Source organism: Tardiphaga sp. GW822-FHT04G09 (assembly GCF_058800725.1).
Window position 1 is genome coordinate 225,171 of the sequence record NZ_JBXAMO010000004.1, and the last position, 115,343, is coordinate 340,513.

The window sequence follows — 115,343 nt, forward strand, 5'->3', positions numbered from 1 at the left end:
AGGGCGACAAGGTTCTGGTCACCGGTCGACGCGCAGCGCCGCTCGATGCCTTGGCGGCCGAGCATCCGAACATTGTCGGCCTGGTTGCCGATGCAAGCTCTCCCGCGGATGCGGGGCGCACGGTGGCCAAGGCTGTTGCACTGTGGGGACGGATCGACGCGCTGATCAACAATGCAGGTGCCGGCGCAATCCTGTCTCTCTCGGACATTACCGCCGAGAAAATGACGGATATCTTTGCCGTCAATGTTTTCGGGCCCAGCCTGCTCGCCTCGGCAGCCTTGCCGCATCTGCGCGAGACGCGAGGGACGATTGTCAATGTATCGAGCACGTTCGGGCACAAACCGGCCGCTGCATTGTCTCACTACGCCGCGAGCAAGGCAGCGCTGGAGCACCTGACCCGCTGCTGGGCCCTGGAGCTTGCACCGCTGGGCATTCGCGTGAATGCGGTGGCGGCGGGCCCGACCGAAACGGGAGCCTTGACCGGCATGATGGGCCTTACCGCCGAACAGGCCGCCCTGGTCGAGGAGCAGGAGCGCGGGCGCATCCCGCTGGGACGGCGCGGCGTTCCGGACGATGTCGCGGATTGGCTGGTGCGGCTTGCGGGGCCCGCCACGGAGTGGATGACAGGTCAGGTGATCGATGTCGACGGCGGGCTGGGGTTGGCATAGCTGCCTGGTTTCGCGCCTTGTCGTGCCGGGAGCTTGCGATGGCATCGGCGTTAACAAGCGTTGCTCAGGATGACGAGTGATCAAAGCAAGGACGCGAAGCTGCGGTCCCAAGACCTCGACAATCAGCGTTTGCAGGAGGAGCTTGCGATCGCGCTGGAGCGACAGGCAGCGACCGCGGAAATCCTCAACGTTATCGCGCGATCTCCTACCGATGTGCAGCCGGCCTTCGACGTGATCTCGGAAAGCGCGAAGCGCTTGCTCAACGGCCAGTCTGCGCTTGTCACACGGGTCGTCGGAGACATGTTGCATCTGGCGGCGTGCACCGCCGGAAGCCCGGACGGCGACCAGGAGATTCGCCTGTCGTTCCCCACCGCATTGACCTCCTCCGGGATTCACAGCCGTGTGGCATCGTCAGCAACCATTGCGTTTCGTTCCGATGTCGAAGCCGAGGCCGATATCTCGCAATCCGTCAGGACGATGGCGCGCGCCCGTGGATATCGCAGCATTATCGTTGTCCCGATGCTTCGCGACAGCATGGCCATCGGAACAATCGGCGTCTCGCGCGCGGACCCTGGCGGGTTCAGTGAAAGCCAGATCGAGCTACTTAAGACATTCGCCGATCAGGCGGTGATCGCCATCGAAAATGTGCGGCTGTTCGAGGAGGTCCAGGCGCGAACCACGCAGCTTTCGAAATCGCTCGACGACTTGCGCGCGGCACAGGACCGCCTTGTGCAGACCGAAAAGCTGACCTCCCTCGGGCAGCTCACTGCGGGAATCGCCCACGAAATCAAGAACCCTCTCAACTTCGTCAATAATTTTGCGTCGCTGTCGGCCGAACTGACCGATGAGCTGAACGGGATACTGTCTCACATTGCCGTCCCCGGCGACGTTCGCGACGAGATCGACGAAATCAGCGGTCTATTGAAGGATAATCTGGTGAAGATCGTCCTGCACGGGAAACGCGCCGACTCGATCGTCAAGAACATGCTTCTGCATTCGCGCGGCGGTGGCGGCGAACATCGGCCGACCGATCTGAACGCCCTGGTGGATGAGAGTCTGGCGCTTGCATACCACGGCGCGCGCGCAGAGCGGCCTCAGCTGAATGTCAGTTTCGAACGTAGTTACGATCCTGAGATCGGCATGATCGAGATATTCCCGCAGGAGATTACGCGTGTTCTTCTGAACCTAATCTCCAACGGTTTCTATGCGGTCACGGAGCGTCTCGGCCAGCATGGCCGCACTTTCGAACCGACGTTGCGTGCGCAAACGCGCAGTCTTGGCGAAACCGTCGAAATTCGCATCCGCGACAACGGCATTGGCATCCCCGCTGACGTCAAGGACAGGATGTTCGACCCGTTCTTCACGACCAAGCCGCCCGGCGAGGGAACAGGCCTCGGGCTCTCGATGAGCTACGACATCGTGGTGAAGCAGCATGGCGGCAAGATCGACGTCGAGAGCGAACCGGGCATGTTCACGGAATTCATTGTCGTTCTGCCCCGCGGAAGCGGCGCACGAAGGAGGTGGTCGTGACACTGATGGTTCTGGTGGTAGACGATGAGCCGGACATCGAAGTCCTGTTCCGGCAGCAATTTCGCCGCGATCTTCGCGCTGGGCGTTTCGTGATGGATTTCGTCGGGTCTGCCGCGCAAGCCCTGGCGCATGTCGTCGATGTAGGCGAGCAGACGCTGATTCTGATCCTGTCCGATATTAACATGCCGGGCATGAGCGGGCTGGATATGTTGCCGCAGATGCGGGCCCGCCGCCCCGATGTTCCGATCATCATGATCTCGGCCTATGGCGACAATCAGACACGCAAGACCGCGCTCGAGCGCGGCGCGGACGATCTGTTTACCAAGCCGGTCGACCTCGGGCGGTTGCGCAGCGAGATCGAAATGAGAATTGGATCAGTCGCATGACCGCCACGGTTCTGATGGTCGACGATGAGCCCGACCTGGAAGCTCTGGTTCTTCGAAAATTCCGGCGCCAGCGTCGCGAAGGTCTGATCGACTTCGTCTTTGCACGCGATGGCATTGAGGCGCTCGATGCCATCGAACAGCATCCCCACGTCGATCTCGTGGTTCTCGATATCAACATGCCGCGCATGGACGGCCTGTCGCTGTTGGCGAAACTGCAGGAACGGGACGACAGGAAGTCGGCGATCGTCGTGTCTGCCTATGGCGACATGAGCAATATCAGAACCGCGATGAATCGCGGTGCCTTCGACTTCCTGACGAAGCCGATCGACTTTTCCGATCTGGAAGCAACGATCCTGAAGACCGTTCGTCACGTCGAGATGTTGCGTGAGGCACGCCGCCGGCAGACCGATGCCGAGCGTGCGCACGCTTCGCTGTCGCGCCATTTCTCGCCCGAACTCGCCAGGCGTCTCGCATCCGGAGGGGAGGACGGCATGCTGGTGCATTGGCGCCAGATCGGAATCATTTTCACTGACATCACGGATTTCACGCCGCTCGTGGAGCTGGTCGCGCCCGAAAGGCTTGCGGAATTGCTCAATGAATATGTCGGCGGATTGACGGATGTCGTGTTCGGTCACGAGGGAACCGTCGCCAAGGTGATCGGGGATGCGCTTCAGGTCCTCTTCAACGCGCCGGGCGATCAGGCCGACTATGCGACCAGGGCCATTGCCTGTGCGCTTGAACTCGATCGCTGGGCCGAGACGTTTCGCGAAAGATGGAAGCGGAAGGGCATCGATTTTGGCATCACGCGTATCGGCGTTCACGCCGGGCCCGCGCTGGTCGGAAATTTTGGCGGCGATCGCTTTTTCGACTACACCGCCTATGGCGACACCATCAACACCGCGGCACGTCTCGAAGTCGCGAACAAGGTACTTGGAACGCGAATCTGCGTCAGCGATGCAGTTGCGGACGCGGTGCCCGCATTCCGGGGGCGTCCGATCGGCGATCTGATCCTGCGCGGCAGGAGCCGGGCGCTACGGGTGCACGAGCCGCTGGCGCCGGATCAAGGCACCGGTCCGGCGACGGCAAAATATGCGGCCGCATTTCGCCTGCTGGAAGCGGGCGACTTCGCGGCTCTGCCGACCTTTGCGGCATTGGTCGGCGCCCATGCCGATGATCCCTTGGCAAATTTCCATCTGCGGCGTCTGCTCAACGGCGCGAGCGGAGTGACGATCCGGTTGGAGTAACGACGCGCCATCGGGGTGACCGGGCCGTATCGGGGCCTCCGATCCGGCGGCCGCGGCGGCCCGATGAAGCAGCGAATCCGGTTCCATTCCGGGGCGTGCCGGCAATACATGGATTTCCATGGGATGCGGAGGCCGGCCCGCAGGGCTAGACTCGGTGTCAAGAGTGCCATGGCCACGCTTTTTCAAGAGACTGTCAGACAAGGCAGCGTTAAGGCTCAAGCATTCTCGCGGAGGAGCAACCGACCATGGCGGTACAACATTCCCGACAGTATTGGCTGCCCGCCGTGGTGGGTTTAGCCATCGGCGTTCTGCTGTTTGGATTGATGAATCAACCCTTTGGCCTGCTGGCCCCCGTGGCTGCGATGTATCTATACGTCCCTGGAAGGATGATTTGGCTGTTGCGTGCGATCTGGGTGATCGCCCTGCTGGGATCAGCCATCGGTGCCGCGCTGTTTGTCAATGAGATGCGCGAGCAACTCCTGTCCTGGACTGCATTCTTCGCGCTCGCCCTTTGTCTGGGAGAATTTATCGAAGCGAAAGCGTCGATCGTGTTTGGTGCAGATGCCGTTGAAGCGTTGCGGATCGTGAGCAGCATGCCGGCTTTCACATGGTCGGCGAGCCCGGATGGCCATGTCACCCGTGTGAGTGCCGGGACCTTGGCATATGCCGGCCTGGAGCTGGCCACATCCGGTCTGTTTCAGCCACTCGACAATGCGGCGTGGCGCCGGATCGTCCATCCCGACGACTATGCCAGCCTGATGAGTACGCGGCGGCAGTCGCTGATCACAAGCCGCGCCTTCGATACGGAACTGCGCATTCGCCGGCATGATGGTGTTTATCGATGGTTCAGGCTTTGCGGTTCGCTGTCGCGTGACCACAAGGGCCAGTTCGCCGGCTGGTACGGCACGATGATCGATGTCGAGGAGCGAAAAGTCGCGGAGGAAACGCTTCAGCGCAACAAGCGGCAGCTGCAGCAATTTATCGACGCCGTTCCAGCGGCAATCTGGAGCACGGATTCAGACGGAGCGCCCGCTTACCTCAACAAGCGATTCACGCAGATGACGGGCGCGACGATCGAGAGTATCACGGCACATGACGGAACATTGCGCCTGGACGTCATCCTTCACCCGGACGACGTCGACGACGCGATCGCGGCCCTCAAGCATTCTCTTGATACGGGTGAGCCTTACGTCAGGCGCTATCGCCAGATCCGTGCCAATGGCGCTTACCACTGGACGGAGACCCGCGCTGAACCGCTGAGAGACCAGAGCGGTGCGATCATCAACTGGTACGGGCAGAGCATCGATATCCATGATCAGGTGATCGCCCAGCAGGCGCTGGAACAAAGCGAGCGGCAGCTCAAATTGCTGGTCGATGCCGTTCCAGCCATGATCTGGAGCACGACGCCTGAAGGTCAGCCTGCCTTCGTCAACAAGCGCTTCATGGACGTGACCAATACCACCCTTGAAGACGCGATGGGCCCCGACGGTATGCCGACTTTTTGCACGATCCATCCGGATTACAGAGCGGATGCCCGGCGGTCGTTCATGGACGCATTCGCAACAGGCGTTCCCTGTATGATGCGCTATCCGCAACTCCGGAGCGATGGTTCGTATCGCTGGAGCGAAGTCCGTGTCGAGCCATCGCGCGGTGAGAACAACGAGGTTCTGCAGTGGTATGCCGTATGCGTCGATATCGACGATCAGGTCCAGGCGCACGAAGCGCTGCTGCAGAGCGAGCGCTCGTTGCGTCAATTGGTAGAGACCTTGCCCGCGATGATCGACTGCGCCACGCCTGACGGCGAACCGATCTATCGCAGCAAGCAGCTGCGCGAATTTCTCGGATACGATCTCGAAGCACTCGATGGAGAGCCGTCGCGGCTGACCGCCACTTTGGATGCCGGCGTTCACCCGAACGACTTGCAGGGGGTGAAGGAAAGGTATGCGCATTCGCTTGCCACAGGCGAGCCTTATGCAAGACGTCACCGCCTGCGGCGCTTCGACGGCGAATATCGTTGGGTCGAGACCCGAGCCGGCCCGATGCGCGATGCCGACGGCACCATCATGCAGTGGAACGTCATCTGCCTCGATATCGACGGTGAAATGCGCGCGCAGGATGAGTTGCGTCAGGCCCATGAGAAGCTCGCCCGCGCGAGCCAGGCCGCCAGTCTGGCCGAGCTCTCGGCGTCCATTGCGCACGAAGTTAACCAGCCGCTTGCCGCAATCGTTGCCAATTCATACGCCTGTCAGCGGTGGCTCACTGCATCTCCGCCTAATATCGAACGCGCCCATCGGACCGTCGAGCGTGTCATCCGGGATGCAAACGGTGCGGCGGATGTGGTCAGTCGAATTCGTGCCTTGTTCAAACAGTCAGGCGAAAAACGAAATATATCCGAGCTGAGACATGTGATTGCGGAAGTTTGCGACCTGATCGCAGAAGAAGCTGCGCGTCGACACACGCGAATTGTGATTGACGTCGAAGCTGAAGTACCGTCCGTCGCCATTGATCGCGTTCAGATTCAGCAGGTTCTGACCAATCTTATTCGCAACGGCATCGATGCAATGGATGCTGCCGTGGGCGACAAGGTCATCCACCTGCGCGTCAGTTCCCAGAGCCACGATATGGTCGAGATTTCGGTGAGCGACCTTGGCGCCGGCGTGGAGTTTCCGGAAAAGGTCTTCCAGCCGTTTTTCTCCACGAAGGAGCAGGGCATGGGCATGGGCCTTTCCATTTGCCGGTCGATTATCGATGCCCATGGTGGAAATCTGTGGGTGGAAAACAAGTCACAAGGAGCAACATTTGCATTTTCGTTGCCGGTCAGGTCAAGGACGTTCGCGTGATGGATGAAGATTGCATCGTCTTCGTCGTAGATGACGACGCACGGATACGTGAGGCTCTCGTGGAGCTGCTCGCTTCGTACGGCATTCCTGCGATGGCATTCGGCTCAGGAGGCGAATACATACGTGCGGACAAGCCCGACATGCCTGCATGTCTCCTTCTTGACGTGGAACTACCGGATATCAGTGGCCTCGATCTGCAGGGACGAATAGCAGAACACGAGCACCCTCCGATCGTTTTCATCACCGGGCACGGGGATATCCCGTCGTCGGTTCGGGCGATCAAGAACGGTGCGCTGGATTTTCTGACAAAGCCCTTCAGCGATGCTGACGTTATGGACGCAATCCGGTCTGCGATTTTGCAGGATCGAGCCGATCGCACCGTCCGGAACGAAATGTCGCTGCTGAAACAGCGTTATCTCGATCTCACGCCCCGCGAACGGGACGTCCTGCCGCTAGTGGTTAGCGGCCTTCTGAACAAGCAGGCGGCCGCTCAGCTAGGAATCAGCGAGGTTACGCTGCAAATCCACCGAAGAAACGTCATGCAGAAAATGGCTGCCACATCGCTCGCCGATCTCGTGCGGATAGCTCAACGATTGGAGATTCCGCTCACTAATTCAAGGCGAGCGGAGGAAAGCGATCGTGCATAGACGAAGACCTGCCATTGCCGTTGTTGACGACGATCCAAGAGTGACCGAATCGCTGGAAGATCTTCTGGAATCGGCGGGATATGTCGTGTGTTGTTTCTCATCGGCAGAAGACTTCCTTGCATGCGAACTGTCCGAAGTGGATGTGTTGATTACCGACATCGGGCTTCCGAATGTCGATGGCCTGCAGTTGCGGAACATTGTCATGCGGCGGCGCCCCGGTCTTTCGGTCTTTCTCATCACTGGACGTCACGAGATCGCCGATCAAACGCGGGCGAGAGGCATCACGGGTTTCTTCCGCAAGCCGTTCGATGGCACCGCATTGCTTGCAGCCATCGGCGAGGCCATCGGAGCACAAAGAGATGGAGGTACGGATCATGAGTAATCGTTCGCTTGCGCAACGGGAGCCGCCGAACGAGCATGTTTCGGACGAGCCGCTGGTTATCATTGTCGATGACGATGCCTCCGTTCGCGAAGCATTAACCGAACTCGTCATCTCCGCAGGGATCGAGGCGATTTGTTATGCGTCGACGCGCGCGTTCCTTGATGCGGGGGCGCCCGACAGGCCAAGCTGTTTGATTGTCGATGTGAGAATGCCCGGTGCGAGCGGGCTCGATCTTCAAGAGCATCTGGGGCGTAGCGGCGATCCCAGACCCATCATCTTTCTCACCGGGTATGGCGATATTCCGATGACGGTACAGGCGATGAAGGCTGGAGCCATCGATTTTCTAACCAAGCCGGTGCGTGATCAGACTTTGCTTGACGCCGTACATACAGCAATCGCAAGGGACCGTGTCCAACGCGAACAATTGGTGGAGATTAAACGCAACGTCGACAAATTGGCGACGCTGACACCGCGTGAGCGGGAAGTGCTTCAGCAAGTTATGAGCGGCCGTCTGAACAAGCAGATCGCATTTGCACTTGGTATCAGCGAGGTCACTGTAAAACTTCATCGGAGCAATGCCATGCGTAAAATGGAAACGACATCAATGGGGCAAATGATACGTATATGGGAGGCCCTGCCCGCCGCGGTTCGCGCCTGATCGCTAACCCGATTAGGGAATGCTATAATTTTAGGGCGAGCACTTCTATTCTGCCAAGATCGGGTTCTAGCGCAAAACTAACAGTTACGAGTTAGCGGCACACTCAAGCGTTTCTGGCTGTGCCAAAAGTCAAACGACTAGGAGTCCAGATGAGATTCGGCTTCGACATACGCCGACACAGTCGATCGCGCGGTCATGCCCGCCGCGATGATGTGGCGGGCGCCGTTCGTGAGAGCGTTCTTTTTGATCTTCTCATCTGGCGCGACGAGATCGAACGATCCGTTTGGGGCAGGCGGCTGCGCGGTAACCCAAGAAATTGAATGCTCGAGTTCGGGAAAGGCGACGTCGGCAAACGCCACTTCCATCGCCTCGCGCACCTGGCTCTCATGCACCTCTTTCAAGGTTTGAAGAGTGGCCACGGGCCAGTCCTTCTCAACTTTGTCGATAATGGTGTGATGGTCTGCACACATATAGATGAGGTTGCGGACGTTATCGCGCTCCTCGTCTGCCATCGTGGCGTCGTAACGCGCGGCGGTTGGCTTCTCACCCCGGATGTGAGCAGCCTCGCCCACATAAGTGTCGTCTTCAACTTTCGCCCCGTAGGTGAGGTGTTTGCCGCATTTCGGATAGGCGCACATCCCGCAGCTGCGGAATGCCAAGATGATCCTCGTCGGATAGGTCGCGCCCATTCTATGCCCCACCCGCCAGCGACGGGCAGGTAATGTGATCAGAGATTACAATGATAGGGGGATAAGAAACTGGCGTCATCCGCAAGGTTGCGAAAAGGGCGCAGGCTAACCGAAGCTACAATCACATGCTAGCTATCTGTTAGCTAGTGAGGATCTGCCTTAGGATGAAGATTTCCTAAGTCTTTGATTTTGCTGGCGCGCCACTCAGAACAAATCTGCGAACACTTATGTGATTGAAATTACTGTTTAATTTTGTATCGAAACTTATTGCTGGCTGACTGTCACCTTCGGTCGGAAATTAGTAGGTTTTGAGCACAGACGCCGCGGAATTAATAGAGAGCGCGCAAGGATGCTCGTGCGTCAGCTTTAGGATCGCATGGATTGATGCTATAGTGGGCGCTGTGTGGACGTCATAAGTTAGCCAAACCGAAGCAGATGGATCTGTTACGTTTGGGCCGAAATGGACCGCCGACCAAAGCACTCGGTTAGGAAGGCGTCGAGCATGACGTGAGCCCGGATCATCAATTGGCAATCATGCGCGACATCGCGCGTTGAAAGCGATAGGAGATCGTATCCCGTGAAACGTGCCGTCCCGCTTTGACGACCTTACGCCCGCCGACCCAGACATCTTCCGCCCGGGCCCTGGCGGCGAATATCCACGAGTCTAGGAGTGTATCGCCGTCGAGGTCGAGGTTGTCCGCAGAAGCCAGATGAACGAGGTCGGCGGCTTGGCCGACATCGATCCCTGCTTCAACACCCAGCGCTCTTGCTCCGCCCGAAAGAGCTTCTCCGAACAGGGCTGCCGCGGTAGATTTCCCGGGGTCGGTCAGCACATTTCGCGATCGTCTCGTTAGACGTTGCGAATACTCGAGTTGCCGCAATTCATCACCGATACCGATGAGTACATTAGAGTCCGATCCCACTCCAAAAGTTCCGCCAGCGGCTCGATAGTCGGCGGCGGGGAAGAAGCCGTCTCCCAGATTTGCTTCTGTTACCGGGCAGAGCCCTGCAACGGCTCCACTGGATGCGAGGGCGCTGGTCTCGTCCGGTGTCATGTGAGTCGCGTGGATCAAGCACCAGCGTCTATCCACGGGGACGTGCTCGAACAACCATGAGATCGGTCGCCGCCCGGACCACGCGACGCAGTCCTCGATTTCCTTGACCTGTTCTGCGATGTGCATGTGGATCGGTCCTGTCTCGGCAAGGGCTATCACGGCCGCAAGTTCCTCCGGAGTCACCGCTCGGAGGCTGTGTGGGGCAACGCCAAGGGTAGCTCCTGGCAAATTTCGCATTATAGCGCGACATCGATCGAACAGATTCGCGAAGTCGTCGATCGAGTTGACGAAACGTCTTTGCCCCTCAGTCGGGGCGGTGCCGCCGAAGTTTGCATGAGCGTAGAAGACGGGGAGCAATGTTAAAGCTATACCTGTGCGTTCCGCTGCCGCTCCGATCCGATCGGCCATCTCCGCGAGATCGTCATATCGGTGACCGTTTTTATCGTGATGAAGATAGTGGAATTCGCCAACGCGCGTAAAGCCCGCCTCAAGCATTTCCATATAAAGTTGCGCAGCAACACTTTCCGCATCGTCCGGCGTCATTCGCAAAGCGAAGTGATACATCACCTGGCGCCAACTCCAGAATGTGTCTTCAGCGGGGCCACGGATTTCGGCAAGGCCTGCCATGCCTCTCTGAAATGCGTGGCTATGAACGTTCGACATGCCAGGGATTAGATAGCCCACACGGTCATCGTTCGCGTCAGGGGGCGCACCGGTCGAAACGGAAGAGATCCTTCCTGAATCGAACGTCAACCTCACGTCCCTGACCCAGCCGCTTCGAAGTAAGGCTTGCTTTGCGTGTATGGAAGTCGGCACGAGAATTCCTTCGCTGTTGCTTCAGGTCTAATATGTCTATACATACTGTCGGTGCCTCTGTATAGCTCACTCAGGGGCTTAGGGAGATTTTTGATGTCTCAAGGAAGCGAAGCGTCATCCGACATCCGAGTCTGGCACAACGCAACGGTTGCAACGTTGGCAGAGGGTGGTCGTGGAATCGGCATGATTGCCAACGCGGCTGTGGCGGTGCGGGCAGGGCGCATTACCTTCGTCGGTGAAGCCGACGTGCTGCCTGGGTGCTTCGACGAGGTTGAGCGGATCGATTGCGGTGGTCGGCTGATTACGCCAGGTCTTATCGACTGCCATACTCACTTAGTCTACGGCGGGGATAGATCCCATGAGTTTGAACTCCGGTTGGCGGGAGCTTCTTACGAGGAGGTTTCCCGTGCAGGCGGAGGGATCATGTCGTCCGTGACAGCGTTGCGGGCTGCGTCGGAGGATCAACTCGTCGAGCAGACGCTGCCGAGGGTCGATGCCTTGCTCGCCGAGGGGGTGACAACGATCGAGATCAAGTCTGGCTATGGCCTCGACGTCGCGAACGAGGTGAAGGCGCTTCGTGCGGCGCGTAAAATCGGCGGTCAGCGCGACGTTACGATTCGTACGACGTTCCTGGGCGCGCATGCGTTGCCATTGGAAATGAATGGCGACAAAGCCGCTTATGTCGCCAAGGTGGTCAACGAGATGTTGCCCGCCGTTGCTTCCGAGAATCTTGCCGATGCGGTGGACGGTTTTTGCGAAAGCATTGCTTTCTCCCCAGAGGAGATTGCGAGGGTTTTCGATGCTGCCAAAGCTTGCGGTTTGCCGGTGAAGTTGCACGCGGATCAGCTTTCGAATCTGGGAGGCGCTGCGCTTGCGGCTTCCTACGGAGCCCTCTCGGCCGATCATCTTGAATATACTGACGAGATTGGCGCCTCGAAGATGGCGCGTGCAGGCACGGTGGCGGTCCTCTTGCCGGGTGCATTCTACTTTATTCGCGAAACCAAAAAGCCTCCGATCGAGACCTTCCGGCGCCATGGCGTTCGGCTTGCGCTGGCAACGGACAGCAATCCCGGCACGTCACCGCTAACCTCTCTACTGCTGACTATGAACTTGGCTGCAACACTCTTTGAAATGACGGTGGATGAATGTTTGGCAGGTGTTACGCGCGAAGCGGCGAGGGCTCTGGGAATGCTTTCGTCCGTAGGTACGATCGAGGTCGGGAAATGGGCTGATCTCGCGATCTGGAACGTCAACCGTCCAGCCGAACTCGTTTATCGTATGGGTTTCAACCCGTTGCATGCACGGGTGCGTCGCGGCGAGTTTTCACCGATCATCGTCAAATGAAATAGGAAATCAGATCAGTGTCTGTCGTCGAGACCGTGCAGGGGGCGTCTCCAGTCATTCTTGGATTTCCTCACACCGGAACAGAGATCCCCGCAGAAATCTATGCGCGCCTCAACGAGACGGGGCGTATGTTAGCCGATACAGATTGGCACATCCACAAGCTCTATGCCAATCTGCTACCGGGGGCGTCGACCGTGCGAGCGACGTTCCATCGATACGTGATCGATGCAAACCGCGATCCCGACGGGACGAGCCTATATCCTGGTCAAAATACGACCGGTCTCGTTCCGCTCACGGATTTCGATGGAAATGCAATCTGGATTTCCGGGCAGGAGCCTGGGGCGCGGGATATCACGCAGCGCCTGAACAACTATCACGCTCCATACCATCGTGCCCTGTCCGAGGAGGTCGCACGTGTGCATGCGAAGCATGGCATCGCGGTGTTGTACGATTGCCATTCTATCCGATCACGCATTCCCTTCCTGTTCGACGGGTGCCTCCCGGATTTTAATGTTGGCACAGACAGCGGAAGGTCCTGCTTTAAGGAGTTGGAGGTGGCGGTTTGCTCCGTCACAAATCTCACAGAGGAACTCACCAGCACGTTGAATGGGCGTTTCAAAGGTGGATGGACGACGCGCCGATATGGGCGCCCTGCCGATGGCATTCATGCCATCCAGATGGAACTCTCTCAAATCAGCCATTTGAAATCAGAAGCTGCGCCCTTCGCGCTTGACGCGTTGAAGGTCGAGCGTCTGCGTGTCCCTCTCAAGGCTATCCTTGAGAAGATCGAACAACTCGCACTTGCTGCCGTATCAAAGTCCAAGGAGTGAAACCCAATGATTGATCCTCGTCACAACACTCGCGATGTTCGCGCTCCGACAGGAACGGAATTGACAGCCAAGAGCTGGCTCACCGAGGCTCCTCTGCGGATGCTCATGAATAATCTGGATAGAGACGTCGCTGAGAACCCTAACGAGCTCGTCGTATACGGGGGCATTGGCCGAGCTGCACGGACCTGGGACGATTTCGACCGTATTGTCGCATCACTGCGGTCATTGGATGAAGATCAAACCCTACTCGTTCAGTCGGGCAGGCCCGTGGGCGTATTTCGCACGCATAAAGATGCACCGCGGGTACTGATAGCAAACTCAAATCTTGTCCCGCACTGGGCAACCTGGGAACATTTCAACGAGTTAGACCGAAAGGGGCTCATGATGTACGGTCAGATGACCGCTGGATCATGGATCTATATTGGTAGTCAGGGGATTGTGCAGGGGACCTACGAGACGTTCGTAGAGGCCGGTCGACGACACTATGGCGGTGATCTCAAGGGACGCTGGGTGCTCACCGGAGGCTTAGGCGGAATGGGCGGCGCGCAGCCTCTCGCTGCCGTGATGGCGGGGGCATCCTGCCTCGCCGTCGAATGCAATCCGGAATCGATCGATTTTCGTTTGCGTACCCGATATCTCGATGAGAAGGCATCTACGCTGGACGAAGCGATGGACATCATCGCTCGATGGACCAGTAGAGGTGAGGCGAAATCTGTCGGTCTTCTCGGAAACTGCGCGGACGTATTTCCGGAAATGGTGCGGCGTGGCATCCGGCCGAGCATGGTGACTGACCAGACATCCGCTCATGATCCGGTAAACGGGTATCTGCCTAAGGGGTGGAGCCTTAACGAATGGCGCGAAAAGAGAGTGACGCATCCGAAGGATGTCGAACGCGCGGCGCGAGCATCAATGCGCGATCAAGTCGAGGCGATGCTTTCATTCCACGCCCAGGGCGTGCCGACATTCGACTATGGAAACAACATTCGCCAAGTCGCGAAGGAAGAAGGACTTGAGGGAGCGTTCTCGTTTCCCGGCTTCGTACCAGCCTACATTCGTCCGCTCTTCTGTCGCGGAATCGGTCCTTTTCGATGGGCCGCGCTTTCGGGCGATCCCGAGGACATCTACAAGACGGATGCAAAGGTAAAGGAGTTGCTGCCTGACCATAAGCATCTCCATAATTGGCTCGACATGGCCCGGGAGCGCATCGCGTTCCAGGGGTTGCCAGCGCGGATCTGCTGGGTCGGTCTTGGTGATCGCCATCGTCTCGGCTTGGCGTTCAACGAGATGGTCCGAAACGGGGAGCTGAAGGCCCCGGTCGTTATCGGCCGCGATCATTTGGACTCCGGGTCCGTTGCATCTCCCAACCGGGAAACAGAAGCCATGAAGGATGGTTCGGATGCGGTTTCAGACTGGCCCTTGCTGAACGCTCTCCTTAACACAGCTTCTGGAGCTACCTGGGTTTCGCTTCATCATGGCGGCGGCGTCGGTATGGGATTCTCGCAACACTCGGGCGTTGTGATCTGTGCCGACGGCACTGACGATGCTGCGGCTCGCCTTGAGCGTGTTCTTTGGAATGATCCGGCTACCGGCGTTATGAGACATGCAGACGCAGGATACGAAACAGCGATCGACTGCGCGAGGGAGCAGGATTTGCGACTTCCATCGGTGTTCAGAAGCTAGTTCTTCGCTTCGCTAAGCATTCTTCGAGGATGCGATGCTCTAAAATGGGCGGCACGTTCGAGGGAACGCGCTGCCCATTTGCTGCGTAAAACATCAAGCGAAAAGTTGCGGGCAGAGGGTGCGCGTCATCGAATAAGTATTGTTTTGGCTTGCTGCCAATACAGCTAGCGATCGTCGCATCGCCTGAGAACCGCCGAAGCTGCGAAAACTTTAGCCAGTAAGCGCCTCCTTTTTGTACTGCACTGCAGTAGATAACGTCTCTTGGAGAACGATCCGACGAAAATATTCGCTTGAATTCTCAGAGTGACCGTACGAGCATGTCTATACATATTAGAAAAACGGATTCCTGGGATCACGAATGAAGAAGGAAGGAAATGTCATGGGAAACCTCGACAGAGCGTGTGATCACACGTTCTTTCAACAGAACGGTCTAACGGTCCAATGCAGATACTGATATCCGGATTGGCGATCGGCTGTGTTTATGCGCTGATCGCGCTTGCTCTCGTCTTGGTTTACAAGGCGACCGATGTGGTGAACTTCGCGCAGGGCGAGATCGCCATGTTCGGAGCCTTCATCGCATGGATGCTTTGCACCCGCTTCGGCCTCTCCGTTTGGCTCGTTCTAGCCCTTGCTCTTCCGATCGGCGCAGTCATTGGCATCGTTACTGAGCGAGTGGCAATTCGTCCGCTTGCGAAATCGTCGCCCTTGACGGCCTTGATCGCTACGATCGGTCTTTGGATGATCTTTCACTACGGCGCGGGCTGGCTCTGGGGATTCGACCCGTTCCGATTTCCTTCGTTGCTCAGCGACACTCCAATGCAGATCGCAGGGGCGCGGCTAAGCGGAAACAGCGTTGCTATCGCAGCAGTCACCATCGTTCTGCTTGTTGTGCTCTACATTTTCTTTGAACATTCACGCGAGGGCATCGCAATGCGTGCCGCAAGCATGAATCAGCGCGCGGCACGACTGATGGGTGTGAAGACCAAGAATGTTTCGGCTTGGTCGTGGGGAATGGCAGGCGCGATCGGTATGATCGCCGGAATCCTGTTGGCGCCGATCACTTTCGTCGATGTTGATATGATGTCTCAGGCATTGATCAAGGCGATTGCAGGTGCGGTTCTCGGGGGAATGACATCGTTGCCCGGGGCGGCCATCGGTGGGCTGACGATCGGGATCATTGAAACCATCGGCGGTGCCTACGTGTCGTCCGAGTTCAAGGATGTTTTCGCATTCTTTGTGATCATCGCGGTCTTGATGGTCAGACCCGAAGGGCTTTTCGGAAAGCCCGCAATCAAGAAGGTCTGATATGAATCGCTCTAGTATTATCGCCATTGCAATATTGGCTTTCGCTGCCGTCCTGCCACTTTTTGGGAAATCGTACATCGCCTTCGTTCTCGGTAGCGCGGCGCTCTACTTCATCGTTGCGGTATCGCTCAACGTGCTCGTTGGCTTGAGCGGGCAGGTTTCGATCGGACATGCGGCTTTTTGGGCTTTGGGGGCCTATGGTTCCGCGTTGGTCGTGACCAAGTTGGGACTGCCATTCTGGATCGGAATCGCGGCGGGCACGCTGATATCGACGATCTTCGGAATTGCAGTCGCGATACCTGCGCTCCGTATTCAAGGACACTATCTGGCAATTGCCACGCTGGCTTTCGCGCTCTTCATCGAGAAAGTCCTTCATGAATGGGAGGGATTAACGGGAGGCCGCGCCGGCATCTTCGTTCCGAGACCGTCGCTATTCGGATATCAACTCTCCAGCGATCGCGACTATTACTGGCTTCTGCTGATTGTCTGTGCGTTAGTCGCGTTTATTGCTAGTAACCTTCAACGCTCCCAAACGGGTCGCGCCTTGCAGGCCCTGCGCATGAGCCCCACGGCCGCACAGTCTTGTGGCATCGATCGACGAAGGGCGATGATTGTCGTCTTCGGCATCAGCGCGGCATTGTGTGGTTTGTCGGGGGCGCTCTATGCCCATTTCATCGGATACCTGAGCGCGTCGACGTTCTCGTTGGAGACTTCCCTTTCATTCATCACGATGGTCGTGATCGGTGGGACCGGAAGCATCGCAGGGGCTCTCATGGCGGGACTGTTTTTGGCCATTGCGCCGGAAGTTTTGCGAGGATTCGGTACGTTGCAGATGGTGATCTACGGTGTGCTGCTGCTTCTTTGCGTGATCTTTTTGCCGCGCGGTCTGGCGAGTCTACCTTCCGTGATACGGGCGCGACTGCGGTCAAAGCAGCTCAATAAGGCAGTGCGATGACTAGTCTTCGACTTGAAAAACTGTCCATCATGTTTGGCGGATTGCCAGCGCTGCAAGATGTCTCCCTGACGGTCGATGCAGGCCAGATCGTTGGTCTCATCGGCCCGAATGGAGCCGGTAAAAGCACGCTTTTGAACGCTACTTGCGGAATTTATAAGCCGACGTCTGGGACTGCCTCCTTCGGAGATCGTGATCTCTCAAGAGTTGCTCCGCACGAACTCCCTGAACTAGGCATCGCGCGAACTTTCCAGAATCTCGAACTCTTTGGTGAGTTAACGGCACGAGAGAATGTGCAGGTTGGCTGTGACTTCCGTTTCAAGAGTTCGCTTTTATCGGATCTCTTTGGCGTGGCGTCGAAAAGCCCAACAACATCCGACGCATCGCGGGTCGTGGACGAGATGCTTGCCCGGTTTGATCTAACGGACGTGGCCAGCGAGCCCGCTGCTACACTTTCATACGGGATACAGAAGCGTATAGAAATGGCCCGGGCGCTTGTGGCGCAACCCAAGCTGATACTTCTGGATGAGCCCGCCGCGGGTGCAAACCCAACTGAGAGCAAAGTCCTGGGAGAACAAATCAAGCGATTGCGTGAAGAGATGGGAATCTCGGTCCTGCTAATCGAGCATGACATGCCGCTCGTCATGGGCGTTTGCGATCATGTGGTTGTCCTTGATCATGGGACCAAGATCTTTGAAGGCAGTCCTTCTGAGGTCGCCAAGGCTCCTGCTGTTGTTGAAGCCTATCTCGGAGAGGAGCCGGACAATGCTGGCCATTGAGGGTCTTTCCGTACGATACGGTGGCGTTTCGGCACTTCGAGATGTCAGCTTCAAAATCGAAGCTGGAACCATTTCGTGCCTACTCGGCTCAAATGGTGCCGGCAAGACGACGCTCCTTAATGCCGTCATGGGAGTGGCAGATCAGCAAGCCGGCAAACTCGTCTGGGAAGGCAAGCCTATCGAAAGACTCCCGACGGAGAAAATCGTGTCGTCCGGAATAGCGCTCGTGCCGGAAGGTCGCCAGTTGTTCGGCGATCTGACTGTTGGCGAGAATCTCAGGATGGGGGCGTTCCTGCGAAGAGACGTCTCGCCTAAGGACTACGACGAGATATTCGATCTGTTTCCACGTCTCGCGGAGAGACGAAGTCAACTCGCCAAAACGTTGTCTGGTGGTGAACAGCAGATGGTCGCAATTGGGAGGGCGTTGATGTCCAAGCCTCGTCTGTTGCTGCTCGACGAGCCTTCGCTCGGGCTGGCTCCGATCCTCGTGCGTGAAGTAATGCGCCTGATCACAACCATTCATGCCCGAGGCGTGACTGTATTCGTGGTCGAGCAAAATGCCAGGCAAGCTCTGGCAATTTCTAGTGTCGCGCATGTTTTGGAGAAGGGGCGCCTTGTGGCGTCGGGGCTTGCAGCCGACATCGCAAACAATCCCGCAGTCAGAACGGCCTATCTCGGCGCGAACGCTCACTAGACGTAACCTCGAAAGGAACGAGCACTATGAAGATGACTAGAATCGCCTTGGGCTTGATCGGTGCGGTTGGGCTTTGTTCGCCGGCTTTGGCAGAGAATGGAGTAACCAAGGACGAGATTGTGATCGGCGCGTTCTTGCCGCTTCAAAGCGGTCTGGCGGCAGGCGCAGCTCAGGTGCGTGATGGTGCTTTGGCATATGCTCAGCACATCAACGACCAGGGTGGTATAAACGGCCGCAAGATTAAGTGGCTCACCGAAAACGACTCCTACAACCCACAGCAGGCGGTTGCGGCGACGCGCAAGCTCGTTGACCGCGACGAAATCTTTGCAGTTGTCTCGCCGCTCGGGACCGTAACGGCTATGGCGGTGCTTCCCTATCTCGTCCAGAAGAATATTCCCATGATCGGCCCCGTCGTCGGCAGCCCTAAGCTATTGGAGCCGACTGACCGTGTTGTCTTCGGGGTTCTGCCGAGTGGCGTCACTCGCGGCAAGGCAGTTGCCCAGCATGCGGTCGAGGAAATGAAAGGTAAGTCGATAGCTGTGTTCTCGCAGAACGATGACTTTGGAAAAGATGTCCGTGATGGGGCCGTCGAGTATTTGAAATCCAAGGGAATGTCGATCGCAGCAGAGGCAAGCTACGCTCCAAATGATGCCGACATGAGCAGTCAGGTCGCAAAGCTTCGGGCAGCGAATCCCGACGTCGTGGTTCTTGCAGGCATTCCCAAGCCGCTCTCGCTATTCATCAACGAGGCAGCAAAGCAAGGCTGGAAGCCAAAGTATGTTGGCCCATCCCAACTCACAGACCCGCTTATGGTTGAGCTATCCGGCGATAATGTAAACGGTACCGAGATCATTTATGATGTCGCGCTTCAGAATAGCCCTGCGGCCAGTGAAGCTAACGCCATTCTGGCAAAATACGCGCCACAGACACGGCCAGGATACTTTGCGTATAACGGCATGATCGGGATGATGCTGTTCGCAGAAGCCGTGAAACGCGCAGGCACAGAGCCGACTCGGGAAAAGGTGATAACCGAATTGGAGAAGCTTCAGCAATTCAAGAGCGGTATTTTCCCTCCTATCTCTTATGCTCCCAATAACCACGCAGGCGTGAAGACGTTCGGCGTTGCCAAATGGGAAAACGGCAAGTTGGAGATGGTGAAGGGCTGGTGAGCCGAGCGACGTATTGACGGGAGCGGGGCGGCGCTCGTTGCGCTGCCCCTGATCTTGGCTGAATCTTACTGTTGTGGCGCGCTTTCCGCTTCTAGTACCTGCTAGATGCGGCGGTGATGCTGTGGCGGATGTCTTCGCCTGTATCTCGTATTGACGCGCCGGTTCATCGGTTCGCGGCAAACCTTTCCAATCCTTTATGTTGGTATACTTTCACGGCGAAGGATCTCCGCGCGAACTAACCTCGCACGATCGATACCATCTTCAGTTTCAAGTTACGCGTTCTCAGGTCGATGATAGCTTCATCGTAGGACGACCATATCGACATTCCTGAGATCCGCCGGACCGCGCTCATGCGCTAGAGCGATCACACGGTCATGGCAGGTATATTCGATATGTGTATGCCGAGTGTGGCCGGTGAGGTTTCGCCACTTTCAATGCGGAAGTTATGGCGCGTTGTATGACCGCGGAGCTGAAAGCATGCCACATTCTCTAAGGGATTTATCGAATAGAGTGGTTCTTAGCGGGGTGTGACGGCTCGGCGGATCGTCTGAGAGGCGCTGGCAATCTGAGCGCCGACCTGATCGTTCTTACTGCTTAAAACCGCCGATGCGCCCCGCGAGCCACGCTTGCGCCGATGAGATCAGAGCTTTTGGCATCAAAACTTGGTGGAGATACTCGCGCTCACGGTTAGGGCTCTGGACTTCGACGCTTCCGTGCAGCATTTTCGAACGGATAGACCTCAGGGCGCATGCTACCAGCTGCCTGTATTTGAATGAAAGCAAGGATATTCTAGATGGCCCCCAGGCGTACTGCGGCAGCAGGAAAGACGCATTCGCGGTCGTCCACAGGGGTTCTCCTCTATCAGCGGATCCGGCGTGACATCGAATCCAAGATACTGTCCGGGGATTGGCGGCCCGGATACAAGATCCCCTTCGAAAAGGACCTGATGGCGAAGTACGATTGTTCGCGCATGACCGTGAACAAGGTGCTTGCGGGGCTGGCGGCAGAGGGGCTGATCGAGCGGCGGCGCCGTGCAGGAAGTTTCGTTGCCCGACCACGGGTTCAGTCTGCCGTTCTGGAAATTCCCGACCTTAGGGAGGTTGTCGAGCTGCGTGGCGAGAAATATCGATACAGTCTTGCAGACGTCAAAAAGCGGGTCGCCAGTCGCGCCGACCGGACATGGCTCGGCGTTACTGTGAAGGCACCCGTGCTTCAGGTCACGTGCCGGCACGAAGCTGGCGAACAACCTTTTGCGTTCGAAGATCGTCTGATCAATCTCGTTGCCGTACCCGAGGCTTCGAACGAGGATTTCTCGCTGGTCCCGCCCAGCGCGTGGCTGGTAAGCCACGTTCCATGGACGCAGGCAGAACATCGAATCTCCGCAGTCAATGCCGATGCGGCCATGGCGAGCGAACTCAATGTCCCGGTTGGTTCCGCATGCTTGGTGATAGAGAGATGGACATGGCGAAACGGAGAGCCGATCACAGCTGTTCGTTTGACGCATCCCGGCAATCTGTTCGACCTCGTTGCGCGTTTTACGCCCTCAAGTGTCGATCGACGTAAGGCTGCAGCATAGTTCGACTTTCTGTGCCTGATGCAGGGAGGTCGCCATCCTCGGATCTTTGCGAGTGCGAGAACGTGGGTCTTGAGACCTCAGGTTCCTTCTTGCACGCTTTTCCTCAGGTAGCGGATTCTAAGCCCTCGCGGGCTTGGTGGCTTTGGAACTAGGCTGCCATTTTCAGGGGCCGGACAAGTTGACGTATTACCTGGCGGGTTGGCTCCAGAGCGGGCACCTATCGCCCCACTGTGTCGCGGGCGAAATCAACAAGGTAGTCGTTTAGCTTAATAGAGAACTTTTCGGCAGCGGCGGTGTCTTGGTCGATAATCGCATGCAATATCGCCATATGTAGCCGCCGGCCGGCGTCGATCTCTTTCCGCTCATCGACCACATGGCTGATCCAGAAGCGCCGTGAGAGACCCTGCAACGGTCCCATCGCGGCTGCAAGATAGTCATTTCGCGCCCCTTTGACGATAAGATCGTGCGTGCCCTGAACCGTCTCGATATAGGCCCTCATTGCAAAGCTACCCTCTGTGAGGAGGGCCTTCATCTCGACCATACTGCGTCGGTCAGCCTCGGTTGCGCGTCGGCAAGCCAACTGCACGGCGAGGGCTTCCAAGACCCGCCTTGTCTCAAGCAGGCGAAACTGCGCTTCGACAGAAATCGGAGGTACAAGGACGCCCTTATTTGGATGGATCTCGACCATCCTATTGCGGGAGAGTTGCTGTAACGCTTCTCGAATAGGCGTTCGGCCCAACCCTATCTGGTCCATCAGCATAGCTTCGGACACGAGCGAGCCGGGTGCGATCTCGCCGAACAGGATCATGTCCTCAATTGCCCGATACGCACGGGCCGTTTTTCCGATCTCAGTCATCTTTGAGTTTCCGACTCACCCCACTGGTTGGCGCGCCGCATCTTGTAGCCGAACGGACGCGCAATGCCTCTGATCTTGACAACCGATATATCGATTGCATATCGATATATCGGTTGGTTCGAATTTGCACTGATAGCCGTCGGATCAAAATGACAATGTACAGCGGACCCGATAGGCGCCGCGTAGTGGAGATGGTTCGATGAAGTATTGCCCCGGGTCGGATAAGTCACCGCTGCCGTTCAGCCCGTTCAAGAGCTGCACGGTGCCGCGACCCATCGGCTGGCTTTCCAGCATTAGTCCGGAAGGAGAGGAGAATTTGGCGCCTTATAGCCAGTGGCAGAACCTCACCTTCGATCCGCCCATGGTCATGTTCTCTGCGAACCAATATCCCGACGGGCGGCGCAAGGACACTGTTCTCAATGCTGAACGGACCGGTTGGTTCGTGTGGAATATGGCGACTTGGGCGTTACGTGAGGCAGTAAACCGTAGTGCGATGGCTTTGCCACCGCATGAGAGCGAGTTCGACGTCGCTGGGGTTACGAAGAAGTATGCGGACTTGGCGCGGGTCCCGATGGTGGCCGAGAGCCCCGTGCATTTCGAGTGTCGCTATTTGAGTACGCACCGACTGGCGGGCAACTCGAATGTCGGGACTATCGACATCGTCTTTGCGCGCGTTGAGAAAATTCACATCGACGATAACTTTATCACAGCGGACGGTCGTCTTGACATCCCCGCCATCCAGCCGATCGCGAGGTTGGGATATTTCGATTACACTGTTGTCCGCGAGGTGTTCGAGATGCGTGTGCCGGAGGCCGATGGTGACGCGCAAGCCGGATTAGAAGGTCGCGCGGGCTGATTTTTCGTTTCATAAGCTTCTAAAATGGAGGAATGATCGATGGACCAGCGTTATTTACGCCCCGCTAGACCGAACGTTTGAGGTCTATGTTGGCGTCAGGGGGGCGTCCCGGGCGTTGTTGTCTTGGCCACGGATATTCACGACAATTTCTATGAAGGTGCGGCTGGGCGGCGTTCAATTAACGCGGCGCAGCCCATGAAACAATGACCGGCGTTGCCGCGTGTTCACTTTCCGGACAACCTATTTCACCTACCTCAAGATCACTGACTATGGTTGGTCGTAACCGTCGATGGTGCTGGATAATTTGTCGCGCTACATAGCAGCATGGAGCCTGGCCCCACCATGTGTGCGTTCGACGTAACGGCCAAATTGGATCAAACCCTGGCAGCATCGGTCTGCATTGCGCCGCCGTTGTGCCTCGACCGAGGCTGCTGAGCGACAATGACGCATCGTATGTTGAAAGTGGTCCGGCTGACTGGCTGAAGGACCAGGGCAGACGGCATGTTCGGGGAGCACCGTATCACCCGCAAACTCAGGGTAAGATCGAGCAGCAGTACCAAATCCTGAAGAGCCGAATCTTGCTCGAAAACTGCTAATAACCCTGAGGTCTCGAACGAGAGATCGTATCCTTCGTCGAGCATTACAATCACGACCACTATCATGTGAGCATTGAGAACGCCAAACCGGCCGACTTCTACTTCGACAGAGCCGAGGCGATCCTCATAAAACGCCTGTGGATCGCACTACCTGCCATCGCAAACTGGCGCCTGCAGACCGCTTAAGCTCCACCCCGCGATCCGTAGCGATAACAAAATCGCTGTTTTCAGATAGCCTTTGCAGCGAGGGCTTACGAGGATGTGTAGTGTGCCGGGAAATTCTGACGGCAGACGTTGGCCAGCCAACGAGTCGGGGAGATCAATTTTGAATCAGTATATCCCTTACGCCTAATCATATCCGAAACACGCGCAACCGTTGCTTTCCCTTTGCCGGTACTTTTCGTCCACTCGCTGAATCAATTTTAATTAAACCGTAAGCATTACAGATGCACAGGTGTGGAAAGAGCAGTTTGTTCTAATGTGTAGCATTTGAGAGCATTTTGAAGTTGCTTCGAATTGCTCTCTTTTGTTTCAAAGGTTGGACGTGAACTTACTGAGGCGAGTTCATGTAAATGATCCCGGGTCTTGAGCCGAGAGTTTTACAGCAGATTTTTCGTGTCTCCGGTGAGCACGTACTTGACCGTCTTGTCGTCGTCAGACCGATACGTTCGCAGGGTTTAAAAGCTTGGCATGGCCGGGCGCGTGATTGCCGGTCTCCCGGTGCGCAAGTGGATGCGTTAAAGCAAAGGCACCCTTGGCGCTGCAGACCGCGAGCGCCAAACTCCAAGCCGCGCTCGCCGCTATAGTGGTTTCACTCGTGCTGTCAGCGACCGCTTTATATCAGCGAACGACAACAGGGGGCCGGGTCTGAATTCGATTCTCGATTTCTAACTTTAGAATCTTCGCGTGCCGCTCGCGATAGGCTGTTTTCATAAGGTTGGTCAGGCAGTACCAAGGCGCCACTCCAACGGCTTCTGCCCACTCATCATAGTCAGCATCCAACCCGACTATAGTCAAATGCTGTGTGGTGCCGACGGGCACAACTGCCCGCCAAGGTAGATCCTCATGAAGCGTATCCGGCTCAAGCGGGAAATCATTATTGATCCGGACTGGTCCCGACCAATTAAACTTCAACCTCACGCCGTTCGCTCCCATATGCTGCTTCTTATTGTAGGGCTTGCCCTCCACAAATGAATTCATGCCAGCGTCTCCACCCCGCCCTGCTTTGAATATGCCGGTGCGTATGATCACAATCGCTATGTCGAGACTGGTTAGATGGATCAGTGTTGGCAATTGCGCTTGCTCCGCTCATTGGGGACTTTTTGTAACAACTTTTCATAACAAACTAGATAGAACGCTCGGATCCTAGCTTGACCTGCCCCGACGCTTGAGACGACGCTGGTAGTGGACAGAAAGCCGGAGGCTAGATCCTCGACCACCTGTCTGAAGGTATACCATGTTGCTGCTACCAATCGGAATTCCGATTATTGATTGTTTCAAATTGCTCTCTTTTGTTTCAACAGTTGGGAATGTGAACTCACTAGGGTGAGTTCATGTCGATTGATCCGAAGTCCTGGGCTGCTAGTTTCACTGCAGATTTGCTTGTCTCGGGAGAGCACGTACCGCTCGACCGTGTCGTTGGTCGCCACGCCGACGCGTTCGCGGAGCTTCGAAAGCTCGGCTTGACCTGGCGTGGGATTGCCGGCCTCTTGGTGCGCACGGGAGCTCGTCGGAGCAACGGCAACCTGATTTCTTCAGATCAACTCCGGGTTAGCTTTGCTCGTCTTGACCGGAAGAAATCCACTTCGCGGGACAAGCAGGGCCGCACCACAAGGGCTTTGGCGCCCCAAACCGCAAATGATGCGCCTCCATTGGTAACGGCTCTGCCGCTCGTTCAGGAACATCGTTTACTGCCCAGCGCAGAGCGGCCGAAGAGCGAACCCCAGGACGTCTCAAACACCGAGATCGAAGCTGCGCTCTCACGCCTCAACAAAATCGTTAAAAGGGAAATAAAAGAATGACATTCGCTGAGTTGAAACGAGTCACCGAAGAGTCACGGGCTCAGCGGAATGAGTATTTCTCGCGTCTTTACGGGCATGAGGCCATTGAAGATTTTGAAGGTGTAGATGAGGGTGATCTCTATCCGTCAAACCGGTATTATACCATTCAGCTGTTCTACGATCCTGCCCGATTTCGGACTGCGGCCGAACGGCGGAGATTGCTTGCTCAGGCTCGCGCGCAACATCCTGAGCGCAAAGTGAAACTGCGAGCTCTCGACCCGAAAGATCTTTCAGATTTTAGCATCTCGCCGCACGCGTATATGGAAGAGCTTTTTATTGAGCGCGGCCACGTCACAGACGTGGAGGGAAGAAGTGAGGGCCATGGTAGACGCAACGACCTACTTGTTGTTGCGAGGAATATTGCAGCCTTGCAGACCAATGGGTTCTTTTGGAGCCTGATGTTGCAAGAGCAAGGACGCAGCTTAGGTTTTGCCCTATCAAGATTGAAAGAGGAGCGAGACGAGCAGGTCCTTGATATAATGGCTCCCGTTTTCGGAAAACGGACCGAGATCGTCGCGCGGCGCCTTGCGACCGACGACGAGAATGAAGATCGCCCGTCAATTCTTCCACTCGTGATGCACGAACAGTTGATGTTAGGTACCGGCGTTCCCGTGAATTATACTGTTCATCTCGCATATGAAGCGACACCTGGGACGGCGGTCGACCTCGGCAGTCGATTGAAGACGCGTAGATTGATATATCACAACCGAGCCGGTGCCACCTCGGCTCAGGTGGCGTTTGAGATGTCTCACTCCCAAGAGCTTTTTGGCGACGGGGGCGCGGCCGGTGCGGAGGCAAACAAGGCGATGAACGCAGCGATTCTGACTTGGTTTAGTCAAGTCATCGTCGCTCAACGCAAGATTTGCTGGATATCTCGTGCACGCCGATCCTGGGATGTCGGGACAACGCAAATTCGCGCTGAAGCTGAGCTTCACAGCAGTGTCACCGGTGTCGATCAATTGCCTCGCAAGATCGGCAAAGCCAAAAACTGGCAGGAGCAAATCGATGCGGCCACGGAAGCCGCTCTATTGAACATCGAACACGCGACAGATCAGGCCCCGGCAGGCTTTGTCTATGAAGCCAGCTTGGATGACCGCGTAGTCGCGGCTCTAAATGGCTCGGCGATCGAATGTCCCGACACGGATGATGAATTGGCATTCTTTGAGGCCGGTTTGCACACGGTTGTTCTGGCTTACTGGATTGGCTCTCTAAAGCGGACCGGCGAGGGGACCCTCGACGCAACGATGGCGCGCTGCATTCGTCAATCTTGGAGAGCCATACAGGCCGGCAACAATTGCTTGCTTGGCCAGTTTTCTGAAGAAATATGGCGTGCGCTTGTTGAAATCGCAGAGAGCTTTCTTCCGCCGATCCAGCATATGGCAGGTCGATTGCCGTCATACGACCGTCGTGGCTTTAACGAACCGACGCCGATCACCGTGACTTATGCATGGCTAACGCTACAGACATTGCAGGAGCCGCGCTTGCAACGACGAACGCGCACGCGCCTTGAGCTTCGCGGGCCGATGCTTTGCTTTCCATCGAACCAAGCAGAATATTGGAAAGAGAAGGCTCGAATTGTTCGTTCACCTCGTGGCTTTTCCGCACCTCCTAAGGCTGAGCCATAGACGCTAGAAGTCCATTTTTGTGCTCAGTGAGGCCTTGCAGCTCTTTCAGAAACTTGCAGATAGCGACGGGAATTAGCCGGCGCTATCTCCGCCTTCTGCTCAAGGCGCCGCCCGCGGTGTGGGACGGGCAAATTTCGTCCACGCTGACGGCACAAATCCCTCGCCGCGGATCGTCCACGTCGTGAGAGGCCAATCGAAGCAATAGGCGTGGCCCGCGTATTGCACGATAGCGCGTACGAAACGCTTATCTTCGCTCTCCCCGAACACGCCAAGCTCGCCAGCAAATCGTGTCGCGCTGACCACTGGCTTGGTGTCCGTCTGGCTGATGAACAATCGCTTATCGTCGTCAGCGGGATAGTTATTCGGAGCCAACCATCTGATGTCTCGGTATCCGATCATCTTCTCCGCCCACTCGGCGCTGGCACCGGCGGTGAGACGGCCAAAGATTTTCATCTGAAAGAGGTCGAGCAAGAGCTCGGCGTCATCTCCATAAGGCTTTAGCTGACTCTCAGACTGAAGTGCCACAATGCACGCAAGTCCTTTTTCGCGTGCGACGGACAGCGTGCGTGCGAAGCCGTCAATCTTGCCTAAGGAGTAGAATTCGTCCAGAATAATACTGACCCGGCGAGACATGTCGATTTTCACCGATGCATCCGATAGCTCCTTGCAGGTCCGCCGCAAGATGCCGCCACAGACAACGGTAGACATCAGTTCGAAGTTCGGTGAGGTCTGGATGACGACAATTTTCGGACCAGTGTAATCTTTCGACAACCAAGCCTTTATCGAAAAGCGTTTTGATGGCTGAACGGTCGACCAGGCGTAGGCCATCGGACGCAAGCTCGTCATGGCTGCACTCAAGAGTGTGGCCATAATGCTCATGACCGTTTTGCTCTCGCCATCTTCGTCACCACTCTGCAGCAGCGGACTTGCACTCAAATCAAGCGCTTCGATGCGCTGCCGCAGATCGTTGGGATTTGACAGGACCACGTTGAGCAAGTCTCGCGCTCCCCACTCAGTCCCCATTTCGTCAGCGATTGTGGAAATGATGTCGGTCAAAATGAGCCGAGCAGTATCCGACCAGAAACTCTGCTCTGATGCGGGAATAACGTCGGTCGCGAAATCAGCCGCTGCGGCGGGGCCGTCAATGTCGGCAGCGATGTCCCAGGCCCAGCCGTCACGATGTGCGGGAGAAATTAGAACGGTCGAAGCCAGATCGAACGATTGCGTGACGTCTCCCTTATTGCAGTGGGTCATCAAGAGGTCTCCACGCTCCGCCATCTGCGTTGCATAAGCGCGGACGAGATTCGACTTTCCATGACCCGAAGCACCGAAAATCATGATATATCGGCTCTCAAGCTCGAACGGCAGGTTGAGTTGCGGCGCAAGCCAGATGCCTTCACGTGCGAAGTACCCGACCTCTTTCCGGAACTGGCGCTGCAACTTTTGGCGTGCGTCATCATCGTAATAGATGCGCGGGTCGGTTTTGTCGGGCGTCAAGAACGGCTCGATCAATGGAGCTTCGTCCCGCGCAGTTAGGTATGCAAGATACGCCGAGGCCAGTGCAATCACGACGGCTGCCGTCGCTCGGCGCCACCCATCGGCGAGAAGAAAGCCCCAGTGACGGGTATCGAGGAGCTGCATCAGGTGGGCGCTCCAGGTGAACAAGGTGATCGGCTCGTTCGCGCTCGGCAGCGTGATGAACAATGCAATCAGGGGAATGCTCGAAAGTACGAACACGATAGAGCCCACATAGATTGCCTCATCGTTCGAGCGATACAGGTCCAGGCCTGGCTTAAGTTTGGGAAGGATAGCCATTTCTATTTCCAGTTCTGAATGAATTGCAGGAAAAGCTGCGTCAGCGTGTCCCACTGACGCATGATGACGGCGGCGCCGACGAAGAGAGGCACGGTGGTGATTAGGCCCAGTCTGACGGCGTGGGTGCGAATCGATCGACGATTGTGCTGCCGATCGGTCCAGTTCCGGTCTGTCGAGACCGGGAGCATGTTTGACTTGCCTACGGTTGCATCCGCTTTTTGCGGCGTCGGCTTATTTGCCCCGTTGCTGGGACGCGCCTTGACCGACTTCAATGCAGGCGCGGCTGCCCCAGCTTGCGGCAGCTCTGACATTTCCTTTGCGATGCGCCGCCTGAGCACGCGGAAGAAATATCCGGTGCCGTCCGGTCCCCACTTCTGGAGCTGTGTACCGCTGACCGAGCGGCCTTTCGTCAAGACTTCCTCGACAGCCAAGCGAACCTGAACGCCGATAGCGCTTTTACGCTCAGCCTCAATCTTGCTCATGGCAGGGATAGAAGCCTGCTTGTCAGCAGGCTTCTGTTCTTGCGGACGCTTGCTCATTATGCGCCTCCCTTCGGCAGGTAGATGAGCTGCGAGAGGCTCTGATGCATGTCGCGGAAAAACACCGCGACGGCGCGCCGGGCGATCTTGACGTCGCCCACTTCCATGCCGAGTCGCTTTGCGGCGTCCTGCGGCTCCATCGCGAGCGCCTTCAAGAATCGCAGCCCTGCATTCTCATACGGCTCCCAAAAGTCTGCGAGGATAGCCGGCATCTTGATCCGCTCCACGCCGGTAAGGAGTGGCTTCAGCTCCCTCTCGAACTGCTGACGAGCCGGACCGTTATTGCGCAAGCCATCAAGCGGACCTCGGTCGATCAGATTCTCGACCAATACAAGCCGCGCGCTTGGCATCGCCTCGCGGAACCGCCGGATGGTTTCGGCAGCCGATGCAATCGCGTCGGTCTCCGCCTGCACCAACACGAAAACGAAGGCGGGCAACTTCCAGCTTACCAAGTCCTCGTCGATATCGACTTCCCGGAGAAAGTTGGCAGCATTCTCGACTTCGTCCGCGCCGATATCGAACAGCACACTCTGGCCGCTGGCAATCGCCTTGCTCGCGGCGGTGTAGAGCGGCGTGAACGATTTCCGGACAAGTGCCGGATCGTGCATGACGAGATCAGGATTGGGGCGCAGGTCAATCACCTTTGCACCGATCAGCGTGGCGAGCCTCTTCTTATCGTCGGCCTGGAATGCGGTGAACGGGTAGCCGTTCACTGCCAACAGGTCGGCGACGGTCGCCATAAGGTGGGTCTTTCCGACGCCGCCCTTCTTGGCCGCGGTGATAGCGAGGATTGGCGGTTTCGCCGGATGAATGGTAGTCATGGTAAGCTCCTCTAACGAGTTGACGAGATCGCCAACTTCGATTGGAAGCTTCTCACGAGATCAGGACATGCTCTTTGGAACCCAAAGTGCAAGATACGTTGTCATTAAGCTGCTGAATTTGAGAATGAATTTTAAGGACACGTCTCTTTTGGAGGGCTTTATGCGGAGCACGACGCTTTTGCAAAGCCAGTTGTCGCGCTCGTCGGACGTCTGCAAGACCAGCCACATCCCGTCGTCGTTGTGACGCGGTCAAAGCCAACGGACTTACCCTATGGCTTTCCTATAACATGGCTGCGGTGGACATTAGCACTGAATCGCAGGCTCAGGTTGCGATCAGATAAGAGCCGTCGCGGCAGGGGCAATACGGAGTGTTTCCCGCATCTGATAGAGCAAAAATGGCGGCATCGCAGCTTCCCAACACCAACAGGTACTATCCTCGTGGGTTGTTATCGTTCGCGATCGCCATGAGGAACATCGCAGCTTACCGACGAAACTTTGGGGTCCAACTCTGGACCAACTCGTCTTCGTCATCGTCGGTGTCGTCGACCTCCGAGCGTAAGGACAACGCGCGGCAGGTCAAGATCGTAAGCGTACGACCATATTCACCAAGGCCAACAACCTCCTCGACCACGCGATAGCTTCGGTCGCCGCCTAGCCAGTCCTGCAATCGAGCATCGCCTGCATCACGTCGTCCCGCGCGGACATTGTCAGGTTCGGCATTAAAACTTGCTGTCAGCGTACCGTTCGGAACAGCGGTCCCTTTCTTCAAGTAACGAAGACCTTTCACTTGCTTGATGCCGTCAGACATAAAACACCAATCGATGGCGTCGCCCTGACTAGAGATCACGGCGATTCCGTCGGCCGTCAAGGCGCTATAGCGGATTGCCGTCGCAGTCATCGACGTCTCACACGCGGTACGAAGCGCTTCCACGCAGTCCATACCCGCAGAGTGGTCAGCGATGGCCTTTTTGAAGGGCAATTCAGGCATCAGTAACGCCGCGGCGAAAACATCAGCTTCCTGCTCGTATGGATCGCCGGATACAAACCCGGCGCGCGATTCATGTACGCCGGTTGTCAGGAGCGCTTCGGGATGGCCTTCAATGAAGTAATGCCCAAGTTCATGGCTGATGCTGAAGCGCTGGAAACCACGGCTGGGAATGTGGGTCGCATAAAGAATGCCGAAATTGTCCCCGTGCTTGATCAGCATGCCCGACACACCCTCCGCCGTATCGGGCTTGGCCCGCACCACAATGCCCTTGCTCGCGGCAATTGCCTCGGGATCAACCCACAGCTTCTCAACCTTCATCTGTCGCAGCAACGCATTTGCGGCAGCTTCGGCGAGCGACCGGCGTGCAACGTGAGGCTTTGTTGTCATTCGCTTCCTTTCGTTTTCCTCTGAACCAGCAGGTCGAGGAAATCCGTCGCCAGCTTCAAATCTTGTTCGGTCAACTTGCCTAGATCGCGGTGCAGACGCCCGATCGTTTCTGCGGACGCCTCCGGCGTGTCCGATCGCCCGAGCAGATAGTCGGTGGTGACGTCTAGAGCCGATGCCAGTGCTTTGAGATTGTCGAACGACGGCTTTCGGGGGCCCGACTCGAAATGAGACACGGATGCGGCTGGCAGACCGGCTTTGACGGCTAATTCCGCCTGGTTTAGCCCCCGAAGCGTCCGGGCGGACTTGAGACGTTGTTGAAAGATATCAATGGGTTGCTTCTCGTTCATGGCGCTTTCGATATGTACGACTTGACGTTTCCGCCATTTCGAGTCAATGTAATGGCGGTAACGACAATACTGCCATGGCGAAATCGCAAGGCGCAAGCCGGAACAGGAGGTCAGTGAAATGTCTAAGAATGATCGATTTGTCGTCCGGCATGGCGACGACTGGGCGGTGAAGAAGGCCGGTGTAAGCGCGCCGGAAAGCATCCACCACAAACAGAGCCGCGCCGAACAGCAGGCCAAATCTACCGTTCGCGGTCTCGGTGGCGGCGAAGTCCGCATTCAGGGACGCGACGGCAAGTGGCGCGACTCGGACACCGTCGCACCCGGCCACGATCCGTACCCGCCCCGCGATAATAAGCATTAGGACACCGGAGATTTCATCATGAGCAATACCGACGAGCTTGAACTGTCCACTGGTCATCGCCCTGATCATTTCGCCGCGCTGATCGCCGACGAGTCATTCGACTTCAGCAGCTTCCCATTTGATGACCGCAAGGTCACCGGAGCGCAGATCGGCGAAGCTTTTGGCGCACATCCCATCAGCGACTTCGTCGTCATCCAGCAACTTGAAAGCTTGGAACTAGAGGCTCTGCGGCCGACTGAGCTTGCAGATTTGGAAAAGTCCGTCCGCTTCTTCGTCATTCGCAGCGGTTCCACTTATACGTTCATCGTCGATGGCCTGAGTATGGTCTGGCCGAAGAAGGCGATTAGCGGCAAAGCTGTGAAGACGCTGGTCAACAAGAACGAGGACGACATCGAAGTTCTGCTGGAACGCGAGGACGAGCCGGACAAGGTGATCGGTGACGATGATGACATCCGACTGGCGGCTGATGGCGTCGAAAAACTAAAGACCCGCCATGCCAAGACGACTGTGACCATCATCGTCGAAGGTACCCCGCATGGATGGGATAAGAAAAAGATCAGTTACGCCGAAGTCGTGACGCTAGAAGTCCCGGACTACGCGCACCACCCCGACATCACTTACTCGGTCAATTTCACCAACGGCCCTCATAACCGTCCGGAAGGCGATCTAGCCAAGGGCGAGTCGGTCAAAGTCAAAGACGGGATGATCTTCAGTGTTTCAGAAACTGGTCAGTCATAACGAAGACATCAAGCGTTTGGTCGATAAGGGATATGCGGTCGGGTTCGACAGCAACTACATGATTGTTCGCGATATCCCTTATCTCGACGCGCAGGGCAATGAGAGCTGGGGCGCAATCGTGACCAAACTCGTGGCCGCGGATCAGGATCACGTGATTCAAGACGACCATCAGATCTTCTTCGCGGGCTCCAGCCCGTACAACACAGACGGTACGGCGGTCGTCAACTTAAGCGACCGTCCGACGACCTTGAGCCTCAGCGAGGCCGCCGCCGACGTGGCGGTCCAGCGACAATTCTCGAACAAGCCCCGTATCGACGGTCAACTAGTAGGGTTCGACAACTTCTTCGATAAGATCGAAAGCTATGTCGGTATCATCTCAGGTCCAGCCCGTGCCAAGTTTGGCAGCAACTGGTTGACTTACCGCTCGGTTGAAGCGATCGCGGACGCGTCCGTGTTCAAAATTCATGATACAATGACCAGCCGGGCCGAAATCACAGCGCTGTCGGCCAAGTTCAAAGACGAAGTCATTGCCATCATCGGGCTCGGTGGGACAGGCGCCTACATCCTTGATTTCATGGTCAAGACACCCGTCAAAGAAGTTCGCGGTTTCGATCTTGACCCATTCCATGTTCACAACGCATTCCGCTCCCCTGGCCGCTTCGAGGGCGGCGAGTTCAAACGCTCAAAAGCAGATGTCTATCAGGCCCGGTATGAGAATTTCCGCCACGGACTAACTCTGAAGGCGAAGTTCATCGATGCATCCTGCGCTCACGACTTTGACGACGTGACCTTTGCGTTCGTCTGCGTCGACAAAGGAAGTTCGCGAGCGGGAATTTTTGAAGTGCTGATGGCAAAGGGCATCCCGTTCATCGACGTCGGCATGGGCCTCAATCGCAAGCGCGGCCCTCTCGCAGGCATGATGCGCGCGACTTATTATGACACGGCCAATGCTCAGGCTGTAAAGGATAAGGGTTTTTCTGAACTTTCGGACCGCCCCAATGATGAGTATCGCGTCAACATCCAGATCGGTGAACTGAACGCCCTAAACGCGACGCTCGCGGTGATCAAGTATAAGAAGCTCAAGGGCTTCTATGTCGAGACAAACCCAGACTTTCAATTCTTGTTTGATCTGAGTGATTGTAAGATTACCCGGCGATCGGAAATCGATGAAGCTTGATCAGATCAAACTCCAGCGCGTTGAGTTTATGCCAAAGCAACTCGAGCCCGGCATTCTCTACGTTTCTGAAAAATATCGCGCAGTTGCCCATCTTTGTGTCTGCGGCTGCGGAGCCAAAATTCGCACACCGCTTGGTGCGACCGAATGGGCCTTCACCGATAGCACCGCCGGCCCGAGCTTATGGCCCTCGGTCGGTAACTGGCAGCAAGCCTGCAAATCTCACTACATCATCGATGGCGGCGAGGTTATCTGGTGCGGCACCTGGACGCCTGAACAAATCATGGCTGGACGCCGCGCTGAACAGGCCAAGCGAAAGGCACACTATGATGCCATGTATGCGAAGCGCGGTATCTTCAGCCGCGTCTGGCGGTGGCTCAAAGCGCTGTTCGGCGGGTAGCTTGTTCGCAAGAAAAATCATTATAATTGCACTTCGGCGAGCAGCGAAAAGAAGTATCGCGTAAAGTGCAGCGCACAGTCTTGGTGAGCTACACCATTCTCGAAGATGTCGCGCAGGTCGCGGGTGACAGTGGCGCGTGACGGATCGGCAATCCGGATATAACTGTTCGCCAACAGACCGCCTTTGAGTCCGTCGATAACCTGCCTACCTGTGCGCGATTTTGTCATGCGATCATTGAGACAATCTCGGCGCCGGTTTCGCTTTATCTCAGCACATCAAAGCCGCGAAAATTCGAGCAGTGTCCTTCTCAACTCGATCACGTCTGCCCGACTAGATTTAGATCCTCGATCTACGGGCAGCTAGATATGCCCTCAGCTACCCAGCGATTGCCCACGTTCCGAAACCGTCGTGCCCGGAAGAAAGCGATGCCGCCCGACGCAAGAGCCGGGCGGCCGATCCGGAGTCGGGCCCCGCAAGCCTCGGTATCTCTCCATGCGGGGCCGTGTGACGTAACTTCATAGTAAGAGCCCGTTCCGCTCGCGTGCGCGTTCTTGATCACGGTATCGATCTTGGTCGGCAACGAGAGCCAGCGTCGAGGTCTTCAAATTGGCGCGCGAAATCCTGGCGGCGAGATGGGCCATCTCGGCAGAATCACTCAACTCTTTCTGTTTTAAGCGGAGCTCTTGCTCAGTCTTCGTCTGTGCGGCCAGCAAAGACTGGTCAAAGAAGATCGTCGTATCGCCACGCGCGCGTGAAAGGGCAACATAGGTATCGTGTCGATCGTATTCAGTGCCCAGCACCACGGTGGCCGTTTCAGCGGTGAGACCTTGCGAACTGTATGCTGTCACAGCCAGATCGTGATTCAGCCTGACACGGCCGCTGCCGTCTATAAGCGCTTCCGTTGAAAATTCGACCTGCTCGCCGTCGACAATGGCGCGCACAAGAACATGCTGGCCGTCGAGCTGATCGATCCCTTCGATGCGACCGACGGTACCGTTGATGACACCACGACCGATCTTGTCCTGGCGAATGCCGAAGCGGATCTTGTCACCAATGGCAAGGTGCAGTCGATAACTGGTTCCTGAAGCATCCCCGGCCGTAATAGTATGATCAGGTCCAATGAGAACGCCATCGCTCCGCATCCGGGATCGGATTTCGGCATTGAGCGCCCGGACTGTTTTGTTGGATTTGGCAATTAGCAGATGATTTTTGTCTGGTGCGAGAGCCTGCGATTCCACATAGCAGTCGACGGCCGATTGGATCGTAGCTCGTGCACCCACGCGCCCCCGCAGCAAGCCATTTTCGCGGTAGGCCTCAAGTCCCGCCGCGGCATCACCTTTTGAAAACGCACGAGCAGCATCCTGAGCCCATTTCTCGTGCTGTCGCACAATTTTGTCGACCCGGGAGGGTTGAACGATCGAGGAAAGAATCTTAAGTGCCGGACCTGCACTTATAGGTTGCAATTGAGCTCTGTCGCCTATTAGGACAAGCTTCGCCCCAGACTTGGCAACCGCTTCAGTCAGCTCGTTCATCGTTTTCGAGCCGACCTGGCCGCACTCGTCAACCAGAAGGACTGTGTTGCGATCAAGAATATGCTGGCCCGATTTAATTTGCATCAACAGGCGATCTATCGCCGTGGCATCGATGCTCAACTCTGAACGCAACATTGCTGCTGTTCGATGCGCGATGGCCGCGCCTTTCACTATTTTTCCAGCAGACAGATAGCCATCGACTACGACCTTAAGCGTGGTTGTCTTTCCTGACCCTGCCGCACCTTCTATGATGACAAGAGATCCACCGCTTGTCGCTGCCACAGCTGCATGCCGCTGTTCTTCCGACATACCGCGCCGATCACACTTATCTTCGATCAACGTCGGATCAAGCTCAGCCCACCACCGCCGGGCGAGCACTCGAGCGGTTTTAAGGAGGTTTTTCTCGATCGCGATCATTTCTGGGGTCGAAAATAAGCCGTGTCCATGGATGTCTTGCGCGAGCTGCACGACATGACCGGCGTTGATCAACCGATCAACTTCCAGATCAATCCGATCAGGATTGGCTCCGGTTCCGACGAGGCTGCTCGCAACAGCCGCTAGAAGGTGACGCCGTTCGAATACCGACTCGTCTTCGGTCAAGCGCGAGGGGATCTCTGCCAATCGCTGAGTGATCAAGATCTCTCGATCATGATTGGATAGAATACGATCTGTCAGGGCATTGTCGATGAACTGCTCGACATCGATGCCTTGCTCCCGTGCCTGCTCTCGCCAGATTTCGAAACGATCTCGGTCATCTTGAGACTTCGATAAACGCGTCGCCTTGACGACAGCGGACGCCAGCTGCTGGGCCTCGCCAGTCACCAGATCATATTCTGCCAGGCGCTCCTCCAATTGATTTCTGCGCGAGGAGAAATAGCGCTTCGTGACTTCGCTCACCACTGGACCTGTCGGCGTGACCAACTCAAACATTCCGTTTTTCCCGGTGACCTCCGTCTGAAATCCCAAGTTGTTAAGTCCGGTCGATAAGGCCAGGTGGAACACGCTTCCGGCCAGCATTTTGGCTTTGAAAAGCGGCCTGGCATCTAAGGCTCCGTAACTTTGCATACGTGCCGACTGACTCGCATCGCCTTCCAATGATGATTTTATACCTAAATTGGCAATGCAGAGATGCGTATGAAGATCCATATCGGCCGTGACCTGCCCATCGATGTGGAGGGCTGGGCGCGCTTCCGCGTGCTGAAAAGCGGCAACGATCAACGACGTCTTTTCGATGATCACGCCGTCCTTTCCCCTTCTCGTAAAGGCCGCTTCACGGTTGAGCATGGCCACGACGGCCTCGCACGCATCCATCTGCACCTGCTCGATTGCAGCACGCATTTCGGGATCTGCCAGAGCGAACGCAATACTGACGGACTTCGGCGCGCTTAGCGTCAAATCAAAGCCCGGCACTCTCTCCTTTCCACCGTCATTGATGATGAGATTGCGCCCGTCCGGTCCGACACCGGCGTGCAGCTTTTCGAACAGGTCCGCCTGAACTGTTTGGCCCATGCTTATACCAAGCGCAGTTGAATTACAGAGCCAGACGCCCGCCGGCTCCTTTCCGGAAACATAGTATTCGGTTCGCCGCAGATAATACTGAGCGACGGTCCCTTTTCCGATGCTTGCAACCATTGTGGCCTCCATGCGTGGAGGCCGATTTTCTTTCGAGAAGCGCAGAGTAACTTTGGAAGCCAAAGTGCAGCAATCAGTCGATCACTTTGGCTTCCAAAGTGATCGAGGGAATTCAGCAGTTCAATGGCGCCTCATCAATGGAGGCCGTCATGTCAGATCATCGGAAGAGCTCGAGAACGAGCACCCAAACATCACAGAAAGCTGCTGAGCAACCTAACGTCGGAAAGCGGGGCAACGAACCGGACACGTTGACGGTCTCATCGACGTGGTTGGCACCCGTCGCAGTGAATGACCGCGAACTCGAGATTCTCGAACTCTACCTCGGCGACGCACTGGACGCTTTGCTCAGTAACGCTCGGCGACCGCGAGCGAGGGGGCCGCCGTCCTAGACACACGCTCTCTCGCCTTCACCAACTCTCAGACAAGGGAACATCCCATGACTTCAGAAACCGCGCTTTTTCTACTGGCCCGTAGCTCCTACCTGGCAAAGATCTTCACGCTTAACGCTCTGCGTAAGCGCGAGGACGGTTTGCTGGCGGGACGGTACGGCTGGACCGTAAAGGTGCCAGTTCTCAGCCTCATCAATGCTCTCAAGGTCGATGTCGTCATCGACAACGAGGGTAGCTCCTGGGATCAGGTGCGCTCAGCGTTGGAAGCCAACCGCGTCGTGTTTGGTCTCGACGCCGAGTACCCGACCCACTTGATCGGGTATGTGGACGAAAGCCCATGGCTGGAAATCTTCCACGGGCACCAACGCACACTCCACCTCAGGACGTTCCTGTAGTAGCATTTCTGCCGGCGTCATATCCGACGCCGGCAGATCCTTTCGATGAGGTAGTCAGCTTCAATCTCATGTTCGGTTAAGCATGGGCCAAGACTTCGATCAGCGCAGGCTTTTATTCGACTCAATCAATTGCGAAATTGACGCGACCAAAATAGGTGCCAAATGAAAACTCCTCGTAGCCGCAAAAATTCCGCAACCGATCTTGCCGATGCCACAGAGCCCGGACTGCGCGCATGTGGGTATTATCGCGTTTCGACCGGGCGGCAGTCGGACGCAAATCTGTCTATCCCAAGCCAGCGACAGGCGACCCGCAGCTTTTGCGAACGCAAGGGATGGACAATGGCCACGGAGTTCGTCGAGCCTGGCGCTACGGCGACTGACGATCAACGCCCCGAATTCCAAAAGATGATCGAGCGTGCCTGCGACGACGATCGCCCGTTCGATGTGGTGCTGGTCTATTCGTTCAATCGCTTTTTCCGCGATGGCTTCGGCATGGAAATGTACATTCGCAAGCTCGCGAAGGTAGGCGTGCGCCTGATTTCCATCACCCAGGAACTCGGAGAAGATCCTTCGCAGGTCATGATGCGCCAGATCATTGGACTCTTCGACGAATACCAGTCGCGCGAAAACGGCAAGCACGTCCGCAAAGCAATGATCGAAAATGCGAATCAAGGCTTTTACAACGGATCGCCTGTTCCGCTCGGTTACAAGGCGGTCGAAGTTGAAAAGCGCGGTATCCGCATCAAGAAGAAGCTGGCCGTCGACCCCGTCGAGGCCGAGACCGTCCGCCTGATCTTCCGGTTGTATCGCGAGGGCGACGGCACCTCCGGTCCGCTCGGCGTCAAGAAGGTGACGAACTGGCTCAACGAGCGCGGTTATCGTACCCGGCTGGGCGCTCGTTTTGGCGTCGCGACCATTCACGGCATTCTCACCAACACCGTGTACATCGGAGACTCTGTCTTCAACGTACGCGATTCGCGTACACTCAAGCAGAAGCCGGCTAACGAACACGTTGCAATCACGGTGCCGGCGATCATCTCGCGAACTGAATTCGAGGCCGTCGGAGCAAGCCTGAAGTTGCGTAATCCGAGAACCACGGCGCCGCGGGTCGTGACCGGCCCAATCCTGCTCACTGGGGTGGCTACCTGCGCCAGCTGTAACGGCGGCATGACGCTAAGGACCGGGACTTCATCAAGCGGTAAAGTGCATAAATATTACACCTGCTCGACCTGTGCTCGCCAGGGTAAGACGGCCTGCAAAGGCCGGTCCATCCCCATGGATAAACTTGATACGCTCGTCACCGACAATCTGATCGCAAAGCTGTTCCAGCCTGAGCGCTTGAATATCATTCTTGGCAAATTGACCGAGCGCCGATCTGAGAAGGCCACAGAGCTCGACCGCCGGTTATCCGACCTTCAAACCGAAGCCAGGACCGCGGAAGACAAACTGAAGCGACTCTACACGATGGTCGAAGACGGTCTGACCGATCTGGATGACATCCTCAAGGGCCGGATCGCCAGCCTGAAGTCCGACCGCGACCGGGCCAAAGAAGCACTCGACCGCATCAAGCTCAGGCCCAAATTGACCAATTTTGATGCTCAAACGATTGAGCGTTTCGGCCAGATTATGCGGGAAAATATCGCGTCAGGACCGATCGCATTCCGGAAGGCCTACATCAAATCGGTCGTGGACAGAATCGAGGTCGATGACCATGCAATCCGCATCGTTGGTGACCAGGCCACCTTGGAACAGGCAATTGCGGGGGAGCAAAGTGCCGGTCCAAACGTTCGCAGTTTCGTACGGAAGTGGCGCACCCGACACGATTCGAACGTGTGACCTTTGCCTTCGGAGCAATTTAGCCTGCCTATCCTAAATGCACGACAGGGCACGCTACAATGCGATATGTAACTGAAGATACTAGACAATTCGTATTTCCGCGCCGAACTGTCTATCCAGAATTTCGCTCCGATATCCATCCGGTTGCTTCCGTGGTGCTTCCGCGGAAGCAGCCCCTCACTAGCGAGGGGAACACCTCATGGCAAAGCTGACCAAGCGGATCGTGGACGCTGCCGATGTTCGCGAGAAGGACTATTTTATCTGGGACGACGAACTGCCCGGTTTCGGCCTCCGCGTGTTCGCCTCCGGCAAGCGCAGCTACCTCATCCAATATCGCGCTGTTGGACGCACGCGACGCTACACCATCGGCCTGCATGGCGTGTGGACGCCGGAGACAGCCCGGCAAGAAGCGAAGGTCCAACTCGGGCGCGTCGCGCGCGGCGACAACCCTTCCGAAGAACGTCAGCTCGATCACAAGGCCATCACGGTCAAGGAGCTTTGCGCCCTCTATACCGCTGATCTGAACGCGGGCCTCATTCTGGGTAAGGGCGGGCGACCGAAAAAGCCCACCACCATCGTCACCGACACTGGCCGTATCGAGCGGCACATCATCCCGCTGATCGGCGCGCGCCGGGTCAAGGATCTCACCAAGGCCGACATCAACAAGGTCTTGAAGGACATCATGGCCGGCAAGACGCGCGTCGCCGTCAAGACGAAAAAGCTGCGAGGAAAGGCCATTGTTCGTGGTGGCGCGGGCACCGCCACGCGCACCGTCGGCCTATTGGGCGGAATCCTCACCTACGCTGTCGATGCTGGGATTATAGAGGTCAATCCGGCGCACGGCATCAAGAAGCCCAAGGACAATGTTCGGAATCGTAGGCTGACCGAGGCGGAGTATCGCACCCTCGGGCAAATGCTTCGCGATGCCGCGGCGAACGAAAAATACGCCATGACCGTGGACATCATCCGGCAGATCGCGCTCACCGGCTGCCGCCGCTCGGAAATGATCTCGCTAATGTGGATCGAAGCTGACACCGACGCGAGCTGCATGCGCCTGGTGGACAGCAAGGAAGGTGAGTCCATTCGTCCAATCGGATTGCCCGTCGTCGAGTATCTGGAGGAACGGCGCAAGACCGCAGCGGGCACCTATGTCTTCCCAGGTCAGGGCGAGGACCATGCGTTCGGCAGCTTCCCGAACCATTGGGAACAGATTTTCAGCGACAGTCCGCTCGCCGGCGTCACCCCGCATGTCCTGCGTCACAGCTTTGCCAGCATCGCCAACGATCTCGGTTTCACCGAGGTGACCATCGCGGCGCTCGTCGGCCACTCCAAGGGCTCGGTGACGAGCAAATACATTCACACGCTCGACACTGCGCTCATCATGGCCGCCGACACGATCTCCGGTTACATCCAAGGGCTACTCGAGGGGATCGAATTCAAACAGACGGCCTACGCATTGGATCGTGATTCTCGTCGAGCTGCGCTTGACCTCTTCCTGACCAAAGCGGTTGGAGAGCCGGGGAACGAAGCCGAGGACGAGGAGCGTCGCTTGGCAGCTTGAGGCTTGCGATCAGCCACTGGTCGGCGAGCAATTCATCGCCGCCCACGATGCAGTCGAAAAAGCTTTTTGAAGAAATCGACGATCTTCGGTTTGGCGCCATCGGCGACCAGGTCATTTGCTCCGAACCGGCAGACCATCCTGACACTCCTGCACACCGAGCGCAGCCGTAGCGGCGCGTTGTCTCGTTCGACCGCTTGATCGCCCGCTGCCGCATTGGCTCCGCCAGCATTGGAGACTTTCTGAGGCAGGAACGTCTCGCAGAGGGGGCATCTGACGCAATCGCCTCACGCCCCCGTTGCGCGCAATTTAGGGCACATATACTTCAAGGATCGGGGCGGAAGGCGCCACCGCTTCGGCCCGACGCTTGGCAACGCGCTTCGCCGCATCGCGGACAAGTGCAAGCTTGCGCCTGTCCTTGTCCACGCATGCCAGAATTTGGTCATCAGTTGCGGCGTCGATCTGTTCGGGCTCACAGAGCTGCGCGGCGGCCAAGCGGCAATAGTCGCCCCGCAGCAAATCGGCTCCAGCGAATTGGGCGAGGTCGACGGCGGCGCTGGGCACGCCATATGTCAACCGGATCGCCAGACGTCTCACACGGTCACCGAGATCGAGCGTGGGGTGCAGGATCTCGGCGACGCGAGCCGCGACCGGCATCAGATCGCAAGTCCGCGCTGCGACCGCGCGTATGGGGCCGGCGGCGCCGCCAAACGCACCACCGAACTGCGTCAGCACGCGCTCGATCTCGCTCATGGCACGACCGGACACGAACAAAAGACAAGCGACCGCCTTCTTCGCACGCAGGGTCGCCTGATGATCTTCTGTTGTCCCGCGCTGAAGCGCGTTCAGGACGTGCCACGGCACATTCTGCCTCTGCAGCTCGTTGGGCCATAGCTGAGGCTCTTTCTGCGTGCTTTTTCGGTTGATCGGAAAAAGGAGTTGATCGACCTCGACCGTCGTTTGAGCTGCGGCAATCAGGACGGGATCGCTGATTTCTTGGGGCTGAAGCGAGCCGAGGCAATCTACGAGCGCGACGATGGACCCGACCTCTGCCGCGCTTTCGCCAGCGAGACGGCCCAGCTTGGTCAATTCATACGCGCCTGTAGCGTTCTTCTGCACCAGGCCGTGGCGTTCCAAATCCGCTAGGGCCGAAAGCAGATCCGGCCGGCTCCACTGCCACGCGCTATGGGCGCGCCGGGCTTGGAACGCGCCGAAGCTCGATTCCAGAAATTCGACAATCTCCTCGCTCGGCACGCCTTCGCCGGCCGCTCGTTGTGCCGCGACTAGGACGCGGATAATCAGGGAGCGTGGGTCGGTTGTACCGTCGAGGAAGCGGGACACCAAGTCTTCCGGCTCCGCGGTCACGTATCGCGACCACAGATCATGCTCGGCGCGCGGATCGAGCGCCAGCAGATACGAAGCTCCCTTCTCGGCGAAGCCAAGCCTTCCCGCGCGACCGACTAGGTTCTTGTATTCGGCTACCGAATAGGGCTCGTCGCCGGGATGATTCAAGCCGGCGATGATGACCGATGACGCGGGCGTGTTCACGCCCATCGCCAGCGTCGTCGTGGCTGCGATGACGCGCAGGCCCGAGCCGCTACGGCGAAATTCTTCCTCGATGACGCGCCGCTCTTCGCGGTCGAGATCCGAGTTGTGGAAAGCGACGCCGCGCCCCAGCGCGCTCCGCAAGTCGGCGCTGGCCTGCGAGGGATCGCCGCCGGGCATCTGCGTCAGCGCCTCGGCAGCCGGAGGCAATCCGAGCGACTCTGCGAGATAGTTGGCGCAGCCGCGGGCTTCGCCCTTGGTTTCGCGAAACACGATCACCTGCTGGCCTTCGGCGACAAGCTTGCGCACCAGCGGGATGATCCAATCCTGGCTGGATCCTTTGCCGCCGACAAGACGCCGAACGAGCGGCCCCTCAACCTGCTCATTGCCATTCTCCGGGTCAAGAAAGCGGAAATGCCCGGTGCCGAGCAACAAGCCCTCCTCAAGCGGAACGGGCCGCTCCGTGCGCCGCAAGAGCCGCGCGCCGAGCCATTGCTCAAGGCCGTTCGTGTCCCCGATCACAGCCGAAAGCGCGATCAGTTGGGGCTCGATCCCCTCACGCCGGCGCATCCGGATGAGCGTCAAAATGAACTCCAGATTCGCGCCGCGGCCACGGTCGGCGATCATCTGCGCTTCGTCGATCACGATCGCGCCGACCTGCGCCAGCACATGAGGGAATGTCAGCGCGATCGCGGCGAACTTCTCATAGGTCAGGAGACCGACATCGTATTGGCCCCGCAGCAGAGGCGCGATGTCGTCCGTCTCGCCCGTCGCTTCCACCGTGCGGACCCCGAAACCGCCATAGACGCTCTCGAAGTGCCGCCGCTTGTCTGCCACAAGGGCCTTAAGCGGCAGCAGAAACAAAGCCCGTTTGCGATCCAGCACGTTCCGGAGCGCCGCGAGCTCGCCCACCATCGTCTTGCCCGAGGATGTCGGGGCCGACACCACCAGGTTCTCGCCGTCCAGCACGCCGAAGTCGGTGATGGCGGAGATCTGAAGCGCATTCAAGGACGGGATCGCTCCAGCCCAGGCGGTGACAAGCGCGTCGGGGAAACCGGCCGACGAGAGGCTGGCAAGATCGGACGTCACCTTGGCAGGCAGACGCGCCGGGAAGGCCGCCCGATACTTAGCGCCCGGCACGAACACGGGCCACGCGACATCGCCGTCGATGCTCCCGCGCATGGTCGGGTTCTGCTCTTTGCCGCCCTGCAGCGCGGCCGCCCGGACGCGGCTCGTGACATGCTCGAGGAGGCGGTAGAGCGAGAGCTTGCCGCCGCTCACGACTTCCTCGGCGCCACATAGCGCCTCAAGCAGAAAGTGGGTCAGAAAGCCGTGCCCGAACCGGCGGTGCTCATAGGCGGGCTCGGTCGCCGCGGAGGCGGTGAAGATGATCCGACCAGCGCCGCCAAGCTGAGCCAGGCGCGCTTCGGCGGACAAAAGGCTGCGCGGCTTCGCATCGACGTGCAGAACCTTCGCCCCAATGCCGCCGGAAAAACAACAGTCGAGGAACAGGATCAGGCGCTTTGCCGGTATCCGCGAGAACCATTCCTGCAACAGCTCGAGCGGGATCGCGGAGCCGGCGAGATCATCTGGATTCGCGTCGTGGGTGACGAGCTCATGTGTCTCCGACCCATGGCCGGAGAACGCGATCACCACCGTATCCTCGGGGCCGCAGCCGGCCAGGTCGGCAAATGCGTCCTCAATCCGCTGCCGCGTGGCCTCCGCATCTGCCAGCAAGACTGTGCTGCCGCCCAGCGTGTCGAAGAACAGTGCCTCCAGCGCCGTCGCGTCGCGACGCGCGCAGGTCAGCTCATCAATGCCGGTCGAGCTATAACGGTCGATGCCGATGAACAGGCCGCGAAACGGCATGAGGCACCACGCTACGCCCGAACGACGCCGACGGAGAACGCGGCTCGTGGCTTCTCAGCCTTCTCCAGCACGACCGGCGCGAACGTGTCTTTCCGCGCGACCTGCTTGTTGCCCACCTTCTCGAACCAGACACACCAGACGGCATCCTCCTCCAGCATGGCCGTCTTCCCGACCTGCTCGACCGTCATGATCGGCCCGCCTGACTTCACCCGCACAAGATCGCCGGGCTTGAATTCGGTAGCATCCATTCTCCACGCTCCTTCTCGATGCCTATCTGTCCTCGCCAGGCACCGGAGGAGGTCGCAAGAAGCTCGCCCACGTCCCCACCACCATGAGTGGAGACGCGCACGTGCTAGGAGATCGCCCCATGCCTAACATCAATATATGGTGTGTCGGTCATTCCTTGCACAAGGATTTCGGCGAAGACCGTGTAAGCTCCTGATAGATGTTCTTGATTTGTCTCTTAGGGCTGCGCTGCGTTCCGAAGCGGGATAGCCCGACGGCAACCTGCCGTCGGGCCTATCGTCACGATCTGCCAGATAGCCAACGCCAGGCGCGGCGCCAGAAGCCGGGAGCCGCCTTGACGGGAGCGGGCTGAACGGCAAGTTCGATCGCTGGCGTCTGCCCGTAGAAGCGCGCTTTGGCAGCGCGGTCACGACGACGCTCGGCTTCGACCTGCTCGTCACTCCAGGGGCCGGCCTCGATCACCTTGCTGCGGTCGATCACATAGTGTGACCGGCATTTCAGCGTCCAATTGCCGATCGACGGCCGAAGGGAGACGGTCTCGCCATCGAACGTCATCTTCCAGTCCGTCGGCGTGAAGGGGGCGACGACCTCCTCGCCGCAACCGCAGCAGCAGCTGTGGGCTGATGTGGCATATTCCATCGAAACATAGAGAATGCCTGCCTCAAGGCGCTCAGGGATGTGTTCGACGAAACGATGTTCGAGTCGCTTGTGCCGTATCACGCGAGATCCCCGTTGATCAGCATGTTGCCGTCGGTGGTGTAGGTGCAGTGATGCTCGCGCTCGAGGTCGCGGTAGAAGCCGCGAATCTTCTTCCACTTGACGACCGCGAGGACAGCATTCAGGGCGTTGAGATCCGCGACCTGGATGTTGGAGGCGTAGATGTCCTTGGCGCCGCCGCCGACGAAGGAAATGCGCTGCCGCGCGTGATCGCGCTTCTCCGGCGTACTGGCGGTGACGCGCAGGATGCCGCCCAGCGACCCCTCGTCGAGCTCGAGCCCCATGCCAACATCGACGAACGCGGCGCCGATCGCCTCGAGCTTCTCTACGATCAGCCGCTTAGCGTCACCCGCATCGAGGGACAGGAACGCGAAGGTGACGCCGTCGAGAAGGTGAATGTTGTCGACGCCGAGCGCGACATCGTGCGCCACGATGTTCCGGTGCATCCGGCTGTAGATGCGCTTCAGGTATTCGACCTTCTTGGGCGCTTCCCGCAATTCCTCCAGGCTCGGAGCGCCCGGCGCGCGAAACGCGTTATGGGTCAGGAACTCGTCGCTGTCGAACAGCCGGATTTCCCGGACAGGCGTCTTGGCGACGAAATCCAGGATGTAGCCGCCGGTCCCCCCGACGCCGATGATGGCGACCCGCTCGTTGACGAGTCGCTCGGTCAGGACGCCGATCCCGACACGGTCGGAGGCGGTCTCGACATAGTTGAAGACGCTGTCCTCCTCCTCTTCCGGTTCGCGGAAGGTGCGAGGCGTCGCGCCGGACTTCAGCACTGCGGCCGGGCCCGCGAGGATATTCGCGTAGCTCGTCATCTTGTGGTGGTAGTCCGAGTAGCCGCCGTCTGGCTTGCTGGAGAAGCTGTGCGTCGCCTTCAGGCCGTGGCCGAGATCGAAGGCGCCGGCCGCATGCGAGATGCCCTGGATGGGCCTGCCGTCGGCGTGGCACGGGAAATCGCCGTCCCAGTGGATGACATGGGTGTCGGGCGGGCGCGTCTGATCTCCGGCCAGCGTGAGGCTGGAGATGAGGGTGCCGATGCGCACCTCCCGGCGCGCATCGACATACGGCACCTCGCGCATAACGAGATACCCGCCCTGCTGCTGGACGAAGTAGCCTTCGTCCCGCAGCCGCTTGAGGTCCGGATTACGACTGAACAGTGCGCGTGACATTGAACACCGTGCCCTTCTTCTTGACGTCGACGGAGCCGCCAACCCCGAGCTCACCGGCGGGCGGCGTCGACGCCGCGTGCCGATAGGTCATCGAGAAGACGACGTTGGGTTCGTGCTGGCCCGGGAAGGCGAGCTGGACGATCTGTTCGAACGTCACCGTGCGGGCGTTCACCGTGCGCGGCCGCGAATTGACGATGATCTCGAACGTCAGCCGCGCGGTGATGAACCGCTCGATGCCGGGCTGGACCAGATCGATCAGCTCGCCATGCTCGATCAGGCGATCTTCACCGCCGGGAACCTCGAGGAAGACGGCCTCCCCCTCGCCGGGCTTGGCGAGGCCGTAGAGCACCGTGCCGCTGATGACCGGCTTGCCCCAGAGCAGCTCGTGGTCGTTGAGGGTCAGCTTGAAGTCGCGGTCGGTCTGGAAGGCGATGAACCGCTCGGCGCCGCGCTCACGCAGGTCGAACGGCTCGTTGAGCCTCACATCCTCGAAATCGCCCGAGGGCAGGATCGCGATGAGGCTGTAACCGTCCCGCGGGTCGAGTGCCGCGGCTTCCAGCAACTGGCGGCCGAGCGGCACGGGATCGCTCACCACACGGGACTGGAAGTTGAGATCGCCCTGCGCGAGGAGAAAGCGATACCCCCGCGCCGGACGCAACGCCCGGCCTTCGCGCAGGGCGTTGCCGAGATCGTCGTAATCAAGAAGTTCTTCGGTGTTCATAAGATTGGGTCCTTAGGTTCGGCCGAGGCAGCGCCGCGGCTCTAAGGGTCCAATCGGAGCGAGGGAGGCCGACCGGTAAGGTCAGACGAACTTTTTTTGCAAGGGGCCGTCGGGGGTCTGCCCGCAGATGAAGAAGGCCGGGCAGTTCGGGCAGGTGCGCGACGAAACCTCGGCCGGAAACCGTCCGGCGCGGATGTCGCCGAGAAACTTTGCGAGCTTGTCCTTGCGCCCCTTCAGCTCCCGATCGGACAAGGCAAGCGCATGTGCCTCGCCGTCGGAAAGATGGACGAGCTCTGCGACCGCGCCGGGAAAGGACTGCCTGACCGCCAGCATCAGCGCCGCCGCGCCGACATCCTTGCCCTCGGCCGACCGCATGTGACCCGTGCGAATGCGGCGCACGGCGCGGATGCCGTCCGGCCGCACCAGCACCTCGTCCGGCCGAACGATGATCTCCTCGCCGCCGAAACTGAGGCTGAGCGCGACCGGCGCTTCGGGGACTGCTTCGGCGCGGTTCGCCAGGAAGAAGCGCAGCATTGCCAGCGCCAGATCGCGGAATTCCGCGCGATAGCCGTGCTCGCCGAGCCCCTCGCCGGCGAGCGCCGCATCGATGCGATCTTGCAGCGCCTGCTCGGACACGGGTCCATCCGACGCGATCACCGCCTCGACCACCACGCGAACCGCCTCATGCAGATGCATGAAGGCGGTCGCGGTTCGCCGGCCGCCGACCTGCAGGACATGCGTGTAGAAGAAGCGACGCGGGCAGGATTCATAAAGAGCGATCTGCGGGGCGCCTAACCGCAGCCGTCCGTCGACCACCAAATCGATATCCCGAGCTTCCGCGGCCACGGGAAGCGGCCGTGCCGGCACGAGCGAACGGCGTGTTAAGGTCGCCCCGAGACGGTCGAGGAATGGCGAAAGCGGTCGGTTGTGGCCGTTACTCTTCTCGGTCGGCGCATAAAGGATCAGGCGATCGCGGGCGCGCGACTGCGCCACGTAAAATAGGCACTCCTGCTCCTCGGCCTGACCTGCGCGGAACGCCTCCAGCGCACTGCCCTCCGCCCCCGCGATCATCCCGTCGGGCGCCGGACAGGGCGGCGCCGGCGGCGTGCGTGGGATCGTGTCGCTGTTAAGCCCAGGAATATGGACGCCACCGAACTCTAGGCCCTTGGCGCCATGGATGGTCATCAGCCGCACGGCGTCGAGATGCTGGGCGGCCGCCGGCAATTGGCGCAGGTCGCGGTCGTCGCCGAGCCGCACGAGCCTGCGCACACGATCGAGCAGGCGCGTGATGGGCAGCCCGCGTCCGGCCGGTTGTACCCGCACAAAGTTGAGGAATTGCCAGATCGCGATGCCCCGTGTGCGGTCGGCGAGATCCTCCGACGCGCCCAGGCGCGCGGCGATGCGTGTGCGATCGAGCAACAGCGTCGCGAGCACGGTCCAGGGCGAGGCCGTCTGATCGAAACCATCGAGCGCAGTCGCGAGCTTGGCAACGGTCTGCCGCCCCCTGTCGCTCAAACCGGGGATCGCCTCGCCATGCCGCAGCCAGCCCGCCGGCGCGTGCTCGGCCGCCCGCAGATGGTCGAAGACCGCGACCACATCGGCAAAGGAGGTGGCGAAGTCTCGCCAGCAGGCAATGCGCACCAGGCCCATGGCGCGCCGATCGACCAGGATCGAGAGGAGAGCCAGGAGATCCTTGACCTCACCCCGCTCGAACAGACTTCCCAGGAAGAGGACCGGCACGCCGAGCCGTTCCAGGTCCTGCCCGATCGTCGACAGCTTTTCGTTGCCGGTGCACAGGACCGCCTGGTCACGATAGGCGTAGCCGTCACGCCGCAGCTCCTCGATAGCGTCGGCCAGGGCGACCTGCTGCTGCTCGGCGCGCTGGACCGTGCGCAACTCGGGCCTATGTCCATTGGCGTCGCGGTCCGCGTCGAGGCCACTATCCGCATCGCCGGCGCGCATCGTGATCGCGAAACTGGAGAAGCTGGCGACAATCTCCGGCACCGAACGATAATTACGCTTCAATCGACCGCGATTGCCACCGGCGAAGTCCTCCTTGCCGAACCGGGTTATGTTGAAGGATGAGGCACCGCGAAACCGGTAGATCGACTGCTTGGCGTCGCCGACCATCCAGAGATTGCGGCCGTCGGGCCGCAGTGCGCTCAGCAGCCGCACGCTGCTGCGGTTCACGTCCTGATACTCATCCACCAGGACATGATCATATTGCGCCTGCAGCGCCGCGCAGATGGCCGCCTCCTTTTCGAGCAGTTGCACCGGCAAGGCGACAAGATCGCCGAAGTCGATGCAATGCGCGTTGCGCTTGAGCTGTTCGTAGGCCGCGTAGACGCGGGCAACCTCGCCGGCGCGTTCCGCCGCCTCGCGCGCATCCGAGTCCTGGGCTTTCGCCTGCATGGCGTCGGCGAGCGCGGCGTAGGTTTCGGCGTCGACCACCTCATCCTTCGCCCGCGATACGGCGGCCAACATGTCGGCAATGATCTGGGTCGGATCGTAAAGATTGCGGTAGTACGCGAGCCTAAGCCGCGGGAACTCCCCCTCGAGGAGTTCGACCGCTTCGGTCCGGTCCATCATCCGCGGGTCCTTCGGCAGGCCGAGCTCCGCATGGAAACGACGGATGATATCGAGGCCGAAGGCATGGAACGTGCCGATCCACATCGCGGCCGCAGCCTCGGGCCGCTTGCGCGCGATCCGCTCGGCCATCTCGCCCGCTGCCTTGTTCGAAAAGGTCAACAGCAGTATGCGCCGTGGATCGACGCCCTCGCCTAGAAGGCCCTCGACGCGCGCGATCAGCGTCTGCGTCTTGCCGGTGCCAGGCCCCGCCTCAAGCAGATAGGCTTCGCCGCGATGCGCCGCAGCGGCCGCTTGCAGCGGATTGAGCGGCCGTTCGACATGCGCCGCAGTCGCGGCGGGAGGCACGGGCGGCAGCAGCAAAGCATCGAACAACTGCTGCGCGACGACCTCGAACGGCGCGCCGAGCTTCGCGGCGATGGCGGACGCGGCGAGCCCTTGGTCGACATGGAGCGCCCGCGCGACGGTGCGCGGAAGCAGCAGTTCGCGCGCGAACAGGTCCATCTGGACTTCGCGGCGTTGCCGGCGTCCATAATCGACAACCCGATCCATTCCGACTGGTGAGGGCTCGGCCGGGCGTGCCGGATCAATCATCGGCGCCGCTTCGCCACCAGGATCGTCGCCCAGCTCGACATGGCCGATCTCATGCGCCACGAGGAAAGCTTGCTCGAACGGAGAGCCCATATTCTCGTGAAGAATCAGATCGTCGGCGGCGACGAAAGTCGCGCGGCCGCCATTGAGGACGGCTGCGCCGGCGGCAGTCCGTTCGACATCAATCCCCCGCCGCTTGGCCTCGGCGACAGCAAAGTCATAGGGCGACCAGGGATCGGCGCCGGATGCAACGAGGCGAGCGTGAAGCTCGGCGGCGACTTGCCTGGCGAGCTCCACACTGTCCATGTCAGTCCGCCTCCGCCAACAGCCGGGCGCGCTTCTCGGCCGGGACGCCGGCATCGATCAGCACTTGCTCGAAGGTGACCTGCTCGCCGGCCACCGGTTTGCTGTCGGCCTTATAGCTGCGCGCGACAATCAGGTGCGCTGGCCCCCAGGACGACTCCAACTGTGCGACAGAGCTGCGCATCGCATCCGCCAATATCGCCAGGAAGCGTCGCGGGATACTGACGAGAGAGACCCGCCGTTCGCGCAGTGCGGTCACGACCTGCCGGGGCACGTCCAGACGCTGCGCGACGGCGCGCCAGTCATCGACCGTCAGCGCCGCGAAAGGGTCGGCTGCTGCCGCCGGCATAACCTTCGCGTGTTGCGACCAGGCAGCGTCGATCAGCGCCCGATCGGTAGCAGAGAGGGGTGCGGCATCTTCATAAGCCTCGCGGCTGAGTTCGCGCGAGAGGTCGATGAGCTCCCCGGCATATTCCGGGTATAGCCGCAGATAGCGTTCCAAGGTCGACCGGCCAGGCTCGCTCTCGACCGCGAACGCGTCGAGCACGGCCTCGCGGGATGGACGTCCGCCGCCGGGGCTCACCGCTCGTCTCCGTCGGCCATGGCAGCTCGCAGGGCGGCGAAGGCCTTGTCGCGGTAGGTTCGGACGGTCTTTTCGGAGCGGCCCAAAGCCTTGGCGATGGTCATGACGTCCGGCTCCTTGGAGTCGATGGGGAAGCCCTGTCTCAACATGTGAATGATCCTGCTTTGTTCTGTCGGTAGAGCTTCAATCGCTGCATCCAGGCGCGACCGGTAAGACGGGTCGTCGAAATCCGACACGGCGAAGGGATCGTGGGTCCCTGCGGCCGCCTCGACCTCCGGTGACAGTTCTCCGCTCTCCTCGTCATATTCGAGGGGCTGGGAACGGTTTTCGTCGCGCCAGGCCTTTTCCTGCGCATCGCGCCGCAGGCTCGCTAGCGCGCCATCGAAGCGCACCTCGAAGTAGTCGACCTTTTCGTCGTAGGCGGCGCGGTCCGCCGAAAAGAGCTCGACGAACCGGCCGAACACCTTGTCGCGCACGACCCCGCGCGTCAGCGATTCCGTCTTTCCATCGGAGCTTTCCGCCCTGGGCAAACTGCGCAGCACCCGTTCGGTCAAGATCCGATAGAGGCGCTCGAACCACACCTCGTTGTTGTCGCGACGGCTCGCGCGAATGAAGTAAACGAGACATTCGCTCGGGACGTAGCCCGGGTCCGAGCGCTTGGTGATTTCCGCCCTGGCGATCAAGCCATCACGCGGCAGGACTGCCAATTCGGCGATGAGGGCTTCTATCTTCGGGTCGCGCTCGTAGAGTTCGCCGCTGAGGCGGCGTTTGCGCAGCGGGGTTACGATCGCTTCGCCCGCGCCACGCGCGTCTGCCTTTTGCCCGGTGTCGAAAGCTCCCTCCAACTGGTTCATCGCGCGGCCCCGCCTCCCGTATCGCCCTTCTTGTTGAGACGCGTCTCGAGCGAGCCGATGCTGTCGAGCACCGCCTCGAAATCCGGTGGATCGCCAAAGATCATGCCCTGCATGGCCCTGTAGTCGACGCGCAGTTGCTCGATCATCGCGTCATGCGGGGCGAGTGCAAACGAGCCAGGCGCAGCGCTCGCGAGATCGAAGTCCGGTCGATTGAAGAACATCCGGGCGTGCGCGACGCAATCCGCACCGAGCGCCGGATCAGCGATGGCGGCGGCGCCGACGCGGGCCGCGGCGAGCTGGTGCAGGTCATAATAGTGACGGGAAACGCGTTGGCCGCCCCCGCGCAGCTCGCCGCGCTTGTCGAACCAGCGCCGCAGCCCATGGAGGATGACAACCTTGTCCCAGAAGGTACGTTCCGGATCGACCGTGCGGACGGCCGGCACGGTCAGGTCGAGCGCCGGCAGATCATCATCGACATAGGGTTTGATCGGCACTTCGCTGTTCGGATCGAGCGCGGATTTCGCGCCCGACTCGATCTTGATCGCTGCCCGCACATAATCCGATCGCGGCGTCGCCGCGGGATACCAGATCAGAAGCGTCTGCCCGTCGGGATCAGCGTCATCGGCTTCCACTCGGGCCGCGCCGGCATCGAGGCCGGCAGCCTGAAGCCGGTCCTGCAGGATCTGCGTCAACTCAGCCCGCAGCGGGCCGTTGATGTAGGCTTGGCAGGCGTCCTTGATCGCATCGAGGCGCGCCCGGCGCTTTTTGCTACTCAGCGCTTCGAGCTCCTCGATGGTCGCCGGCTCGCCGATGTCGTCCCGAAACACCGTGACATCAATGTCTTCGGAGAAGCGATTGATCAAACCAAACCCTTTGGACAGGGAGGTTCCACCTTTGAAGAGGAGGCGGGGTCCGCCCTCTTTCAAGCCATTGAACAAGGCATCCAGCGTCCAGCAGACCCAGAAGTCCTTCTCGATATTCTGAGACGCCGTGCCGAGGCGTAGCGCCGTCGTATCGAAGGCGCTCAACATCGCGTCCGACCCGGCCGCGAGAACCTCGTCGAAAGCCGGATTCATGTCTTCACCGCCCGGGCTGCACCGCGCTTGGCAGTTTGTGCCTTCTGCGGGGAGAGCGGCTTTCGCTTGGGCCGGGCGACGGCAGCATGACGCTGATCATCGGCATCGTCCGCCGTTCTTTGTTGATGACGATCATGATCAGCATCATCACGATCATCATCGACGTGCCGACGACGAACGCCGGCGTCGCTTTCAACGAGCGGCTTGAGAAACACCCACATCCATGTCGGAAGAGCTGTCATACCGGCAGTGAGATCCGCTTTGAGGGGCGGTCCCACCGTGGGATCTTCGAAAAGATTGGCGAGCTTGCGCCTAACCTGATCACTTTCTCCTTCACGAACCAGGAGATCGCGCAGCCAGTGAAGCGCTTGGACGACGCGCATCGCTGGTCGTCCGGCCCAGAATAGCTTGCTGGCCGCGGTTGGACGGAAGGTGATCGTTACGTTGCCGAGCTTGATCGCGCGGCGCCGAGCGTCGGTGTGCACCACGATTTTGGCGGGGACGGCGTCAGTTAGGCCCAGATCGTTCGCCGCGGTCATGCCGTCGACAAGCATCCGGGTTTGGTCACGTCGCCCGACGGCGTCGATGACTGAGCGCGGATCAGGCGGATTGGGTTTCTGGGTGAGTTTGTTGAAGCCAGGCTGATCGTAGAGCCCACGATCAATCCGCCTAAGGATTTCGACCTTCGTCAGCCGCTGCAACGCCTTATCGACCGCGTCCCGCGAGGCGAGATCGACGAAGTCACTGGGCGTCCAGACCTTGCGTGGCGCATCCGCACGGATGCGCTCGAGCATGGCTTTCTTCAGATCGGGCGAGTCGGTGTTCATGTCCGAAAATTGTAGTCCTTTTTCGGACGCGAACCAAGTGGATTGTCCGAAATAAATATACAAATTTCGGACAATCTAAATAGGTAGGCCGCCCACCTGAGAATGGCTCCTTCGGCCGTATGCAACTTTGCCGACCGTCCTGGCGAGCCAGCTCGGTAGCTGGGGCGCGACCGCGACGAGTTCGCCGAACGTGGAAGACGGCAACTTGCGCTTCAACGTCATCAAGGCGGCTTCTGCCTTTTCCGGCCCCAGCCAGGCGAGCGCTCGCACCGCCTGTCCGGCGGGCCGATCGGCCAGCGCCAACTGCCAGCGCGGCGCATGCCGCAGCTCGACGACCTGCTGGCCCAGATTCATCGTCCGGCTACGGCCCGATGTCAGATAGACCGACCGGACCGGCACCTGTGTCGTGAGGCCGAGCGCGTTAGCGGCCGCGGCACCGTTCGACACGATGGTTTCGCCGCGCTGGAGCGCGAGGGCTTCGACGGCCTTCTCGACGGAGGGCGCGCGGACGCCGAACCGACTCGAAACCGGGCGCAGATAGACGCCGCGCCCGGCACGCATCAGCCGGCCACGTTCAGCCAGTCGCGACAAGGCTTGATCCACCGCGGCGCGATTGCCGAGATGGAGCAGGCTCTTCGCCGCGATCGGAGCGCCCTCGGGCAAGCCCTCGGTGTGCGCCAGAATCTGTTCGGTCAGTCGTTGCACGGCACTTCTCCTGTCAGAAATATATGCGGTTTTCTGACAGTTTTCAATCTCCCCCAAACCGACTGGAAGGGCCAGCGATTGAGAGGGGGCCTGGAGGGGAAAGCCTTCCCCTGCGGCCGAGCCCAGGGTCTCGGCCGACCCCTTCTGCGGGGAGACCCCGCAACGCCCTCATTAGAGTGAGAGTGTGGACCGGATTTCCGTGACGGGTTGAGGGTCGGGAGAGAGTCTTCCGGCGCCCGTCATGGAGTTTGATCCCATGAACATGCAGGTTCTCGATGCCCGGCGCGACGTGAGTGGCGGCTGGAAGGTGGACATCAACCGCGGCGAGCGCATCGGTCGGGTTTCCTCGGAGTGGTTCTCGCGACCCGACGACGAGCGCTATCTCTCGCTCGCCGAACTCGGCCGGACCGTCCGCGAGCGCACCGAGCGCAGCCGAACGCGCGTTGTCGAATCCGCGCTTATCCATGTCGAAGCCAGCCGCACCGATCCCGAACGGCTTGCCCTGATCCTACCAGGCGCCGACAAGCCCATCGCTCCGACGCACTGGAGTTTCGGTCAGCTCGCGAGCCAGGTCGGCGCGCCGGCCGCCTATCTGCGGCAGCTCCCCGCCGCGCTCGCCGGCATCAACCTGCAATATGGGCTGACCGCCCACCGCGCCGAGCAGATCAAGACCCTCGAGACCGACGACGGCCGCGTCGAGCTGCGCGCCGTGACCGGCCCCGACTACGGCCGGATCTACGACCACGAGCTGGTCGAAGCCGTGCAGCGCATCGCCGGCAACGGCACCGGCGACACCCGTTGGAAAGTGCCCGGTGTCCTCGACTGGTCGACCGGCGTCTATAATCCGCGCGTCGACATCACCAAGGACACCACGACGCTCTACGCTTCCGATCGCGACGTCTTCCTTTTCCTCGTCGACGATCTGAATCCGATCGAAGCCGGCAAGCTCGCGGATGGATCGCCCGATCTCTATTTCAGGGGCTTCTATGCCTGGAACAGCGAAGTGGGCGCCAAGACCCTTGGTATCGCGTCCTTCTATCTCAGGGCCGTGTGCCAGAATCGCAATTTGTGGGGCGTCGAAGATTTCGAGGAGATCTCCATCCGCCATTCCAAATACGCCGCTTCGCGCTTCGCCCATGAGGCGGCGCCGGCCTTGCTCAGCTTCGCGGACTCCTCACCGCAGCCGTTCATCACCGGCATCAAGGCGGCGCGCGAACGCATCGTCGCGCACAAGGACGAAGAGCGCACCGAATTCCTGCGCCGCCGCGGCTTCTCGAAAGCCGAGACGGGCAAAATCATCGACGCGGTGCTGGCCGAGGAAGGCCGCCCGCCGGAAAGCATCTTCGATTTCGTCCAGGGCATCACCGCCGTCGCGCGCGACAAGCCCCACCAGGACGCGCGGCTCGAGCTCGAAGGCAAGGCCAAGAAGCTGCTCGATCGCGCCGCCTGATCCCCGCAATGCCGGAGATGCGGTTGTCCGTGTCTCCGGCTTTGCGTCCCCTAGCCATACTGTTTCCGGGCTGTCTTGTGGCCCAGATCCAGGTCACCTATTCAGTGGTGCGGCATGGAGCACAATCGCCAAACGAGCGACTGGATACAGAATGCTAGAGCAGGCGCCTGCGGAATATTACATCGATGAAAGCGGCAATACCGGCGACCTGAGCACGGTCAAAATCGACTCCTACTTCGTCGAACAGCGCATGTTCGCCTTGGCTGCATTCGGCTGCACGCTCGACCAGGACTTCACCGATAAATTGGGCGCACTAAAAAAGGCGCACCGCATCCAGTCGTCGGAGCTCAAATCAAAACAGGCTTATGACAAGCCGCGCTTCATCTTTGATCTTCTGGACCTCCTTGAGACGCGCCGCGCCCCAATCTTTATCGAGCTTGTCGACAAGCACTTCTTCGTTGTCGTGAACATCATCGAGCGAATGGTGGTGCCCTATGTGGGGGAATGCGACACTCAACCTGGCGCCCTTTGGATGAAGGGCGTTATGGCGAACTACATGGCGCTATATGCACCTCCCGAGCTGGCTCACGCCTTTGCCGCATGTTGCCAAAGCAGAGACCACGCGGAAATACGCGAACTTTACAAGCAAATAATTCGGTGGGCGCAGGGAAGCGGAGTTCCGCCTACTGACGTGGCGGCGGGGATCATCCGTTTTGCGCGCGACAGCTTGAAGGACTTCCGCAAGCTGCCGAAAGCCAAGGCCGTCGAGCGGGCATTACCGATTCCCGACAAGAATCCCGCCGGGAAGCTGCTCTGGGTTCTGCCGAACCTGACATCGTTCACCAACATCTACGCCCGGATCAATCGCTTCGCGCGAAAGCAGGTTTCCGGCGTGACGCTGTTCCACGACGAGCAATTGCAGTTCGGAGACATTCTTCTGCACAACAAGAAGCTCGCAGAGGACCTGGCGCAGCTTGGCGTGAAATTGCCCCTGCAGACGGCCGACTTCGAATTCTCGCAGGCGGCCGACCTGCAATTCCAGCGATCGCACGATTCTATCGGCATTCAGGTCGCCGACGTCCTCGCCGGTTTCATCGCGCGATATGTACAGGACGCTGTGTGGGGCGGCGCCCCCATGCATCCTGACAAGGTAGCGATTTTCCGCCGCCTCGTCGCAACAGGCGACCGCAGCTTGGGTTCGGGTGTCAACTTCGTCGCGCCCGACAACATGATCCGCTTCCTCGGCATCGAACCGCGCTCGAATTTCTAGGGCGGCATCAAGCCGTCATGGGCGAATACGAAGGACTGGCGCGGGATCATCGCCGGTTCTGGCAGTGACCTTACCGATGGCGTTTGATGGTGTCGCTGCCCTCCTAGAGTGAGAGGGCGGTGCTTCGCTTCGTGACGGGTTTAGGGTCGAGAGAGAGGCTTTCGGCGCCCGTCGCGGAGTAAGTCTCATGGCAACTGCCATTCAGAAGATCACCCTGTCGTCGGCGCAGGACATCCCCTTCAACAAGCTGGTGCTGAGCCAGTCGAACGTCCGCCGCGTCAAGGCTGGCGTCTCGATCGACGAGCTGGCCGAGTCGATCACCCGGCGCGGTCTCATCCAGTCCCTCCACGTCCGGCCGGTGCTCGATGCCGACGGCCAGGAAACCGGCATGTACGAAGTGCCGGCGGGCGGGCGTCGCTTCCGCGCGCTGCAGCTCCTCGTCAAGCAGAAGCGCCTCACCAAGACCTCCAAGGTGCCGTGCGTGGTGTCGGACGCCAATGCCGACATCCTCGTCGACGAGGTGTCGCTGGCCGAGAATATCGAACGCGCCCCGCTGCATCCTCTCGACCAGTTCCGCGCGTTCCAGGCGATGCGCGAGAAGGGCATGACCGAGGAGGCGATTGCGGCTGCATTCTTCGCGTCCGTCCAGGTCGTGAAGCAGCGGCTTCGCCTCGCGGCCGTCTCGCCGTCATTGCTCGATATCTATGCCGAGGACGGCATCACGCTCGAACAGCTCATGGCCTTCACCGTCACCAACGATCATGCGCGTCAGGAGCAGGTCTGGGAGTCGGTTCGCAATAGCTGGCAGAGGGAACCCTACCAGATCCGGCGCATGCTGACCGAGACCGCCGTCCGCGCATCCGACAAGCGGGCCGTATTCGTCGGCATCGATGCCTATGAAACCAACGGCGGCTGCGTGCTGCGCGATCTCTTCCAGGATGACGACGGCGGCTGGCTGCAGGATCCTGCGCTGCTCGATCGCCTGGTCGCCGACAAGCTGAAAGCCTCCGCCGAAGCGATCGCCGGCGAAGGCTGGAAATGGATCGAGGTGGCGATGAGCTTCCCCTATGGCGCCACCCACGGCCTGCGCGAGATCGTGGGCACGCCGCTCGACCTGACGGCTGACGAACAGGCGACCATCGAGGCGCTCAACGCCGAGTGCGCCAAGCTGGAGGCCGAATATGAGAACGCCGACGAGTTGCCGGACGAGATCGATCAGCGCCTTGGCGAAATCGAAACCGCGCTCGCCAGCTTCGACGAGCGGCCGGTCCACTACGAACCCGCCGACATCGCGATCGCCGGGGTCTTCGTCAGCCTGGACGCCGACGGCACGCTGTCGATCGACCGCGGCTATGTCCGACCCGAGGACGAGATCGCCAACCAGGCGGGCGATGGCGAGGGTGAAGAGCAGGATGGCGGCGACGATGACGCTGACTATCCGGCGTCGCCTTCGGTCCAGCGCGCGGTCATCACCATCTGCGGCAAACCTGCCGAGCCCGAGGAGGAGGACGAGGACGACACGATCAAGCCGCTCCCCGATCGACTGATCACGGAGCTGACCGCCGATCGCACCCTCGCGCTCCGCGACAAGCTCGCCACCGATCCCTCGGTCGCCTTCGTCGCCGTCCTGCACAAGTTCTGCCAGGACGTGTTCTACGGCGGCAGCCAGTACGGCTTCGCGATGGAGGTCAGCGTGCGGGGCACGACCTTCCATTCGCAGCCCGAAGGGCTTCGTGACAGCGTCTATGCCAAGGCGATCGAGGCCCGGCACGATAGCTGGCGCAAACGGCTCCCGGCCAAAGTCGCTGATCTCTGGGATGGGCTGGCCGCACTGACTGGCCCCGAACAGGCCGAACTCTTCGCCCATTGCGCTTCGTTCGGCGTCAATGCGCTTTATGAGCGGGCCGATCGCTACGGTGGCCGTGTCTCGGCGCATAGTGTCGAACAGCGCATCGCCGAAGCCGATCGCCTGTCGCTGGCGGTCGGGCTCGACATGGCCGAAGCCGGGTGGCGGCCGACCGTCGCCAACTATCTCGGCCGCGTCACCAAGCCCCGCATCCTCGAAGCGGTGCGTGAAGGCGCCGGCGAGCGCGCCGCCCAACTCATCGCACATCTGAAGAAGGGCGACATGGCGACCGAAGCCGAACGTCTCCTCGCCGAGACGGGCTGGCTGCCCGAACCGCTGCGCAATTCCGGCGCCGATGCCGAAAGCACCGAGGCGGACTCTGGCGAGGGCGACGAGGCGTTGCCGGACTTCCTCGACGGCGATGACGAGGAGACCAACACCGATGATGAGGAGGAACGGCACCTCGCCGCCGCGGAGTGACGGCGGTCCTCATCTGACTTGACGAGCCCGGCGTCCCTTCGGGGGCGTCGGGCTTTTTTCATGCGCGCCGATCGAGAGGGAGAGTTTGGCCCGGACGTGGCGAGCCGGACATGGAGGAGAGAGCGCCTGCCGGCTCTCCCGTTCCCTGCTCTCCGGGAGTGGCCTCATGGCCGACTATTTCACCCATTTCTCATGCCTGCTCGATGTCGGCACGCCCGAGACCGCAGCCCGCGCGCTCGATCTCTACAACCAACTGTCCGAGGACGGAGCATCCGAGGAACCGCCGTCCGATGGCTTCCTCCTGTCCATCCAGCCCGAGCATGGCGGCTCCAAACTCTGGATGCGCGACGATGTCACCGGCGATCCCGAACGGCTGATCCAGTTCGTCATACGCTGCGCCGCCGAATTCCACCTCACCGGCCGATGGGGCTTTCAGTACGCCAACACCTGCTCCCGGCCGCGTCTCGATGGCTTCGGTGGCGGCGCGCATGTCCTCGATCTCGCGACCGGCGAAACTGTGGCGTGGATCTATACCAACGGTTGGCTCGCCGAGGTGATCGATGGCGGCGATGGTGCCTGACATCATCGAGACCATTGTCTGTCGCTTGATGGCGCGGCCGGGCCGCGCCCCTTGAGAGCGAGAGGAAGGCCGGGACGGGTTTGAGCCCGTCCGGTTCGAGAGAGAGCGCCGGCGGGCTTTCCCGCTCCGCTCTCCCGAGGACGTCTCCCATGAATGCTCACACCCTTGCGGCGGCGCTGCCGACCGCCGCCGATCAGCCGACCGACGCTGCCGCCATCCATGCCGCGGCACTTCTCCTCCTTCCTCACATCGAGCGCGGCGAGCGCATCGACGCCGCGGTCTTGCGCACCGCCATGGAGACCGCCTTCGGCGCGTCCGATACTGCCGGCGCCTGGGACTGGAAGGACGCCTATGACGCCTGCGAAGCCGCAACCGTCCTCATGCTCCGCAAATACGGAAAGGCGCTTTTGCGCAAAGCCGGGTCTCCGGCTGCGGCGGTTCCTCTGTTCGGCAAGATCGCGGGACTTCTGCCCACCCACACGCGCCGCTCCGAGGAGGCGCAGGCCTTCCAGCAATTCTCGACGCCGATCCCGCTCGGCCTGGCCGCGATCACTGCGGCCGCCATCACACCCGCCGATCGCGTGCTCGAACCATCGGCCGGCACCGGCCTGCTCGCCATCCTCGCCGAGATCGCCGGCGGCACGCTTGTCCTCAACGAACTCGCCGAAACCCGGGCCGCACTCATCTCCTCCCTCTTTCCGGCCATTCCCGTGACCCGCTTCGACGCAGCCCAGATCGACGATCATCTCGACCCGGCGACCGTCCCAACAATCGTGGTGATGAACCCGCCATTCTCGGTCCTCGCCAATGTCGAGGGGCGTGTCGCCGACGCAGCCTATCGCCATCTCGCATCCGCGCTCGCGCGGCTCGCCGATGGCGGGCGCCTGGTCGCGATCACCGGCGCGAATTTCGGCCCCGACATACCGGCCTGGCGCGACGCCTTCGTCCGCCTGCAGGAGAGGGGCCGCGTCGTGTTCACCGCCGCCGTCCATGGCTCAGTCTATGCCAAGCACGGCACGACCGTCGAAACCCGGCTGACCGTGATCGACAAGATCCCGGCCGACGAGCCATCCGCATTTCCGGCGTCCCCCGGCACCGCTCCCGACATCGCCACGCTGATGACGTGGATCGCCGAGCATGTGCCGCCGCGCCTGGCTGTCGCGCCTGCTGTTCAGGTCATGCCGACCGGCGCCACGCCGCGCACCGTTCGCGGCTATCTCGCGCGCACCGCGGCGACATCGGCGACCCGCGTGGGCCTCGCCGATCCCGAGGGCGTGCCGCTCGCCTATGAGACCGTCGACTGGACCCCGGCCGAGGGCGCCCGCCTCAGCGACGCGATCTACGAGCAATACGGATTGCAGACGATCCGTATTCCCGGCTCTCAGGCCCATCCCACCAAGCTCGTGCAATCCGCCGCCATGGCCTCGGTCGCCCCGCCCAAGCCGAGCTATCGGCCGACGCTGCCAGCGACCATCATGGACTCGCTCTCAGACTCCCAGCTCGAAACCCTGATCTTCGCGGGCGAAGCCCATTCCGATTTTCTCGCAGGTTCCTGGACCATCGACGACACTTTCGATGTCGTGGCGGCCGCCGCCGATGATGCAAACGGCGTCGTCCGCTTCCGCCGCGGCTTCTTCATCGGCGACGGCACCGGCGTCGGAAAGGGGCGCGAGTCGGCCAGCATCGTGCTCGACAACTGGATGCAGGGCCGGCGCAAGGCGGTCTGGATCTCCAAATCCGACAAGCTGATTGAGGATGCGCAGCGCGACTGGTCCGCACTCGGCATGGAGCGCCTGCTGGTCACGCCGCTCTCGCGCTTCCCGCGGGGCAAGCCGATCGCTCTGCCGGAAGGCGTCCTATTTACAACCTATGCCACGCTGCGTTCCGACGACCGCGGCGAGAAGGTTTCGCGGGTCAAGCAGATCGTCGAATGGTTGGGCTCCGATTTCGACGGAGTGATCATTTTCGACGAGGCGCACGCGATGCAGAACGCTGGCGGCGGCAAGGGAGAACGGGGCGATGTCACGCCCTCGCAGCAAGGGCGCGCGGGGCTTCGCCTGCAGCACGCCTTGCCCAATGCCCGCGTCGTCTATGTCTCCGCCACCGGCGCCACCACGGTCCAGAACCTTGCCTACGCGCAGCGCCTCGGTCTGTGGGGTGGCGACGATTTTCCCTTCTCGACCCGCGCCGAGTTTGTCGAGGCGATCGAGGCCGGCGGCGTCGCGGCGATGGAGGTGCTTGCCCGCGACCTTCGCGCGCTCGGCCTCTACACCGCCCGATCGCTGTCGTTCGACGGCGTCGAATATGAGCTGGTCGAGCACGAGCTGACCGCCGAGCAGCGGCGCATCTACGATGCTTATGCCGGCGCCTTCGCCATCATCCACAACCATCTCGATGCGGCCATGCAGGCGGCCAACATCACCGGCTCGACCGGGACGTTGAACCGCCAGGCCAAATCCGCCGCGCGCTCCGCCTTCGAAAGCGCCAAGCAGCGTTTCTTCGGTCATCTGCTAACATCGATGAAGACGCCGACGTTGATCCGCTCGATCGCGGCGGACCTGGAGGCCGGGCATTCCGCGGTCATCCAGATCGTCTCGACCGGCGAGGCGCTGATGGAACGGCGCTTGGCCGAAGTTCCGACCGAGGAGTGGAATGACATTCGCGTCGACATCACGCCCCGCGAATATGTCCTCGATTATCTCGCCCATTCCTTCCCGGTGCAGCTCTACGAGCCCTTCAGCGACGGCGAGGGCAATATGTCCTCGCGTCCGGTCTTTCGCGACGGCCAGCCGGTCGAGAGCCGCGAGGCGGTCGCCCGCCGCACCGAGCTGATCGAGAAACTCGCGAGCCTTCCGCCGGTGCCGGGCGCGCTCGACCAGATCGTCCAGCATTTCGGCGCGGACGTGGTGGCCGAAGTCACCGGCCGCTCGCGTCGTATCGTGCGCAAGGGACAGCGCCTTGTGGTCGAGACCCGCGCGGCGTCCGCCAATCTCGCCGAGACCCAGGCCTTCATGGACGACATGAAGCGCGTGCTCGTGTTCAGCGATGCCGGCGGTACGGGCCGCAGCTACCATGCGGAGCTGTCGGCACGGAACACGCGGCTTCGCGTCCACTATCTGCTTGAGCCGGGCTGGAAAGCCGACGCCGCGATCCAAGGCCTCGGCCGCACCCACCGCACCAACCAGGCGCAGCCGCCGCTCTTCCGTCCGATCGCGACCAATGTGAAGGCGGAGAAGCGCTTCCTATCGACCATCGCGCGCCGGCTCGACACGCTGGGCGCGATCACGCGCGGACAGCGCCAGACCGGCGGCCAGGGCCTGTTCCGACCCGAGGACAATCTGGAGAGCCACTATGCGCGCGATGCGCTTCGCCAGCTCTACATCCTGATCGTCCGCGGCAAGATCGAAGGGTGCTCGCTCCAGCGGTTCGAGGACACGACCGGCCTGAAGCTGATGGACGACAACGGCATCAAGGACGAGCTCCCGCCGATCACAACCTTTCTCAACCGCCTGCTCGCGCTCACCATCGACCTGCAGGACGTCCTGTTCGCCGCCTTCGAGCAGCTTCTGACCGCCAAGGTCGAGGGCGCGATCGCCGCCGGCATCTACGACATCGGACTGGAGACGCTGCGCGCGGAGAGCTTCGTCGTCACCGATCGCCAGACCATCTACACCCATCCCGGCACCGGCGCGGAAACCAGCCTGCTGACCATCCAACAGCGCGAGCGCAACCGGCCGATGACCGCCGAGGAGGCGATGGCTTGGCTCGACGATCCGGTCGCCAAGTTGCTGGTCAACGAGCGCTCCCACCGCGCCGCGGTTCAGCTTCCAGCGCCTTCGCTGATGCTCGACGACGGGGAGATCGAACGCCGCGTGCGGCTGATCCGGCCGATGGAGCAGCATCACGCCTCCATCCGCATGATGGACGAAAGCCATTGGATCGCCGCCAGTCGCGCCGAGTTCACCGCCGCCTGGAACGCCGAGATCGCGGAGGTGCCAGCCTATTCCGATTCCACGATCCACATCGTCGCTGGCCTGCTGCTGCCGATCTGGAAGCGGCTGCCCAACGAGTCGAGCCGTGTCTATCGGCTCCAGACCGATGACGGGGAACGGATCATCGGCCGCCGCGTGTCGCCCGCATGGGTCGCCAACGCCACGACAGTCGGAACGACGAACCTGTCCGCCGACCATGCCTATGCCGCGCTCATCGAGGGCAAGACAATCCTCGATCTCGCCGAAGGCCTCCAACTCCGTCGCGTGCGCGTCATGGGCGCCGATCGCATCGAACTCTCCGGCTTCACCGACGCGATGCGCGAGCGCCTGCGCGCCTTTGGCCTCTTCAGCGAGATCATCTCGTGGAAGCTCCGCTTCTTCGTGCCCGTCGGCGCGGACGGCGCGACCATCATCGGCAAGCTGATCGGCACCTACCCGATCCAGCGCGTCGGCGAGCGGGAGGCAGCGTGATGGCCCGTCTCGACGCATCCGATCTCGCGCAACGTCTCGGCCGACAGGCCGAGGCGGTGTGCCGCCATTATCTCAGCAATGGCCACCGTCAGGGCAACTACTGGCAGGTGGGCGACGCCCGTAACACTAAGGGCCGCTCGATGTACGTCCGGCTCAAGGACTCGCCCAAAGGCCCCGCCGGGAAATGGACTGACGCCGCTACCGGCGAGCATGGAGACCTCCTCGACGTCATCCGCGAGAGCTGCGGCCTCATCGACTTCAAGGATGTCGCCGACGAGGCTCGGCTCTTCCTCAGCATGCCACCACCAGCGCCGGAACCCTCCGCCTTCCAGCCGCTGGCGCCCGCACCACATGGATCGCCCGAAGCCGCACGGCGCCTCATCCGCATGTCGCAGCCGATTGCGGGCACAATCGTCGCGGCGTATCTCCGGCAACGCGGCATTACGGATCTCCGTGGAGCCGGAAATCTGTATTTCCACCCGCACTGCTATTATCGCCCGGACGAGCATGCGCCGACCGAGACTTGGCCGGCCATGATCGCCGCTGTCACTGACCTCGACGGCATGATCACCGGGGCGCATCGCACCTGGCTCGACTCACGACGCCACGACAAGGCGCCATTCGAAACCCCGCGCCGGGCGATGGGCGATCTCCTCGGCAACGCGGTCCGCTTTGGCGCTGGTGGCGAAGTGATGGCAGCCGGCGAAGGCATCGAGACGGTCCTTTCAATCCGCCAGGTCGTGCCCAACATGCCGATGGTGGCGGCGCTCTCCGCGGCACATCTCGCCGCCATCCTGTTCCCGGACACGCTGCGGCGGCTCTACATCCTGCGCGATGACGATCCGGCAGGCGATGGTGCGCGTGACAGCCTGATCGAACGGGCGAACGCGGCCGGGATCGAGGCGATCGTGATCTCTCCACAGCTCGGGGACTTCAACGAGGATCTCCGCACCCTCGGCATCGCGACATTGCGCAGTCAGACTCGGGTACAGCTCGGGCCGCAGGACGTCGCACGCTTCATGGCGCTGGCGGCATAGCCGGTAAGGAAGCGGCAGCGGCCCCGCCGCCGTACTCGCTCAGACGCAGCGGATCGGAGAGGACCGCGCCTCGGCCTTCGAGAGGGCGATCGGCCCACAGGCAGGCCGGCCCGGCAATGGCTGCGGCCGACTATTTTCCGGCGCGGCCCCAAGGGGCCGCTTTCCATCGCGAAACAAAATAGCCGGCCTCCGCCATCCTCCGCTGACGCTCCGGCCCTCGCTCGCGCTCCGGGTGCAGGGCCGCCCCGCCGGTGTGCTTCGTCGCCATGAAGGCCGCGACGGTCGCGGTCCATCCGACGGAGCATCCGATGCGCGATCTCGACGACTACGAACCGCACCACGAATCCTCACCGACTGACCACGTCCTCAACGAATTGCAGCTCCACGGCTACCGGCCTTTCGCCGACGAACCCGATCAGCGGCTTCTGCCGGACGGCAACGCGGTCGCGGGCGCGGTCGCCGACATCTTCGACGCCCTGATCGTGACCCTGGAGGACACGCGCCTCGAACCCGACCTCGACGATCTCCTCTGGTCGACCGTGAACGTCTTTCATCGCGCCGCCGAACGGATCAACCGCGAGCTCGACGACAACGAGCAGGCCCAAAAGCGCTCCCAACGCGAACAGGACGGCAGCGAGGTGAAGTCGGTCGATCTCGAGCGCCTGATCGCCGAGGGCAAGACACAGGTCGAACGCCAGACCGCCTTCGAACTGATGCGCGACCAGGCCGCCGAGCACTACGAACGCCAGGTCGGCAAAGCCTGGCTCCCGCGGTCAGGATCGAAGGTCAATCATCGCAACCTCACCTCGGCGATGATCGACAGCCGCGACTTCATCATGGCGAAGAAGCGTGCCGAGCAGGAAGTGCTCCTGCCGCCTGGACCGAAGATCGCCGTCACCGGCGGGCTCGATTTCGACAACCATCACCTCATCTGGGCCAAGCTCGACCAGGTTCACGAGAAGCACCCCGACATGGTGCTGATCCACGGCAAGTCGCCGAAGGGTGCCGAGAAGATCGCTTCTCTCTGGGCCAGGAATCGCAATGTCCCACAGATCGGCTTTGCACCCGACTGGACGAAGCACGGCCGGGCAGCACCCTTCAAACGCAATGACGAGATGCTGCAAATCCTGCCGAAGGGCGTGCTGCACTTCCCCGGCACCGGCATCAATGACAACCTCGCCGACAAAGCCAAGAAGCTCGGCATCCCGGTGTGGAAATTCGGCGGCGCGTAAGCGCCGCCGCATCGGGCACCTGCTAAACGGCCAAGCCTATGGCATAACGCAACGAATGCAGCGACTGAAGCCACTCCCGAAACCGGCACGTTCGGACGCCGTTCTCGCTGCGGTTTTCCTGGAGAATGCCACCGTGAAGGCTGCAGCCGCCGAATGGGCGGCGGATCAAGGATTCGACAATCAAGCCCTTCATGCGATTGCAATTGCCATCGAACTCCTCCTCAAATCCTATCTGCTTAACGTCGCGACCGATGATGTTTGGAACCGCGCGAACATCGGGCACGATCTCGCCAAGGCACTCCATTATTCGGCTCAAGCCGGCTTGGTGCCTCCTTCACGCATCGAGTGGATTATCAGCCACCTCCATCCGCATTTTCAGCGTGGCGGGTTTCAGCGCGAGCCGTCGAGGAAATGGCCACCAGGCTTTGCGGATGACGCAGGTGAGGTCGCACGGCAGCTCGCGCAGACAGTACGGCTTCACCAACGTCACGGCCACATCGACTCGGCTTCCAGCCCGGAGAAGACCACTCCCCGCTGAATGGCGCTGGTCCTTGGTCCAGCCGATGGCCTGACGCCATCAACCCGTAAAGGGTCGGACTACGCATAGCGTGCCGCCGCGCCGGCGTTGCCTGCGCGGTGATTGCGGCCATCGGCCGAACACATCGGGCGCCTGTCAGCGGGGGGATGGTCCTCCGCTCGAAACAGGAGCCGGATCGATGTCCTTCCCCGACGCACACGCCTTCGCCTTCAGCCTCGCCACCACGCTGATGGCCGTCATCGTCATCTTCCGCGCGGGCGACGGCACTCTCTCGGTGACACCCGCAAACGAATACGACGGCGACGTCTCGGAGATCGTCCACGAGGTCGATCCCTTCGCGCCATGACGGCGCGCCACCCTTCCAGGCGACGCGGATGCGTGCCGAAAGTGCAGGCGATCCACGCGCCCTTTCGCCGAAGGGCGCGATGGGCCTGATGCAGATCATGCCGCCCACTTGGGCAGGCTTGCGCCTTCGCCACCGTCTCGGCGCTGATCCTTATGATCCGCATGACAACATCATCGCCGGCGCCGGCTACATCCGCGAGCTGTTCGATCGCTACGGATCGCCCGGCTGGATCGCGGCCTACAATGCCGGTCCTGGTCGTTACGAGGACTCGCTGAAGGGCCGGGCGCTGCCCGCGGAAACGCGCGCCTATGTCGCCATCGTCGCGCCGTCGGTGACCAGCGGCGATGCGACTTGGCCGATCGTGGCCGCCGCGGCCGATGCACTCGCCTGGACACGCGCGCCGCTGTTCATCGCGCAAGCTGAGCGCATATCGATACCCGTTCCCGTACCGGCCGAGCGCGCTTCCGATGCCGCGATGACGACATCGTCCGTGCGCGATGTTTCCGCCATCGAGCCGCAGTCGGGCGGGCTGTTTGTCCCGCGTTCGGGCCAAAGGAATGCGCCATGAGCAGCCCGGTTCCTGATCGCACGATAGCGTGCTCAAGCGCGTCATGGTGTGCGTTGAGGGTAGAGGCAGGCAACACGACCGGACGATGGCAGGATAAAAGGCCGCGAGGTGCGGCTTGGGTCGGTTGTGGTTTTTCAATAGGTTATGAGGCGATTTCGCGATGTGCGGGATTTCCCCGCACCTCACGACTACGCCGATTTTCCTGCGATTTCCTGTGCTTGGCGCGATGTGCGAGGCATCAGCCATGACCGGCGACAGTGATTTCCGCATCCGGCCGGGCCGCATCCGCTCGACCCGTGCGCAGCAGGCTCGTCCCTTCATCGCGCAGGCTCTCGCCGCGGCGAAGAAGGCCGGGGCCGGCGTCTCACGCTCCGGCCGGATCGTGTCCGGCAACCGCTCGCGCTTCGGGCGGGGCCAGCGTGCGAGCATCCAGGCGAACCGGCTGCTCACCGCGCGAACGCGCGGCGCTGTCATCAAGGCGCGCGTCGTGCGCCAGACATCGCGCTCGGCGCCGCTCGCGACCCACCTCAATTATCTGCGCCGCGAAGGCGTGACCCGCGATGGGGAGAAGGCCCATCTCTTCGGTCCCGGGGGCGACGACGCCGATCCGAAGGCCTTTGCGGAACGGTGCCAGGACGACCGCCACCATTTCCGGTTCATCGTCTCGCCCGACGATGCGCCCGACATGGCCGACCTGCGGTCCTTCACCCGCGATCTCGTCACGCAGATGGAAAAGGATCTCGACACCCGCCTCGATTGGGTGGCGGTCGACCACTGGAACACCGAGCATCCCCATGTCCACCTGATCGTGCGCGGGGTCCGTGACGACGGGCAGGACCTCGTCATCTCACGCGACTACATCAAGGAAGGAATGCGCGACCGCGCGCGTGACCTCATCACGCAGGAATTAGGGCCGCGCACCGACCTCGACATCCAGCGCAGCCTGAAACGCCAGGTCGATGCCGAGCGCTTCACGCAGCTTGACCGCCAGCTTATCCGCGATGGCCATGCCACGGGCGTCATCGAGACGGCGATCGATCCGAACGTCCGGCTCGACGAATTTCATGCGCTGAAGGTCGGACGGCTCCGCAAGCTGGAAACACTCGGCCTCGCCGAGCAGGTCGGCCCCGGTCAATGGGCGATCGACACGAAGGCCGAGGCGACTCTGCGTGAACTCGGCGAGCGCGGCGACATCATCAAACGCATGCACCGGGCTTTGACGGATCGCGGCATCGAACGCGGCTCGGCGGGCTATGTGCTCGCGGCCGAAAGCCTCGATGCGCCCGTGATCGGCCGATTGGTCGATCGCGGTCTTGATGACGAGCTGAAGGGCTCCGCCTACGCCGTGGTCGACGGCGTCGACGGCCGCACCCATCACATCAAGCTGCCCGATCTCGAAGCCGCCGGTGACAGCGCGGCGGGTTCGATCGTCGAGTTGCGTGCGTTCGATGATGCACAGGGACAGCGCCGGGTCGCAATCGCCGTCCGCTCCGATCTCGATATCGATCGTCAGGTCACGGCAACCGGCGCGACTTGGCTCGATCGGCAGAACATCGCGCGCGAACCTGCCGCCCTGTCCGAGGCCGGCTTCGGCGCCGAGGTACGGCAGGCGCTGGATCGACGCGCGGATCATCTGGTCGGACAGGGCTTCGGCGAGCGACACGGCCAGCGTGTCACCTTCAATCGCGGGCTGATCGACACGCTGCGCCGTCGCGAGCTGGAAGCGGCCGGCGAAAAACTCTCCGCCGAAACAGGCCAGCCGTTCAATCGCGCGGGAAGCGGCGAGTATGTTGCCGGCACCTACCGCCAGCGTTTGGCACTCGCCTCCGGCCGCTTTGCCATGCTGGACGACGGCCTCGGCTTCCAACTCGTGCCCTGGTCACCCTCTCTGGAAAAGCACCTCGGCAAGCATGTTTCCGGCGTCGCCCGCGATGATGGCGGCATCGACTGGAGCTTTGGCCGCAAACGAGGGCTCGGCCTCTAACCTCTCTCCGAAAGGACCGTTCCAATGTCCGCCACGAAGATCCTATGGGGCCAGATCCTCACCGTTTTCCTGATCGTCCTCGCCACCACTTGGGGCGCAACGGAATGGGTGGCTTGGCGATTGGCGTTCCAGCCGGAGTTGGGCGCGCCGTGGTTCACGCTGTTCGGCTTTCCTTTCTATCTGCCACCCTCCTTCTTCTGGTGGTGGTACGGCTTCGACGCCTACGCACCCGCGATCTTCGTCGAAGGCGCTTTCATCGCGGCGTCCGGTGGCTTCATCTCGATCGCCGTCGCCATCGGCATGTCGGTCTGGCGTGCACGCGAGGCCAAGAAGGTCGAGACCTATGGCTCGGCGCGTTGGGCCGAGAAGAAGGAGGTGGAGACGGCCGGCCTTCTCGGTCCCGATGGTGTCGTGCTGGGACGCTACGAGCACGCTTATCTGCGCCATGATGGGCCTGAACATGTTCTGTGCTTCGCGCCCACCCGAAGCGGCAAGGGTGTTGGCCTCGTTGTGCCCTCGCTGTTGACCTGGCCGGGCTCGGCGATTGTTCACGACATCAAGGGCGAGAACTGGCAGCTCACCGCCGGCTTCCGCGCCAGGCACGGCCGCGTGCTGCTCTTTGACCCGACCAACACAAAATCCGCTGCCTACAATCCTCTGCTCGAGGTGCGCCGCGGCGAATGGGAGGTTCGCGACGTCCAGAACATCGCCGACATCCTGGTCGACCCAGAAGGGTCGTTGGACAAGCGGAACCATTGGGAAAAGACGAGCCATGCGCTGCTAGTCGGCGCGATCCTCCACGTCCTCTATGCGGAAAAGGACAAGACTCTGGCCGGCGTCGCGGCGTTCCTCTCTGATCCGAAGCGACCAATTGAATCCACCCTCGATGCGATGATGAAGACGGCGCATCTCGGCGACGCCGGACCGCATCCCGTGATCGCCAGCGCCGCACGCGAGCTCCTCAACAAATCCGACAACGAACGCTCAGGCGTGCTCTCTACCGCCATGTCGTTCCTGGGACTCTATCGCGATCCCGTCGTCGCCGAAGTGACGCGGCGCTGTGACTGGCGGATCTCCGATATCGTGGGCGGAAAATACCCGGCAACACTCTATCTCGTCGTGCCACCATCCGACATCAACCGCACCAAACCGCTTATCCGACTGATCCTCAATCAAATCGGCCGACGCCTGACCGAGGATCTGCAAGCAAAGGGCGAACGCCATCGTCTCCTGCTGATGTTGGACGAGTTTCCGGCGCTGGGGAGGCTCGACTTCTTTGAGTCAGCACTGGCCTTCATGGCCGGCTACGGTCTGAAGAGCTTCCTGATCGCGCAATCCCTAAACCAGATCGAAAAGGCCTACGGGGCGAACAATTCGATCCTCGACAATTGCCATGTGCGCGTCAGCTTCGCGACCAACGACGAGCGTACCGCCAAGCGCGTTTCGGACGCCCTCGGCACCGCCACCGAGATGAAGGCCATGAAGAACTATGCCGGCCACCGGCTGTCCCCCTGGCTTGGCCATCTGATGGTTTCGCGCTCGGAAACAGCTCGGCCACTGCTCACACCTGGCGAAATCATGCAGCTCCCTCCCACCGACGAGATCGTCATGGCGGCGGGCACGCCGCCGATTCGTGCGAAGAAGGCGCGCTATTACGAGGATGCTCGGTTCAAGGAACGCCTGCTGCCGCCGCCCGCGCTCACAACGTCGCAGCAAGGACAGCCCGACGATTGGACCACGCACCAGTTGCCAGCCCGACCACAGATTGCCGAGGCCACCTTGCTAGCGCAGCCCGCCGATGAAGATCCAACCGAGTCGGAACGCCGCCAGCAACCGGAACTCAATCGGGTGAACCCCGTCGAGAAGAAAGTGCCAATCGACAACCCGTTCGAGATCGATACCGATCGGGACGAGTCTGACGACGATGCCGTGCGCACCAGCCGTATGAACCGGCTCATGCAGGGCGTCGCGCGCCAGGTCTCGCTCGACCCCGGTGACGGCATGGAGCTGTGAGACGCCCGTGACGAAACCACCCCGCAAGCAACGCCTCTCCGTCTATCTCGACCCCTCTGTCATGAACCGGCTCGCAGATCACGCCGCGCGCCGCGACCATTCGCGATCGTTGGTCGCGGAGGCGGCGATCGAGTCATTCCTCTCACCCGATGCCGCCGAACGCCAGGAGGCCGTCATCACGAAACGCCTCGACCAGCTCGACCGACGCATGTCGCGGATGGAGCGCGATATCGGAATATCGGTCGAGATGCTCGCAGTCTTCGTGCGCTTCTGGGTGACCACCACACCGAGTTTGCCAGAACCTGCTGCGCAGGCCGCGCGCGCCAAAGCTGGCGAACGCTATGATCAGTTTGTCACAGCTCTCGGCCGCCGTCTCGCGAAGGGCCCGAAGCTTCATCAGGAGATTTCTGAGGACGTTGATGGCGAGGCAGAATAGCTCGTCAGATCGCGCACGCTCCTGCGTGAGCCCAAGCTGCTCTCCAAGGCCGCATTGAAGTCAGCAATAATCGACTGCCTCTCAATCCCTTATTCTTTCCAATCTCTCGGACATCCGCCCGAGTTCAAGCAAGGATGCCGCCTCCATCTTCCGCATGATCTGCGCCCGACACACCTTCACCGTGATTTCGCTGAGTGCAAACTTCGCAGCAATTTGCTTTGTGAGTTTTCCATCAAGTATCATGTCCATAACTTGGCGCTCGCGAACAGAAAGCGAATCGTACCGCGCGCGAAGATCAGCTGTCATTGTCTTCTCGTTTCGTCGGATTTGCGAAGTCTGGAGACCGAGATAGATCGCATCAAGTAGGTCTTGGTCCCTAAACGGCTTGGTCAGAAATTCGATCGCGCCAAACTTCATAGCCCGGACCGACATCGGGATATCCCCGTGCGCCGTAATGAACACGACCGGGATCTCCACACGCGTTCTGAAAAGCTCTTGTTGGAAATCCAAGCCGTTCTGACCCGGCATTCTAACGTCCAATACCAAGCAAATCGGCGTATCAGGAATCGACCACGCCAAAAACTCGTGCGTAGACGCAAAGGTGTGAATATCAAGTCCGACAGAACTCAGGAGATTTCTGAGCGCTTCACGCACGGAAAGATCATCGTCGACGACGGCTACCGTGCCGCCCACAACGACGGGCTGTTTCGACTGTCTCATAGTATTTTCTCCCTGTCGCCAGGCAGAGTAAAACAAAAGGTAGCGCCGCGCGGATTGGTCGGCTCAGCCCAAATATTACCGCCGTGAGATTCAATAATTGATCGGCATATTGAAAGTCCAATTCCCATGCCATCGCTCTTGGTGGAGTGAAAGGCATCGAAAAGATGCCTTACGAAGCCAGGATCGATACCGCCTCCCGTGTCTTCTATCGTGATCATCACGCCGGACGCGCTTGATTTAGCGGAGTTTATTCGAATCTCACGAACACTGCTCTGCAGCGTACCCATCGCATCTATCGCGTTCACGAGAAGGTTGAGTGCAACCTGTTGAAGTTGAATACGATCACCGAAGATCATGGGCAGATCACTCGACAGGTTCGTATAAACGGAAACTCGGCTTTCTCGGAAACGGCTTTGCAAAAGCCCCAGCACCTCTCTGATTACGACGTTGATCTCAATCCAGGACCTCTTTGGTTCTGCACGCATAGACAGCGCTTGGACGCGCTTGATGATTTCACTTGCTCGGTTTGCGTCGCTGACGATGCTATCTATCGAAGACGCGGCTTTTTCTAGGTTCGCGGGATCTCCGTGAATCCAGCGTGTACATGCATTGGCGTTGGTCACGATTGCGGCGAGCGGCTGATTGACCTCATGGGCGATTGAGGCAGCGATCTCGCCGAGAGTCGTGATCCGAGCGACGTGCGCAAGGCGGGTCTGCGCCTGTTCGGCCGCCACACGAGCGGTCTCCATCTTGACAGCGAGATAGGTCGTTGCCGCGATCGCCAGCAGGCTGATCGAGGTGTTGACGACTCCGGTTCCGAAGCTTCCACTCGGCGTCAGGATGTAGCTCGCGATCGTCAACGCGATGCATATTCCAGAGACCGTGCCCATGCCCCGCGTGTGGCTGAAGCGAGCCGACAATAGAACGACAATCACATAAAACGTCGCAGCGGATATCTCGTAAGGGGTTATGGTGTCGATGATGAAGATGCCGATAGTGAGGATGCCGATCAGCAAGGGAAGCGTTCCAGACCTAACGAGGCGCCATAGCCCATCGATGAACGTCAGTAGTTCCCTTGAACGGGTGCCGAGCGGGTATCGATGCGTCAAGTTTGCCTCGTGATCTATAGGATCGACGTGGGCAGGCTGATTGACTGGTGTTTTTTGTGGAGCCATCGCAGTTCACTTGATGTAGGTGTGCAAAACGTCGACTAATTCGAGCGCGGCATTACGTTCAGCTTCTGTGGGCGTGCGGTTCGCATCGACCATATGCGCTTGAATGTGCCCATTGACGACTTCGGCCATGATTCCGTTGATCGCACCGCGCGTGGCCGTGACTATCCGCATCACGTCGCCGCAACTCTCATCCGCGATGAGGGCCCGTTCAATCGCATCGACCTGACCTCGAAGGCGTCGGACCCTATTCAGCAGCTTCTGCTTCTCAGCCACCGCATGCGCCATCGCGTCCCTCCGCTATACCCGGGTATAGTTGTAATATACCCCCCAGAGTATATATGAATGTCGCGCGAAGTGAAGACCGGCAGGGTTGTTCGCGTCGTGGTCCAGTTCGTCGTGAATTGGATCCGGATTGGCACAGCAGAGGATCATATGAACCCGCGATCTAGCAACGACCCCTCGGAGGGAGATAGTAGGCGTCAGTCACCTGCTATCGACGCTCCGCTGGGTTGCATCATCGCTCGGGTCGGTTCTGCCGACGTAACTGCGCCAGCACTTCGACGCTGAGCACCGTCCGTCCAGGCCACCCGGGTTCGAGCAACTGCTTGAACAGACGGAGGTGGCCATGGCCGCTCATCTCAACATCGACACACGTCGGGCGCCACCGGTGGTCGCCCATGATGATATTCAATTCGCCGGGGTGTTTCCCGGCTTGAAATTGGGCGCTCGCAACTTGGCGAGACCAAAGCTTCTTGCCCATTGGCATCAGGAATCCGATGGCCGGCTGATTGGGGGCTGGCAATTGGAGACATCCGCCACTCTGAAGAATCCTGACGATTGATCATAGCGACACACGGCAATGCCGTGCGCAGCGTAGCGCTGCTGTTGGCAGCAAAGTTCAAACGAAGGGATTAACTAATGAATGCAGTGGTGGCTTTGCTGCCTGCGCGCCCCGCAGGCACTAATACGACTTGCGCGAATACTATCTTCGCCAACGATTTAGAGCAGCTCTACAACGCGCTGAATGATGTGACATTGACGGAGCATGCTCGCACGGCAGAGCTGATGAATGCCGGATTGCGGAAGATCTCGCAGAAGGTTGTCGAGGAGGCTGCCGAGGTCGCTCTCGAGGCGGTGAGGAAGCGGACCCAAAAGACGGTCAGCGAAAGTGCCGATCTTCTCTATCACTTGGTCGTTCTGTGGCACGCACTCAATATTGAACCCAGCGAAGTCTGGGCCGAGATGCGGCGCCGCGTGGAAAGCATGGGCATTGCCGAAAAGCTTCCTAAGCCGCGTCGGGGAACGACTGATCCCGCCCCGGTCAACGACAGCTCGGAAGGAAATCGCGTACCTGCGCCCTGCATCACCGCCAACTCGCGCGCACCAGCACCGTGTCCCGAAGAGCAGCCCGAAAGGACACGGCCATGCGCCTCCTAGTCTGTGGAGGACGTCACTTCGAGGACGCCGAGATGGTGCATCACGAACTAACTGCACTGCATTGGCGAAAGCCAATCAGCGTTGTGGTCCACGGCAGCATTGCAGGCGTCGGCATCATCGCTGAGGCGTGGGCGCGTCGCCATGGGATCGCTGTGGTGCGTTACCCGCCAAATTGGGAGTTTTACGGCAAGAAGGCCGAAGGGCTGCGCAGCGATTTCATGCTGACAGACAGCCGACCCGACTTTGTCGTGGCTTTCCCAGGGGGGCGCCACACCGCCGATCTCGTCCAACGGGCAATCAACGTCGGGCTCGCCGTGCTCGCCATTCCGCCCAACACGGCTGGAGCTTGCCCAGTCGCAAAGCATCCGCCGCAGCGGGGCCAGCCAACAACCGCTTCGCTCTGATCCAGTGAATTCACCCAAAAACGAGCAAAACTCAACGGAGTTTGAAATGTCCGATACCTCTGCGACATCGCTTGAACAAATCGAATTGGCCTCAAGCGCGCCCGCTGTCCTGGATAGCGCGCATATTGGCGACATCCACGGCGCGTTCGGCACCATCCGGCAGCACGACACCGGTGTACGAAAGACTTGGCGGGCTAGGCTGGCGACCTTGATGGCAATCGTCGGCCCGGGACTGATTGTCATGGTCGGCGACAATGATGCCGGCGCTTTTGGAACCTATACGCAGGCAGGTCAGAACTACGGCACCTCTCTGCTGTGGACGTTGATGCTCTTGATCCCGGTGATTTACGTGAATCAGGAGATGGTGTCACGGCTAGGTGCTGTGACGGGCGTTGGCCATGCACGACTGATATTCGAACGTTTCGGAAAGTTCTGGGGTGCCTTCAGCCTTATAGACCTAGTTCTTCTCAACGGACTAACCATTGTAACCGAGTTCATCGGCATCGTATTCGCACTCCAATATTTTGGTTTGCCAAGAGTTCCGGGACTGATTGTCGCGGCGGTGCTCATAGTGGCCGCCGTCAGCACCGGAAGTTTCAAGCGGTTTGAACGCTTCGCGATGGTTTTGGTCTTTGGCAGTCTGTTGCTAATACCTGTGCTCCTCGCCATCCATCCACCAATCGGTGAGATCGCCCATGGACTGCTCGTGCCGCAATGGCCCGCTCACTCCGACATGGCGGCAGTCATGCTGCTTGTCATTGGCATCGTTGGCACGACCGTCGCACCTTGGCAGCTCTTTTTCCAACAAAGCTATGTTGTCGATAAGCGGATCACGCCCGCCTTCAACGGCTACGAGAAAGTCGATCTTTGCCTCGGGATCCTCCTGGTAGTAATCGGCGCCGTTGCCATGATGGCGTTCTGTGCCGCATTGTTTGCCGGACGGCCGGAATTCGGCAATTTCACGGATACAGGTGCGGTGCTTACGGCGCTGGACAAATATGTGGGTCCATATTCGGCGACGATTTTTGCAATCGCTCTTTTGGATGCTTGCCTCATCGGCGCAGCAGCCGTCTCGCTCTCGACGTCTTATGCGATCGCCGACGTCCTCAGGGTGAGGCACTCATTGCATCGCAAAGTCACGGATGCCATCGGATTCTACGTTGCTTACGGGATTCTCATATTCATTGCCGCAGGCCTTGTTGCCTTCGCAAGTGATGCGCTGCTGGGCCTCTTTGTCAGTGCCGTGCAGGCTCTCGCTGGCGTGCTGCTACCAAGTGCCACGGTCTTCCTGCTCCTCCTTTGCAACGACAAGGCGGTTGTCGGCCCCTGGTCCAACGGTCCTAAGCTCAATGTATTCACCGGAGCAATAATCTGGTCCCTTGTGTTGCTCTCGATCATCCTCACCGTGGCGACCGTCTTCCCAGATGTGGCTGACAGCACAATTCTGAAAATACTGATTGGCGGCTCTTTGCTGGGGCTTTGCGGGTTCGTCTTTTCGTTCGCAGCACGCAAGCGTAGTTATGACGTGCCCGCTGCCGCATATGGCAACGATCAAGATCACCGCTTCGCCAAGATGACGATGCTCGAGCGCCGGAACTGGCGCATGCCGCCGCTTAATCGGCTGCCTGCCCTGCATATGACGTTGATGACGAAGGTCTGGATGGGCGTGCTACGCGGCTATCTTCTGATTGCTGTCGCGCTGATCGGCTTCAAGGTCTTCGTCGCCGCGACCGGCGTCGAGGTCAGCATCCCCCAGATCGGCGGAACGCCAACCAGCAACGACGCTGCTACAAGCAATACCGGCTCGAAGTAGCACGCAAGAAGGCGGGTGACGACGTTGACGCACGGGCGCGAGCACCGACATGTCCGCAATAGCCTCGCGGACGTTGCTATACCCCGCGTCGTCGCCTGCCAACCAAAACGAAAAGGAAACAATCTGAATAGACAAAACTCTTTTGTTCTAACTAGCTGATGGGGGCGCCTCATGTCTGAACAATTCAAGACTCTTCCCGAACGCATCCAGGCGCTTTCCGATGCAACTTCTTGTAGTTCTTTTTCGCTGACCTCAGTCGAGCAGACCAAGGGCTTTCAGATTATCGCTTTTGTCGACAGCTGTTTCGGCGATTCTCAATGCGAGATCGATGCTTGCGGATTGATCGCCGCTATGCTGATCGCTTTTGCCAAAGCGCGCAGCGATCCGTTCACGTTTCATTATTTTGCAACGCGTGCTCTCCATGACGGACTAGAACGTTGCATCGCTATCCTTGTCCAACGCGGCGAAAGGCTGCCCGTTGTCGCCTATGCGCTCATCGCAAATTATATCCGCTGGACGGCTCGACGCCGAGAGATGGCTTTAGCCGCGGCGTTTGAGCGTCTGCGCCTTTATCCGACACTTCCAAACATGTTGATCTGGCCGCCGAAGCGCACGCCAGGATAGCGTGCCAGCGCCTGAGATTCATCGAACAAAAAAAAGCCGTGGCAGATTTTCTCAAAGGAGACGCAAAACAATGAGTAATCAACTATCGCATTGGCCTCCGCCACTTCGGATCCGCCTTCTGCTTTTTGTGGTGTCTCGCATCGAACACTTTCTCCTCTTAAGGTGTCCGAAAGGTCGCATCAGGCGATTGGGATTGGCTTGGGTCGACCAGATTCATGCGCGCGTGCGCAAAAAGCTCAGCCGTGCAGAGCTACCCGAAACGCGTTGATGTTTCTTCCGCGTTCGATCGCGCGTCAAATAGCCTTGAATCAGCGCTGAATGGTGAGGAAGCCTACAAATCTCTTTCCGCGCCGATCGGTCCGTCACCGTGATCTATAATCGACGAGGGCTTCATTGCGCCGCGCCGGTGTTAAACTGTCAAGGAGGGCGTTGGCCTTCTCAATTACCTTGCTGCCGATCTCGCGCTGTTGCCCTTGATTGGCTTTTCGGGCGCCCTCGGCGAACACCGATTCCGCGGGGAGTACCGCCGCAGCAAATGCGGCGGCGGCCAAAACCGATCTAAGAAACATAGGCTACTCTACTCGGCTGGGGTTCATGGCTGCAAAGATGCTATCGTACGTACCGTCCCGTTCAGCCTAACGCCGTGCATGATCCCGATTAAGAAGGATCTCACCCCCCGGATGATCTCCGCGATCGAGGATGTCCATCACCTCCACAACAAATGCATTGAGCGGTCATTGTGCGAGGATCAGACGCTTGCGCAGAGCCGGTCAAGCTCCGCGAGCGTATTGGCGTATCGTGCGTCCGACACCGCCGTTCTCCTGTATTTGCACGCTACACTACTACGTCGATGAATCTTTGTTGAATCGCCCCGAAATCTGGCCCCTTTAATCATCCCCGTCTGGGGAAGGACTGTATCGGCCCCGATAGAAACGGGGCACTATGACAGCATCACACCACAATTCGGAAGGCCTCGCGCGCGGCGCAAGGATGCTGCGCACTGCGCTCGGTCCTGCAATCGCGCGCTATCTTGATGACGCCAGCATCGTCGAGGTGATGCTCAATCCCGATGGGCGCCTCTGGATCGACCGACTCTCCGAAGGACTTTCCGATACCGGTGAGCGGCTGTCACCAGCGGACGGCGAACGTATCGTTCGCTTGGTTGCGCACCATGTCGGAGCCGAGGTTCATGCTGGTGCTCCTCGGGTATCCGCAGAGTTGCCTGAAACCGGCGAGCGGTTCGAAGGCCTGCTGCCACCCGTCGTCGCTGCCCCCGCATTCGCGATCCGTAAGCCCGCTGTCGCGGTGTTCACGCTCGACGACTACGTCGCGGCCGGCATCATGTCAGCGACGCAGGCCGAGATACTCCGCCGGAGTGTCTCCTCACGCGCCAACATCCTCGTCGCCGGCGGGACATCCACCGGCAAGACGACGCTGACAAACGCGTTGCTCGCCGAAGTTGCGAAGACCGCCGATCGCGTCGTCCTCATCGAAGACACCCGCGAACTGCAATGCGCCGCGCCGAACCTCGTGGCGATGCGAACAAAAGATGGCGTTGCCTCACTTTCCGATCTCGTTCGCTCTTCGCTGCGTCTGCGGCCCGATCGCATACCCGTTGGCGAAGTGCGCGGCGCCGAAGCGCTCGAACTGCTCAAGGCCTGGGGCACCGGCCATCCTGGCGGGGTCGGCACCATCCACGCCGGCAGCGCGATCGGCGCACTGCGCCGCATGGAGCAGCTCATTCAGGAGGCAGTCGTCACGGTCCCGCGCGCATTGATCGCGGAAACGATCGACCTCGTTGCCGTCCTCTCCGGTCGCGGGTCCGCGCGGCGACTCTCCGAACTCTCGCGCGTCGAAGGCCTCGGTCTCGACGGCGACTACCGCATCGCGCCGGCCACCACGGATGGCGACGGCAGCTCGAGCTTGTTCGTCCCAGCACCTGAAGGAGAAAGCCTGTGATCCAACGCCTGCGGCGCGCGCGCCATCATCTCGTCTTGACCGTTTCCATCGCCACTCTGTCGGCGGTGATGGCAGCCCCCGCTCACGCTTCCGGTTCGTCGATGCCGTGGGAACAGCCTCTCCAACAGATCCTGCAGTCGATTGAAGGTCCCGTGGCGAAAATCATGGCGGTGATCATCATCATCGTTACCGGCCTGACGCTGGCCTTCGGCGATACCTCCGGCGGCTTCCGCAGGTTGATCCAGATCGTGTTTGGTCTCTCGATTGCCTTCGCCGCGTCGAGCTTCTTCCTGTCGTTCTTCTCGTTCGGCGGCGGGGCGCTGGTCTGATGACGGGCGCTGTCGATCAGGGCGGCGACGTCCCAGGCTATACCGTCCCCGTTCACCGGGCACTGACCGAGCCGATCCTGCTCGGCGGCGCCCCACGGGCTATCGCCATCATGAACGGGACGCTCGCTGGCGCGGTCGGCCTAGGGCTTCGCCTCTGGCTGGTGGGGATCGCGATCTGGGCGATCGGCCACGTCACCGCGGTGTGGGCTGCCAAGCGCGATCCGCTCTTCGTCGACGTTGTGCGCCGCCATCTGCGCGTCCCCGCACACCTTTCGGTCTGAGGGGAGCGCGGCCATGATGAACCTTGCCGAATATCGCAATCGCAACAGCCGCCTGGCCGACTTCCTCCCCTGGGTCGCGCTGGTGGGCTCCGGCATCGTCCTCAACAAGGACGGCAGCTTTCAGCGCACCGCGCGGTTTCGCGGCCCCGATCTCGACAGCGCCGTACAGGCTGAGCTAGTCGCCATCGCCGGCCGCCTCAACAATGCGTTCCGTCGCCTTGGATCAGGCTGGGCAATCTTCGTCGAGGCGCAGCGGCAAGCTTCGAACCTCTATCCCGACAGCCGCTTTCCCGATCCCGCCTCGGCGCTGGTCGACGCCGAGCGCAAAGCGGATTTCGAGGAAGCTGGCGCACATTTCGAGTCGAGCTATTTCCTGACCTTCACCTATCTGCCGCCGGCCGAGGACGCCGCGCGCGCGGAATCCTGGCTCTATGAAGGCCGGGAAAAGTCGGGCCTCGACCCCAACGAGGTGATGACCGGGTTCGCCGATCGCACCGATCGCATCCTGCGCCTGGTCGAAGCCTTCATGCCCGAATGCCGCTGGCTTGATGACGCGGAGACGCTCACCTATCTCCACGGCTGCGTCTCGACCAAACGGCACCGTGTCCGCGTCCCCGAAACGCCGATCTATCTCGACGCGCTGCTCGCCGACCAGCCGCTCACCGGCGGGCTCGAGCCGCGCCTTGGCGCGTCGCATCTGCGCATCCTCACCGTCACAGGCTTTCCAACGGCGACGACACCTGGCCTGCTCGACGAGCTGAACCGTCTCGCATTTCCGTATCGTTGGTCGACGCGGGCGATCCTGCTCGACAAGACCGACGCGACCAAGCTGCTGACCAAGATCCGCCGGCAATGGTTCGCCAAGCGCAAGTCGATCGCCGCGATCCTCAAGGAGGTAATGACCAACGAGGCGTCCGTCCTCGTGGACACCGACGCCGCGAACAAGGCCGCCGATGCCGACATGGCGCTCCAGGAACTCGGCGCCGACTATGCCGGGATGGCCTACGTCACCGCGACGGTGACGGTGTGGGACGAGGATCCGCGCGCTGCCGACGAGAAGCTGCGCCTCGTCGAGAAGGTCATTCAGGGCCGCGACTTCACTGCCATGGCCGAGACGATCAACGCGGTGGACGCCTGGCTCGGATCATTGCCCGGCCACGTCTATGCGAACGTCCGCCAGCCGCCGATCTCCACGCTCAATCTCGCCCACATGATCCCGCTGTCGGCGGTGTGGGCGGGGCCGGAACGGGACGAGCATTTTGCAGCGCCCCCACTGCTCTTCGGCAAGACCGAAGGCTCCACCCCGTTCCGGCTTTCGCTTCACGTCGGCGACGTCGGCCACACGCTGATCGTTGGCCCGACCGGCGCGGGCAAGTCGGTCCTGCTGGCGCTGATGGCGCTGCAGTTCCGACGCTATGCTCGCGCCCAAGTCTTCGCCTTCGACTTCGGCGGCTCGATCCGCGCGGCGGCGCTCGGCATGGGCGGCGATTGGCATGACCTCGGCGGCGATCTCAGTGACGGCGCGACCGATAACGTCAGCCTTCAACCGCTCGCCCGCGTTCACGACGTGCCCGAGCGCGCCTGGGCGGGCGACTGGATCGTATCGATCCTGACCCGCGAGGGCGTGGCGATCACGCCCGAGGTGAAGGAGCATATCTGGACGGCGCTGACCTCGCTGGCATCGGCGCCCGTCGAGGAGCGCACGATCACCGGCCTGGTCGTGCTGCTCCAGTCGAACGATCTCAAACAGGCGCTCAGGCCCTATTGCGTCGGCGGTCCCTACGGCCGGCTGCTCGACGCTGAACGCGAGTATCTTGGCTCGGCGTTCGTTCAAGCGTTCGAGACTGAGGGGCTGATCGGCACCGGCGCGGCGCCGGCGGTTCTCTCCTATCTCTTCCATCGGATCGAAGATCGGCTCGACGGTTCGCCGACTCTTCTCATTATCGACGAAGGCTGGCTGGCGCTGGACGATGACGGTTTCGCCGGCCAGCTCCGCGAATGGCTGAAGACGCTGCGCAAGAAGAACGCCAGCGTCATCTTCGCCACGCAATCGCTCAGCGACATCGACGGCTCGGCCATCGCGCCTGCCATCATCGAAAGCTGCCAGACCCGGCTTCTGCTGCCGAACGAGCGCGCGATCGAGCCGCAGATCACGGCGATCTATCGGCGCTTCGGCCTCAACGACCGCCAGATCGAGATCATCGCGCGGGCAATGCCCAAGCGCGACTATTACTGCCAGTCGCGGCGCGGCAACCGCCTCTTCGAGCTCGGTCTGTCCGATGTCGCGCTCGCTCTGTGCGCCGCGTCATCGAAGACCGACCAGGCGGCCATTGCCCGCATCGTCGCCGAACACGGCCGCGACGGCTTCCTCGCCGCATGGCTCGATCACCGTGAGGTCGGTTGGGCCGCCGATCTCATCCCCACGCTCACCAACAAGGAGACGTCCCAATGAAACTGCGCAATTCCCGCGCAGCGCGTTTTGCTGCCGCGCTGCTGACCGCTCCCGTCGCGCTCGCGCCCATGCTGGCGACGCCCGCTCACGCCATCATCGTATTCGATCCCTCGAACTATGCGCAGAACGTGCTCACGGCGGCGCGATCGCTTCAGCAGATCACCAACCAGATCACCTCGCTTCAGAACGAAGCGCAAATGCTGATCAACCAGGCACGCAACCTTGCGAGCCTGCCGTTCTCGTCGCTGCAACAGCTTCAGCAGTCCGTCCAGCGCACGCAGCAGCTTCTCAACCAGGCGCAGAATATCGCCTACGACGTCCAGCAGATCGACCGGATGTTCCAGCAGAAGTACGGGAACGTCTCGCTGTCCGCTTCGGATCAGCAACTCGTCACCGATGCCCGCTCGCGCTGGCAGAACACGGTCGGCGGCCTGCAGGACGCAATGCGGGTGCAGGCGGGCGTCGTCGGCAACATCGACACCAATCGCACGCAGATGTCGGCGCTGATCGGCCAGAGCCAGGGCGCGACCGGCGCGCTGCAGGCGACGCAGGCCGGCAACCAACTCCTTGCGCTCCAGGCGCAGCAACTCGCGGATCTCACCGCCGTCGTGGCGGCCAACGGCCGGGCGCAGGCCTTGCAGTCGGCCGAGCAGGCCGCCGCCGCCGAACAGGGCCGCGAGCAGCGCCGGCGTTTCCTGACGCCGGGCTCGGGCTACCAGCCCGGCAATGCCCGCATGTTCCCGAACAGCGGCAACTGAGGCTGGCACGATGGACGGCAAGACCCTCGCTCGCGTCGGCGCCATCGTCTTCGTCGCGGTCGCCATCACGGCGACCGCGATCGAGATGAACCGCAAGGACGTTTCGACGGACGTCCTCGCGACGCAGGGCCGTCCGGTCACAACATCGGATCCTCTCGCCGCCGAATTGCTTCGTTGTTCCGAGATCGGCGAGGCCGGCACGCGCGATCCCAATTGCCTGAAGGCATGGGCAGAGAACCGGCGCCGCTTCCTCGGCCAGCCGGCCCCCGTTTCATCACCATCGCCGGTTGCGCCGACCACGCTGTTTCCAAGCGCGCCCGCGTCGGCCGCTCCCATCCACAAAGACAGTGCGCCAGCGGACGTGACCGGGCCTGCGATGCAGGCCGAGCCCGCTCAGCCAGAGGTTCGCTGACATGGGCGGCACCGGTGTCATCGACCATTTCCTCGAGGTCTTCACTCGCTACATCGACGGAGGATTCGGGCTGCTCGGCGGCGAAGTCGGTTTCATCGCCACCACCTTGATCGTCATCGACGTCACGCTCGCCGCGCTTTTCTGGTCATGGGGCGCCGACGACGACATCATGGCGAGGCTGGTCAAGAAGACGCTCTTCGTCGGTGTCTTCGCCTACCTGATCTCCAACTGGAACAATCTCGCCCGCATCGTCTTCGAGAGCTTCGCGGGCCTCGGCCTGAAGGCTTCGGGAACGGGCTTTGCCGTGAGCGATCTCATGCGCCCCGGCAAGGTGGCGCAGACTGGTCTCGATGCCGGCCGGCCGCTGCTCGACTCCATCTCCAGCCTGATGGGCTACTGGTCGTTCTTCGAGAACTTCATCCAGATCGCCTGCATGTTTTTCGCCTGGGCGCTGGTGCTGCTGGCGTTCTTCATCCTGGCGATCCAGCTCTTCGTCACCCTGATCGAGTTCAAGCTGACCACGCTCGCCGGCTTCGTCCTCATTCCCTTCGGCCTGTTCGGCAAATCGGCGTTCATGGCCGAGCGCGTGCTCGGCAACGTCATCTCCTCCGGCATCAAGGTGCTGGTGCTCGCCGTCATCATCGGCATCGGCTCGACGCTGTTCTCCGAGTTCACCTCGGGCTTCAACGGCGCAACGCCATCGATCGACGATGCCATGGCGATCGTGCTTGCCGCGCTGTCGCTGCTTGGTCTCGGCATCTTCGGTCCCGGCATCGCTAACGGCCTCATCTCCGGTGGCCCGCAGCTCGGCGCCGGCGCGGCCATTGGCACTGGTCTTGCCGCCGGCGGCGTTGTCGCAGCAGGCGCGGCCGCTGCCGGCGCCGTCGTGACAGGCGGCGCTGCACTTGCTGGCGGCGCTGCCGCCGCCGCGCGTGGCGGTGCAGCCCTCGCCGGTGGCGCCTCCACCGCCTACAGCCTCGGCGCGGCCGGCCAGGCCGGCGCATCCGGCGTCGCGTCGGGTCTTGGCAGTGTTGCCAGCACCGGCGCGAAGGCGGCCGTCTCACCGCTGAAGCGCGCAGCCGGTCGTGCCGCCGACAGCCTGAAGCAGAGCTATCAGGCCGGTGGCCAGGCCGCGACGGAGATCGCCACCGGCGCATCCGGTGCTGCGACGACCGCCACCGCGGAGGCCGCATCTCCCGGAGCTGCGTCTTCCACCAGCGACGGGCCGCCGGCCTGGGCGAAACGCATGAAGCGCTCGCAGCAGATGTCCCATGGCGTTCAGGCCGCCGCCCACGCCGTGCGTAGCGGCGACAGCCATGGCGGCGGCTCCTCCGTCAACCTCTCCGAAAGCGACTGACCATGTTCAAGCGACCATCCACCCACTACGGCAAAGCCCCTCAGCCCGAGACTCCCTATCAGCGCGCCGCTCAGGTCTGGGACGATCGCATCGGCTCCGCCCGCGTGCAGGCCCGTAACTGGCGCTACATGGCCTTCGGATCATTGGCCCTCGCGGGCGGCCTTTCGGCCGCGCTGGTCTGGCAGTCCGCCAACGGCTCGATCGTGCCTTGGGTAGTGCAGGTCGACCGGCTCGGCCAGGCGCAGGCGATCGCGCCGGCGACCGCCGACTATCAGCCAAACGATCCGCAAATCGCCTTCTACCTCGCGCGCTTCATCGAGCAGGTCCGCTCGATCCCGTCCGACGCCATCATCGTGCGGCAGAACTGGCTGCGCGCCTACGACTTCACGACACAGGGTGGCGCGCTCGCGCTGAACGATTATGCGCGCGCCAACGACCCCTTCACCAAGGTCGGCAAGCAGCAGATCGCGATCGAAGTGTCGTCGGTGATCCGCGCCTCGCCGTCGAGCTTCCGCATCGCCTGGATCGAGCGACGCTATCAGGACGGCTCACTGGCCTCCACCGAACGCTGGTCCGCGATCCTCACCGTCGTCGTGCAGCCCCCACGCGACGCCGACACGCTGCGGAAGAACCCACTCGGAATCTACATCAACGCCATCAACTGGTCGAAGGAGCTTGGACAATGACGCCCGCACTCCGCAAAGCCGCCCCTTGGAGTGCAGGGCTCCCGGCTTTGCTCATCCACGTAGTTCCGGTTTTCCGCAAATCCGCTTTGCCGGGAATCTTGCTCGCCGGTTCGGCGCTGGCAGGGTGCGCCACTCACACCCCGCCGCCGGAGATTTCCTACGACAATGCGGTGCCGGCTGTGCAGACCTCCGATCCGCCAGCGCCCGTCCGGGTGGTGGAGCTTCCCAAACCGCTCCCGCTGCCTGGTCAGTTGAAGCCCATCGGCAAGGACGGCAAGCCCGAGCCGGAACCGTCCGATCCCGCCGCGCGCGTCAACCAGGCCAATGCCGCAGCGCGCGTCCAGCCCGTCCGCAACGGCTTCATCAACTCGATGCAGGTCTATCCCTTCGTCGATGGCGCGCTCTATCAGGTCTACGCCTCGCCGGGGCAGATCACCGACATCGCGCTTCAGCCCGGCGAGCAGCTCGTCGGCTCCGGTCCTGTCGCCGCTGGCGACACAGTGCGCTGGATCATCGGCGATACCGAGAGCGGCGTTGGCGCGGCCAAGCAGGTCCATATCCTCGTGAAGCCAACGCGGGCCGAGCTGATGACCAATCTCGTCATCAACACCGACCGGCGCACCTATCACATGGAGCTGCGCGCGACGCCATCGACCTATATGGCATCGGTGTCTTGGCAATATCCGCAGGACCAGCTCATCGCGCTGCGCCGCCAGAACAGCCAAGCCGAGGCCGCGCAGCCGGTGTCGGGCGGCATCGATCTCGCCCGTGTCAATTTCCGCTACGAGGTGACCGGCGACCGCGCACCGTGGCGGCCGCTGCGCGCCTTCGATGACGGCAAGCAGGTGTTCATCGAATTCCCCCGCGGCATCGGACAGGGCGAGATGCCGCCCTTGTTCGTGGTCGGACCGGAGGGCGACACCTCCGAGCTGGTGAACTATCGCGTGCGCGGCAACTACATGATCGTCGATCGACTGTTCGCCGCCGCCGAACTGCGGTTCGGCGCGGGCAAGAACCAGAAGCGTGTCCGCATCTCCCGCACCGACGGGAGGCCGGCATCGTGAGCGACGAACGCGATCCCGAAAAGGAGGAAGGCCGGACGCCCGGTTCGGCGCCCCAGCCTCAGCCGACCGACGACGACGCTCGGCCGCTGACCGGCGAGCCGGCCGCGACCATGCGGCTGCGCGCCGAGCCGCCGCGTGTGACCCGCCTGTCCCGCAAGGTGCTGGCCGGTCTGGGTCTTGCGGCAAGCCTCGGTGTCGGTGGGGCGCTGATCTATGCGCTCCAGACTCGTCACAGCGGCCAGGGTCAGGAGCTTTACTCTACGGACAACCGCTCGACACCGGACGGTCTGGCTGGATTGCCGAAGGATTATTCCGGCGTCCCGAAGCTCGGCCCGCCGCTGCCCGGCGACCTCGGTCGCCCGATCCTCAACGCGCAGAACGGTGGCACAGTGCCGCCGATCGGCGCACCGGCATCAGGTCCGACGGGACCGAGCCCCGAGGAACAGCGCCGGGCGCAGGAACTGGAGGCGGCTCGGACCGCACGGCTGTTCGCATCCACCGAGACTCGGCCCGCTACGGCTGGAGCTTCGACACAGCCGACTGCGACCGCCACGCCGTCGGCCGATCTCGCCAGCCTCGGCCTTGCGCCGCAGCCAGCGACACCCTCCGCGCAGGATCGTCAGCTCGCATTCCTCAATCAGACGCCCGACAAGCGCACTGTCTCGCCGGATCGCGTTGCCGCGCCAGCGTCGAAGAACGTCCTGCAGGCCGGCGCCGTCATCGCGGCCGCGCTCATCACCGGCATCCGCTCCGACCTGCCGGGTCAGATCACCGCACAGGTGACGGAGAACATCTATGACAGCCCGACCGGCAAGATCCTGCTTGTGCCACAGGGCACGCGCGTTATCGGCCAGTATGACAGTGGCGTCGGCTTCGGTCAGAGGCGCATACTTCTCGTCTGGAACCGGCTGATCTTCCCCAATGGCCGCTCCATCGTTCTGGAGCGTCAGCCTGGTGCGGACGCCGAGGGCTATGCGGGCCTTGAGGATGGCGTCGACTATCACTGGGGCGAACTGTTCAAGGCCGCTGCACTTTCCACGATTCTGAGCATCGGTGCGGAGGCGGGCTCGTCTGGCCAGGACAGCGATATTGTGCGGGCGCTGCGACAGGGTGCCTCCAATAGCGTCAGTCAAACCGGCCAGCAGATCGTCCAGCGCCAGCTCAACATCGCACCGACCCTCACCATCCGGCCAGGCTTGCCCGTCCGCGTCATCGTCACCCGCGATCTCGTTCTCGAACCCTACGGAGGCTGACATGACCAAGCTGAAATTGGGAGCGATCGTCGACGACAAACCGGTGAAGGTCACGGTGGAGTTACCGGCAAGCCTGCATCGCGACCTAACGGCCTACGCAGAAATTCTCGGCCGCGAAGCGAGGCAACCGCCGGCCGATCCCGTTCGCCTCATCGCTCCGATGCTGGAGCGGTTCATAGCCACGGATCGGGGATTTGCGAAAGCGAGGAAGTCAAAAGAACTGCCGAAACCGTCTGAATGATTGTGGCGGCAGCCGAGCGCGACATTGAACGCGCAAGACTGAGGAGGCGGCGCCAGGCCGGGTTATCATTCCGCGGCGACCACACCGCGCAGAACGGCAGAACCTCGCCGGCAAGCTGCCGATAGGCAGTTCCCGGAAACTGAGCCGCCGTCCCGGCCTCGCTCATGACCGTGACGCCTTGGCCGATCGCCACAAGCGACAGGAGATTGTCCCTCCCGACGTATTGGGTATCGATTTCTGGGTGACGCCCAAGATCGGCGAGGCGTTGAACCAAATAGTCGTGAATTTCCGATCCAGGGGCACCGTCACTTACAATGAATCTCTCGTCCACAAGATCACGCCAGCCAAGCTCCGATTTCTCAGAGAGAGGATGATCGCTGGGAAGTACGGCGAATACTCGCTCGGACCAAAGTTGCTCTGTTTCACAGTCCGACCACTGTGTGGTTCCCGTGATAAAAGCCACATCGAGTTGAAGTCGCCGGATCGAGGCAACGTGATCCGCAGGATCGCCGTCAAAAAATTCGACCCGTACACTTGCATGCTCCTTGCCGTAGGCTCCCAGCAGATCGGACAGGAATCCAGACGCGAGCGACGAAAAGATGCCGACCTTGATATGCCCCCGCTCGGAGCGACCTATGGCGGCCACATCCTTCGCGCCGCAGTCGATCTGTTGAAGTGCTTTGCGTGCTCGACGCACAAACTGCTGTCCTGCCAACGTCAGGCAGACGCCGCCGTTGTGCCTCTGAAATAGGGAAGCGCCGAGTTCGTCTTCGAGATCGCGAACGCGACGGCTGATCGCCGATTCCTGTATTCCCAAGGCCAAGGCCGCCTTTCGGAAGCTGCCATATTCGGCCGCCGCAAGAAAATACCGGATCTGGCGGAATTCAAGCATCGGTCAATTGCGACCGAGATCTATTCGAAATGATTCCTGGCCTCGCGACGGTCCATCGTCCGCTCGTTGCGAGCATCGCTCTGTAAGCACCATCTACCACGACCATCGCGCCCCGACCGCAGCTAAGGCAAGACCTCCCGATTCTCACCCTAGAATAGACGGCTACAGACGCTCATTGGCCGATGATCTTATATAGATTCGATATACCAACGTATCTTCGAAATATACCGTGTTCTGAAAGGGGGGGGGTGGCACGCCCGCGCAGATCGCGCACCAGTTCGCGGTGCAGGGGCTCTCCTCTCAGTCGAGATTCAAACGCTCAAACTGTCCGACATTCTAACAAGGTCAATAATCGTCTTGGCCTGCATCTTCTGCATGAGATGGCTACGGCGAACCTTCACCGTGATCTCGCTAACATTCAGGTCGGCGGCGATTTGTTTATTGAGGAGGCCCTTTACAACGAGCTTGAAAACGTCTCGTTCGCCGGGCGTCAATGTCTCCCAACGCGCATTCAAATCCAGCGAACGCGCTTCGCTCTCGCGCCTTCGCCGGTCTTTTTCGATCGCTTGTTGGATAGCATCCAGCAGGTCTTGGTCGCGAAACGGCTTGGTCAAGAACTCGAAGGCGCCATTCTTGATGGCGTTCACGCCCATCGTGATGTCCCCATGTCCCGTGATGAATATCGTCGGCAGATGAATGCCGTATTCAGGCATTTGCCGATGAAAATCGATCCCGCTTTGTCCGGGCATTCTCACATCGAGCAGCAGGCAGCCGGGCGCGTCCGGCATGGAGCTTTCCAGAAATTCGGCAACCGAGCTATACGAGCGCACCTGTAGCCCAACGGATGCGAGCAAATCTTCGAGCGCGGCGCGAACGGACCGATCGTCATCGATGACATAGACGATGGGCTGCGGCCGCGAATCCGCCGTCGGTTCATTTTTCATCAGGCTGCCTCCATGTGGCGCGGCAGGCGCACCTCAAATACGGTCCCGCCTCCAGGGACTGGAGCCGCGGAAATCTGTCCGCCATTCGCTTCAACGATCGTCTGACTGATGGTAAGGCCAAGACCCATGCCTCCCTCTTTCGTCGTCCAGAAGGCGTCAAAGAGGTGCTCACGAGCTCCCGGCGCCAGACCGGTGCCGGAATCGGCCACCGCGAGAACGATCGCATCCCGTCCATCCTGCGAGGCGGCAATTCGCAGACGACGCTCGGGCAATGCGCGGTCCGACATCGCCTCGGTCGCATTGAGGACGAGATTGCTGATGACCTGCTGGATCTGGACCCGATCGGCAAAAACGCGAGGTAGGCCGTCATGCAGGTCCAGTTGCAAGGCGACGCCGCCACGCTCGATCTCGCCGCGCGACAAGGTCGCGATTTCCATGACAGCTTCCCTGAGGTCGAATGGTTGTCGGCGCGGCGCCTCGCCCTTCGAAAGGGCGCGAATGCGCGCGATGACCTGGCTTGCCCGGTTGGCATCGCTGACGATGCGGTCGAGCGCGAGGCGGGCCTTGTCGAGATTTGGCGGCTCCTGGGCAAGCCATCGGGTGCACGCGCCGCCGCTGGCGACGACGGCAGCCAGGGGCTGGTTGACTTCGTGCGCGATCGACGCCGACAGTTGACCGAGCGTCGTGACCCGCGCAATTCGCAAAAGCCGATCGCGCGCCTCCAGCGCCTCGGCCTTCGCAGCCACCATCCTTAAACTGAGATAGGTTGTAACGCCGATCGCAACGATACTAATCCCGGTATTGACGATGCCGACCTCATACGCACCGGAGTGGGTCAAGAAAAAACTGATCAGGGTCAGCGCGACACAAATGCAAGCGAGGGCCACTACAGCCGTGCCAGACAAGATGCGTGTCGCAACGAGAATGACCGCTGTGTAGAATACGGCCGCTGCGATGGCGTAGTCCGTGACCGTATCGGCGATAAAAATGCCGGCCATCGCAACGCCCATCGCGATCAACGTCAGCGCCGATCCGGGACGTATATCATTGGCGATCTTGAGCATTGTTCACCTTCTCGATCAACTTACCTACTTTCAATATTCTTCCCTGGAGAATCTACTCCGCCGTGTACCTAGATAACTATTGCTTCTCGGTCACTCGCCTGGCTCGAACCGCCACCGAGCAGATGTTACCAGCGGCTCCAGACTGAGACGACCGATAATCTGTTCCAAAAGGCGATCCTGCCGAGTGTCGGCTCGCACTGTCGCGCTCACCTGGACTCGGTTTGTGTCCTCGATATTCGTGCTTTCGAGGTCGCGGATGTGCAGCGCACCGGCGAGATCGCGAAGAAGAAGCGCCCGAACATGCGCCTCAGCCTCTCCATGGCAGATGATGCTGATCGCATATGCGCTGTCCAACGGGCTTGCGGCGAATGACTGGCGCTCAACGAGGCGCACGAGCGGGCGCAGAACTGCGTTGACGGCGATGACGAACGTCGTCGCAATCAATGCATGAAAGAAAAATCCGGCCCCACACAGCGCGCCGATCGCGGCGGAGCACCACAGCGTCGCGGCGGTGTTGAGCCCGCGCACATTCAACCCTTCCTTGAAGATGATGCCGGCGCCCATAAAGCCGATGCCGGAAACAATCTGGGCCGCAACGCGCGTCGGGCTCGCCTCGCCGGGGAACAGCCCGGCAAAGAGGACGAAGATGGCCGCGCCGAGCGCGACGAGGGTATTGGTTCGCAGCCCGGCCAGGCGCTGGCGCCATTGCCGTTCGAAGCCGATCAAGCCGCCAAGAAGGAATGCGCCCCCGAGCGTGAGTGCGGTGTGGCCAAGGCTTTGCCAATCCATCTGAATGTGTTCCCATCTCGTTGCGTCGGTCGCGCCCTCCCGAGGCGCAAGCCCGCGCTATTGCTGGAATTGCCACTCCACTCGCTGTCAGAATTCGGCGTGGGCGCGAAGCGACAGAATCGAGGCTGGTCCGCGGTCGGCGTTGTAGGCGGGGTTTGCAACAAACTGATAGTCGAAGGTGACGGTGCTCCAGCCGTTGACCCGCAAGGCGTAATACGCCTCGACGATCGACTCGTGGCCGTAGCGCAGTCTCCCATCACCGATCAGCAACCCCGTGCCTCCGGCGGCGAGGAAGTTACGATGTGCACTCGAGAGGCCGTTGACCGCAGCACCGACTCCGATCGTGTCCGCAGGCCGTCCCCATGCAGAACCCTTTAGGGAGAAACCACCGGAAATGCTGCGGTCGATGTCCGTGAAGGAGAGGATTTCGGTGCGGCCGTCGTTCCAGCTTGCACGGGCGAAAAGCCCGAGGTCAGCTGTCAAAGCCTGTTCGATATTTCCATAAAAGCCATACTTATTCTGATTGCGGCGCAGGGCCGTCATCGCATCGTTGATATCTGTTTGAGGGCTCGCTTGCGCGAGGTTGATAGCGTCGCGATACGCGCCGGTGTAACCACGGTTGATGAAAGCGCCGATCCGAACCTTACCCGGCTGCCCGAACAGGCTGTGCCGTTCCTCGAACTCGACGGCGCCACCGCCGCCCCCATTGAAGACCAAAACATCACTGTTCGGCTCCCTGGGCACTTGGAAGGCCCCGGCTCGCACAGCCCAATCCTTACGATTCAGCTCGATGACCGCACCGCGCGTCATGCCGGGAAGGTCGGCGGGGAAGTCATAGGCCCCCGACGACCAGATTGCCCAATTCATGAAATCCGCGCGCGGATCCTTGGCATAGGCATTCGCGTCGAAGAAATCGCCAACCGCGAAACGACCAACCGTGACAGTGACGCGATCGATATCGCGTCGCCCCGCCAGTTGCAGGGGGCCGTCTGCGACATCCTCCTGCTCGCCACCAAGACCGAATGTCTGCTGAAGATAGTAGCGCTGTGGCCGAAATTTCGGAAATTCAGCGCCGCCTTTTTGCGCTTCTCCATTTGGAAAGCCTGCGAGTCCGAGCGTCCCGTTCAGCCCGAAGCCTTGGGCTAGCTCGGGATTGCAATAGAACGCACCACCGTCCCAAAGCCTCACGCCAAGAAATGCGTCCGCGGTCCACGTCTCACGAACTTGCCCACCACCGGGCAGGCTGGCGCTGGAAGCGTAGGGGGAACGAATCGCGGGATAGCCTTGGGCGATGAATGTGGTCTGGCCATGAATATTCCAGTCCGGCGACATTTCGACAGTTGCCGGTGGTCTTGGGAGTGTCGAGGCCACATCGCCCAGTCGGTAGTTCAGGCCAAGCGTGAACCTCTGGGTTCGGGGGCGGACGGACACATCGCGCAGTCCGGCACCATCGAGTCGATAGGTCGAGGAAGCCAGATCGAGGTAGTCGTACTGGACGCGTGCCGTCCATGGTCCGCCCAAGGCCATTTCGACACCTGCGCCTGCCGTCCACCCAGCGTGCCAGCGCCCCAGTTTTGACAAAACGCTGCCGTCATCGCCATTGATGTCGACGTTCGTTCGTGTCCAAGCGAGGCCTCCCGTTGCATAGGGGAGGAATGGGCCAAAAGCATAGCCGATCCTGCCACGCACCGTCCCCACGACATCCAGGGATGTGTTGAAGGGAGCCGGTATCCGTCGCGTCTCATCGGGCGGGCTCACAAAAGTGACATCGGCTTCCGCGCCGAGCACCCAACGATCGCTGGCCTGAAAGTTGTAGCCTCCCTGAAAGCCGCCGATCATTCCTGTCACCGTAGGCGGCAGGCCAACGGACTGATTCAAGACGGGGTTCGTTCCCGGGCCAAGGCTGCCAGCCCCGAAACCGGTGTGTCCGCCAAAATAGACGCCCGACCAGTCGGGCCCGCCCGATTCCACCTTATTGTCACGCGAGGCCCCCGGTGCCTTCGTTGGCATCGCCAGGATGGGTTGCGGTCCACTAGTGTTGAGCCGTGCCGCATCCGGATGGCCGGGAGTCGTTTGAAGTTCTTGCGCGTGCGCTTTGGTTACCTGAAGAACCGCTACAAGACCGAGCGCCAGCAAGTAGAAAGCGATCACCATCAGTCGGCAAAAAAGAACCCGACGACGCCTGAAAACCTTCAGTCCGGTGGTGATAGTGAAATTGGGAAGTCCGTGGGTCGTAAAATAAGTCATGGGCTACTCCTGGCGTCGGGTTGCGAGAGCGCCCGGCGCCAATAGCCGCGAGCTGCCCTCCTAGTTTTCTCGTGAATTCAAGCGGCGCGAGTTGTTGGTCGCGCCGCGACTAGATGGGTCGTCCATTTGAAGCTCCTTGCTGATCGAAGTCCGGTTCAGGTCCGGGCCTCGTGCTTTGGTTCCATGCAAGCGATCGTTTTGCGCTTGTGTGGCTCACCAGCGGCAACGCCGCATTCGCGATATCGCCGCTCTGTTCAACCGTGCGCCGCAACGCAGCAGGAATCTGAGCTTGAAACCGTCCAGCAGACGGCGACGAGCAAGGTGAACGGCCGCATGCGTCACGAACATCGCCAAAACCGCCAAAGCCCAACACAAACGTCTGTCCAACCGATTCCGAAGCGACGACCTGGCATCGCCCGGCTCGCGATTGTGGGGCGGACGCGGCGCTTGTCGCCTCGGCGGTGGCGGCCCTTGTCGCGGGCAGTCTCCAGCCTGCGGCGGCGCAAATCTCAGGATCAACGGTGATGTGGACATGATCAGGACCTCTCATGCGCTTGGCCGTCAGAACCATTGTCCGAACCGGCGGATGTAGACGGTCTTCATCAGTTGAGCGACGAGGCAGTAGCAGAGCAGCGTTCCGGCCAGCCACGGGAAGTAGGCGATAGGCAGGGGCTGCAATCCGATGGCTGCTCCCAGCGGAGAGAACGGCAAATAGATCCCCAGTACGCAGATGACGCTCGACATCAGCAAGACCGGCAAAGCCGCTGTGCTGTTGACGAAGGGAATCTTCTGGGTACGCAGCATATGGACCACGAGCGTTTGAGAAAGCAGGCCCTCGATGAACCAGCCCGACTGAAAGAGCGATTGATGCTCCGGGCTATTGGCGGCAAAGACGAACCACATCAGAGCGAACGTCGTGATGTCGAAGATCGAGGACGTCGGCCCGATCCAGATCATGAAACGACCGATATTCTTGGCATCCCACTTCCGCGGTTTGCTGAGAAACTCCTTGTCCATGTGATCCCAAGGCAGCGCCAATTGGGAAATGTCGTACATCAGGTTTTGCACGAGCAAATGGATCGACAGCATCGGCAGGAACGGAATGAATGCGCTCGCCACCAGCACTGAAAACACGTTTCCGAAGTTCGAGCTGGCGGTCATGTTGAGGTATTTCATGATGTTGCCGAAGGTTTCGCGCCCCTTCAGCACACCCTCCTCAAGAACCATCAGGCTCTTCTCGAGCAGGATGATATCGGCCGACTCCTTCGCAATATCGGCGCCGCTATCGACGGAAATGCCGACATCGGCATCGCGCAGCGCCGGGGCGTCATTGATGCCGTCACCGAGAAATCCGACGGTATGACCGTTAGCCTGAAGCGCCTGCAATACACGCGACTTCTGGAGCGGAGTGAGCTTCGCGAAGATCGTCCGCTCCTCGACCAAAACGCGAAGCGCGGTGTCGTCCAATTTTTCTATGTCGCGCCCGAGTACGGCTTGGCCCGGTTCAAGTCCTACTTCACGGCAGATCTTGGCACTCACGACCGCATTGTCGCCCGTAAGAACCTTGACCTTGACGCCATGCTCCGCGAGCGCAGCGATTGCTGGTCCAGCCGTCTCCTTTGGCGGGTCGAGAAAAGTAAGGAACCCCTGAATCGTGAGATCGGCTTCGTCCGCGATGGCATAATGCGTCTTGGCCTCGGACGCCACAAACCCTCGGGTGGCGACGACCAGCACACGGAATCCGTCCTCGTTGTACGCCCGAGCCATCGCAGCCAGATTCTTGCGCTCAACGTCACCAAGGCGGATCAGATCTTTGCCTCTTCTGACGTGCGTAGAGATCGACAGCATCTCCTCAACCGCGCCCTTGCAGATGAGCAAGTGATCTCCGTCCTCGCCCTCGACGACCACTGAGAGTCGGCGGCGCACGAAGTCGAACGGAAGTTCATCGACTTTTCGGTAGCTCGCGGCCGTGTTCGTGATGGCTGGCTCCGCCCCGGCGAATCGCACGACGGCCTGATCCATCAGGTTCTTCACGCCGCTCTGGTGGTAGCTGTTCAACCAGCCCAACCGGAGAACGTCAGCGTTGGGTTGCCCGGTAACGTCGACGTGGTGCTCCAGAATGATCTTGTCCTGAGTCAGCGTGCCGGTCTTGTCCGTGCAGAGAACATCCATCGCGCCGAAGTTCTGAATGGCGTTGAGTCGCTTCACGACGACTTTGCGCCGCGCCATCGCTACGGCGCCCTTCGCGAGGTTCGAGGAAACGATCATCGGCAGCATTTCGGGGGTAAGTCCGACGGCGACGGCAAGGCCGAACAACAGCGCTTCCACCCAGTCGCCTTTGGTCAGGCCGTTGATGACAAAGACGACAGGAACCATGACGAGCATGAAGCGGATGAGCAGCCAGCTCACACTGTTGATGCCGCGATCGAACGCCGTTTGAGCGCGCGATCCGACGATCGCCTTGGCTAACGATCCGAAATAGGTGCGAGCACCCGTGGCAACGACAAGCGCGGTCGCCGTGCCGCTCACGACGTTGGTGCCCATGAAGCAGACGTTGGGCATGTCGAGCGCGTTCATTTCGCTGGACGCTACGCTCGCCGCGGACTTCTCGGCGACAGACCCGAGCGTGTCATACTTCTCAACAGGGATGGCCTCACCGGTGAGCACTGCCTGGCTCACAAACAGATCGCGGGATTCGATCAGCCTCACGTCTGCCGGGATCATATCCCCTGCTGAAAGACGCACGATGTCGCCGGCGACGATCTCTCGCATCGGGATTTCGAATGCTTCGGGATTTGACGTTGCCGATCCTCGACGAAGAACCGTCGCCGTCGTGCGGACCATCGCCTTCAGAGCTTCGGCCGCAGCGCTCGATCGGTACTCCTGAACGAAGCGCATCAAGGCGCTGGCAAGCACCATCACGATGATGATGGTGACTTTTGTCGGATCCGCATCCTCGCCATGTTGAAGCCGAAGCCAGATGTCCGTTACAGCGCTGATCCCAGCCAGGATCAGCAGCACTGCAATGAACGGATTCTTGAAAGCGCCAAAAAACTGAACAACCGCTGGCAGGCGTCGCTCTTGCGCAACCTCATTGGGGCCGTCTTTTGCCAGCCGTTCGATCGCATCTCGGGCAATCAGGCCGTTGCGGTCGCCTTTGACGTTTTCGAAGGTGTCATCCAACCCATTCTGGGCTTCACGGACCGCCTTCATCGACAGCTTGCGTTCGTCTTTTCCGCGCGGCTTGAGAGCCGCCTTGAGGATGGGGGCATTCATTGGATGAATCTCCTGCCGCAAGCGCCGAGACCATGCGCCTCTCGGCACGGTCTTCGGCGCTTGGGGTCTTGGTCGGCTGAGGGGATAATGAAACCGATGCATCTTCACGACGCTCGGCATTCGGACCGCGCTTGAGCAGCGCAGCCGCTCTTCACCAGGGAGGGTCCGCACCTTCGCGCGACCGTGCGATTCTGCGCGAGTACGGATTGCCGCCCCGGCGGGGGTGAAGCCCGTCCAGGCCGGCGGACACCAGAACCATCGCCGTGCTGGCCTTATGCAGCGTGAGGGAATGCATCACACGCCTCACGCCGCAAAGCGACCATGCTGGTAAACTGCAAGAAGGAGTCCGGCGCGCTCGATCAATCGGCGCAACCCGCCGCCCGTGTCTGGTTCGGCGTCAAGCATCCAGATGCATTCGAGCCGACCGGTCTCGCCATTGACACGCCACGCCGCGACCAGTCGAGTCCGGTTCGTGCGGGGAGACTTCGTGAAAGGACGGTCACGCTCGCATCGCGGGTCGGCGAATGCGGGATTGCGTTTCGGCGAGGCGATCCGCGAAACGCGGAGCGAAGCCGGCAGAGTAAAAAATTGGAGAGTCATGTCTCACCTCCGTGACGAGCCGCTCGGCCGTCACAGGCGAGACTGATGATTCAGACTCGCGAGAACGACCTGAGCGGCACGCTTGCTCGACTACTGTCGCTTGGCATTGCTCGTTGATCCTCATGCGTCGGCAGCGGGTTGGAGCCGCTAGATGACATTGGCTGGATATCACCGTCACTCCTTGAGTGACAGTGTCTTGCGGGGTTGATCCGATATACAAAACAATATCCGGGATATACCATCGTATATTGTAAGGTCTTCGGCGATAACTACCTGCGCAATATCAAGCCGCTTAGACTCACCGGACACGGGCGCGTCGACTTCACTAGCGATGTGATCGCTCTGATTTATTTCGATCCGAGGTCTAGTGTGGGTATCGATATGGTTCTTGTCGAGCGCATCGTCGCGCGAAGCCCTCGTCTTCGGCGATTGCTTTATTCGTTGTCCTTAACCTTTCTGAAAGCGGCGTTTCGGTTTCGCCGCACGGGCTTGGATGCCTTTGCCCGACCGACATTGCGTTTATCGCAGTGTCTCTTTCGTACTGCCTCTTCGCGGATACGACGTCGTTATGCAGCCGAGCCGAAAATGACGTCGGACTCGCGCTTTGTGCTCCGTCGCCTTTCTCTCAAACTTTTGATCGTGCTGATCTTTGCCGGTGCTCAAAGCCCGCTGCCCTGGGGATTCGGGAAAGCGCTTACGATGATGCTGTTTATGAGCGCGGCTATCAGCTGTGCCTTGGCCCTCATGAACCACCAACGATTCAGATTGGGAGTCTTGAGCTACTGGGACGAATCTTTGGCCTTTGTCCTGCTCGGCCAAACCGCGCGGATGGTGTTTCTACGTTGAAGTATTGCGAGTGCGCTATGCCGGGGGCTCTCGTCTTCAAAATACTCGCCAATAACCTGCCACGCGATACGGGAATCGCGAAGGTGGCCGTCGAGGCGAGACGCGGGGCAGCGACAACCGCCTGCGGCGTCGTTTGGTATTGGTTATGACGGAGCGTCGCACCACTCGCCGTCGCCGCACGCTGTTGACGGGGAAGATCATTCTCAATCAGCGATCGTCCGTGATAAGTTGCGTCGTCCGAAACTTGTCGGACACAGGCGCCTGCCTCGAAGTTCCTGCTGCCCTGAACATTCCGGATGCCTTCGAGCTGAAAATAGAACCTGGCGGCGCTTGCTCACAGTGTCGAATAGTCTGGCGGAGCGCTACGCGCATCGGCGTGGCGTTCGATTGACACAAAGCTAGAACGCGCCTTCACTTTCAAGGGCGAGTGTAAAGGCGCTGGCCCGAGATACTGGCCGCGCGCACGGCGCTGCAGGCGTGACGGCTGATATGGCCGGACGGCAGGCTACAGAAATAACAAGGACAATGTGTGGGGGAAAGAGCCAATCTCACAAGGAGAATGGCGCGCCGTACTGGATAAAAGTGCGAACGCATATGTGATTGAATCTGCGATTAATTTATTTTGGGGCATCGTGATCCTCTCATCTTTCAGCGTTCGCCGGCTGCCGCCAATAGCCCCACCCAAACGGGTGCGCCGAACCGAACGCGGAGCTGATATCGGACCAAGTACAAGGTATCCGGTATTTTGCTTCTCCCGGGTCTATGAGGAAATGACTAGCTCTTTCCAAATCTGGGCCGCGTACGCAGTGGCTCTCTCCTAGTCCTGAAGTCCGCGGCATGTGTGATTGGGTACCGCTGGAATACATCGCAGAAAATCCCATTCTGCAGCGATGCAAATATCGAGTGCAAAATCGATTAAAAAATAGAGAGCTCCGCGAACTAGACGGCTCGACCGATGAGGGCACCAATGGTCGCAGTTGAGGCCATGGCGACTGCTCCCCAAAACACGACCCGAAGAGTGGGTTTCCATATGCTGGCGCCGCCAGCGCGAGCGCCGATCGCTCCGAGAACGCCAAGTCCGATGAGGCAGGCAATGGAGACGGTCCAGGTGGCGGTCCAGGCCGGCGACAGGAGAGCGACGGCCAGCGGCAAAGTCGCGCCAGATGCGAAGGTGACCGCCGAAGTGAAAGCCGCTTGAACTGGCTTCGCCATCACATGACTGGTCAGTCCGAGTTCATCCCGCGCATGGGCCCCGAAGGCGTCCTTTGCCATCATCTGCTCGGCGACCTGTCGCGCCAGTTCGGGCGTTACACCACGCTGCTCGTAGATCGCGGCGAGTTCGGCCAGCTCCGCTTCAGGTTGCGTGGCAAGTTCGCGGCGCTCACGCGCCATGTCGGCTTCTTCCGTATCGGCCTGGGAACTGACCGACACATATTCGCCTGCAGCCATCGACATTGCTCCGGCGACGAGCCCCGCTACGCCAGCAACCAGAATTTCGTGGGAAGCGGCGGTCGCGGCGGCAACACCGACGATCAGACTCGATGTTGAAATCAGCCCGTCATTGGCGCCTAGCACCGCTGCGCGAAGCCAACCTATTCGTTCGATCAGATGGTTCTCTTTATGAAGGGCTCGCATGGAACATGGTCCTGAATTACATTTCTAAGGCTTTGTAACGCGGCGCTGAGCACATAGGAAAAGGCGCCTTGCCTTCGAGATCGATCTGGAAACTTGGCCGGTCAGGCTGATCAATGATGCTATCTTCCGATGAAACGCCTACCGTTCCATCGCCACATACGCTGTAGTCCAAAGCCGCATTCAACTTCAATCGCCGGAGTGTTGTCCAGGCCTCTCAACGTGACTTCATTTGCCCTGACACTCATCACCAGATGATATCGTCCGTGGTGCGACATGTAGACCTGATGGAGGCATTTTCCGCTGCTACAAAACGTAAGGCGGTCGCCACATCTGAGTTCATGAAGATGAAGAGCGATGAGACGAACGTTCCCAACGTCAATGAAGCGGCTGAAGCCACGCGTTGTTGTCAATTCATCGCCACATACCTTCCTGTATTTTTGAAGGCCTGCCCGCACTTCCGCCGGCAGGTTTTGCACGTAGAAAGGACTGGGTTGATTGTCATGGACAGGAGAACTTGCGAGCGAGAGGGCCGGCGAGACAAAGAAAAGTGACGTCATAGCGGCTAAGATTGCCACGTCACGGAGCCGATTCGATCTTTTCATGCTGAAACCTCCACTTCCAACGGCTGTTTCTCTCGTTCGACGACGGCTGCGGAGCGGCGCTCCATCCATCGGTAGATCGCCGGCAACAGCAGCAGCGTCAGAACGGTGGACGACAGGACGCCGCCGATGACGACAGTGGCGAGCGGTCGTTGCACCTCCGCTCCCGCGCCCTGTGAAATCGCCATCGGTACGAAGCCGATTCCCGCGACCATGGCGGTCGACAATACCGGACGGAGCCGATCCGTGGCGGCTTGCCGGACTGCCTCGATAACAGGCAGCTTCCGCCGCAACGCATTGATATGATCGATCAGAACGAGACCATTCAGCATCGCGATGCCGGAGACCGCGATAAAGCCGATCGCGGCGGTGATCGAGAATGGCATGTCACGTAGCCAGAGTGCCAGCACGCCACCGGTGATCGCAAACGGAATACCGGTATAGACGACGGCGGCATGACGGACGCTCCCCAACGCCGAATAAACGAGCAAGAAGATCATCAGCAGCGCCGCCGGCACGACGATCATCAGACGGGCTCGGGCCGCTTCTAGCTGACGGAACTGGCCTCCGAACTCGATGCGATAGGATTCAGGCAGCGCAAGCTTGCCGTCGAGGCGTGCACGCGCTGCGGTCACATAACCTTCGATGTCGCTGGTGTTGAGATTGACCATCAAGGCGGCGCGGCGCTTACCATTGTCGTGCAGGATCGGTTCGACCGTTCTCATCTCGCGCAGACTTGCAACGCGGTCCAGCGGCACAAGGCCGGACGCGCCGACGCGCAATGGAAGGGAGAGGATCGATTTTGTGTCCGCGCGTAAGGACTCGGGCATACGAACGACGATCGCGTGTCGATGCTCTCCGTCCGCGATGAAGCCGACCTCGTCCCCACCGATCGCTGACGCAATGGCACGGTTGACCTCGGCGGTTCCCAGCCCCAACCGCACCATCGCGTCGTGATTGATCTCGACCACCACACTGTGGGTGCGGCTGGCCGCTTCGAATGCGGCATTGGCGGTGCCGGGCACGCCTTGCAATTCCTCTCGCGCCTGCGCGGCGAGCCGCTCAAGCACGTCGTAGTCGTCTCCGAATATCTTGACCGACAGATCCGCCCGCGTGCCCTCCAACATTTCGTTGAAGCGCATCTCGATAGGCTGCGCGAAAAGGAATGACTGCTCCGGCGCCAGCGCAGTGGCAGCCTTTTCGATCGCCGCAACCAGCTCGCTCTTGTTGCGCGGCATGTCCGGACCTTGCGGCCATTGGTCGAGCGGCTTGTAGAAGATGTAGAGGTCGTTCTCATTCGGCGGCATCGGGTCGGTCGCAACCGCGCTGGTGCCGATGCGGGAGAAGGTTCGGGTCACTTGCGGAAAGCGACGCAAAATTTCACGCTCGGTTTGCTGCTCGATCTCAAGGCTACGGTCGAGCGACATCCCCACGGGCTTGTAGACCATCGCCGTGATGGAGCCCTCATCGAGGCGTGGCGTAAACTGCGAGCCAAGGGTCAGGAATATCCTCAATGCCACGGCCAACAGGACTGCCGATGGAACGAGAAGGGCAGCGGGATGACGGAGGGCGAAGTCCAGGACGGGACGGTAGCCCCGGATCACGAGGCCGGCGAAGCCACCGTTATGCGTGATGTGGTTGTCGGCGGTTATCTCCGGGAGAGAATCTTCCTTTTCACTGACGCTCGGCTGACGCACCTTCTCGCCTCGTAGCAGCCGGGCGCACAGCGCCGGCACTAGCGTAAAGGTAACGATCAGCGCCGCTGCCAGCGCCAGCATCACGGCTTGCGCCATCGGCTGAAACAGCTTCCCCTCGACGCCGCCCAGGCTGAGTACCGGCACATAAACCAGCGCGATGATGGCCATGCCGAAGAACACGGGCCGCGCCACGCCCCCCGCAGCGTTGATGACGATGCGACGGCGTTCATCGGCCGTCAGCTCGCGCCCCTTGAGGCGCTGTGCCTCGCCCATCAGACGCAATGTGTTTTCCACGACGACGATCGCGCCATCTACGACCAGGCCGAAGTCGAGCGCGCCGAGGCTCATCAGATTGCCCGATATACCGAGCGCATGCATGCCCGAGATCATCATGAGAAAGGCCAGCGGGATGACCGACGCGACGATAAATGCCGCGCGCCAGTTGCCGACCACGATCAGCAATACGACGGCGACCAGCAACGCTCCCTCGCCAAGGTTGCGCTCGACCGTCGCGATGGTGCGATCCACCAATTCTGAACGATCGTACTGAACCTGAAGGATCATGCCTTTGGGCAGCGCGGCGCGCAGGTTCGGCAATTGCGCATCGACGCGCCGGGCAACGTCCCGGCTGTTCTGCCCGACCAGCATCATCACTGTGCCGAGCACGGTTTCCTTGCCGTTGGTGGTCGCGGCGCCATCGCGTGGAGCATGGCCGATGGTCACGGTCGCCAGATCCGCTACAGTCAGCGGCCGCACGCCACCTGCGAATTTCACGGGTAATGCGCGGATCATCTCCGCCGTCGTGACACGCGCTTCGGTTCGGACGGTGAAGCGTTGGCCGTTCTTGGTGATGGTCCCGCCGCCGGCATTGGCGACGTTGGCGCCAACAGCCTGGGCAAGCTCGCTCGGCGTGATGCCCGCTGTCGTGAGCTTCTTCAGATCAGGCTCGATGACAAACTGACGTTCGAGGCCGCCGTTGGAATTGACGTCGGCGACCCCCTCGATCGCGCGCAGCATCGGGCGCACGATATATTCCTGAGCCTCGAACAACTCCATCAGTTGTTGCCGCTCGTCCAAATCGGACGGCGGTTGCGCCCATTCGAGTGTGTAGTACCAGATTTCGCCAAGCCCGGTGGTGATCGGAGCGAGGCGCGGCGATGATCCGGCTGGCAGCATGTCGCGCACTGCGGAAAGCCGCTCGTTGACGAATTGGCGTGCGCGAAGCTGGTCCGTGCCGTCCTGATAGATGAGCGTGACCTGTGACAGTCCGGTCTTGGTGAGCGATCGCATTTCCCGCAGGCCCGGCTGACCACCCATGCTGCGCTCGATGGGCAGCGTCACAAGACGCTCGATTTCCTCTGGCGCCAGGGCAGGAACAGTCGTGTTGATCTGCACCTGCACGCCTGTGATGTCGGGAATGACATCGATTTGCAGATTCACGAAAGACCAGATTCCAAGACCAGCGATCAGCAAAGCGATGATCATCACCGTGGCTGGTCGACCGGTTGTCCATTCCAGAATCCGCCGCGTCATCGGGGCACGCCGTCGAAGCTGCGGCCGCCATTGAGCGCCCGAAGTTGAAGCATCGCTTCCATAGCCTCACGTCGCGTGTCGAGCAGAGCCGACAGCGCGTCCAGATACTGGCGCTGCATCTCGACGTAAGTTGCGATCGGGATCGCTCCCTGGCGATAACTATCGGCGGCGGCGGTAGCTGCGGCCGCAAATTTCTCGGTGGCCCCGGCTGGCCAGCCCGCAAGGGCTCGACGCTTCGCCTCGTAGTAGGCTGCCTGTTCGTAAACCTGCCTCGCGATCCGTCGGTTGGCGGCGAGCAGGGCCGCATCGCCCTGGGATTGACGGCTCAACTCCTGTGCGAGGCCAGCAGCCTGGCTATTCCAAAGCGGCAACGTCGTCGTCAGCCGTATGCCGAAATTGGTCTCGCGGCTGTCTGACTTCGCGCGATTGAAGTAGGGACCGACTGAGACGTTCGGCACACGCGCTGCTTGTGCGAGGTCAACGCGCAACCCTTGCTGCTGCAATTGCGCGCGCAGCGACTGAATCTCGAAATTGTTGATGCCAGCTTGTTGCGCCATGCGCTCGACCGACGGAAGGCCGGGCAGCGTGATATCGGGCGGAGCAATGCGGAGCCGCGCTTTGAGCGGCGCGCCGCGAAGTTGATTCAGTTCGTAGACGATCGTGCTGGTCTCGGAATCAGCCATCGCGGCATTTCGCTCCGCCGTGATGGCACCCGCATCCAGAATGGCCGTGTCCAGCGTGGTGGCGATGCCCGCCGGATCCCGCTGCTCCACAACGCGTGCAAGCTCGCGCATCCGCGCGGCAACGTCGCGTGCCGCGGCGGCTTTCCGCTCGGCCGCGAACAAGGCATATCCCAAAGAGCGTGCCCGGCTTGCGAGCGTTGCGTCGAATTGCGCAAGACCGAGCCGCGCCAGCGCGATCTGATGCTCGGCGATGGCGCGACGGAGCGCCCCGCGTCCGGCAAAGTCGAGCGGCTGCATAATCGACAAGCCATATGTCGGCCCGGCGCCTTTCGGTGCACCTGTCAGGCCGTCGGCCATCCGGCGTTCGCCTAACTCGAATGCAGCTTCAGGGTCCGGCAGGCGATCAGCCGCGTCGCGCTCAACACCTGCAAGCCCGATCTGCTGGAAATAAAAGCGTCGTTCGGGGTTACTTGCCACGACGGAATTGGCAAGTGCATCAATCGACAGCACGGCGGCCTGCTGAGCGAAGGCTGGGGTCACCAAGATAATTGTTGATATGCGAACGATTATCAGGAGCAATTTTAACATTGGCACGAGTCTCAACACTGACTTCTAGACGCCTGATTGCCACGCTAGTCTGAACACAAGCTGTCAGCGTAAATGCAGGTTGATCCAGTATCGGACTGCAGCAATCAGGAGACATGACCATTCGCATTCTTCTTGTCGAAGACGATCAGGACATTGGCGCCCGCCTGAAGGAAGGGTTGGCCAGCTTTGGCTTTGTCGTTGAGCATGTGGAAGATGGTGAGCACGCCCTTTCCTTCGCGCTGCAAGAAGAATTCGACGCGATCGTTCTCGATCTCGGTTTACCCGGCCTGTCAGGCATCGAGGTCTTACGGAGGTTGCGACGTACCGGGGCCGCCACACCGGTCCTGATCCTGACGGCGCGCAGCAGCTGGACTGAGAAGGTGGAAGGTCTCAATGCAGGGGCTGATGACTATGTGGCGAAGCCGTTTCACGTCGACGAAGTCGCAGCTCGCCTGCGCGCGCTGATGCGGCGCGTCGCGGGCCAAGCCACCTCCGAATTGCGCCACGGAGATATCGTGCTTGACCCCGTTGCCGGCACCGCCAATGTTGCGGGCCAGCCGATCGAATTGACGGCACAGGAATTTCGCCTGCTCCACCTCTTCCTGCATCGCGTCGGCCGCGTCGTGACGCAAGCCGAGTTGCTCGACCATCTCTACGGCCTGAATGAGGAACGCAGCTCGAATACGATCGAGGTCTATGTCGGTCGGCTGCGACGCAAAATCGGCCGCGATACCATCAGGACCCTGCGCGGTCTGGGCTACAGGTTCGGCTGATGGTCAGAAGTCTGCGCGCCCGGCTGCTGGTTGGCGTTATTCTCACGACCGTGACAGGTATCGCTGTCGCTGGCGTTTCGATTTCCGCGCTGTTCCGGGCGCACGTCACGGAGCTTGTCAATGCCGAGCTGATCGGTCATCTCGACGAGCTCGAAGGTCTGTTGGCCCGCACGGCCGACGGACATGTCGCTCTGGCACAAAGGCTCAGTGATCCGCGCTTCGCGCAGCCCGGGACTGGCTATTACTGGCAGGTGAGCGATCGCAACGGCATCGTCCTACAATCAGCCTCCCTCGAACCGCAACGGCGTTTTCCGCCACCCGCGCGGGGGGCGGATCGGCAGCTTACTCGCTCAGTCGAAGCTGGCCCGGCTGGTGAGCCGATGATCGCATATGAGCGACCGTGGCAGACCGCTGAAAACGGTTACGTGCTTCAAATTGGCGCCGACCAGCGGATCGTCGATGATGTACTGAGACATTTTAATCAGGCGCTGGCCCTGTCACTCGGCACACTGGCAATAGCCCTAATTGGGGCCGGCACGTTGCAGGCCTGGTTTGGTCTGCGTCCCATGCGCCGTCTGCGCGACGCGCTGGGCGACATTCGCGCGGGCAAAGCAGAAACCCTGCCTGGTGACTTCCCGTCCGAAGTTCGGCCGCTGGTCGATGATCTCAACGCTCTGATCGACGCCAATACCCAGATGGTTCGCCGCGCCCGCACGCAGGCGGGCAATCTCGCGCATGGCCTGAAGACACCATTGGCCGTGCTGACGGACGAAGCGCGCCGGCTGCTCGCGAGAGGTGATACCGAGGGCGCCGCGGTCCTGACTCAGCAAACAGGGCGGATGCAGCGCCAGATTGATTTCCAGCTTGCCCGAGCCCGTGCCGCAGCCAACGCCGGCCTGCCTGGCGTCATCACGCAGGTCGAACCTGCCTTCGCATCAATAGCCGCGGCGATGCGGCGGCTCTATGCTCATCGTGAGCTGACGATCGTCCATACAGCCGAGACGGAATTGCTTGCCGCCGTCGATCCCAACGACCTTGACGAGATGGTCGCCAACCTGGTCGATAATGCCTGCAAGTGGGCTCGTGGTGTTGTCTCGATCAAGGCTACGCGCGATACCCCGACGGGGCAGCTCCTTATTACGATCGTTGATGACGGGCCAGGCATCCCGGCTGATGCACTAAACCGCGCGTTCGCCCCAGGCGAGCGGCTCGACGAGGCCAAACCGGGAAGCGGGCTCGGACTCGCAATCGTCCGCGATCTCGCCACACTGCACGGCGGCTCTGTCGAACTATCCAATGGCAGAAATGGAGGCCTTCACGCGGAGTTGCGGCTCCCATCAGCCTGACAAGTTCAACGGCGTCTAGGTTGGGCGAGTTTCATCGTGGCCGCGTCGTCCGCGCACCATTCGACCTGAGCGATTCGGCGCGCTCGAAATCAGCATCCGCGCCGCTCTGATCTCCAGCGTTCGCTTTCATCGTTCCGCGTTCGAACAAGAAGGTCGGATTCTTCGGATCAGCCTTGATGACCAGATCATAATCCGCGATGGCACGATCAAAGAGTCCTTTACGCCCGAGTGCCTTCCCGCGATTATAATAGGCACCGAGGTAGTCAGTCCTCAGTTGTACGGCGCGATCGAAATCAGAAATCGCGCGATCAAGCTCTCCCTTGCTCATTAAAGCAACGCCTCGGTTGTTGAGCGCGACATAGTAGTCGGGGGACAAACGAAGTGCTCGATCGTAATCCTCCATGGCACGGTCGATATCTCCACTCGACCGCAGCGCGACACCGCGATTGTTATAAGCCGCCGCCAACTGGGTGATCATCCGCTCGCCTGCCTGGATAACCGCTGTGCATCCCCGGATCGAGCGATCGGGTACGATTTCGGCCGCATGCACGCACGAGTCCCAATCCTCGTCGCTCAAAGCTGATGTGGGCGACGAGTTAATTGCAAAGTACGCAATAAATATCGTTGTGCTCAATAACGTAAGAGCACAACGCTTCCAGCGGGTGGTTCGCGCTAGGATCGATGCAGTTCGTGTTCTCGTATACAGCGGCGTAATGCAAATGAGCAAAGAGTAGCCTCAAGTACGTGCATTATATTATTCCCAGTTTGTTCTCTAACAATCCTGTCTGAATTTTCCCTGACAATCGACGTTTGAGACATCCGATCTGGTCGCTTCCCGAACGAGAGTACACCCGTCGAGTGCTATAGAGATTACCAAGCGAGCGCCGTGCGTGCCATCCGACAGGGACAGATCCAAGACTCCCGGACTAAGCCTCAGTCTGGTAGCATGAAGACATCAGCGGTGTTTGATGTACTAGCAGCGGCAATCGACGGGACGGGATGGATCCGGACTCGGTCACGGGAGGGCAACGAGGAGCCGCTATCCGGAAGAAATCGTCCTGCAAGAATTGAACATCGCGCTCTGCGGCGCTGCCAACTTGAATGACCTCTGAAATATCTGGAGGTCAATACGGCGAATTGCTCTGCAACGGCGCTCCGCAAATATGCAAGATATCAACCTAATATTAAGTTGGCGCGCCCGACACGATTCGAACGTGTGGCCTCCACCTTCGGAGGGTGGCGCTCTATCCAGCTGAGCTACGGGCGCATCGATATTCAGATAGTGTCCGAGATCGACCACGGTCAATCGCGAATTCTAGAATCGACATGGCTCAAACGACGCGGGCTAAAGCCTCGCCGATCATCGCCATTCGTACTCCACAACCTCCTTTCGGTTTGCTTCCGTGGTGCTTCCGCGACCTCGAATGCGATTTTCGTGCTTCCTTCGAGTTTCGCCAATCGCTTGGTTTCACTCGTTTTTTACGACACCCTCGACCATCAGAAAGAGCTTGCATTTGCCTTCGGAGGGCAACGCTCTATCCAGCTGAGCTACGGGTGCTTGCGGGTCCATTTAGCCGATTGGCCGGGCGTCGGCAACGGCCTTTGGGGGATGGGACGGGTAGGAGCAAGGCCTGACAGGCAAAGGTCATAGGTTCGACTCGTGTCGGGTGCGTCCGGACAGCGGTGTCGTTTGGCCGCGGCTGTGGCGGCTCTTCAAGGGGTGAGGGCGCAAGTCTGCTCTTCCGGTTGCCCACGGGGGATACGGCCCGCAACTAAACGGAATTTAGTCAGTGCGATCGCAGGTCAGCCCGCATCCTTTCGCGCGATGAAAACGCCGCGTTTGCGGCGGCCCGGCCGGTCGCATGGTATTCCTGATTGGCGAGCACAGCGCGGGCCGCACCGGTCTCGCATATCGCGCGCCTGCGCGGCTCCACGGATTCTGACCACGGCGTCACCGCGTCGCCTTCTTTGTCCCGCAAGAGTTCCAGGTCGGCGGAACTCTCGTCTCTGCCAGAGGTTTGCCCCCGACCGCGACGGGCGGTCGAGGGAGTCCCATGCTGTCAAATCTGCAGGTGTTGCGCGGCATAGCTGCCCTTGGCGTGGTGTTCTTCCACACCGGCTACAAACTTGCGGGCGATTGGCACACCGAATTCTTCGGGGTTTCCACCTTCTTCGTCATCTCCGGCTTCATCATGTGTTTCATCACCCGGAAGGGTGATGACGATTTTCTCGCCAAGCGCCTGGAGCGGATCGCACCGCTCTATTGGCTGTGCACGGCCGTGCTTCTTGTCGCGATGTTCGGATCTGCGCTGCTTGAGGCGGTGACATGGGCAAAGCCGCTGGATGGCCGCTCGTCCGAGCCGCTCTGGGCCTATGTCGGCCGTAGCCTGATATTCGCACCGATCGGCGACAAATATCCGATCCTGAATGTCGGGTGGTCGCTGAATTACGAGGTGTATTTTTATCTGATCTTCGCAGCAGCGCTTGCGATCAGCCGCCGTCTGGCGCCGCTGATCGTTGTCGGATGCCTGGTGGCGTTGAACTATGCCGCGGCCGCCGTCTGCACGGCGGCTGCCTGCCACTATCTGTCCTTCGACTATACGAAGTTCTTCATCGCCGGGATCGCGATCTTCTATGCGCTGCAGGTTTTTGCTCCCGCTGCACCACGACGCTCCATTGTCTGGATCGGCGCTGCACTCATCGCAGTCTGCTATGGGTCGCAATTCGTCGGGCCGCTATGGGCAAACAGCGTCACGCCGTCGGTTTATATGGCGCTCGCCGCAGCTGCGCCGGTCGTGATCGTTGCCAGCGCGCTGTTCGTCGAATATGCCGGCGGTCCCATAACCTGGCAGCCGCTGATTCTGATCGGCAATGCGTCCTACGCCATCTATCTCACCCATCCGATCGTTTTCGACGTCATGAAAACGGGTCATGAGCGATGGCTTCAGCTGCCGACGCCCGAAGCATCGGCGATGATGATGCTGTGTTATGTCGCTATAGCCGGCGGCGCGGGCATCATCGTGCATCTCACCATTGAAAATCCGCTGCTTCGCATGATCAGGCGCAGGCGGCAGTCGGGCATCAAAGCGCTCGCCTCAGGCAGTAAGCTTGATGCCGTGGGTCGACAGCATCAAGCCGCATAGGTTCTGCGTCAGCTCCGGATCATGTTGATCGAGACGTCGCGGATCTGGCCCTTGGAACTGATCGAGACCAGCTGCTTGTTGCCCTTGGTGGTCAGGGTCAGGTTGGCGGCGAAGCCGGCGGCCTCGACGAAGACATCGATCTGGCCACCGCCGGCGCTGCCCTGCAGATTGCCGAAGATGTTGCGGCTGGCTTCGCCCCATGTGCCGGTGACCTGACCGCCCTGGCTCTTCACATCGCTGCTGAGTTCGAACTTGTAGCTGTCGCTGGCGCAGCGCAGGGACTGTTTCAACGCAGTACCGCCGACAACGTTGTAGGTGGCGCGGCAACGGATCTGCTCCGTTGAGCCATCCGACAGCGACACTGTGCCGCTGCCCCTCCACGATCCGTCAAAGCCGGCAAAAGGGCCTGTCGATTGGGCCTGGCTCGCCGTCGCCGACAGCATCAGGATCGCGCCGACAGTGGCGGCCTTGAGCGTGTGTCCGATCAGATTTGCGCCGAATGAGGTCATGGTGATGGCTTTCTGTGTCTGGGGGTGGCGGAGGGGAGGGATGCGATCAGGCACGACGCGTGAGTGTCAGATGGGCGAATTTCGCCGCCGCCGTATCAGAGGCGACCTGTGCGCCGTTGTAGGAAAAGGTGCCGATGCCCGGCATGTCGTTCATCGCGGTGCCGGAGAATGACGGGCCGGCAAAGGCGACCGAGAAGGCGAGGATGAAACCGATGATGCGCATGTGACTGTCCCTGTTGGGCGGCGCTGTGTGCCGCGTCATTGGACAGAGGGATAAGCATGCCCGGTTTCAGGCGGTCTGCGCCGAGATGGATAATGGTTTCGTCGGGAGATCGTTTTGTTTCGCCGCATGGCTTGCCACGAAACACAAAAAGGCCGAGGCAGCGGTGCCGCCCCGGCCTCGATCGGGTTCAACTCGCGTGAATCAGTGCTAGTCGACCGTCTGGATCACGTTGGAGATCGGGCGGGCATTGCTGGTTTTTACCGGCTGCACCTCGGCGGCAACCATCGCATCGTAATCCGGCAGTGTCGCCAGCGTGTCCTTGGCGCGGATGAACACGACCTTGTAGCCGCCGGCCTTGAGCTGGTTGAGAATCTCCGGCACGGCGGCAGCGGACCACTTGTGCAGGTCATGCAGCAGGATGATGCCTTTGCCCTTCTTCTTGAGCTGCGTCATCACCGAAGTGACGAGTGCGTCGGGCTTGTGAATCTTGAAATCCTGCGAATCGATATCGATCGAGAAGGTCGCGATGTTGCGTTCGGCGAGATGAGCCTTGAGCTCCGGCGTCTGACGCAGTTGCGGGAAGCGGAAGAACGGCGCGATCGGCGTGCCGGCCATCATGGAGACGGCGCTGATGCCTTTCTCGATTTCGTCGGTGGCTTCCTGAGCGGGGCGAGATGCCAGGTTCTTGTGCGACCAGGTATGCGAGCCCACGGTATGGCCGGCTGCGATCACCTGCTTCAGCACGGCAGGATGCCAGGTGGCGTGTTTGCCGATCGGAAAGAACACCGCCTGGACGCATTGCGC

100 protein-coding genes, 1 tRNA gene and 2 pseudogenes (2 of these 103 cut by a window edge) are annotated in these 115,343 nt (G+C 60.5%); 62 read left to right on the top strand and 41 right to left on the bottom strand.

The window, feature by feature from the left end:
* The 9 genes and pseudogenes from AC1RLZ_RS10230 to AC1RLZ_RS10270 form a co-directional block, all read left to right on the top strand.
* Positions 1 to 668: the 3' portion of an SDR family NAD(P)-dependent oxidoreductase gene (locus AC1RLZ_RS10230; protein WP_493188551.1), read on the top strand. 79 nt of this gene lie to the left of the window's left edge; the window shows 668 of its 747 coding nt (coding positions 80-747); the start codon falls outside the window, past its left edge; its stop codon occupies positions 666 to 668.
* Positions 669 to 737: 69 nt separating this feature from the next.
* Entirely contained in the window at positions 738 to 2,198 is a 1,461-nt protein-coding gene (locus AC1RLZ_RS10235; protein WP_493188552.1) for an ATP-binding protein, read from the top strand.
* Positions 2,195 to 2,584, top strand: coding sequence for a response regulator (locus tag AC1RLZ_RS10240; RefSeq protein ID WP_493188553.1), 390 nt, complete (start codon positions 2,195 to 2,197; stop codon positions 2,582 to 2,584). The genes AC1RLZ_RS10235 and AC1RLZ_RS10240 overlap by 4 nt, the downstream gene beginning before the upstream one ends.
* A complete protein-coding gene (locus AC1RLZ_RS10245) occupies positions 2,581 to 3,828 on the top strand; it encodes an adenylate/guanylate cyclase domain-containing protein (RefSeq protein WP_493188554.1) in 1,248 nt (415 codons plus the stop codon). Before AC1RLZ_RS10240 ends, AC1RLZ_RS10245 begins: the two co-directional genes overlap by 4 nt.
* Before the next feature lie 593 nt (positions 3,829 to 4,421).
* Positions 4,422 to 4,766, top strand: a pseudogene (locus AC1RLZ_RS10250) (PAS domain-containing protein); the annotation flags it as partial.
* A gap of 30 nt (positions 4,767 to 4,796) precedes the next feature.
* Positions 4,797 to 6,668 (top strand): PAS domain-containing protein, encoded by a 1,872-nt coding sequence (locus AC1RLZ_RS10255; RefSeq protein ID WP_493188689.1) that lies wholly within the window; start codon positions 4,797 to 4,799, stop codon positions 6,666 to 6,668.
* Positions 6,668 to 7,315 (top strand): response regulator transcription factor, encoded by a 648-nt coding sequence (locus AC1RLZ_RS10260; protein ID WP_493188690.1) that lies wholly within the window; start codon positions 6,668 to 6,670, stop codon positions 7,313 to 7,315. Before AC1RLZ_RS10255 ends, AC1RLZ_RS10260 begins: the two co-directional genes overlap by 1 nt.
* Positions 7,308 to 7,697 carry a response regulator transcription factor gene (locus AC1RLZ_RS10265; protein ID WP_493188555.1) on the top strand — a complete coding sequence of 130 codons (390 nt, stop codon included), beginning with the start codon at positions 7,308 to 7,310 and terminating at the stop codon, positions 7,695 to 7,697. Before AC1RLZ_RS10260 ends, AC1RLZ_RS10265 begins: the two co-directional genes overlap by 8 nt.
* The gene (locus tag AC1RLZ_RS10270; protein WP_493188556.1) at positions 7,690 to 8,355 is read left to right on the top strand and encodes a response regulator transcription factor; all 666 of its coding nucleotides are present in this window, start codon (positions 7,690 to 7,692) and stop codon (positions 8,353 to 8,355) included. Before AC1RLZ_RS10265 ends, AC1RLZ_RS10270 begins: the two co-directional genes overlap by 8 nt.
* 137 nt (positions 8,356 to 8,492) lie before the next feature.
* On the opposite strand, the gene AC1RLZ_RS10275 is transcribed toward AC1RLZ_RS10270, so the two are convergent.
* On the bottom strand, positions 8,493 to 9,044 hold the full coding sequence (locus AC1RLZ_RS10275; RefSeq protein ID WP_493188557.1) for an HNH endonuclease: 552 nt from the start codon (positions 9,042 to 9,044) through the stop codon (positions 8,493 to 8,495).
* 521 nt (positions 9,045 to 9,565) lie between these two features.
* Positions 9,566 to 10,915 (bottom strand): formimidoylglutamate deiminase, encoded by a 1,350-nt coding sequence (locus AC1RLZ_RS10280; protein ID WP_493188558.1) that lies wholly within the window; start codon positions 10,913 to 10,915, stop codon positions 9,566 to 9,568.
* 93 nt (positions 10,916 to 11,008) lie between these two features.
* Between AC1RLZ_RS10280 and hutI the strand changes: the two genes are divergently transcribed.
* From hutI to hutC, 9 genes are all read left to right on the top strand, one after another.
* A complete protein-coding gene (gene hutI, locus AC1RLZ_RS10285; RefSeq protein WP_493188559.1) occupies positions 11,009 to 12,259 on the top strand; it encodes an imidazolonepropionase in 1,251 nt (416 codons plus the stop codon).
* A gap of 17 nt (positions 12,260 to 12,276) precedes the next feature.
* Entirely contained in the window at positions 12,277 to 13,089 is an 813-nt protein-coding gene (gene hutG / locus AC1RLZ_RS10290; RefSeq protein ID WP_493188560.1) for an N-formylglutamate deformylase, read from the top strand.
* 6 nt (positions 13,090 to 13,095) lie between these two features.
* Positions 13,096 to 14,769, top strand: coding sequence for a urocanate hydratase (gene hutU, locus AC1RLZ_RS10295; protein ID WP_493188561.1), 1,674 nt, complete (start codon positions 13,096 to 13,098; stop codon positions 14,767 to 14,769).
* A gap of 462 nt (positions 14,770 to 15,231) precedes the next feature.
* Positions 15,232 to 16,074, top strand: coding sequence for a branched-chain amino acid ABC transporter permease (locus AC1RLZ_RS10300; protein WP_493188562.1), 843 nt, complete (start codon positions 15,232 to 15,234; stop codon positions 16,072 to 16,074).
* 1 nt (position 16,075) lies between these two features.
* On the top strand, positions 16,076 to 17,029 hold the full coding sequence (locus AC1RLZ_RS10305; protein WP_493188563.1) for a branched-chain amino acid ABC transporter permease: 954 nt from the start codon (positions 16,076 to 16,078) through the stop codon (positions 17,027 to 17,029).
* Positions 17,026 to 17,805, top strand: a complete 780-nt coding sequence (locus AC1RLZ_RS10310) for an ABC transporter ATP-binding protein (RefSeq protein WP_493188564.1) — start codon at positions 17,026 to 17,028, stop codon at positions 17,803 to 17,805. Before AC1RLZ_RS10305 ends, AC1RLZ_RS10310 begins: the two co-directional genes overlap by 4 nt.
* Positions 17,792 to 18,499 carry an ABC transporter ATP-binding protein gene (locus tag AC1RLZ_RS10315; protein ID WP_493188565.1) on the top strand — a complete coding sequence of 236 codons (708 nt, stop codon included), beginning with the start codon at positions 17,792 to 17,794 and terminating at the stop codon, positions 18,497 to 18,499. The genes AC1RLZ_RS10310 and AC1RLZ_RS10315 overlap by 14 nt, the downstream gene beginning before the upstream one ends.
* A gap of 26 nt (positions 18,500 to 18,525) precedes the next feature.
* Positions 18,526 to 19,668: an ABC transporter substrate-binding protein gene (locus AC1RLZ_RS10320; protein ID WP_493188566.1), complete on the top strand. Its 1,143-nt coding sequence runs from the start codon at positions 18,526 to 18,528 to the stop codon at positions 19,666 to 19,668.
* 793 nt (positions 19,669 to 20,461) lie between these two features.
* On the top strand, positions 20,462 to 21,244 hold the full coding sequence (gene hutC / locus AC1RLZ_RS10325) for a histidine utilization transcriptional repressor HutC (RefSeq protein WP_493188567.1): 783 nt from the start codon (positions 20,462 to 20,464) through the stop codon (positions 21,242 to 21,244).
* A gap of 217 nt (positions 21,245 to 21,461) precedes the next feature.
* Here hutC and AC1RLZ_RS10330 read toward each other — a convergent pair whose 3' ends face one another.
* Positions 21,462 to 22,100 carry a GntR family transcriptional regulator gene (locus AC1RLZ_RS10330; RefSeq protein WP_493188568.1) on the bottom strand — a complete coding sequence of 213 codons (639 nt, stop codon included), beginning with the start codon at positions 22,098 to 22,100 and terminating at the stop codon, positions 21,462 to 21,464.
* A 199-nt stretch (positions 22,101 to 22,299) separates the two neighbouring features.
* Between AC1RLZ_RS10330 and AC1RLZ_RS10335 the strand changes: the two genes are divergently transcribed.
* Positions 22,300 to 22,956, top strand: coding sequence for a flavin reductase family protein (locus AC1RLZ_RS10335; RefSeq protein WP_493188569.1), 657 nt, complete (start codon positions 22,300 to 22,302; stop codon positions 22,954 to 22,956).
* Between the two features lie 1,436 nt (positions 22,957 to 24,392).
* On the opposite strand, the gene AC1RLZ_RS10340 is transcribed toward AC1RLZ_RS10335, so the two are convergent.
* Positions 24,393 to 24,752, bottom strand: a complete 360-nt coding sequence (locus AC1RLZ_RS10340) for a hypothetical protein (RefSeq protein WP_493188570.1) — start codon at positions 24,750 to 24,752, stop codon at positions 24,393 to 24,395.
* A gap of 353 nt (positions 24,753 to 25,105) precedes the next feature.
* Here AC1RLZ_RS10340 and AC1RLZ_RS10345 point away from each other — a divergent pair, with 353 nt between their 5' ends.
* The gene (locus AC1RLZ_RS10345) at positions 25,106 to 25,573 is read left to right on the top strand and encodes a hypothetical protein (RefSeq protein WP_493188571.1); all 468 of its coding nucleotides are present in this window, start codon (positions 25,106 to 25,108) and stop codon (positions 25,571 to 25,573) included.
* Positions 25,570 to 27,237, top strand: a complete 1,668-nt coding sequence (locus AC1RLZ_RS10350; protein ID WP_493188572.1) for a hypothetical protein — start codon at positions 25,570 to 25,572, stop codon at positions 27,235 to 27,237. Before AC1RLZ_RS10345 ends, AC1RLZ_RS10350 begins: the two co-directional genes overlap by 4 nt.
* A gap of 99 nt (positions 27,238 to 27,336) precedes the next feature.
* On the opposite strand, the gene AC1RLZ_RS10355 is transcribed toward AC1RLZ_RS10350, so the two are convergent.
* From AC1RLZ_RS10355 to AC1RLZ_RS10375, 5 genes are all read right to left on the bottom strand, one after another.
* Positions 27,337 to 29,052: a type IV secretion system DNA-binding domain-containing protein gene (locus AC1RLZ_RS10355; protein ID WP_493188573.1), complete on the bottom strand. Its 1,716-nt coding sequence runs from the start codon at positions 29,050 to 29,052 to the stop codon at positions 27,337 to 27,339.
* A 2-nt stretch (positions 29,053 to 29,054) separates the two neighbouring features.
* Positions 29,055 to 29,591 (bottom strand): hypothetical protein, encoded by a 537-nt coding sequence (locus AC1RLZ_RS10360; protein ID WP_493188574.1) that lies wholly within the window; start codon positions 29,589 to 29,591, stop codon positions 29,055 to 29,057.
* Positions 29,591 to 30,331, bottom strand: a complete 741-nt coding sequence (locus tag AC1RLZ_RS10365; RefSeq protein WP_493188575.1) for a hypothetical protein — start codon at positions 30,329 to 30,331, stop codon at positions 29,591 to 29,593. Before AC1RLZ_RS10365 ends, AC1RLZ_RS10360 begins: the two co-directional genes overlap by 1 nt.
* 562 nt (positions 30,332 to 30,893) lie before the next feature.
* Positions 30,894 to 31,787, bottom strand: coding sequence for an ImmA/IrrE family metallo-endopeptidase (locus AC1RLZ_RS10370; protein ID WP_493188576.1), 894 nt, complete (start codon positions 31,785 to 31,787; stop codon positions 30,894 to 30,896).
* Positions 31,784 to 32,134, bottom strand: a complete 351-nt coding sequence (locus AC1RLZ_RS10375) for a helix-turn-helix domain-containing protein (protein ID WP_493188577.1) — start codon at positions 32,132 to 32,134, stop codon at positions 31,784 to 31,786. Before AC1RLZ_RS10375 ends, AC1RLZ_RS10370 begins: the two co-directional genes overlap by 4 nt.
* A 118-nt stretch (positions 32,135 to 32,252) precedes the next feature.
* Between AC1RLZ_RS10375 and AC1RLZ_RS10380 the strand changes: the two genes are divergently transcribed.
* The 4 genes from AC1RLZ_RS10380 to AC1RLZ_RS10395 are packed head-to-tail and all read left to right on the top strand — an operon-like array spanning position 32,253 to position 34,807.
* The gene (locus AC1RLZ_RS10380) at positions 32,253 to 32,495 is read left to right on the top strand and encodes a DUF2188 domain-containing protein (RefSeq protein ID WP_493188578.1); all 243 of its coding nucleotides are present in this window, start codon (positions 32,253 to 32,255) and stop codon (positions 32,493 to 32,495) included.
* A gap of 18 nt (positions 32,496 to 32,513) precedes the next feature.
* Positions 32,514 to 33,233: a multiubiquitin domain-containing protein gene (locus AC1RLZ_RS10385; protein WP_493188579.1), complete on the top strand. Its 720-nt coding sequence runs from the start codon at positions 32,514 to 32,516 to the stop codon at positions 33,231 to 33,233.
* Positions 33,208 to 34,410 carry a ThiF family adenylyltransferase gene (locus tag AC1RLZ_RS10390; protein ID WP_493188580.1) on the top strand — a complete coding sequence of 401 codons (1,203 nt, stop codon included), beginning with the start codon at positions 33,208 to 33,210 and terminating at the stop codon, positions 34,408 to 34,410. Before AC1RLZ_RS10385 ends, AC1RLZ_RS10390 begins: the two co-directional genes overlap by 26 nt.
* Positions 34,400 to 34,807, top strand: a complete 408-nt coding sequence (locus tag AC1RLZ_RS10395) for a ubiquitination-like system serine protease family protein (protein ID WP_493188581.1) — start codon at positions 34,400 to 34,402, stop codon at positions 34,805 to 34,807. Before AC1RLZ_RS10390 ends, AC1RLZ_RS10395 begins: the two co-directional genes overlap by 11 nt.
* 20 nt (positions 34,808 to 34,827) lie before the next feature.
* Here AC1RLZ_RS10395 and AC1RLZ_RS10400 read toward each other — a convergent pair whose 3' ends face one another.
* Positions 34,828 to 35,034 (bottom strand): hypothetical protein, encoded by a 207-nt coding sequence (locus AC1RLZ_RS10400; protein ID WP_493188582.1) that lies wholly within the window; start codon positions 35,032 to 35,034, stop codon positions 34,828 to 34,830.
* A gap of 288 nt (positions 35,035 to 35,322) precedes the next feature.
* Complete coding sequence (mobF, locus tag AC1RLZ_RS10405) at positions 35,323 to 37,971, bottom strand: MobF family relaxase (protein ID WP_493188583.1); 2,649 nt, start codon at positions 37,969 to 37,971, stop codon at positions 35,323 to 35,325.
* Between the two features lie 436 nt (positions 37,972 to 38,407).
* On the opposite strand from mobF, the gene AC1RLZ_RS10410 reads away from it, so the two are divergent.
* From AC1RLZ_RS10410 to AC1RLZ_RS10420, 3 genes are all read left to right on the top strand, one after another.
* Positions 38,408 to 38,755, top strand: a complete 348-nt coding sequence (locus AC1RLZ_RS10410) for a hypothetical protein (protein WP_493188584.1) — start codon at positions 38,408 to 38,410, stop codon at positions 38,753 to 38,755.
* 162 nt (positions 38,756 to 38,917) lie between these two features.
* Positions 38,918 to 40,591: a recombinase family protein gene (locus tag AC1RLZ_RS10415; protein WP_493188585.1), complete on the top strand. Its 1,674-nt coding sequence runs from the start codon at positions 38,918 to 38,920 to the stop codon at positions 40,589 to 40,591.
* 199 nt (positions 40,592 to 40,790) lie between these two features.
* A complete protein-coding gene (locus tag AC1RLZ_RS10420; RefSeq protein ID WP_006023603.1) occupies positions 40,791 to 42,152 on the top strand; it encodes a tyrosine-type recombinase/integrase in 1,362 nt (453 codons plus the stop codon).
* Positions 42,153 to 42,458: 306 nt separating this feature from the next.
* On the opposite strand, the gene AC1RLZ_RS10425 is transcribed toward AC1RLZ_RS10420, so the two are convergent.
* From AC1RLZ_RS10425 to AC1RLZ_RS10475, 11 genes are all read right to left on the bottom strand, one after another.
* Positions 42,459 to 45,563, bottom strand: coding sequence for a DEAD/DEAH box helicase (locus AC1RLZ_RS10425; RefSeq protein WP_006023604.1), 3,105 nt, complete (start codon positions 45,561 to 45,563; stop codon positions 42,459 to 42,461).
* Between the two features lie 11 nt (positions 45,564 to 45,574).
* On the bottom strand, positions 45,575 to 45,811 hold the full coding sequence (locus AC1RLZ_RS10430; protein ID WP_006023605.1) for a DUF2158 domain-containing protein: 237 nt from the start codon (positions 45,809 to 45,811) through the stop codon (positions 45,575 to 45,577).
* Between the two features lie 277 nt (positions 45,812 to 46,088).
* Entirely contained in the window at positions 46,089 to 46,529 is a 441-nt protein-coding gene (locus tag AC1RLZ_RS10435; RefSeq protein WP_006023606.1) for a ubiquitination-like system serine protease family protein, read from the bottom strand.
* Entirely contained in the window at positions 46,526 to 47,698 is a 1,173-nt protein-coding gene (locus AC1RLZ_RS10440) for a ThiF family adenylyltransferase (protein ID WP_006023607.1), read from the bottom strand. Before AC1RLZ_RS10440 ends, AC1RLZ_RS10435 begins: the two co-directional genes overlap by 4 nt.
* On the bottom strand, positions 47,673 to 48,419 hold the full coding sequence (locus tag AC1RLZ_RS10445) for a multiubiquitin domain-containing protein (protein ID WP_006023608.1): 747 nt from the start codon (positions 48,417 to 48,419) through the stop codon (positions 47,673 to 47,675). Before AC1RLZ_RS10445 ends, AC1RLZ_RS10440 begins: the two co-directional genes overlap by 26 nt.
* A gap of 81 nt (positions 48,420 to 48,500) precedes the next feature.
* A complete protein-coding gene (locus AC1RLZ_RS10450) occupies positions 48,501 to 51,902 on the bottom strand; it encodes a UvrD-helicase domain-containing protein (RefSeq protein ID WP_006023609.1) in 3,402 nt (1,133 codons plus the stop codon).
* Between the two features lies 1 nt (position 51,903).
* Positions 51,904 to 52,482 carry a hypothetical protein gene (locus tag AC1RLZ_RS10455; RefSeq protein WP_006023610.1) on the bottom strand — a complete coding sequence of 193 codons (579 nt, stop codon included), beginning with the start codon at positions 52,480 to 52,482 and terminating at the stop codon, positions 51,904 to 51,906.
* Positions 52,479 to 53,336, bottom strand: a complete 858-nt coding sequence (locus tag AC1RLZ_RS10460) for a response regulator transcription factor (RefSeq protein WP_006023611.1) — start codon at positions 53,334 to 53,336, stop codon at positions 52,479 to 52,481. Before AC1RLZ_RS10460 ends, AC1RLZ_RS10455 begins: the two co-directional genes overlap by 4 nt.
* Positions 53,333 to 54,412: a nucleotidyl transferase AbiEii/AbiGii toxin family protein gene (locus AC1RLZ_RS10465; protein ID WP_006023612.1), complete on the bottom strand. Its 1,080-nt coding sequence runs from the start codon at positions 54,410 to 54,412 to the stop codon at positions 53,333 to 53,335. Before AC1RLZ_RS10465 ends, AC1RLZ_RS10460 begins: the two co-directional genes overlap by 4 nt.
* Complete coding sequence (locus AC1RLZ_RS10470; RefSeq protein WP_006023613.1) at positions 54,409 to 55,239, bottom strand: DUF6088 family protein; 831 nt, start codon at positions 55,237 to 55,239, stop codon at positions 54,409 to 54,411. Before AC1RLZ_RS10470 ends, AC1RLZ_RS10465 begins: the two co-directional genes overlap by 4 nt.
* A 75-nt stretch (positions 55,240 to 55,314) precedes the next feature.
* Positions 55,315 to 55,944 (bottom strand): DUF6088 family protein, encoded by a 630-nt coding sequence (locus AC1RLZ_RS10475; protein ID WP_006023614.1) that lies wholly within the window; start codon positions 55,942 to 55,944, stop codon positions 55,315 to 55,317.
* Between the two features lie 256 nt (positions 55,945 to 56,200).
* Between AC1RLZ_RS10475 and AC1RLZ_RS10480 the strand changes: the two genes are divergently transcribed.
* The 13 genes and pseudogenes from AC1RLZ_RS10480 (at position 56,201) to AC1RLZ_RS10540 (ending at position 74,187) form a co-directional block, all read left to right on the top strand.
* Entirely contained in the window at positions 56,201 to 57,394 is a 1,194-nt protein-coding gene (locus tag AC1RLZ_RS10480) for a hypothetical protein (protein WP_024338475.1), read from the top strand.
* A 151-nt stretch (positions 57,395 to 57,545) separates the two neighbouring features.
* Positions 57,546 to 58,664 (top strand): DUF3800 domain-containing protein, encoded by a 1,119-nt coding sequence (locus tag AC1RLZ_RS10485; RefSeq protein WP_006022621.1) that lies wholly within the window; start codon positions 57,546 to 57,548, stop codon positions 58,662 to 58,664.
* A gap of 187 nt (positions 58,665 to 58,851) precedes the next feature.
* Entirely contained in the window at positions 58,852 to 60,990 is a 2,139-nt protein-coding gene (locus tag AC1RLZ_RS10490) for a ParB/RepB/Spo0J family partition protein (RefSeq protein WP_006022620.1), read from the top strand.
* Positions 60,991 to 61,156: 166 nt separating this feature from the next.
* Entirely contained in the window at positions 61,157 to 61,570 is a 414-nt protein-coding gene (locus AC1RLZ_RS10495; protein WP_006022619.1) for a hypothetical protein, read from the top strand.
* 149 nt (positions 61,571 to 61,719) lie between these two features.
* Positions 61,720 to 66,033, top strand: a complete 4,314-nt coding sequence (locus AC1RLZ_RS10500; protein ID WP_006022618.1) for a strawberry notch family protein — start codon at positions 61,720 to 61,722, stop codon at positions 66,031 to 66,033.
* A complete protein-coding gene (locus tag AC1RLZ_RS10505; protein WP_006022617.1) occupies positions 66,033 to 67,070 on the top strand; it encodes a DUF7146 domain-containing protein in 1,038 nt (345 codons plus the stop codon). Before AC1RLZ_RS10500 ends, AC1RLZ_RS10505 begins: the two co-directional genes overlap by 1 nt.
* Before the next feature lie 308 nt (positions 67,071 to 67,378).
* Positions 67,379 to 68,302, top strand: a complete 924-nt coding sequence (locus tag AC1RLZ_RS10510; protein ID WP_006022616.1) for a DUF2493 domain-containing protein — start codon at positions 67,379 to 67,381, stop codon at positions 68,300 to 68,302.
* 133 nt (positions 68,303 to 68,435) lie between these two features.
* Positions 68,436 to 68,840: a hypothetical protein gene (locus tag AC1RLZ_RS10515; protein ID WP_137903083.1), complete on the top strand. Its 405-nt coding sequence runs from the start codon at positions 68,436 to 68,438 to the stop codon at positions 68,838 to 68,840.
* Positions 68,841 to 69,018: 178 nt separating this feature from the next.
* Positions 69,019 to 69,186 carry a hypothetical protein gene (locus AC1RLZ_RS10520; protein WP_006022614.1) on the top strand — a complete coding sequence of 56 codons (168 nt, stop codon included), beginning with the start codon at positions 69,019 to 69,021 and terminating at the stop codon, positions 69,184 to 69,186.
* A gap of 28 nt (positions 69,187 to 69,214) precedes the next feature.
* Positions 69,215 to 69,754, top strand: a pseudogene (locus AC1RLZ_RS10525) (lytic transglycosylase domain-containing protein); the annotation flags it as partial.
* Between the two features lie 244 nt (positions 69,755 to 69,998).
* Positions 69,999 to 71,738: a relaxase/mobilization nuclease domain-containing protein gene (locus AC1RLZ_RS10530; protein ID WP_033965849.1), complete on the top strand. Its 1,740-nt coding sequence runs from the start codon at positions 69,999 to 70,001 to the stop codon at positions 71,736 to 71,738.
* A gap of 24 nt (positions 71,739 to 71,762) precedes the next feature.
* Positions 71,763 to 73,751, top strand: a complete 1,989-nt coding sequence (locus tag AC1RLZ_RS10535) for a conjugal transfer protein TraG (RefSeq protein ID WP_006022599.1) — start codon at positions 71,763 to 71,765, stop codon at positions 73,749 to 73,751.
* Between the two features lie 7 nt (positions 73,752 to 73,758).
* Complete coding sequence (locus tag AC1RLZ_RS10540; RefSeq protein WP_006022598.1) at positions 73,759 to 74,187, top strand: hypothetical protein; 429 nt, start codon at positions 73,759 to 73,761, stop codon at positions 74,185 to 74,187.
* An 81-nt stretch (positions 74,188 to 74,268) separates the two neighbouring features.
* Here the strand turns inward: AC1RLZ_RS10540 and AC1RLZ_RS10545 are convergent, their stop codons facing one another.
* The 3 genes from AC1RLZ_RS10545 to AC1RLZ_RS10555 all read right to left on the bottom strand — a co-directional run bounded on the left by AC1RLZ_RS10545 (position 74,269) and on the right by AC1RLZ_RS10555 (position 76,367).
* The gene (locus AC1RLZ_RS10545) at positions 74,269 to 74,907 is read right to left on the bottom strand and encodes a response regulator transcription factor (RefSeq protein WP_006022597.1); all 639 of its coding nucleotides are present in this window, start codon (positions 74,905 to 74,907) and stop codon (positions 74,269 to 74,271) included.
* Positions 74,904 to 75,923 (bottom strand): sensor histidine kinase, encoded by a 1,020-nt coding sequence (locus tag AC1RLZ_RS10550; RefSeq protein WP_197057830.1) that lies wholly within the window; start codon positions 75,921 to 75,923, stop codon positions 74,904 to 74,906. The genes AC1RLZ_RS10545 and AC1RLZ_RS10550 overlap by 4 nt, the downstream gene beginning before the upstream one ends.
* A gap of 165 nt (positions 75,924 to 76,088) precedes the next feature.
* Positions 76,089 to 76,367 carry a metal/formaldehyde-sensitive transcriptional repressor gene (locus AC1RLZ_RS10555; protein WP_006022595.1) on the bottom strand — a complete coding sequence of 93 codons (279 nt, stop codon included), beginning with the start codon at positions 76,365 to 76,367 and terminating at the stop codon, positions 76,089 to 76,091.
* 340 nt (positions 76,368 to 76,707) lie between these two features.
* Here AC1RLZ_RS10555 and AC1RLZ_RS10560 point away from each other — a divergent pair, with 340 nt between their 5' ends.
* The 5 genes from AC1RLZ_RS10560 (at position 76,708) to AC1RLZ_RS10580 (ending at position 80,360) form a co-directional block, all read left to right on the top strand.
* Positions 76,708 to 76,923 (top strand): hypothetical protein, encoded by a 216-nt coding sequence (locus AC1RLZ_RS10560; RefSeq protein WP_124810155.1) that lies wholly within the window; start codon positions 76,708 to 76,710, stop codon positions 76,921 to 76,923.
* A gap of 77 nt (positions 76,924 to 77,000) precedes the next feature.
* On the top strand, positions 77,001 to 77,519 hold the full coding sequence (gene hisE, locus AC1RLZ_RS10565; protein WP_006022593.1) for a phosphoribosyl-ATP diphosphatase: 519 nt from the start codon (positions 77,001 to 77,003) through the stop codon (positions 77,517 to 77,519).
* A gap of 32 nt (positions 77,520 to 77,551) precedes the next feature.
* Positions 77,552 to 77,923, top strand: coding sequence for an SLOG family protein (locus tag AC1RLZ_RS10570; protein WP_242443339.1), 372 nt, complete (start codon positions 77,552 to 77,554; stop codon positions 77,921 to 77,923).
* Positions 77,924 to 77,969: 46 nt separating this feature from the next.
* On the top strand, positions 77,970 to 79,736 hold the full coding sequence (locus AC1RLZ_RS10575; RefSeq protein ID WP_006022591.1) for an NRAMP family divalent metal transporter: 1,767 nt from the start codon (positions 77,970 to 77,972) through the stop codon (positions 79,734 to 79,736).
* 171 nt (positions 79,737 to 79,907) lie between these two features.
* Positions 79,908 to 80,360: a hypothetical protein gene (locus AC1RLZ_RS10580; RefSeq protein ID WP_006022590.1), complete on the top strand. Its 453-nt coding sequence runs from the start codon at positions 79,908 to 79,910 to the stop codon at positions 80,358 to 80,360.
* A gap of 362 nt (positions 80,361 to 80,722) precedes the next feature.
* On the opposite strand, the gene AC1RLZ_RS10585 is transcribed toward AC1RLZ_RS10580, so the two are convergent.
* On the bottom strand, positions 80,723 to 80,911 hold the full coding sequence (locus tag AC1RLZ_RS10585; protein WP_124810154.1) for a hypothetical protein: 189 nt from the start codon (positions 80,909 to 80,911) through the stop codon (positions 80,723 to 80,725).
* A 391-nt stretch (positions 80,912 to 81,302) separates the two neighbouring features.
* Here AC1RLZ_RS10585 and trbB point away from each other — a divergent pair, with 391 nt between their 5' ends.
* Genes trbB through AC1RLZ_RS10640 form a run of 11 tightly spaced genes read left to right on the top strand, consistent with a single transcriptional unit; the run spans position 81,303 to position 91,152 of the window.
* The gene (gene trbB / locus AC1RLZ_RS10590; RefSeq protein WP_024343194.1) at positions 81,303 to 82,319 is read left to right on the top strand and encodes a P-type conjugative transfer ATPase TrbB; all 1,017 of its coding nucleotides are present in this window, start codon (positions 81,303 to 81,305) and stop codon (positions 82,317 to 82,319) included.
* Positions 82,316 to 82,648, top strand: coding sequence for a TrbC/VirB2 family type IV secretion system protein (locus tag AC1RLZ_RS10595; RefSeq protein WP_006022586.1), 333 nt, complete (start codon positions 82,316 to 82,318; stop codon positions 82,646 to 82,648). Before trbB ends, AC1RLZ_RS10595 begins: the two co-directional genes overlap by 4 nt.
* Complete coding sequence (locus AC1RLZ_RS10600) at positions 82,648 to 82,929, top strand: VirB3 family type IV secretion system protein (protein WP_006022585.1); 282 nt, start codon at positions 82,648 to 82,650, stop codon at positions 82,927 to 82,929. The genes AC1RLZ_RS10595 and AC1RLZ_RS10600 overlap by 1 nt, the downstream gene beginning before the upstream one ends.
* 13 nt (positions 82,930 to 82,942) lie before the next feature.
* The gene (gene trbE / locus AC1RLZ_RS10605) at positions 82,943 to 85,381 is read left to right on the top strand and encodes a conjugal transfer protein TrbE (RefSeq protein ID WP_006022584.1); all 2,439 of its coding nucleotides are present in this window, start codon (positions 82,943 to 82,945) and stop codon (positions 85,379 to 85,381) included.
* Positions 85,378 to 86,139 carry a P-type conjugative transfer protein TrbJ gene (trbJ, locus tag AC1RLZ_RS10610; protein ID WP_006022583.1) on the top strand — a complete coding sequence of 254 codons (762 nt, stop codon included), beginning with the start codon at positions 85,378 to 85,380 and terminating at the stop codon, positions 86,137 to 86,139. Before trbE ends, trbJ begins: the two co-directional genes overlap by 4 nt.
* A 10-nt stretch (positions 86,140 to 86,149) precedes the next feature.
* Entirely contained in the window at positions 86,150 to 86,551 is a 402-nt protein-coding gene (gene trbK-alt, locus AC1RLZ_RS10615; RefSeq protein ID WP_006022582.1) for a putative entry exclusion protein TrbK-alt, read from the top strand.
* A gap of 1 nt (position 86,552) precedes the next feature.
* Positions 86,553 to 87,908, top strand: a complete 1,356-nt coding sequence (gene trbL / locus AC1RLZ_RS10620; protein ID WP_006022581.1) for a P-type conjugative transfer protein TrbL — start codon at positions 86,553 to 86,555, stop codon at positions 87,906 to 87,908.
* 2 nt (positions 87,909 to 87,910) lie between these two features.
* Complete coding sequence (gene trbF / locus AC1RLZ_RS10625; RefSeq protein WP_006022580.1) at positions 87,911 to 88,594, top strand: conjugal transfer protein TrbF; 684 nt, start codon at positions 87,911 to 87,913, stop codon at positions 88,592 to 88,594.
* Entirely contained in the window at positions 88,591 to 89,658 is a 1,068-nt protein-coding gene (gene trbG, locus AC1RLZ_RS10630) for a P-type conjugative transfer protein TrbG (RefSeq protein WP_006022579.1), read from the top strand. The genes trbF and trbG overlap by 4 nt, the downstream gene beginning before the upstream one ends.
* Positions 89,655 to 90,911 (top strand): TraB/TrbI/VirB10 family type IV secretion system protein, encoded by a 1,257-nt coding sequence (locus AC1RLZ_RS10635; protein ID WP_006022578.1) that lies wholly within the window; start codon positions 89,655 to 89,657, stop codon positions 90,909 to 90,911. Before trbG ends, AC1RLZ_RS10635 begins: the two co-directional genes overlap by 4 nt.
* A 1-nt stretch (position 90,912) precedes the next feature.
* Positions 90,913 to 91,152 (top strand): DUF2274 domain-containing protein, encoded by a 240-nt coding sequence (locus AC1RLZ_RS10640; RefSeq protein ID WP_006022577.1) that lies wholly within the window; start codon positions 90,913 to 90,915, stop codon positions 91,150 to 91,152.
* Here AC1RLZ_RS10640 and AC1RLZ_RS10645 read toward each other — a convergent pair.
* The 7 genes from AC1RLZ_RS10645 to AC1RLZ_RS10675 form a co-directional block, all read right to left on the bottom strand.
* Positions 91,085 to 92,044, bottom strand: a complete 960-nt coding sequence (locus AC1RLZ_RS10645) for a LysR family transcriptional regulator (RefSeq protein WP_024343196.1) — start codon at positions 92,042 to 92,044, stop codon at positions 91,085 to 91,087. The two genes, AC1RLZ_RS10640 and AC1RLZ_RS10645, sit on opposite strands and share 68 nt — an antisense overlap.
* A 311-nt stretch (positions 92,045 to 92,355) precedes the next feature.
* Entirely contained in the window at positions 92,356 to 92,988 is a 633-nt protein-coding gene (locus AC1RLZ_RS10650) for a response regulator transcription factor (RefSeq protein ID WP_006022575.1), read from the bottom strand.
* Positions 92,988 to 94,052 (bottom strand): sensor histidine kinase, encoded by a 1,065-nt coding sequence (locus AC1RLZ_RS10655; protein WP_006022574.1) that lies wholly within the window; start codon positions 94,050 to 94,052, stop codon positions 92,988 to 92,990. Before AC1RLZ_RS10655 ends, AC1RLZ_RS10650 begins: the two co-directional genes overlap by 1 nt.
* 90 nt (positions 94,053 to 94,142) lie before the next feature.
* Positions 94,143 to 94,841 carry an MgtC/SapB family protein gene (locus AC1RLZ_RS10660; RefSeq protein ID WP_006022573.1) on the bottom strand — a complete coding sequence of 233 codons (699 nt, stop codon included), beginning with the start codon at positions 94,839 to 94,841 and terminating at the stop codon, positions 94,143 to 94,145.
* An 87-nt stretch (positions 94,842 to 94,928) separates the two neighbouring features.
* Positions 94,929 to 97,088, bottom strand: a complete 2,160-nt coding sequence (locus tag AC1RLZ_RS10665; protein WP_493188586.1) for a carbohydrate porin — start codon at positions 97,086 to 97,088, stop codon at positions 94,929 to 94,931.
* A 561-nt stretch (positions 97,089 to 97,649) separates the two neighbouring features.
* On the bottom strand, positions 97,650 to 100,364 hold the full coding sequence (gene mgtA, locus AC1RLZ_RS10670) for a magnesium-translocating P-type ATPase (protein WP_006022571.1): 2,715 nt from the start codon (positions 100,362 to 100,364) through the stop codon (positions 97,650 to 97,652).
* A gap of 303 nt (positions 100,365 to 100,667) precedes the next feature.
* A complete protein-coding gene (locus AC1RLZ_RS10675; protein WP_006022569.1) occupies positions 100,668 to 100,964 on the bottom strand; it encodes a hypothetical protein in 297 nt (98 codons plus the stop codon).
* A gap of 369 nt (positions 100,965 to 101,333) precedes the next feature.
* Between AC1RLZ_RS10675 and AC1RLZ_RS10680 the strand changes: the two genes are divergently transcribed.
* Together AC1RLZ_RS10680 and AC1RLZ_RS10685 are read left to right on the top strand one after the other, a co-directional pair.
* The gene (locus AC1RLZ_RS10680; protein ID WP_124810153.1) at positions 101,334 to 101,810 is read left to right on the top strand and encodes a hypothetical protein; all 477 of its coding nucleotides are present in this window, start codon (positions 101,334 to 101,336) and stop codon (positions 101,808 to 101,810) included.
* A gap of 145 nt (positions 101,811 to 101,955) precedes the next feature.
* Entirely contained in the window at positions 101,956 to 102,201 is a 246-nt protein-coding gene (locus tag AC1RLZ_RS10685; RefSeq protein WP_080655009.1) for a PilZ domain-containing protein, read from the top strand.
* 548 nt (positions 102,202 to 102,749) lie between these two features.
* On the opposite strand, the gene AC1RLZ_RS10690 is transcribed toward AC1RLZ_RS10685, so the two are convergent.
* The 3 genes from AC1RLZ_RS10690 to AC1RLZ_RS10700 all read right to left on the bottom strand — a co-directional run bounded on the left by AC1RLZ_RS10690 (position 102,750) and on the right by AC1RLZ_RS10700 (position 108,545).
* Complete coding sequence (locus AC1RLZ_RS10690) at positions 102,750 to 103,445, bottom strand: VIT1/CCC1 transporter family protein (protein ID WP_006022566.1); 696 nt, start codon at positions 103,443 to 103,445, stop codon at positions 102,750 to 102,752.
* 598 nt (positions 103,446 to 104,043) lie between these two features.
* Positions 104,044 to 107,274: an efflux RND transporter permease subunit gene (locus AC1RLZ_RS10695; RefSeq protein WP_006022564.1), complete on the bottom strand. Its 3,231-nt coding sequence runs from the start codon at positions 107,272 to 107,274 to the stop codon at positions 104,044 to 104,046.
* On the bottom strand, positions 107,271 to 108,545 hold the full coding sequence (locus AC1RLZ_RS10700; RefSeq protein WP_493188587.1) for a TolC family protein: 1,275 nt from the start codon (positions 108,543 to 108,545) through the stop codon (positions 107,271 to 107,273). Before AC1RLZ_RS10700 ends, AC1RLZ_RS10695 begins: the two co-directional genes overlap by 4 nt.
* Before the next feature lie 119 nt (positions 108,546 to 108,664).
* Between AC1RLZ_RS10700 and AC1RLZ_RS10705 the strand changes: the two genes are divergently transcribed.
* Both AC1RLZ_RS10705 and AC1RLZ_RS10710 read left to right on the top strand, forming a co-directional pair.
* Positions 108,665 to 109,318, top strand: coding sequence for a response regulator transcription factor (locus tag AC1RLZ_RS10705; RefSeq protein ID WP_024343199.1), 654 nt, complete (start codon positions 108,665 to 108,667; stop codon positions 109,316 to 109,318).
* The gene (locus AC1RLZ_RS10710; RefSeq protein ID WP_006022561.1) at positions 109,318 to 110,664 is read left to right on the top strand and encodes a sensor histidine kinase; all 1,347 of its coding nucleotides are present in this window, start codon (positions 109,318 to 109,320) and stop codon (positions 110,662 to 110,664) included. Before AC1RLZ_RS10705 ends, AC1RLZ_RS10710 begins: the two co-directional genes overlap by 1 nt.
* A gap of 31 nt (positions 110,665 to 110,695) precedes the next feature.
* Here the strand turns inward: AC1RLZ_RS10710 and AC1RLZ_RS10715 are convergent, their stop codons facing one another.
* Positions 110,696 to 111,214 (bottom strand): tetratricopeptide repeat protein, encoded by a 519-nt coding sequence (locus tag AC1RLZ_RS10715; protein WP_223806705.1) that lies wholly within the window; start codon positions 111,212 to 111,214, stop codon positions 110,696 to 110,698.
* 640 nt (positions 111,215 to 111,854) lie between these two features.
* A tRNA-Arg gene (locus AC1RLZ_RS10720) sits at positions 111,855 to 111,931 on the bottom strand.
* A 787-nt stretch (positions 111,932 to 112,718) separates the two neighbouring features.
* Between AC1RLZ_RS10720 and AC1RLZ_RS10725 the strand changes: the two genes are divergently transcribed.
* Entirely contained in the window at positions 112,719 to 113,807 is a 1,089-nt protein-coding gene (locus AC1RLZ_RS10725) for an acyltransferase family protein (protein ID WP_493188588.1), read from the top strand.
* Positions 113,808 to 113,815: 8 nt separating this feature from the next.
* Here the strand turns inward: AC1RLZ_RS10725 and AC1RLZ_RS10730 are convergent, their stop codons facing one another.
* The 3 genes from AC1RLZ_RS10730 to AC1RLZ_RS10740 form a co-directional block, all read right to left on the bottom strand.
* A complete protein-coding gene (locus tag AC1RLZ_RS10730) occupies positions 113,816 to 114,316 on the bottom strand; it encodes a hypothetical protein (RefSeq protein ID WP_493188589.1) in 501 nt (166 codons plus the stop codon).
* Between the two features lie 46 nt (positions 114,317 to 114,362).
* Entirely contained in the window at positions 114,363 to 114,539 is a 177-nt protein-coding gene (locus AC1RLZ_RS10735; RefSeq protein ID WP_493188590.1) for a hypothetical protein, read from the bottom strand.
* A 207-nt stretch (positions 114,540 to 114,746) separates the two neighbouring features.
* A protein-coding gene (locus AC1RLZ_RS10740; RefSeq protein ID WP_493188591.1) for a polysaccharide deacetylase family protein crosses the window boundary here: on the bottom strand, positions 114,747 to 115,343 show its 3' portion. The gene runs 465 nt beyond the window's last position; the window shows 597 of its 1,062 coding nt (coding positions 466-1,062); its start codon lies beyond the right edge, outside the window; the stop codon is at positions 114,747 to 114,749.

Bases quoted from the DNA above. Each gene is read 5' to 3' on its own strand.
- AC1RLZ_RS10410 (WP_493188584.1), top strand. From the start codon at position 38,408: ATGACTTCAGAAACCGCGCTTTTTCTACTGGCCCGTAGCTCCTACCTG.
- AC1RLZ_RS10725 (WP_493188588.1), top strand. From the start codon at position 112,719: ATGCTGTCAAATCTGCAGGTGTTGCGCGGCATAGCTGCCCTTGGCGTG.
- AC1RLZ_RS10530 (WP_033965849.1), top strand. From the start codon at position 69,999: ATGACCGGCGACAGTGATTTCCGCATCCGGCCGGGCCGCATCCGCTCG.
- AC1RLZ_RS10490 (WP_006022620.1), top strand. From the start codon at position 58,852: ATGGCAACTGCCATTCAGAAGATCACCCTGTCGTCGGCGCAGGACATC.
- AC1RLZ_RS10400 (WP_493188582.1), bottom strand. From the start codon at position 35,034: ATGACAAAATCGCGCACAGGTAGGCAGGTTATCGACGGACTCAAAGGC.
- AC1RLZ_RS10655 (WP_006022574.1), bottom strand. From the start codon at position 94,052: ATGCTCAAGATCGCCAATGATATACGTCCCGGATCGGCGCTGACGTTG.
- AC1RLZ_RS10305 (WP_493188563.1), top strand. From the start codon at position 16,076: ATGAATCGCTCTAGTATTATCGCCATTGCAATATTGGCTTTCGCTGCC.
- AC1RLZ_RS10275 (WP_493188557.1), bottom strand. From the start codon at position 9,044: ATGGGCGCGACCTATCCGACGAGGATCATCTTGGCATTCCGCAGCTGC.
- AC1RLZ_RS10245 (WP_493188554.1), top strand. From the start codon at position 2,581: ATGACCGCCACGGTTCTGATGGTCGACGATGAGCCCGACCTGGAAGCT.
- AC1RLZ_RS10460 (WP_006023611.1), bottom strand. From the start codon at position 53,336: ATGAACCAGTTGGAGGGAGCTTTCGACACCGGGCAAAAGGCAGACGCG.
- AC1RLZ_RS10445 (WP_006023608.1), bottom strand. From the start codon at position 48,419: ATGAACACCGAAGAACTTCTTGATTACGACGATCTCGGCAACGCCCTG.
- AC1RLZ_RS10730 (WP_493188589.1), bottom strand. From the start codon at position 114,316: ATGACCTCATTCGGCGCAAATCTGATCGGACACACGCTCAAGGCCGCC.
- AC1RLZ_RS10430 (WP_006023605.1), bottom strand. From the start codon at position 45,811: ATGGATGCTACCGAATTCAAGCCCGGCGATCTTGTGCGGGTGAAGTCA.
- AC1RLZ_RS10450 (WP_006023609.1), bottom strand. From the start codon at position 51,902: ATGGACAGTGTGGAGCTCGCCAGGCAAGTCGCCGCCGAGCTTCACGCT.
- AC1RLZ_RS10320 (WP_493188566.1), top strand. From the start codon at position 18,526: ATGAAGATGACTAGAATCGCCTTGGGCTTGATCGGTGCGGTTGGGCTT.
- trbB (WP_024343194.1), top strand. From the start codon at position 81,303: ATGACAGCATCACACCACAATTCGGAAGGCCTCGCGCGCGGCGCAAGG.
- AC1RLZ_RS10440 (WP_006023607.1), bottom strand. From the start codon at position 47,698: ATGTCACGCGCACTGTTCAGTCGTAATCCGGACCTCAAGCGGCTGCGG.
- AC1RLZ_RS10335 (WP_493188569.1), top strand. From the start codon at position 22,300: ATGAAGTATTGCCCCGGGTCGGATAAGTCACCGCTGCCGTTCAGCCCG.
- AC1RLZ_RS10260 (WP_493188690.1), top strand. From the start codon at position 6,668: ATGGATGAAGATTGCATCGTCTTCGTCGTAGATGACGACGCACGGATA.
- trbG (WP_006022579.1), top strand. From the start codon at position 88,591: ATGACGCCCGCACTCCGCAAAGCCGCCCCTTGGAGTGCAGGGCTCCCG.
- AC1RLZ_RS10360 (WP_493188574.1), bottom strand. From the start codon at position 29,591: ATGAGCAAGCGTCCGCAAGAACAGAAGCCTGCTGACAAGCAGGCTTCT.
- AC1RLZ_RS10350 (WP_493188572.1), top strand. From the start codon at position 25,570: ATGACATTCGCTGAGTTGAAACGAGTCACCGAAGAGTCACGGGCTCAG.
- trbF (WP_006022580.1), top strand. From the start codon at position 87,911: ATGTTCAAGCGACCATCCACCCACTACGGCAAAGCCCCTCAGCCCGAG.
- AC1RLZ_RS10355 (WP_493188573.1), bottom strand. From the start codon at position 29,052: ATGGCTATCCTTCCCAAACTTAAGCCAGGCCTGGACCTGTATCGCTCG.
- hutI (WP_493188559.1), top strand. From the start codon at position 11,009: ATGTCTCAAGGAAGCGAAGCGTCATCCGACATCCGAGTCTGGCACAAC.
- AC1RLZ_RS10365 (WP_493188575.1), bottom strand. From the start codon at position 30,331: ATGGCGACCGTCGCCGACCTGTTGGCAGTGAACGGCTACCCGTTCACC.
- AC1RLZ_RS10340 (WP_493188570.1), bottom strand. From the start codon at position 24,752: ATGAATTCATTTGTGGAGGGCAAGCCCTACAATAAGAAGCAGCATATG.
- AC1RLZ_RS10385 (WP_493188579.1), top strand. From the start codon at position 32,514: ATGAGCAATACCGACGAGCTTGAACTGTCCACTGGTCATCGCCCTGAT.
- hutC (WP_493188567.1), top strand. From the start codon at position 20,462: ATGGCCCCCAGGCGTACTGCGGCAGCAGGAAAGACGCATTCGCGGTCG.
- AC1RLZ_RS10535 (WP_006022599.1), top strand. From the start codon at position 71,763: ATGTCCGCCACGAAGATCCTATGGGGCCAGATCCTCACCGTTTTCCTG.
- AC1RLZ_RS10665 (WP_493188586.1), bottom strand. From the start codon at position 97,088: ATGACTTATTTTACGACCCACGGACTTCCCAATTTCACTATCACCACC.
- AC1RLZ_RS10660 (WP_006022573.1), bottom strand. From the start codon at position 94,841: ATGGATTGGCAAAGCCTTGGCCACACCGCACTCACGCTCGGGGGCGCA.
- AC1RLZ_RS10235 (WP_493188552.1), top strand. From the start codon at position 738: ATGACGAGTGATCAAAGCAAGGACGCGAAGCTGCGGTCCCAAGACCTC.
- AC1RLZ_RS10510 (WP_006022616.1), top strand. From the start codon at position 67,379: ATGCGCGATCTCGACGACTACGAACCGCACCACGAATCCTCACCGACT.
- AC1RLZ_RS10570 (WP_242443339.1), top strand. From the start codon at position 77,552: ATGGTGCATCACGAACTAACTGCACTGCATTGGCGAAAGCCAATCAGC.
- AC1RLZ_RS10500 (WP_006022618.1), top strand. From the start codon at position 61,720: ATGAATGCTCACACCCTTGCGGCGGCGCTGCCGACCGCCGCCGATCAG.
- AC1RLZ_RS10645 (WP_024343196.1), bottom strand. From the start codon at position 92,044: ATGCTTGAATTCCGCCAGATCCGGTATTTTCTTGCGGCGGCCGAATAT.
- AC1RLZ_RS10735 (WP_493188590.1), bottom strand. From the start codon at position 114,539: ATGCGCATCATCGGTTTCATCCTCGCCTTCTCGGTCGCCTTTGCCGGC.
- mobF (WP_493188583.1), bottom strand. From the start codon at position 37,971: ATGGTTGCAAGCATCGGAAAAGGGACCGTCGCTCAGTATTATCTGCGG.
- AC1RLZ_RS10580 (WP_006022590.1), top strand. From the start codon at position 79,908: ATGTCTGAACAATTCAAGACTCTTCCCGAACGCATCCAGGCGCTTTCC.
- AC1RLZ_RS10315 (WP_493188565.1), top strand. From the start codon at position 17,792: ATGCTGGCCATTGAGGGTCTTTCCGTACGATACGGTGGCGTTTCGGCA.
- mgtA (WP_006022571.1), bottom strand. From the start codon at position 100,364: ATGAATGCCCCCATCCTCAAGGCGGCTCTCAAGCCGCGCGGAAAAGAC.
- AC1RLZ_RS10345 (WP_493188571.1), top strand. From the start codon at position 25,106: ATGTCGATTGATCCGAAGTCCTGGGCTGCTAGTTTCACTGCAGATTTG.
- AC1RLZ_RS10330 (WP_493188568.1), bottom strand. From the start codon at position 22,100: ATGACTGAGATCGGAAAAACGGCCCGTGCGTATCGGGCAATTGAGGAC.
- AC1RLZ_RS10495 (WP_006022619.1), top strand. From the start codon at position 61,157: ATGGCCGACTATTTCACCCATTTCTCATGCCTGCTCGATGTCGGCACG.
- AC1RLZ_RS10375 (WP_493188577.1), bottom strand. From the start codon at position 32,134: ATGAACGAGAAGCAACCCATTGATATCTTTCAACAACGTCTCAAGTCC.
- trbL (WP_006022581.1), top strand. From the start codon at position 86,553: ATGGGCGGCACCGGTGTCATCGACCATTTCCTCGAGGTCTTCACTCGC.
- AC1RLZ_RS10505 (WP_006022617.1), top strand. From the start codon at position 66,033: ATGGCCCGTCTCGACGCATCCGATCTCGCGCAACGTCTCGGCCGACAG.
- trbK-alt (WP_006022582.1), top strand. From the start codon at position 86,150: ATGGACGGCAAGACCCTCGCTCGCGTCGGCGCCATCGTCTTCGTCGCG.
- hutU (WP_493188561.1), top strand. From the start codon at position 13,096: ATGATTGATCCTCGTCACAACACTCGCGATGTTCGCGCTCCGACAGGA.
- AC1RLZ_RS10370 (WP_493188576.1), bottom strand. From the start codon at position 31,787: ATGACAACAAAGCCTCACGTTGCACGCCGGTCGCTCGCCGAAGCTGCC.
- AC1RLZ_RS10465 (WP_006023612.1), bottom strand. From the start codon at position 54,412: ATGAATCCGGCTTTCGACGAGGTTCTCGCGGCCGGGTCGGACGCGATG.
- AC1RLZ_RS10690 (WP_006022566.1), bottom strand. From the start codon at position 103,445: ATGCGAGCCCTTCATAAAGAGAACCATCTGATCGAACGAATAGGTTGG.
- AC1RLZ_RS10420 (WP_006023603.1), top strand. From the start codon at position 40,791: ATGGCAAAGCTGACCAAGCGGATCGTGGACGCTGCCGATGTTCGCGAG.
- AC1RLZ_RS10480 (WP_024338475.1), top strand. From the start codon at position 56,201: ATGAACATGCAGGTTCTCGATGCCCGGCGCGACGTGAGTGGCGGCTGG.
- AC1RLZ_RS10310 (WP_493188564.1), top strand. From the start codon at position 17,026: ATGACTAGTCTTCGACTTGAAAAACTGTCCATCATGTTTGGCGGATTG.
- hisE (WP_006022593.1), top strand. From the start codon at position 77,001: ATGAATGCAGTGGTGGCTTTGCTGCCTGCGCGCCCCGCAGGCACTAAT.
- AC1RLZ_RS10395 (WP_493188581.1), top strand. From the start codon at position 34,400: ATGAAGCTTGATCAGATCAAACTCCAGCGCGTTGAGTTTATGCCAAAG.
- AC1RLZ_RS10600 (WP_006022585.1), top strand. From the start codon at position 82,648: ATGACGGGCGCTGTCGATCAGGGCGGCGACGTCCCAGGCTATACCGTC.
- AC1RLZ_RS10675 (WP_006022569.1), bottom strand. From the start codon at position 100,964: ATGACTCTCCAATTTTTTACTCTGCCGGCTTCGCTCCGCGTTTCGCGG.
- trbJ (WP_006022583.1), top strand. From the start codon at position 85,378: ATGAAACTGCGCAATTCCCGCGCAGCGCGTTTTGCTGCCGCGCTGCTG.
- AC1RLZ_RS10695 (WP_006022564.1), bottom strand. From the start codon at position 107,274: ATGACGCGGCGGATTCTGGAATGGACAACCGGTCGACCAGCCACGGTG.
- AC1RLZ_RS10575 (WP_006022591.1), top strand. From the start codon at position 77,970: ATGTCCGATACCTCTGCGACATCGCTTGAACAAATCGAATTGGCCTCA.
- AC1RLZ_RS10470 (WP_006023613.1), bottom strand. From the start codon at position 55,239: ATGAACACCGACTCGCCCGATCTGAAGAAAGCCATGCTCGAGCGCATC.
- AC1RLZ_RS10425 (WP_006023604.1), bottom strand. From the start codon at position 45,563: ATGCCGTTTCGCGGCCTGTTCATCGGCATCGACCGTTATAGCTCGACC.
- AC1RLZ_RS10560 (WP_124810155.1), top strand. From the start codon at position 76,708: ATGGCCGCTCATCTCAACATCGACACACGTCGGGCGCCACCGGTGGTC.
- AC1RLZ_RS10380 (WP_493188578.1), top strand. From the start codon at position 32,253: ATGTCTAAGAATGATCGATTTGTCGTCCGGCATGGCGACGACTGGGCG.
- AC1RLZ_RS10270 (WP_493188556.1), top strand. From the start codon at position 7,690: ATGAGTAATCGTTCGCTTGCGCAACGGGAGCCGCCGAACGAGCATGTT.
- AC1RLZ_RS10485 (WP_006022621.1), top strand. From the start codon at position 57,546: ATGCTAGAGCAGGCGCCTGCGGAATATTACATCGATGAAAGCGGCAAT.
- AC1RLZ_RS10415 (WP_493188585.1), top strand. From the start codon at position 38,918: ATGAAAACTCCTCGTAGCCGCAAAAATTCCGCAACCGATCTTGCCGAT.
- AC1RLZ_RS10520 (WP_006022614.1), top strand. From the start codon at position 69,019: ATGTCCTTCCCCGACGCACACGCCTTCGCCTTCAGCCTCGCCACCACG.
- AC1RLZ_RS10700 (WP_493188587.1), bottom strand. From the start codon at position 108,545: ATGTTAAAATTGCTCCTGATAATCGTTCGCATATCAACAATTATCTTG.
- AC1RLZ_RS10555 (WP_006022595.1), bottom strand. From the start codon at position 76,367: ATGGCGCATGCGGTGGCTGAGAAGCAGAAGCTGCTGAATAGGGTCCGA.
- AC1RLZ_RS10640 (WP_006022577.1), top strand. From the start codon at position 90,913: ATGACCAAGCTGAAATTGGGAGCGATCGTCGACGACAAACCGGTGAAG.
- AC1RLZ_RS10685 (WP_080655009.1), top strand. From the start codon at position 101,956: ATGACGGAGCGTCGCACCACTCGCCGTCGCCGCACGCTGTTGACGGGG.
- AC1RLZ_RS10710 (WP_006022561.1), top strand. From the start codon at position 109,318: ATGGTCAGAAGTCTGCGCGCCCGGCTGCTGGTTGGCGTTATTCTCACG.
- AC1RLZ_RS10545 (WP_006022597.1), bottom strand. From the start codon at position 74,907: ATGAGACAGTCGAAACAGCCCGTCGTTGTGGGCGGCACGGTAGCCGTC.
- trbE (WP_006022584.1), top strand. From the start codon at position 82,943: ATGATGAACCTTGCCGAATATCGCAATCGCAACAGCCGCCTGGCCGAC.
- AC1RLZ_RS10650 (WP_006022575.1), bottom strand. From the start codon at position 92,988: ATGAAAAATGAACCGACGGCGGATTCGCGGCCGCAGCCCATCGTCTAT.